The sequence below is a fragment of the Lysobacter sp. TAB13 genome (assembly GCF_052113885.1).
Taxonomy (GTDB): Bacteria; Pseudomonadota; Gammaproteobacteria; order Xanthomonadales; family Xanthomonadaceae; genus Lysobacter; species Lysobacter gummosus.
Map to the genome: position 1 here is coordinate 1 of NZ_JBFRDR010000017.1, position 113969 is coordinate 113969.

Here is a 113969-nt window from a genome sequence, read left to right on the forward strand (position 1 = left end):
ATGCCCAATGTGGCACCTGCCTGCGTCGGCATCGCACTCGTGGCTTTTGACTCGAAACAGCCAAAGCGTTTTCTTTGGTTACTTTCTTTGTCGCTTTGGACAAAGAAAGTGACCCGCCGCTCCATGGCGGAAGCTTTAGGCGTTTGATCTTGCTCTTGCTTGAAGCTTCTTTTGCTCGTCATTCCCGCGAAAGCGGGAATCCAGAGACTTCAAACGTTCTCGCACGAAAGGCACTGGATTCCCGCTTTCGCGGGAATGACGGTAGGAGGGAGTACGTAGGCTTGGTCGTTTCGACCTGGGCTTGCAGATTCCTTAGAAGCTTCAAGCAAGATCAAACGCCACAAGCAAGATCAAACGCTAAACGCTTCCGCCATGGAGCGGCGGGTCACTTTCTTTGTCCAAAGCCACAAAGAAAGTAACCAAAGAAAGGGCTTTAGCTGTTTCGAATCAAAAGCCACGAGTGCGGTGCTTGCGCAGGCAGGTGCCACATTGGGCATCCTGCCCAAGGTGGCACCCGGCGCACGTCCATGTGCGCCGCCCTCCGGGTGTCCCTGGTCTCGCGAGTAACAAGCCGCGCCCAGCCACGGCAAAAGCAGCGGCGAAGCAGAGAAAAATCTTCAACAGCAACGGCAACAGCAGAGTCAAAAGCAACAGCGAGAGCAACCGCAACCGTTGCAGCCCCGACACGAAAGGCCCGAACAGCACATAGCCGCAAACGAGATCACTCCCGAAGCAACGGATAACCAGCATTGGTTCCAACAGAAATGCCGCCAGCAAAACCCGACCGCCAACGCGGCCGTCGCCATCGCGGCAACGCCATCAAAAAAAGCGCAAGACGAACCCAAGCCCAGCGAAAGATCAGCTGGCGATATACCGCTGCAACTGATCCAACTCCACCCGCTGATCCTCGATCACCGCCTTGACCAGATCGCCGATCGACACCACGCCGACCACCTCCCCGCCCTCCACCACCGGCAGATGACGGATGCGCTTGTCGGTCACGATCTGCATGCAACGCTCGGCGCTGTCGTTCAGACTCACGCTGACCACTTGCGCGGTCATGATGTCGCGTACCGGCGTATCGGCGGACGATCGTCCCTGCAATACGATCTTGCGCGCGTAATCGCGCTCGGACAGGATGCCGGCCAGCCGCGCGCCCTCCATCACCAGGACCGCGCCGATGCGTTTTTCGGCCATCAGCCGGATCGCGTCGATCACCGGCGCGTCGGGCCCGATCGCGAACACCTCAGCGGTTTTCGCTTCCAACAGTTGCCTTACTGTGCGCACGGCCATCTCCTTCCGCGAGCGGGGGGAACCGGTTCTGGGCCGAGGATACTCCTGCCGCGGGCTGCCAGGTGTCGACAAGATATAAAGGCCGCTGCTTGGATTCCTCGTACAGCCGGCCCAGGTATTCGCCGATCAGGCCCAGCGCGATCAACTGCACGCCGCCCAGGAACAGGATCACCGCCATCATCGTCGGCCAGCCCTGCACCGGGTCGCCGAACAGCAGCGCCTTGAACACCACCTTGGCGCTGAAGGCGAACGCCACCAGCGCGGTCGCCAGCCCCAAATACGTCGCCAGCCGCAGCGGCGCGGTCGAGAAACTGGTGATGCCTTCCAGCGCCAGATTCCACAGCCGCCACAGATTGAATTTGCTGTTGCCGGCCACCCGCGGCTCGCGGTGATACGGCAAGGCCACGCGGTTGTAGCCGACCCAGCCGAACAAGCCCTTCATGAAGCGGTGGCGTTCGCGCAGCTGACCCAAAGCATCCAGCGCGCGCGGCGACAGCAGGCGGAAATCGCCGGTATCGGCCGGGATCGGCGTGCGCGAGAGGCGGCCGATCACCCGGTAGAACGCATGCGCCGTGCTGCGCTTGAGCCAGTTTTCGCCCTCGCGTTCCAGGCGTGTGCCGTAGACGTCGTCGTAGCCTTCGCGCCAGCGCGCGACGAACTGCGGAATCAGTTCGGGCGGGTCCTGGCCGTCGGCGTCCAGGATCAGCGCCGCGCCGGTGTCGATCCGGTCCAGCCCCGCGGTCAGCGCGGCCTCCTTGCCGAAATTGCGCGACAGCCGCAGCAGCCCCACGCGCGGATCTTGCGCGGCGAAGGACTGAAGGATCGCCCAGGTGCCGTCGCGACTGCCGTCGTCCACGTAGAGCACGCGGCCTTCGACATCCTCGGCGGCGAGCGCGTCCAGCGCCGCGGCGATGCGCGGCTGCAGCAGGGGCAGGCTCTGCGCTTCGTCGAAGGCGGCCAGGACGACGGTGACGCGATCGCGGGTCATGGGATCAATAGTAACGGCGTGGCGTGGTGGCTGGGTGTGGACGAGGTTCGATGCGGCGGTCGATACGGCCAGCATCGCTGGCGGGGCTTCGGCGGAGTTCTTCGCTCGCGAACGCCACTGGCAAGACGCGAGGATTCCGAAGCGGGCCTGCGTACCTTCAGGGATCGTCATTCCCGCGAAGGCGGGCTCCGCTTCACTTCGACGGAGCCGAACATCCAGTGACTTTCGCGCGCGCAACCCATCAGACCGTCATCCCCGCGAAGGCGGGGATCCAGGGCTTTCGTGCGAGAACGTTTGAAGTCGCTGGATTCCCGCGTTCGCGGGAATGACGGGCTGGGAAGGTTCAGTCGTTATCGAAGAACGTCATTTTTCTAAGACGTCGACCGCAACGCCGACCTCTCGCAACTCGCAACTCGTCGCAAATTCAGACTCCCGCCCCCCCCAATCACTCAATCTGCTTCAAATACCCATCCCCGCCGATAAACCGCATCTGCCGCTGGATCGCCCCGGCGCGCCGCTGCACATATGCGCCCGGCTTGGCGATGCTGTAGCGCTTGGGATTGGGCAGCACCGCGGCCATGCGCGCGGCCTCGGCCGCGCCGAGCCGGCTGGCGTCCTTGCGGTAGTAGGTCCGCGCCGCGGCCTGGGCGCCGTACACGCCGTCGCCGAATTCGGCGATGTTGGCGTAGACCTCGATGATCCGGCTCTTGGGCCACATCGCCTCGATCAGCACCGTGTACCAGGCCTCGATGCCCTTGCGCACCCAACTGCGGCCGCTCCACAAAAACAGGTTCTTCGCGGTCTGCTGGCTGATCGTGCTGCCGCCGCGCACCTTGCGGCCGCGCTCGTTGTTCTTGCGCGCTTTCTCGATCGCCTTAAGGTCGAAACCGAAATGCTCCGCGAAGTTCTGGTCTTCCGAAGCCACCAGCGCCACCGGCACGTTGGGCGAGATCTCGTCCAGATCGCGCCAGTCGTGGGCCAGACGGAAACCGAAATCGCCCGAACCCCAGGCCTCCAGCTGGCGGATCAGCATGAATGCCGAGAACGGCGGATCGATGAAACGCAGGGTCGCCACTTGCAGGATCGAGGCCAGCGCGAACAGGAACGGCAGGGCCAACAGCCAGCGCAACCAGCGCCGCAGCCGGCGCGGACGCGGCGCGGCTTCGGCCTGCGGCGGCAGGGGCGGCGCGGACGCGCGATCGCTCAAGCCTTGCACCCCAGCGCCCCCGTCCCCACTCTTGCCGCAAGGCGGATTGCCCGTGTCGGCGAACCAAGCTCCGATACCCACCGCATTGCCTCAACCTCCCCCTTCACAAGAACTTGCGCATTATCCGCGAAGCCGCGACCGCCGCGTTCGCCGACCATTGATTTGCGCGCCGTAACCGCAGAGTACGACGATGACCGATACCGCTTCGCCCCAAGCCGCCACGCCCGACGACCAGGACCGCCTGACCCGTTTCATGATCGAAACCGCCGGCGTGCGCGGCGTGCGCGTGCACCTGCACGACACCTGGCGGCAGATCCGCGACCGCGCCGAGTATCCGGCCGCGGCCGCGGAAATGCTCGGCGAAGCCGCCGCGGCTGCGGCGTTGTTCACCGGCCACGCCAAGGTCGATGGCCGTTTGTCGGTGCAATTGCGCGGCGAAGGTGCGCTGCGCACCTTGTTCGCCGAGTGCACGGCGGCCGGCACCTTGCGCGGCATCGTCCAGCTGGCCGAGGACGGCGGCGAGGTCTCCCGCGACCTGCGCGACCTGGGTCCGCAGGCGGTATTGGCCATTACCATCGAGAATCCGGCCTTGAACGGCCGCGACCCGGTCCGCTACCAGGGCCTGGTGTCGCTGGAGTCCGACACCCTGGCCGGCGCCTTCGAGGACTATTTCCGCCAATCCGAACAATTGCCCACGCGTCTGCTGCTGGCCGCCGACGACCGCTACGCCGCCGGCCTGATGCTGCAGAAGCTGCCCGGCGACGAGGGCGACGACGACGGCTGGGCCCGGGTCGGGGCCCTGTTCGACACCTTGAACACCGCCGAATTGCTGGAGCTGCCGACCGACACCCTGCTGACCCGCCTGTTCCACGAGGACGGGGTGCAGTTGCTGGGCGGCAAGCCGCTGGGCTTCGCCTGCTCGTGCTCGCGCGAGCGGGTCGAGGCCATGCTGGTCTCGCTCGGCCGCGAGGAGGCCGATGCCGCCGCGGCCGAGGGCGAGGCCCATATCCGCTGCGAGTTCTGCGGCCAGAGCTATCGTTTCGATCGCAACCAAATTGCCGGCCTGTTCGCGGCCGCGGCCGCGGAAATCCAGGCCCCGCAGCGAGTACAGTGAGGTTGCCGACGGTCGGCCGAAGACGGTTCTGGGACCGTTTTCAGATTGTTAAATAAACATAAACCGGCTATAGTCGGGTCGAAGAAATGGGGAACTCGGCCGGTTTCATCCGGTCTTAACTACGGTCCGCGCTTAACACTTATTCAATGCTCAAGCACCTGCGCCAGTTGCCGCTTGTCCTGACGCTCGCCCTAGGCGTGGCGGCGGGTGCGCACGCGCAAGCCAAGCACGACACCACCTATTTGCCGGTGTGGAACCAGAACAACGGCAAGCTGGAATACCTGCTGCAGCTCGAGCCGACCGATAAAGCCGCCGGCGCGCGCTGGAAATCCGGCGCCAACACCTTCGATGCCACGTTGGGCCTGGATTCCGGCGATGGCCTGGGCCTGGTCTGCGATCGCAAGACCGGCCTGGCCGGCGCGATCGGCAACCTCGCCAATCACTGCCTGCTGGCCGCGCTCGACGAAGACGACGATCACGACGACAGCCGCCAGCTCAGCGCCGGCGTCAGCCTCAGCCGTCCCGGCGGCAAGGTCGGCGTGTCCATCGGTTCCGGCCGCGACAGCCTGCCCGGCTGGCTCAGCCCGAACAACCGCCCCAGCCGCGTCGATCAGAACACCCTCACCGTTTACGGCCAGAAGAACATCGGCCGCGAAGCGATGGTGTCCATCGGCGGCACCTGGGCGCGCGCCAAGCTGATCCCGGCCGGCGAAATGCCCGGCCTGGCCGATCGCTGGAGCAGCAAGAGCATCACCATCGGCGCCGGTTACGGCAATTTCGGCGCCAACATCATCGGCCGCGTGGTCGATACGCCCGGGCAGCCGGGTCAGTGGGAAGGCCTCGGTGTCGGCTTGACCTGGCGCACGCCGTGGAGCGGCCAGCTCACCGTCGGCGCCGAAAACGTGGTCACCCGCGGCAAGAATCCGTTCGCGCCGGGCAACGGCGAAAAAGACGAAGGCACCGTGCCTTACGTCCGTTACGAACAGGATCTTTGATCCCCGCATCGCATCTTGCTTCGGCGGATCTTTCGTCTGTCTGGACTCGGCTCTGAGTCCGTAATCCGCATAAATACCGCGCCGCGACGGCGAAAAGCATGAGGGCGCCCAGCCCTGCGCCCGTCGCGGGCGTGAGCTTCGATCCCATCGCGAAGTCTTGAGGCCGTCCCGGCCTCGTTCCCTGCAATTCCCGCCGACAGCCGTCCGCACGTGGGCATGGCTAACGAATCGGCTTGCCCCGATCGAGCATTTCGATGACCTGATTGACGCCGCCACATCGGCCTGCGCGCAATGTCGCGCCCGAATCCTCACGCGCACCGCCCGGTTTGCGCACCACGCAGCGCAATCGGCCGTAGGTAGCAGAAATTGTGTGTTTTTGTGCGCAGGTACTGGCGCGGCAGCGTACCGCCTGTATTTGCGGATATGCCCGATCGCCGGAATCCGCGGCCGAGCCGGCGGCGCGGATAAATGAACAGGGGATTTCCTGCGGATTCCGCAGCGCCTACCACCGTTGTCCACACAAAATACGCAAAAGTACGGACGGCACGGCGTGGAGCCGGTTCTGCCCGCACGTCACAAACCGACACTTAACGACACTTTAATTTTTGGGGACTCACGGTTAGCATCGGCGAACCTTGCTGGTCTTGGCGTCTTATTTGACACCTCCGGCCGGGCTACACGGGTACATCAGACCGATTTTCGGAGAGAGAGAATGACTTTCAAGACCACCCAGCTCCGCGACGCGATCACCTTCGCGCTCGCAGTGAGCTCGACGGCCCTCGCCGGCGCCGCCGTAGCGCAGGAAGCGAACGCCCCAGCCACCAAGGAAGCGACCACGCTCGACCGCATCGAGGTGACCGGTTCGCGTATCCGTCAGGTCGATCTGGAAACCGCTCAGCCGGTACTGTCGATCACGCGCGCGGACATCGAGAAGCAGGGCTTCCAGTCCGTCGCCGACATCCTGCAGAACATCTCCGCCACCGGCGCTCCGACCATCAGCCGCGCACAGCCGCTGCTGGCCGGCGAAAACGTCGGCGGCCAGTTCATCAGCATGCGTAACCTGGGCGCCCAGCGCACCCTGATCCTGGTCAACGGCAAGCGCCTGGGCATCAGCACCAGCGGCCTGCAGGACGTCTCGCTGATCCCGACCTCCGCGGTCGAGCGCATCGAAGTGCTGAAGGACGGCGCCTCGTCGATCTACGGCTCCGACGCCATCGCCGGCGTGGTCAACATCATCACCCGCACCAATTTCGAAGGCGCTACGGCCAACGCCTACTTCGGCCAGTACAGCCAGGGCGACGGCGCGACCACCCGCGGCGACTTCGTGCTCGGCTTCACCGGCGATCGCGGCTCGCTGACCGCCGCCGTCGAATACCGCAAGGAAGACGAAGTCTTCGCGCGCGACCGCGAGTTCGGCGCATATCCGCAGGGCCCGATGCATCCGAACCGCGGCTGGACCACGGTCAGCCAGTGGGGCGTGCTGAATCTGCCGGCCGGCAACCGCGTGCTCAACACTGACGGCAACTGGCGCCTGCTCTCCAACTATCACGCGCTGAACACCGACACCGGCGGCACCGCTGCCAACCCGGCCGGCTCGACCGTCGACAAGAGCAACACCAACCAGCAGACGCACCTGCGCACGCCGCTGGAAAGCCGCTCGCTGTTCGTCAACGGCGTGTTCGACATCACCGACAAGGTCCGCTTCCGCAGCGACATGCTGTATTCGTCGCGCGATGCCGAACGTCAGGTCGCCGGCTATCCGTTCCAGAGCGGCTCGGCCGGTCCGGTTCCGGGCGGCTTCAAGATGTCGAAGGACAGCTACTACAACCCGGTCGGCACCGTGTGGGCGCCCGGCAACGGCCAGACCGCGCAGGACATCAACTTCTGGCGCCGTACCTGGGAAGTGCCGCGCGTCGATAAGTCCACCTCGACCACCTGGCGCTTCTCGGCCGGCCTCGACGGCAGCTTCGACATCGGCGAGCGCAGCTTCGACTGGGACGTGGGTTACCTGTTCAACAACAACAAGGTCAACCAGGAAAACTACGGCAACCTGAACATCGAGCGCACCAAGCAAGCGGTGGGCCCGTCGTTCCTCAATGCCAACGGTGTGGTTCAGTGCGGCACCGCCGCCAGCCCGATCCCGTTGACCCAGTGCACCCCGTGGAATCCGTACATCCCCTACGGCCGCGTCGGCGACGGCGGCCTGACCGGCAACAAGGCGCTGCAGGACTTCCTGTTCCAGCGTCTGAACTCCAGCGGCGAAACCAAGACCAACGTCTACGGCGCCAACCTGTCGGGTTCGTTGTTCACCCTGCCGGGCGGCGACTTCGGTTTCGCGGTCGGCTATGAACACCGCAAGGAAGAAGGCCGCTTCATCCCCGACGCTCAGGCGGTGACCGGCAACTCGACCACCCTCGCCGGCGGCCCGACCAATGGCAGCTACTCGGTCGATGAATTCTTCGTCGAACTCGCGATCCCGGTCCTGGCCGATCTGCCGGGCGCCAAGGAGCTGAGCTTCTCGGTCGCCAGCCGTTATTCGGACTACAGCACCTTCGGCGACACGGTCAACAACAAGTTCGGCTTCAAGTGGAAGCCGATCGACTCGTTGCTGTTCCGCGGCACCTACGCCGACGGCTTCCGCGCTCCGACCATCAACGACCTGTACGGCGGCGGTTCGCAGACCTTCGCGACCTTCACCGACCCGTGCGATACGCAGTTCGGCGCGGCCAAGGGCAACCCGACGATTCAAGCCGCTTGCGGCGCGCGCGGCGTGCCGAACCCGGCGACGTTCCGTCAGCTGCAGCAGGGCTTCGTGCCCTCGACCACGGCCAGCCCGCAGACGCCGGTGGCGTTCTTCTCCGGTTCCAACCCGAACCTGATTCCGGAAACCTCCAAGTCCAGGACCCTGGGCGTGGTGTGGAGCCCGGAATTCGTCGAAGGCCTGAACGTCAGCCTCGACTGGTGGAAGATCAAGATCGAAGACACCATCGTGGGCGACTCGCCGACGCAGATGCTCGACGACTGCTACGTGCGTAACGACGCCAGCCGCTGCACCGCCTTCACCCGCGATCCGGTGCTGGGTTACGTCAACAGCCTCACCTTCACCAGCATCAACGCCGGTTACCGTCAGGCCGAAGGCTACGATCTCGAGTTGAACTACCGCCTGCCCACCAGCATCGGTAACTTCAACCTCAACTGGCAGACGACCTACACCGTCGGCGACGAGATCAAGACCGATACCAACCCGAACGGCAAGCCGATCCAGCTGGTCGGCTACGCGGTCAACCAGAGCAACCTGGGTACCTTCCGCGTGCGTTCGAATGCCAGCCTGAGCTGGGAGAAGGGCCCGCTGAGCGCAACCTGGGGCGCGCGTTACTTCTCCTCGCAGAAGGAAGCCTGCCTGTCGGCGGCGCTGTTCCCGAGCGAGTGCGACAACCCGAACTTCCGTGCTCCGGACACCGGCGGCTCGGTTCGCGCGCTCAACAAGCTGGGCTCGAACACCTTCCACGACGTCGAGTTCCGCGTCGCCACCCCGTGGAATGCCACGGTGGCGATCGGCGCCAACAACGTGTTCGATCACCTCGGCCCGACCCTGTACAGCCAGCCGAGCGCGAACACGTCCTACTCGGGCCAGTTCGACATCGGTCGCTTCGTGTACATGAAGTACCAGCAGCGCTTCTAAGCAATTCTGCTGCACCGCAACACAAACACGGCTCCCTCGGGGGCCGTGTTTTTTTATGTCTGCGCGACTTTAGTCGCATACCGTCATGCGACTTCAATCGGGCTTTAACAACACTTTAATTATTCCTCCAAGCCGTCTACTATCGGCCCGGCTTTGCCAATTTAGGCCTTCAGTTATGCGCCGTTTGGCTAGCCCCTTTGCTTGGGACCCGTTCGTTCAGGACAGACTTGGAGAGAGAGATGACCCTGAAGACCACCAAATTGCGCGACGCGATCGTCTTCGCGTTGTGCGTGGGCGCGACCAGCCTTGCCGGTACCGGCTTGGCCTCGGCCCAGGACGCCGCGGCACCCGCCGCGCCGGCCGCTGAAGACGCCACCACCCTGGATCGCATCCAGGTCACTGGCTCACGCATTTCCATCCCCGGTCTGACCACCAACAGCCCAGTGATGACGGTCAGCCAAGAAGAAATCGCCCGCAACCAGCCGGTAACCGCGGAAGACTTCCTCAAGATCGTACCGGGCGCCGTCCCGTCGATCGGCCCCGGCACCAACAACGGCGCCAACGGCGGCGCGACGATCAATCTGCGCGGCCTGGGCGATAACCGCACCGTCGTGCTGATGGACGGCCGCCGCGTCGTTCCGTTCAACCTGTTCGGCGTGGTCGATACCAACGTCATCCCGGTCGCGCTGATCGACAGCGTGGATCTGGTCACCGGCGGCGCATCCGCGGTGTACGGCGCCGACGCCGTCGCCGGCGTGGTCAACTTCGTGCTGAAGCGCAACTTCGAAGGCATCGAAGTCAACTCCAGCTACGGCCAGTCCAGCAAGCAGGACGGCGACCGCCGCAACACCACCGTCACCATGGGCATGAACCTGGACGAGGGTCGCGGCAACTTCGTGCTGAGCCTGGGCAAGACCGACAACGATCCGCTGTTGCAGGGTTCGCGCGGCTTCTCCGAGTTCAACCTCGACTCGACCGACGGCTCGCGCGGCGGTTCGGGCACCTCGATTCCGACCAAGGCCGGCAGCCTGGGCCAGATCAATCCGGCCACCGGCCGCTTCGACGGCATCTCCACGCCGTTCAACTACAACCCGTACAACTTCAACCAGACCGCGTTGGATCGTTGGCAGGCCACCGCGCTGGGCCGCTACGAGATCAACAAGCACGCTGAGGCCTACACCCAGCTGCTGTACACCCGCTCCAACGTGTTCTCGCAGATCGCCCCGGGCGGCCTGTTCGGCGGCCGTTTCAATCTGGGCATCGGCAACCCGCTGATTCCGGAACCGGCCCGCCAGCAGCTGTGCGCGGCGTTCACCGTGACCGGTGGTCCGTGCTCGGTCGGCAGCGCCGGCACCGTCAGCACCACGCTCAACCGTCGTACCACCGAGCTGGGCACCCGCTCCACCGACTTCCAGAACAAGGTCTTCCAGGCCACTCTGGGCGTGCGCGGCGACATCAACGACAACTGGCGCTACGACGCGTACTGGTCGCACGGTGAAGCCGATCAGCTGACCGTCTCGGCCGGCTTCCTGTCCAAGGCCCGCACCCAGCAGGCGCTGCTGTCGCTCGACGGCAAGAGCTGCGTGGATCCGACCGGCGGCTGCGTGCCGCTGAATCTGTGGGGTCCGGAAGGCTCGATCAGCAAGGACGCGAAGAAGTTCCTCGAAGTGCTGACCTTCGCTACCCAGCGCGTCGAGCAGGAAGTGTGGTCCGGTTCGGTCAACGGCGACCTGGGCGACAACTTCAAGAGCCCGTGGGCCGATTACCCGATCGGTCTGGCGTTCGGTTTGGAAGGCCGCAAGGTCGATGCGCGCAACCAGGCCGACGCGGCCTCGCGCGATCCGAACGAAGTGCAGGGCTCCGGCGGCGCCAACCCGGACGTGGAAGGCAACTTCACCCTGCGTGAGGCTTATGTCGAAACCATCGTTCCGCTGATCAGCGGCAAGACCGGCGCGCAAGCGCTGAACTTCGAAGCCGGCTATCGCCACAGCGAGTTCAAGTCGGGTCAGACCGACGTCGACTACGGCAGCTACAAGTACGGCCTGGAATGGGCCCCGATCGAATCGCTGCGCTTCCGCGGCATGTTCCAGCGCGCGACCCGCGCCCCGAACGTCAACGAGCTGTTCCAGCCAGTGGTCACCGGTCTGGATAACTCCGCGGTCGATCCCTGCCAGGCGTCCGAGCTGGCCAAGGTCGGCGGTCCGACCAGCGCGGTCGGTCAGTTGTGCGTCGCCACCGGCGTTCCGGTGGCGGTGATCAACAGCGCCGACGGCGTGGAAGGTCCGAGCGCGGGTCAGGCCAACGCCTTCACCGGCGGCAACCCGATCCTGGGTCCGGAAAAGGCCGACACCCAGACCCTGGGTCTGGTCTGGCAGCCGCTGGAAGATCTGTCGATCACCCTGGACTACTGGAAGATCGACATCAAGGACGCGATCACCCGTCCGGTGCTCGGCGATGCGCTGTTCGGTTGCTACGACAAGCAGTTCAACCCGACCCTGAGCATCAACCACCCGATGTGCCAGCTGATGCTGGGCGCGCGTGAGCCCACCGACGGTTCGCTCAACGGCGAAGCGCGCGGTCCGTTCCTGGATCGCTCGAACAAGGGCCGCATCACCACCAGCGGTTGGGATCTGGGCGTTCGCTACGGCATCCCGCTGGCCAACGAGTGGGGCCGCCTGGACTTCTCGCTGGATCTGACCAAGACCGACAAGTACGACTACCAGGGCGACCCGCAGGTGCCGAAGCACGACTGCGTCGGCGTCTACGGCGTCTCGTGCAACGTCATCGCCGGCATCGTGTACGACTACAAGTCGAACTTCCGCGCTGTGTGGTCGATCAAGGACTTCGAGCTGGGCTTCAACTGGCGCCACCTGAGCGCGGTCGACGTCGAGCCGGGCCCGATCGAGTGGTTCCCGGACTACACCTCGATCGACGCCTACGATTACTTCGATCTGACCCTGGCGTATGAGCTGCCGTGGAATGCGCGCATCAACTTCACTGTGAACAACGTCGCCGACAAGAAGCCGCCGGTCGTGGGCAGCAACATCGGCAGCACCGGCTTCAACAGCGGCAACACGTTCCCGCAGTACTACGACACCCTGGGTCGCTACTACACCATGGGCATCACGATGCGCTTCTGATAAGAAACACGTAATCCGAGTCATTAAAGGCGGGCTTCGGCCCGCCTTTTTTTGTCTGCGATTTGGGGTTCGGTTTGACTGGGTGAGGACTGTGGACTTCGAAAACGGCGGGCGCCGCGATGGGCGAGAGGGCCTCGCAGTGCGCGTGCTCGTTGACGCCGGGCCTGACGGTGCTGCGAAGACCTCAGCGGGCGGCCAGGAAGTCCCGGTGCGCGCTCATCATCGCGTTGACCATCTCGCGTTCGGCCAGCGACAGCAGCGGGTTCCACACGTCGAAGATCAGCACCACGCGCAATTCATCGCTGTCGTTGCGCGCCTCGTGTTCGATCGAGTCGTCGAAGATCAGCACTTCGCCGACCTTCCATTCGCGCCGTTCGAAGCCGACCCGGTAGGTGCACTTCTCCGGCACGATCAGCGGCAGGTGCACGACCAGGCGCGCATTGGTCTCGCCGTGATGCGGCGGGATGTGCGTATGCGGCGCCAGCGCGGAGAACATCGCGTTCGGGCACACGTCGGCGATCGCCGCCATCTCCACCGCTTCCAGCGCCGCGCGCGTGTTCGGGCAATGCGCCAGATGCTCGGGCACGGGCTGGGAATAACTCCACAGCTTGTAGGTGCTCCAGCGCCGCGAATGATTGAGCTCGCGCCACTGATTGACCGGGTCGCCGGGCTGGTACTCGATATACGGCGTGAACTCGGCCTGTTCGTTGCGCAGCACTTCGCGCATTTCGCGCTGGATATCAAAGGTGCGGCTTTCCAGCTCCGGCACCCAGGCGAACTGGCTGCGGTCGAAGAACGGAATCGCCGGCAAGCGCGGCACGCACAGCTGATTGCAATCGGCGTGATACGGCTTGCTGCGGCCAACCATGATCGACGCCGCTTCGTCCCAGCGGCCGAGCGCGCCGGCTTCCAGCGCCGCGCGCGGTCCGCCGACGCGGTGGGCCAGGAACTCGGTGAATTCGTCGCGGTATTGATCGACCTTGGCCTGGGCGTGGATCAACTGCTGCTTGAGCATGTCCGGCCACTGCGGTTGCGGCGGCGCGACGGTCAAGGCGTTGCGATAGGCCTGCGCGGCCGCGCGCGCGTGGCCCTGGCGTTCCAGGTAGGCGGCCTTGGCCAACAAGCCGGGAAGGAAATAGGCATCGATCGCGAGCGCGGCGCCGATCGCCTGCCATTCGCCGTCGCTGTTGCCGCGTTCGCGCTGGACCATGCCGATCGACAGCAGAATCATCGGGTCGTCGGGCGCGGCGTTGTGCGCGGCCTGCAGCAACTCGACCGCGCCGCCGGTATCGCCGCGCTGCAGCGCGTGGATGCCCAGGCTGTACAGCGCTTGCGGGTGCTGCGGCGCGATCGCGCGGACCTGCATCCACAGGCGCTCGGCCTCTTGCCAGCGGCCCGCGCGCGAGGCCAGGCCGGCGGCCTGGACCAGTTGGTTGATCTGTTCGTTCAAGCCCCGTCTCCGGCCCTGCGGCGGCCTGCCGGCGCGGCCGGCGATGGCTGGAAGCATACGGTCGCGCTTGCGCGCTGACCACGTCCGCGAGCGGTTCGGGCACGTCGCGACGGGCGTCGCGGCGCGGTTACCTCATCCGAGGCGATGCCGCCGATGCCCGCGGGCCGCAGCGCCGCTCGGCCCAGCCTCGCGGCGCCGACCGGCTTATTCGAATTCCAGCGACGCGTCGCCGGAGAAGGTCTCGATTTTGATCTTGCCGCTGCCGCTGCCGTAGCGGTGTTCGAAACTCGATCCCGGGCCGTGCTTGGGCCGCTGGACTTCCACGTCCGGCGCGCTCAGATCGCCGCTGAAGCTCTGCCCGCGCACCACCGCCGACAAGCCGCGCGGCATCGACAGGTTCACATCGCCGCTGACGGTTTCCAGCGAGATTTCGCCGCTGTCTGCCAGCGCCGCGGAGATGCGCAGATCGCCGGAGACCGAATTGCCCGAGATCTTGCTCAGACGCGACTCGTGCGCGGCCATGTCCACCTTGCCCGACACGGTTTCCAGATGCGCCTCGCCGCTGAGGCGGCCGCGCAGGTCGAGGTCGCCGCTGACGGTCTGCGCGGAAATCTTGCGGGTGTTGAGGGTCAGGCTCAGGTCGCCGCTGACGCTTTCGATTTCCGCCGAGCGCGGCGCGCCGGCCACGGTCACATCGCCGCTGACGCTGTCGATCTTGAGCTCGCGCGAGGCCACGCCGGTGACATCGACGCTGGCCGACACCGCGTCGATGTCCAGCGCAGCTTGCAGTGGGACAGTCACGATCAACTCGGTCGGCTCGCTCTTGTCGCCGCCGACCAAAAAGCCCATGCCGCTGCCGCGGTTGGGATAGCGGACCTTGATCGACAACTGCTGGCGGTCGCCTTCGATGTCGAGTTTTTCCACGCCCTCGCCGAGCGAGCCTTCGATCTTGACCTCGGGGCGATCCCACACCCGGACCTGGATCAGGCCCTTGACGTTGTCGATCTCGACGCTGCCCAGCGGGTCCAGCGGACGGGTCTGATTGATCGGGGTGCCGGCGAATGCAGGCAACGCGGCGCCCAGGGCGACGGCGAGCAGGCCGATCGCGGGCAGGCGGCGGAGAACGCGGCTACGTGTGCTGTGGCGGACGGATGTCATGGGGCGTTCTCCTTGGATCAGGTGTAAGCCACGCGCTGAGCCAGCGCGAGGCGTCGTGCGTAGGTGCGGCGCAGTTGCTCCAACAGCAGCCGCGAATCGGGATCGTGCGCCAGCGCGTCGAGGATCAGCGCGGCGTTGCGGTCGAGTTCGTCGAACGCCGGCTTCAGCGCGACCGCCTGCTGGGTCGCCGGCGCGATTTCGCGCATCGCCGCCTGATACTGGCGGGTCATGCCGTCGGCTTCGCGCTGCATCAAGGTGGCCGGGGCGGCGCCGTTGACCGTCGCCACCGCGCCCTGGGCCGGATCGGCCGGGGTATGCGGGGCGCGGAACTGGCTGCCGATGCCGATCGCCAATGCGGCGACGCTGGCCGCCAGCGCGAGCGGCGCCATCCAGCGATTGCGCGATACCTCGCGCGGCCGCATCGCGATCACCACCGGCGTTTCGTCGTGGGGCGCGAGCGGCGCGGGCGGCAGCTCCGCTGGCGGCGCCTGTTCGCCCAGGCGCGCGGCGATGCCGGACCACAGATCGCGCGACGGCGGCAGTTCGCGGCGCATCGCCCGCAACTGCCAGCGCAACGCGTCGGGCAGTTCGCCTTCCGGGGTGCGGTCTTTGTTGAGATCGTTGTCGTTCATGCCTGTTCTCCGAGCCGGCTGCGCAGCAGGCTGCGCGCGCGGTGCAACTGTGCCTTGGAACTGCCGACCGCCATGCCGAGTTCGACCGCGATCTCTTCGTGTTTCCAGCCTTCCACGTCGTACAGCACCAACACGGCGCGGGCGCGCGGCGGCAGGCTGGCGACGGCGCGTTCCAGATCCATCGACAGCGCGGTGACGTGTCCGGCCGAATCGGCGCTGCCGAGGGTGTCGAACACTTCTTCGTCGTTGTCTTCGAACGGACGGCTGCGGCGGCCGCGCAGTTCCATCAGCGCGGTGTTGACCGCCAGCCGGTGCAGCCAGGTGCCGAAGGCCGACTCGAAGCGGAAGTTCGGCAGCGCCTGCCAGGCGCGGACGAAGGCTTCCTGGGTCAGATCCTCGGCGCGGGCGCCGTGGTAGCCGACCAGCCGGGCGATGACGCCGTGGACGCGGCTGGCGTGGCGGCGGTACAGCGCCTCGAAGGCGGCGACCCCGCCGGACGCGGCCGCGGCCACCAGGGCGCGGTCGTCATCGACTTCGGTCGCTAGTGCGGCGTCGGGCATGGTGTCGTTCACGGCGGTCAGCATACTGAGTCCGATGCTGGGTCGGGGCTCAGGGTTTAAGGGGTGGAGCCAGGAACGAGAGAGAGGAGTGAGGAACGAGTAGAGCGAGGCGGCGGGGCCGCGCGCGGGGCATGCCCTGGTTCCTCCTAGTCCCGCCCTTGGAGCCAGGAACGAGAGGGAGAAGTGAGGAACGAGTAGAACGATACGGCGGCGGGGCTGCCCGCGGGCGCATGCCCTGTTTACTATGCCGCCCCGGGCTGCGCAGCCGGCACGTAGCCGGCAAAACGAACGAGAGGAGCGAGACCCGCGCGGGAGCCAGATCGCCGGCCACCCACTCGTTCCTCACTCCTCTCCACTCGTTCCTCAGTAAATCAGTCCTTCAAAGCCGCCGCGATGCGCTGCTGCTCGTCATGCAGCGCCTGCGGCATGCGTGGGCCGTATTCACGCAGGTATTCGCCGATGCTGTCGAACTCGGCGCTCCAGCCGGCATGGTCGAAGCCGAACAGCTTGGCGTGGGCCTCTTCGTTCAAGCTCACGCCGTCGAGGTTCAGATCGCTGGCCTTGGGCAGATGGCCGATCGGGGTTTCGGTCGCGCCGGCTTCGCCCTTGACGCGGCCGATCATCCACTCGATCACCCGCAGGTTGTCGCCGAAGCCCGGCCACAGGAACTTGCCATCAATGCCCTTGCGGAACCAGTTGACGTGGAACACCTTCGGCAACTTCGCCTCGGCGCCGTCGAAGGACAGCCAGTGCGCGAAGTAATCGGCGAAGTTGTAGCCGCAGAACGGCTTCATCGCCATCGGATCGCGGCGCATCACGCCGACCGCGCCGGTCGCGGCGGCGGTGGTTTCCGAGCCCATCGCCGCGCCGACCAGCACGCCGTGGGTCCAGTCGCGCGCTTCGAACACCAGCGGCACCAGCGAGGCGCGGCGGCCGCCGAAGACGATCGCCGAGATCGGCACGCCGGCCGGGTTTTCGGCTTGCGCCGAGTAGCTCGGGCACTGCTTGGCCGACACGGTGAAGCGCGAGTTCGGATGCGCGGCCGGGCCCTTGGCCGCGTCGAAAGCGTTGCCGCGCCAATCGGTGACCGGGGTCTGGCCGTCGTCCAGGCCTTCCCACCACGGCTGGTTGTCGGCGGTGACGCCGACATTGGTGAAGATGGTGTTGGTCTGGATCGAGGCCAGCGCGTTCGGGTTCGACTTGGTCGAGGTGCCCGGCGCGACGCCGAAGTAACCGGCTTCGGGATTGATCGCGTACAGGCGGCCGTCGGCGCCCGGACGCATCCAGCAGATGTCGTCGCCGACCGTCCACACCTTCCAGCCGGCCTGGCGATAGCCTTCCGGCGGAATCAGCATGGCCAGATTGGTCTTGCCGCAGGCCGAGGGGAACGCCGCGGCGACGTAATGGGTTTCGCCTTGCGGGTTCTCGATGCCGACGATCAGCATGTGCTCGGCCAGCCAGCCTTCGCTGCGCGCCTGATGCGAGGCGATGCGCAGGGCGTGGCACTTCTTGCCGAGCAAGGCGTTGCCGCCGTAGCCCGAACCGAACGACTTGATGGTCAGCTCGTCGGGGAAATGCATGATGAAACGGCGCTCGGGATCGAGCTCGCCGATCGAATGCAGGCCACGCACGAACTTGCCTTCGCGCTCGATGCGCTTGAGCGCCGGCGCGCCCATGCGCGTCATCACGCGCATGTTGGCGACCACGTACGGCGAGTCGGTGATCTCCACGCCGCAACGCGCCAGCTTTGATTCGATCGGGCCCATGCAATACGGAATCACGTACAGGGTGCGCCCGCGCATGCAGCCTTCGAACAGCGCGTCCATCTTGGCGTGCGCCTCGCGCGGCGCCATCCAGTGATTGTTCGGGCCGGCGTCTTCGCGTTCGTTGGTGCACACGAAGGTCAGGTGCTCCACGCGCGCGACATCGTCGGGATGCGAGCGGTGCAGATAGCTGCCCGGATGGGTTTCGTCGTTGAGGCGTTCCAGGGTGCCGTCGGCCAGCATCTGCGCGATCAGCGCCTGGTTTTCGGCATCGCTGCCGTCGCACCACTGGATCTTGTCGGGCTGCGTCAGCGCAGCTACCTGGGCCACCCACTCGTTCAATGCGGCAAGGGAACTGCCGGCGCTCCCCAGCGCCGCAGTCGTGGGGGTAGCGTCTTTGGAAATGGCATTCACGGCAATGGTCTCCAGCCGGGGGACAACGGTAAGGGAACGGGTGTTACGACGAGGGAATCAGCGTGGCCATCATGTGTTCGACATAAGCCTCGAACTCGTCGTGTTGCATGCGGGTCTGGTGCAGCTGCAAGTTCAGCTGCAGGAAGCCGACGTAGGCGGCGTAGAGCAGGCGGGCGCGATGCTGCGCATCGGTGCGGCTCAGGCCGGCCTGGCGGAAGGAAGCGGTGAGGTAATCCAGGCGGCGCTCGGACACGCGCCCGATCACCGGCTGCACGGCGGGATGGTCCAGCGCCTTGAGCAGCTCGGAATAGATGACGTGCGATTTGACCTCGTGGGCGACGAGGTGGAACAGCGAACGCAGGCGCTGGCGCGGATCGGGGATCGGTTCGAGCTGGCCGAACACGGTTTCCTGCTCGACCTTCTCCCACCGCTCCAACGCGGCGACCAGCAACGCATCGCGCGAGGGGAAATGCCAGTAGAAGCTGCCTTTGGTCACGCCGAGCCTGCGCGCGAGCGGTTCCACCGCTACAGCGGCGACGCCTTGTTCGGCGATCAGGTCGAGCGCGGCCTGGGCCCAATCGTCAGCGCTGAGTCGGCCGCTGCGTTCGGGCTTGTGATCCGTCTTGGCATCGCCGGTGGACGGCGCAGCGGAAGACGGGGCGTCGAGCTTCGGCTCGGGCTTGTTCGAGGCGGGCTGGTTCATGGACGACAAGTTTAACCATACGGCAGGGTCGGGAACAGTACGCAGTGCAGCAAAAAGCCGGGATTCGGGATCGGGGAATCGGGATTCGTGAAAAACGGCGGGAAAATCGCGGGTTAATGCTGCAATGCAGCAGAAAAAGCAGGGGATGAAAGGCCGCAACGCCTTGATGCGAGCGGGGTCCGCATGGGTCTATCGGGGCGAAGGCCGGCTCGGTTGACAGCACCGGATTGCAATTCCATACTCGGCCGTATGTTACCCGTTTGATGCCAGCGTTTGAATGTCGATCGGACCGGCTGCGCAAGCCGATCCGGCCGATTTCAGCGCCGACATCACACGAGCCCCACTAGCCTGAGTCCAGCCGCATCCTCTGGAGCGCTCTGATGAGTATCGCGATCCCCTTCCTTACCTTTCTTCTCATCGGCGCGATCGCCGCGTACCACCGCCTGCGTCTGCCGGTCTGGGCCGCGTTGACCGCCACCGCGCTGGTCGCCTGCTATCTGCTCGGCGCCAGCCCCACCGCGACCATCATCGCCGCCGTGCTGGTGGCCCTGATCGCGGTCCCGCTGCTGGTGCCGGCGATCCGCTTGCCGCTGATCACCAAGCCGCTGCTGGGCTTCTACACCAAGATCCTGCCGCCGCTGTCGGAAACCGAACGCACCGCGCTGGAAGCGGGCACGGTGGGTTTCGAAGGCCAGCTGTTCTCGGGCAAGCCCGACTGGCAGCAGTTGCTGTCGCAGCCCAAGCCGGAACTGAGCGCGGAAGAACAAGCCTTCCTCGACGGCCCGACCGAAGAGCTGTGCAAGATGACCAACGACTGGCAGATCACGCACATCGATGCCGATCTGCCGCCGGAGATGTGGGAATACGTCAAGAAGAACAAATTCTTCGGCCTCAACATCCCGAAGGAGTACGGCGGCCTGGGCTTCTCCGCGCTGGCCAATCACAAGGTGATCCAGAAGCTGGCGTCGGTGTCGAGCGTGGTCAGCTCCACGGTCGGCGTGCCCAACTCGCTGGGCCCGGCCGAACTGCTGATGCATTACGGCACCCAGGAACAGAAAGACCACTACCTGCCGCGCCTGGCCGACGGCCGCGAAGTGCCGTGCTTCGGCCTGACCGGCCCGTGGGCCGGTTCGGATGCGACCTCGATTCCCGATTACGGCATCGTCACCACCGGCGAGTGGAACGGCGCGCGCGTGGTCGGCGTCAAGCTGACCTTCGATAAGCGCTACATCACCCTGGCGCCGGTCGCCACGCTGATCGGCCTGGCCTTCCGCATGTACGACCCGGACGGACTGATCGGCGACAAGCGCGATATCGGCATCACCATCGCGCTGTTGCCGCGCGACACCGCCGGCGTGGAAGTCGGCCGTCGCCACTTCCCGCTCAACTGCACCTTCCAGAACGGCCCGATCCACGGCAAGGAAGTCTTCATCCCGCTGAGCCAGCTGATCGGCGGCGAAGCCTACGCCGGCAAGGGCTGGCAGATGCTGGTCGAATGCCTGTCGATCGGCCGCTCGATCACCCTGCCCTCCTCGGGCAGCGGCGGCGCCAAGATGGGCGCGATCGTCACCGGCGCGTATGCGCGCATCCGCAAGCAGTTCGGCCTGTCGGTCGGCCGCTTCGAAGGCGTGGAAGAAGCACTCGCGCGCATCGCCGGCCACGCCTACGCGATCAGCGCGCTGTCGCAGGCCACCGCCGCGGCGGTGGCGCGCGGCGAAAACCCGGCCGTGCCCTCGACCATCGCCAAGTACCACTGCACCGAGATGGCCCGCGAAGTGGCCAAGGACGTGATGGACATCCACGGCGGCAAGGGCATCATCCTGGGCCCGAAAAACTATGCCGGCCGCAACTGGCAGGCGCTGCCGATCATGATCACGGTGGAAGGCGCGAACATCATGACGCGCTCGCTGATGATCTTCGGCCAGGGCGCGATCCTGTGCCATCCGTGGGTGCTCAAGGAAATGAAGGCGGCGATGCTGCCCGACAAGGCCGAAGCCCTGCGCGAGTTCGACAAGAACCTGTTCGGCCACATCGGCTTCGCCATCTCCAACGCCGTGCGCAGCTGGTGGTTCGGCCTGACCGCCGCGCGCGTCGGCGCCGCCCCGGGCGATGCCTACACCCGCCGCTACTACCGCAAGCTCAACCGTTATTCGGCGACGCTGGCGGTGATGGCCGATACCTCGATGCTGCTGCTGGGCGGCAAGCTCAAGTTCAAGGAATCCCTGTCCGGCCGCCTGGGCGACGTGCTGAGCCAGCTCTACATCGCCAGCGCCATGCTCAAGCGTTACGAAGACCAGGGCCGTCCGGCCGGCGATCAGCCGCTGCTGGCCTGGGCCTTCCACGACTGCGTGCACAAGATCGAACTGGCGCTGTCGGGCGCGCTGCGCAACTTCCCGATCCGTCCGGTCGGTTATCTGCTGTGGATGCTGATCTTCCCCTGGGGCCGCCGCGCGCAGGCGCCGAGCGATCGCCTGGGCCACCGTGCGGCGTCCTTGCTGATGTCGCCCAACGACGCCCGCGACCGCCTGGCCGAAGGCGTGTTCACCACGCCGTGCGCCAACAACCCGGCCGGCCGCATCAACAGCTACCTGCAGAAGGTGATCCTGGCCGAACCGGTGGAGCGCAAGTTCCTCAAGGCGCTGAAGAACAGCGACATCGAAGCGCTGGATTTCCCGGGGCAACTCGACGAAGGCGTGCGCGAGGGCTGGATCACGGCGGAGGAACGCAAGCAATTGGAAGAGCTGCGCGAGATGACCATCGATGCGATCAGCGTCGACGACTTCGACGCCGCCGAGCTGCGTTCGGCCGGTTACAAGGCGCTGCACGAGCGCGATCACGGCAATACCGACGCACGCGCCGCGGCGTGATGCGGATCGCGCGCATGCGATGCGATGCTTGAATCGGAACGGCGGGCCTTCGGGTCCGCCGTTTTGGTTTTGGGCTAGCTAGTCGAGTTTTTCGCGAATACCGCCTACCCGTCATTCCCGCGAACGCGGGAATCCAGTGTCTTTGTCGCAACTGCACGAAAGTCGCTGGATTCCCGCGTTCGCGGGAATGACGGGCAGGAAGAGACGCGTGCATCTGCGGAATGACGGTGGGAACAAACGCATGCATCCGCCCCATCGCCCCGACTCACAACCAACACAACCACGGACCCGCCCATGAGCGCCAACGTCCTGTCCCTGTACAAGAAAATCACCCGCTACCCCGCCGGCCACTGGCTGTTCACCCGCGCGGTGTGCTTCAAGGCGCCGTACTTCGCCAGCATCTCGCCGCGCTTCGAGTCGCTGGAACCCGGCCGTTGCAGCGCGACCATGCGCCACCGCCGCGCCATCACCAATCACCTGGGCACCGTGCACGCCATCGCCATGTGCAATCTGGCCGAACTCACTGGCGGAGTGATGACCGACGCCAGCATCCCCAAGTCGATGCGCTGGATCCCGGTCGGCATGAGCGTGGAGTACCTGAAGAAAGCCGTCGGGACCATGCGCGCGGTGGCGACGCCGGCCGCGCCCATCGTCGAATCCGACCGCGGCTATGATCTGCCGGTCGACGTCGAAGTCACCAATCCCGCCGGCGAGCCCGTGTTCCGGGCGCGCATCGCCATGCGGGTTTCGCCCAAGCCCAAGCGCGACTGAGTCCGCGCGGAGCCATGCCATGAACGCGACTACCTGGATCTGGATCGGCGGCGCCCACAGCCTGGCCTTCGCGCTGTTCCACATGGCGTTCTGGAAGCTGTTCGGCTGGCGCCAATCGCTCAAGGCCGCGAACCGGGCCGACCGGGCGATCCTGCAGATTCTCAATCTGCGGTTGATCTACGTGTTGTTGTGCATCGCCGCGCTGTGCTTCGTCTTCGCCGACGACTTGCACGACACCGCCATGGGGCGCGCGGTGTTGGCGGGAATGTCGTTGTTCTGGGTCGGCAGGACGATCGAGCAATTCGTGTTCCTGCGGATCAACCGGCCGCTGGTGCATGTGCTGACGGTGTTGTTCGTGCTGGGCGCGGTGATTTTCGCGGTGCCGTTGTTTATTTAGTTCCGTCGAGTCCGCAATCTCCAAGATCGCTTCCCCCCTTTGAAAAAGGGGGGCCAGGGGGGATTTGCTTTTGCTCTTGCTTCAATGCCGCCAAGACAAAAGCAAATCCCCCGCGCCGCAGTTCGCCACCGACAACGTGGCTTTCGCCGGCCGCTCGCCCCCTTTTTCAAAGGGGGCAACGGTTCTCGCGCTTCGGTTACGACGCGCAATCCATCGCCGGTTCCGCCTCCGATTCCTCGGCAGCCACCGCCTCCGGCACGACCGGCTTACCCGCCGACATCAACACGAAGCCCAGCAACACCGACACCGCAACGATGCCCGCGGCCGCATACCCCAACCCGCCGACACCGATCGCATCGATCACCCGCCCACCGACGATCGCACCGACGCCGATGCCCAGATTCGCCCCGGAAATATTCAGCGAGGCCGCGAACGCCGGCGCCTGCGGCGCCGACTTCATCACCCGCACGTGGCTGACCGGGAACAACGCCGCCTGGGTGATGCCCCACAGCGCCAGCGTCACCGCGAACAAAGGCAGCGACTGCACCGCCGGCACCACCAGCACCAGACCGATCGCCATCGGCACGCTGAAGATCAACGACGCCACCAGCGGATTGCGATCGACGATGCGTCCGCCCAGCGTATTGCCGATCAGGCCGACCGCGCCGAACGCCATCAGCGCCCAGCCGACCACCGAGCCGTTGAAACCGGCCAGGCGTTCGAACATGTCGGCCAGATAGGTGTAAGCGGTGAACATGCCGGTGAACAGGATCACCGACAGCAGCACATGTCCGCCCACGCGCGGGTCGCGCAGCACCCGGAACTGGTGGCGCAACTTCATCTGCGGCTGAGCCGAGCGGCTGTCGGGCAGGAACACGAACAACAGCGTGGCCTTGAGCACCGAGGCGATCGCCAGAGCGACGAACGCCGCGCGCCAGCCGAAGGCGTCGGCGATCAAGGTGCCGGTGGGAACGCCGATCACCGTCGCGCAGATCACGCCGAAGGAAATCACCGAGATCGCGCGCCCGGCGCGCTCCTGCCCGGCCAGATCGACCGCGGTTTCGCTGGCCAGCGCCCAGAACACCGGCACGCCCAGCGCCGGGATCAATCGCGCGAGCGCCATCACCCCGAGATTCGGCGCCATCGCCGCGAGCAGATTGGAAGCGGCGAACAACAGCAGCACCACGATGAACAAGCGCTTGCGTTCGAAGCGGGAGAAATACGCGGTCAAGAACGGCCCGCTGGCGGCGACCGCGAACGCGAACAAGGTCACCAGCAAGCCGGCTTGCGAAACGCTCACGCCCAGATCGCGCGCAAGCGACGGCAACAGGCCGACCAGGATGAATTCGGTCGTCAGCACGGTGAAACCGGCCGCCGACAGCAACATGAGGGGCAACAGCACGGGGGTGCTCCTTGAAGAAAGAACAGTCGCCGCCGCGCGGCGCGAGCCGTAGCGGCGTAACCATTGAGGGGAATGCAGAGGAAGCCGGAAGGCGCGCCGTGTGCCGGCGCATTGGTCTACTTTAGGAAACACCGTGGTGTCGATAAACCACGCTGCGTCGCTTTCATTGTTCCGAACCAGGGACGCTGCGCGAAAGCCTTGAGGTTGCGGGCTTTGGCGGGTTTTCGTCGGTTCGGGACTGTAAATCCCGGATTGCGAACTAGTCGCGCGCGCGCGGATGCGGCATGTTGTCCGGCGCATCATCGGCGCGGCCCGATCAGCCTCGGGCCGCGTGCCGGCTTGCGTGCGTTCGTTGCGACGAACGCGCAACCGGTCACACCGTTTGCAACATCGCCGGTCTAGGCTCGACGCCCTGTCCACTGTGCGAGGCGAAGATCATGGCGAAGGTGTTGGTGCTTTATTACTCGGCCTACGGCCACTGCGAAAAAATGGCCGAAGCCGTGGCCGAAGGCGCGCGTGCGGCCGGCGCGCAAGTCGATATCAAGCGCGTTCCGGAACTGGTGCCGGAGGAGGTCGCGCGCAAGTCGCACTACAAGCTCGATCAGGCCGCGCCGATCGCGCAGATTTCCGATCTGGAGCATTACGACGCCATCGTCGTCGGCACCGGCACCCGCTTCGGGCGGATGTCCTCGCAGATGGCCAACTTCCTCGATCAGGCCGGTGGGCTGTGGGCCAAGGGCGCGTTGCACGGCAAGGTCGGCGCGGCCTTTACCTCGACCGCGACCCAGCACGGCGGCCAGGAAACCACGTTGTTTTCGATCATCACCAACCTGCTGCATTTCGGCATGGTGATCGTCGGGCTCAACTACGGCTATGCCGGGCAGATGCGGCTGGACGAAGTCACCGGCGGCTCGCCTTATGGCACCACCACCATCACTGGCGGGGATGGTTCGCGGCAGCCGACTCAGAACGAACTTGATGCGGCGCGTTACCAGGGGCGCGAAGTGGCTGAGACGGCTAATAAGCTGCACGGTTGAGTTGGGGAGAGCTAAAAAGCAAATCCCCCCTAGCCCCCCTTTTTCAAAGGGGGGAACGGCGCGCTCAGGGTGGAAGGTTTCGTCGCTGGGGCCGAAGCACGAAAATCGCGCCCCCTTTGGAAAAGGGGGCTGACGCCCGGCGAGCGCTCCGTTTCAGATAGCAAATCGGAGCGTGGGGGATTCGCTCTTCCCCTCGAAGGGACTACAACAACCACACCGCCGCCAACGCAGCCAGCGCCGGAACCGCCTGCACATAGAAGATCCGCCGGCTGACCGTAGCCGCGCCATAAGCGCCGGCCACCACCACGCATGTCAGGAAGAACGTCGCCACGTCCACGCGCGCGCAGACCAATCCCCAGACCAGACCGGCGACCAGGAAGCCGTTGTACAGCCCCTGATTCGCCGCCAGCACCCGGGTGATCTCGGCCTTTTCCGGAGTGTTGCGAAACACCTTCATGCCGAGCGGCTTGGTCCACAGGAACATCTCCAGGACCAGGAAATACAGATGGAGCAACGCGACCACGGCGATCAGGGCGATGGCGAGCCAATGCATCGGGCGTGCTCCAAAAGGTGAGATCGAAGCCAGCAGCATACGGCTTCGCACGGCCGACGCCGAGATCTGCGCCACGGCTTGGGAGCAACCGCGAGATCGCGTCCATCACCCCACACGGCGCCCCACGAAATCAGCCGCCCTTGGCCTTCGCCTTCGCATGCCAGGCCTTGAGCACCTCGGCCTCGCGCTCCGGCTTCAAGCCGGCCTTGAGCTTCGCGCGGCGTTCTTCCGGCAGCGTCCGCCACCACGCCAAGGTGTCGCGCGCGGTCTCGCGCAAGGGCCGGTAACTCAGCCCCGCTGCCTTCGCCTTGCTCACCGAGGTGCGGCCGAAGCCAGCGTATTCGCCACGCGCCGGAATCCAGGCCGGCATGTCGCTCCAGGCCTGCACTTTCTGTTCTTCCAGGAAATCGGCCGGCACCCAGGTCACGCTGGATTTCTTGCCCGAGGCGCGCTGCGATTCGCGCAACACCGCGCCCATGGTCAGCGCGCCGGGCGCGCCGTCGGCGTTGTAGATGCCGACATGGCCGCGCTCGATCGTGGTCAGCAGGAACGCGGCCAGATCGCGCACGTCGATGAACTGGGTCGGCCCCTGCTCGCTGCCGGGCGCGAGGATCTCGCCGCCGCGGTCGGCGCGCGCCGGCCAATAGGTGAAGCGGTCGCTGTTGTCGCCCGGGCCGACGATCAAACCCGGCCGGACCACGGTCGTGCGGCCGCGCAGTTCCTGCTCGGCCGCCTTCTCGCACTGCGCCTTCAATCCGCCGTAGGTGTCGTTGCTGACTTCCGTGACGTTGGGATCGGCCAAGGTCGCGACCGGCGAGGTCTCATCGGCCGGCACATCGTTCTTGGCGTACACCGAGATGGTCGAAACCAGCACGTACTGCTTCACCCGCGCCGCCAGCAGCTTGCCCGAACGCGTCACATCGGCCGGGATGTACGCCGAGGTGTCGAGCACCGCGTCCCACTGGCGGTCGCCTTCCAGCGCCTTCATGTCGGTCTTGCGGTCGCCGTGCAGTTGTTCGATGTCGTGGTACTCCTCGCCGGAGAACTTGTCCGGGTTGGTCTTGCCGCGATTGAACAACGTCAGCGCATGGCCGTGCTTGCGCGCGATCTCGACGAAGTGCGGCCCGAGAAACCCGGTGCCGCCCATCACCAGAATCTTGCGCGGCGTGGGCTTTGCGATCGTGCGCGCGAACGAAGGCATCGCAAGCAGGCCGGCGCTGGCGGCACCGGCGGCGAGAAAATCGCGGCGATTGATGGTCATGATTCACCTCGTGCGGGTTGTCGGTCGAAAGCGCTGTCGGAAGAGGAGTCGGCGCCGGGCAGGCCGCGCTGCGCGCGCACGATGCTCCAGGCGCTGGCGGTCATGCCCGCGGCGGCGACCGCGCCGGCCGCGAACACCGCCTGGGTGCCAAACAACGCCACCGCCTTGTGAATCCACACGAAGGCCAGATCGGTGCCGCGGAAGATCGCGGTGTCGATCACCGCCTTGCCCTTGTAGCGCGACGGCCGGTCCACCCGCGTGTACAAGGTTTCACGCGCCGGCTTGGCCAGGGCGAATTCGCTGCCGCGCTGCAGCACTTGCACGATCGCGACCATCACCGGCAACGGCGAGGCCATCAGCACGCCGAAGCCCAGCAGCAGGATCAGCCCGGGCATCAGCAGCGCGGGGGCGATGCCGTGGCGATCGAGCAGCCAGCGCGTGAGCACCAGTTGGGTGAGGATCGCGAGCAGATTCACCGCGCTGTCGATGCGGGCGAAGTAAGCCGTCGCCGCTTCGGCGCCGGGATAGAACTCGCGCGCGATCGCCGCCTGCTGGTTGTAGAGCAAGGTCGCCGCGCCGACGCTGAAGAACAAGGTCACCGCCATCGCCCGCAGCACCGGCCGCTGCCACACCAGTTTCAGCCCGGCCCAGACCGAACCGCCCATCGCGCCCTCGCCGCTGTCCAGCCCTTGCGCATGCGCGCGCCGGATCGCCCACGGCCGCAGCCGCACGATGCACAGCACGCACACCGACAGGAACCCGGCCGAGACCAGCAGCAGATTCGCCACGCCCAGCGGCTGCACCAGCCATTGCGTCAACATCGGCCCGATCACCGCGCCGGCGGTGCCGCCGGCGCCGATGTAGCCGTACACCCGGCGCGCCTGGCGGTCGTCGAACACATCCGCCATGTAGCTCCAGAACACGGTCACCGCGAACAGATTGAAAATCGCCGTCCACACGAAGAACACCATGCCGCGTCCGGGCACCTGGGTGTGGAACGCCCAATGGAACGCGAACAGGCAGACGATGAAAATGCCGTAGACCACCGGCAGGAACACCCGCCGCGGGAACCGCGCGACCAGGGCGCCGTACACCGGCTGCAGCACGATCATGCTGACGAAGGTGCAGGTGAACAGCACCTGCAGTACGAAGTCCTTGAGCGCGAACCCGTGCGCCTGCGCCCATTGGATCATCGCCTGCGGAAACACCGTGGCCGCGTCGCTGGACGCGCCCATCGCGTCGCGCACCGGACGCAGTACGTAGTAGCCGCATAGCAGGCAGAAGAAGTACAGCAGCGACCACCATAGCGGCGGCGTCGAGGACAGCTGCACACCAAGACGGCCGACAGCGGGCTTAATCGGGGTCATACCCGCCATCCGCGCCGAGTCGAGCGCTCACGAGCGGCGCTCGGCGCGCACGCGCGCCCGTACCCGCCCTGCCCGTTTGGCTTGCGCATGGTGAGGCTCCCTTTTCCCGTGGCCAAACTAGCGCCGCCGCCGTTGCGCGGCCTCTGCGGATGGTCATCCCAACCTTCGGCATAGGAGACGGCGGTGCCGCGGTTCAATCGCCCGAACGACGCGGCACAGTTGGGTCGCGATCCAGAACTCTGTGACCGGATCGTCGGATACGGGCCGCGTTAACGCGGATGCAGGTATTGGTCCAGACGTACTTTACTCTGCTCGATCGGCCGGGCCGGATCCAATTGGATATAGGTCGCACCCGTATGCGCGAGCGCTTTCGCCACGGCCGCCGAATGCGCATCGTTGACCGCCACGTAGATGCGCGCGCCCTTCAAACTGCCATTGGCGAGTTGCGCGACACGTTCGCTGAACGCGGCGACCAGATTGTCTTGAGAGGGCGAAGCGAACAAGACCGCGGTGGCGCTTTTACATTCGGGCGACAGCGCATCGCGGAATGCGGCGAGCGAATCGGCGTACTCCGGCGCCTGCGGCGGACTCAACACCACCGTGTTCGCATACCCATTTTCCCAGCCCGGATCCAGGCGGTAAAACGCTTCGCGCAGATAGCCGGACCAGTCGGATTCTTGACCGCCGCTCGGAGTCGTCAGCGGAGCGATGAAATCGGCGTGACGTTCGGCCTCAATGGCGCGTCGCTCGGCGGCGGCCTTCGTCGCGGCAGCCATTGCCCTGGCCCAGGCCCGTTGGTCTATCGGCGCAGGCTGGCCGGACGCCAGATCGAAACTCAGATCGACATAGTGTTGCTCGGGAACGTCATCCGGAACCACGACCCGAAGAATCACACGTTTGCCGTCTGCCGACAGGACGTGTTCACCGGACCACAGCATGGAACTGACGCTCTGCGGTAAGGCGTAAACATAGTCGTCCGGCAAAAAATCCTTCAACGCCATCGAACGTACGGTTTTTCCGCTGCTGTCGTAGATCACCACGACATTGATTCCGAAGCCGGCCGAATGCCAATTATCGAACGTCACCACTTGCCCGTTCGGCGAGACCAATGCGCTGACCGGACTTACATCGTTGAGCAGCGGGCCATTCCAGACGGCTTGCCAGCGACCTTGCCGCAGATGCTCGACCTTGCCCTGGGCCCGCTGCAACGGAACGCGCGGCGGCGTACCGTTTTTTTCTCGCCGTATCTCATCCTGAAAATATTCCAGCTGACTTTCCAGCGGACGCGGCGTCACCACGAACCGCCAGGATTTATCGGCCGATTCGTAGGTTTCCACACGCGGCAAGTCCCAGCTGTCGGCCTGCGCCGCAGGCATGTTCACCACGCCGATCAGCGCCGCGAGCGCGAGCTTGCCCCAGCCCATCAGACCTTTCATCGCTCTTCCCTGTCCTAAGCCCCAGGCTGTATTTAGCCCGATCCGAATCCAGGGGCAATACCCGCGATGCGTACAACGGCGAGGCTCTTGGCTGCAACCAACTGAAAGAATGACTGTGCCTTGCGAACGATCGCCCTGATCGCCACAACGCATGTGCCGGAAACACCCGCGACTCGATCAGCGCGGCATCGATTACCGCGATGGCGCCACCGGTGTATCCGTGCCACGCGGCGAACTGTCGAGCGTCAACCGCGAAATCTCCGGCGGCACCCCGAACCGCACCGGCAGGATGCTGGTGCCGATGCCGGTGGAGACGAACAGATGCTTACCGTGGTCGATCAGGTAGCCGCCGGCGTAACGCTGTTCGGCCGGCAGCACCGGTGTGCCGATCCACGGCAATCTGACCTGGCCGCCGTGGGTGTGGCCGGCGATGGTCAGCGACGCGCGCGGCGGAATGTCGGGAAACAGATCCGGGTTGTGGGTCAGCGCGATCGCCGGGGCGTCGTCGCTGACGCCGGCGAAGGCGCCGGCGACGTCGTGACGGGTTTCCCATTTGTCGCCGATGCCGACGATCCACACCCGGCACGCGCCGAACTGCGCGGCCCGGGCCTGGTCTTCCAGCACGATCACGCCGGCCGATTCCAGCGCCGCGCGCACCTTGTGGCCGTCCTTCCACCAGTCGTGGTTGCCGAGCACGGCGTAGACCGGTTTGCGCGCGGTCAGCGGCTTGAGATGCGGCGCGAGTTGGTCGGCGGAGATGTAGGTGCCGCCGAGCACGCTGAGGATCACGTAGTCGCCCGCCATCAGCACCGCGCTGGCATCGCTGGCGGCGAGCCGGGCGACGATGTCGTCGAGCTTGTCCAGGCCGTTGTGCGGCGAGCCGGTGTGCAGGTCGGCGACCACGTCCAGGCGCAGGCCCTCGCATTCGCGCGACCAGTGCGGCAGGGCGAAGGCGTAGTCGCGTTCGACCAGTTGCCGCGGTTCCCAGAAGAACCCCCAGGCCAGGCACGCCAGCGCGCACAGCACCAGGGTGACGAACAAGCGCTGCAACCACTGCTGGCGCGGCCACGGCCGCCAGCCGCGCCTCATGCGCGAGCGCTCTCGCCCGGTTCGGACGCGCCGCCGCGCTGCACCCAGCGCGCGAGGTTCCAGCCGATCACGCCGGCGCCGGCGGCGACCACCGCGCTGATGCCGGCCAGCCCTGCGACGCCCACGCCCAGGCTGCGCAGGCCGACCATCGTCGTCGCCACCGCCACGTCGCCGAAGCGCCAGGCGGCGGTATCGACCGCGTTCTTGCCCTTGTAGCGCAGGGTGCGCGCGGCGCTGGAGAACAGGCTCTCGCGCGCCGGACCGACCATGCCGTAGGCCAGTCCGCGACTGACCACCAGCGCCATCGCCACCGCCGGCAACGGCCCGATCATCGCCGCCATGCCCGCCGGCAACGACGCAATCAAGGCGCCGTAGGCGGGAAACAGTTCGGTCAAGGGCGCGTGCGCGTCGGCGACCGCGGCCGACAGGGTCAGGAACATCACCGTCACCACCGACCACACGCCGATCACCGAGGCCGCGCCGCGCCGCGACAGCAGCCACGGTGTCAGCAACACCTGCGCGCTCAGCGCCACGATGTTGGTCATCAGGTCCAGGTCGGCGGCGAAGCGCGTGCGCGAGACCGCGTCGGTGAAGGTCGCCTTGGAATAGTCCACGACCAGGCCGTAGTTGACCGTGCCGATCCAGTCGCCCAGCAGCAGCAGGATCGCCATCGAGCGCATGAACGGATTGGCGAAGATCTGCTTGATCCCGTCGAACATGCCGCCGCCGATCGCGGCCTCGTGGCTGCCTTCGAAACGGCGCATGCCGTGCACGCGCGACCACTGCCCGAGCAGGATCACGAACACCAGCGCCAGCCCCAGCAGCGAGGCCGACACCACCAGCAGCGGCGCCACGCCGATCACGCCGACCAGCCGCCCGGTCAACGCCGGCCCGACCAGCGAGCCGACCGTGCCGCCCACGGCGATGATCGGGAACAGCCGGCGCGCCTGGCCTTCGTTCCAGATGTCGGTCATGAAGCTCCAGAACACCGACACCACGAACAGATTGAACACGCTGATCCAGACGAAGAACACCGTGCCGAGCACGCGCGGGCTCAGCGGCCCGTGCGCGCCGAACAGCGGCACGAAGCAGATCAGGCAGGCGATGAAAAAGCCGTACACCACCGGCACCACCACGCGGCGCGGATAGCGCGAGACCAATCCTGAGAACACCGGCGTCAAGGCCAGCGTCGCCAGCAACGTGGCGGCATAGAACCACGGCAACTGGGTGGAGCCGACCACGGCGCTGAGCTGGTCGCGCACCGGCCGGATCATGTAGTACGCGGTGAGCACGCAGAAGAAATACGCCACCGACAAAGCCACCGCGCGCCATTCGCCGGTATGGACCCGTCCGGTGGACAGGCTGGCGCCTTGAACTGCCGACATCGCGTCGCTCCGTGAGTGAACCGCCGGAGGCCGGTCGGCTCTGCAGATCGTGGATTGCGGATCAGCGGCGCGGGAGCCGTCGCGATGCGTTCCCGTCGTCGCCTGCGCGGCCGCCACTGCCGGCCGTGCAGGTTTGCCGGCACGGTAGCCCAAGGCGTCGGCGGCCGCCACCACAGCGTGTGGCGGAACCGGGGGCGGCCGTTGTTGGGAGCATTTGCTCTAGTTTTGCCGCTTACGGTCGCCCGATCCGCGCGGCAACCGATGCCGCGCCCCTGCGGGATGCGCCAGTGCCCACCGAGTTCGACTACATCATCATCGGCGCCGGTTCGGCCGGCTGCGTGCTCGCCAATCGCCTCAGCGAAGACCCCGACACCCGGGTGCTGCTCATCGAAGCCGGTCCGCGCGACCTGCACCCCTTCATCCACATGCCCGCCGGCGTATCCAAGCTGGTCAACAAGAAGGGAGTGAACTGGGACTACGACACCGCGCCGGAGCCGAACCTGGACAACCGGGTGCTGTGGTGGCCGCGCGGCAAGGTGCTCGGCGGTTCGAGTTCGATCAACGCCATGTGCTACATCCGCGGCGCGGCCGGCGACTACGACGGCTGGGCCGCCGCCGGCGCCAGCGGCTGGGACTGGAACGCCGTGCTGCCCTACTTCCGCCGCAGCGAACGCAACAGCCGCGGCGACGACGCCCTGCACGGCAGCATGGGCCCGTTGTACGTGTCGGACCTGCGCTACACCAACCCGCTGTCGGCGGTCTTCATCGAAGCCGCGCGCCAGGCCGGTTATGCGGCCAACGGCGATTTCAACGGCCCCAGCCAGCAGGGCTTCGGCTATTACCAGGTGACGCAGAAGAACGGCGCGCGCTGCTCCAGCGCCGTCGCCTACCTGGACCCGGCGCGCGAACGCCATAACCTGCACATCGTTACCAAAGCGCTGGTCAGCCGCATCACCATCGAAAACGGCCGCGCCACCGGCGTGGTCTACAGCAGCGGCGGCCGCGCCTATCACCAGCACGCGCAGCGCGAAGTGCTGCTCAGCGGCGGCGCGATCAATTCGCCGCAGTTGCTGATGCTGTCGGGCGTCGGCCCCGCCGATCAGTTGCGCCGGCAGGGCATCGAAGTCGTCGCCGACGCGCCGCAAGTTGGGCAGAATCTGCAGGATCATCTGGACATCTGCACGCTGCAGCACTCCACCCAGCGCGTCACCTACGATCGCCTCAGCGACATCGTAGTCGCCTTCAATTATTACCTGCGCGGCCACAGCGGCCCGGGCAGCAGCAACATCGCTGAGGCCGGCGGCTTCGTGCGCTCTGACCTGGCGCCGGACGATCGCGCCGACGTGCAATTCCATTTCGTGCCGGCGATGCTCGACGATCACGGCCGCCATCGCCTCCGCGGCGACGGCTACACCGCCCACGCCTGTTTCCTGCATCCGCGCAGCCGCGGCCATCTCGAACTGGTCAGCGCCAGCGCCGGCGACAAGGTCCGCATCAACGCCAATTATCTGAGCGATGCGGAAGGCTTCGACATGAAGATGATGGTCGAGTGCGCCAAGCTCTCGCGCACCTTGTTCAAGCAGAAAGCTTTCGATGCGTACCGCGGCAAGCCGATCTTTCCCGCGCGCGAGGATCTGAGCGACGCCGAGCTGGCCGAGTTCGTGCGCGCCAAGGCTGAGACCGTGTATCACCCGGTGGGCACTTGCCGCATGGGCGAGGATGCGGCCTCGGTGGTGGATTCGCAGTTGCGCGTGCGCGGCATCGATGGCCTGCGGGTGATCGATGCTTCGGTGATGCCGACCTTGGTCAGCGGCAATACCAATGCGCCGACGATCATGATCGCCGAGCGCGCTTCGGATCTGATTCGCGGGCGGGTTTGATTTTTCGGGATTCGGGATTCGGGATTCGGGATTCGGGAATCGGGAATCGGGAATCGGGAATCGCAGCAAGTTTCACCCTGCCCCACCAGACCGATTCCCCCCTTTGAAAAAGGGGGGCCAGGGGGGATTTGCTTTTGATCTTCCCGCCCCCCAAAAAGCAAATCCCCCGGCGCAGACGGCTTCCCGCCTCCCCCCAGCAACGCAGGCGCCAGCCCCCTTTTTCAAAGGGGGCAAATTTTCTCGGCGGGCGGCACTCCACTGGCCGCTTGCCGGCACTCCGAACGTTTGCGCAATCGGCTCTCACCGCGGCCATTAATCCCTGAAAAATCAGAATCCTGAATGCGGTTGTTGTTCAATTCCCTGAGATCGGAGCTAGAATCAACTCATCCCGGTCCACGCAGGCGCTGCGAGCGATGAAACACGACTCCTCCCGACGCTCACTCAACCCCTGGCGCCTCGGCACTCTGGCTGCCCTGCTTACGCTCACCCTGGGGTCCACGGCGCAGACGTCGCTGCGCTGGCACACGCCCGATCCGTCGCAGCCCACCGTTTCGCAAGCGGACGTGGCGCGCGCGCAAGGCATCGACGGCACCGTCGCGCCGCAAGGCCTGCAGATCGGTTCGGCCGCCAACAACCTCAATCCGCGTGTGATGCCGCTGGCCGCCGACTTCGACGTGCGCCAGTTCGAAGCGATGGCGCAGGCGCTGGTCGCCGACCAACGCATTCCGGGCATGGCCATGGCCATCGTCCACAACGGCCAGATCCTCAGCGCGCGCGGCTACGGCATCACCGACGTGCGCAACGCCGAGCCGATCGACGCCCACACCGTGTTCCGCCTGGCTTCGCTGTCCAAGAGCTTCGCCGGCACCCTGACCGGACTGCTGGTCAACGACGGCACGCTGCGCTGGGACAGCAAGCTGGTCGATTACATGCCCAGCTTCCAGCTGGTCGATCCCAACGCCGCGCGCACCGTCACCGTCGCCGACCTGCTCAGCCATCGCGTCGGCCTGACCCACAACACTTACGACCGCGATCTGGAAAACTACGCCGACTACCGCGTGCTCACCCAGAAGCTGGCCTACGCGCCGATGAGCTGCCAGCCCGGCACCTGCTACGGCTACCAGAACATCGCCTTCAGCCTGATCGGCGACGTGGTCTTCGCCGCCACCGGCGATTTCTACAGCCAGGAAGTGCAGCGCCGCCTGTTCAAGCCGCTGGGCATGAACGACGCCAGCCTGGGCCTGGAAGGCATCACCTCGGCCGCGCGCTGGGCCAAGCCGCATGTGCGCGCGCGCGGCGGCTGGGCTTCGCTGACGCCCAAGCCGACCTACTACCAACTGCCGCCGGCCGCCGGCGTCAACGCCAGCGCCAGCGACATGGCGCAGTGGCTGATCGCGCAGACCGGGCATCGTCCCGACGTGCTGCCGCTGCCGCTGCTGGCGACGCTGCATCAGCCGCTGGTGGAAACGCCCACCGAGATCCGCGGCTCCAGCTGGCGCCGTCAACGCCTGGGCTCGGCCGGTTACGCGCTGGGTTGGCGCGTGTTCGACTACGCCGGCCACCGCGTGGTCTTCCACGCCGGCGCGGTGCAGGGCTATCGCGGCATGGTCGCGATGCTGCCCGAGCGCGACCTCGGCATCGCCGTGCTGTGGAACAGCGAGAGCGGCCTGCCGACCGGCCTGCTGCCGACCATGCTCGACCGCGCCATCGGCATGCCGGTGCAGCGCTGGCTCGACGTGGACGGTTTCGACGACCCGGGCTTGTACGCCTCGGAAGGCGTGAACCCGCAGGACCCGACCGGCAGCAACGCGCAGAAGTCCACCGCGGCGCCGCACTGAGGAATCGGGAATCGGGAATCGGGAACAGCGTGAAACGAAAAGGCCCGCCATTGGCGGGCCTTTTCGTTTATGCGCCGGTGTCAGCATCCGCATGAAGACCGCGCTACCGCACGCCGCCCCGCCTGCAGCTTTAACGATTCCCGATTCCCGACTCCCGGCCCCAATCACCTCGGCTCACTCTCCAGCACCTGCTTCAGCTTAGCCAACCCCTTCTCGTAATCCTTGCCGACCATCGAGTCGAGCAGCAGCCCGAACCAGCGCGAGACCAGGTTGTTGCCGTGCTCGCTCTCCAGCGTCCACGTCACCCGAGTGCCGGCGCCCTGCACCTGCAGACCGAAGATGCCGGTCGCCTGGGTGCCGTCGAAGTCGAGCGCGTTGACCACCTTCTGCTGCGGCACCGACTCGGTGATGCGCTGGCTGCCCTTGCCGACCTTCGCCCCTTCCCAGCTCATCGCCGCGCCCACGCCCGACTCCGGGCCGCTGTAGGCGTACTTCGCGGTCGGCTCGATCTCGAACCACGGCGACCACTCGTTGAAGCGCTTGTAGGAGTCGAGCATCGCGTGCACCTCGCCCGGCGGCCGATCGATGGTGATCGAGCGCTCGACGTGGCTGCTGGACGGCAACAGGAAGCCGCCGACCACGAACACGGCGGCGAGCAGGACGACGAGGTACAGCAGGCCCTTGAGCAAAGTCTTCATGGCGCGTCCCTGGCGGTGTGTTGACCGCGATGCTAACCGCTGCCGCCGTGACGGGGCCGCAGCGACGGCGCGTTGCCGACGAGAGGCGGTGCGCCGGCGCCCACTGGCGCCGCGGTTGGCGCAAGCCCGATGTCGCGACCGCGAGGTCTTCGCCGGCCGGCGCGGGCCGCTCGCCCGCGCGTTGGCGAACCCCGCCTCGGCGGCGAGCGGAAAGCCGCGGCCGTGAACCGTCGCGGCCGGGCGGCCGTTCGTCCGCCTGCCGCGGCAATCGCCCGCGCAAAAAAAAACTCTCTCCCCGCCTGGGCTGCGGGGAGAGAGCTGGATTACGGCTAATCGGGGATTTTTATTAGATCAGCGGTGCCGGGGTAGCGGGCATCGCAGCAGCCTTCGGCTTGCGGGCACGCTTGGCGGCCTTCTTCGGAGCCTTCTTAGCCGCCTTCTTGGCGGTCTTCTTGGCAGCCTTCTTGGCGGTCTTCTTAGTAGCCTTCTTAGCCGTCTTCTTGGCGGCCTTCTTGGCGGTCTTCTTGGTCGCCTTCTTAGCCGTCTTCTTGGCGGCCTTCTTGGCGGTCTTCTTGGCAGCCTTCTTAGCCGTCTTCTTCACGGCTTTCTTGGCGGCCTTCTTGGCGGTCTTGCGGACGGCCTTCTTGGCGGTCTTCTTCACGGCCTTCTTGGCGGTCTTCTTGGTGGCCTTCTTGGCAACCTTCTTAGCGCCGGCCTTCTTGGCGACCTTCTTGGTCGCTTTCTTGGCGGAGGACTTCTTAGCAGCTTTCTTAACGGCCATGGGATGGCTCCTCGTCAGTGATGATCAGGGATGATCAGTGGTGGTGCGGTAAGCCCAGTTCTAAGGAACTCTGTGGTGGCAGAGCCGCGGGAGTCGGACCCGCGTGCAACCGCCGGCGCGCGTGGCGCGTCGGAACGGATCGGGGATCGCGTCCGGCCGTGGCGGCGGCGGGACCGATGGCGTACCCGCCCAAAAGGCAGGTGTGGCTGGCCGCGAAACGGGGCGGCCAAACAAAAACCCGGGCCGCCAAACGCGAACCGGGTTGCATAAAGCAGGACGCCAGCGATGTCATCAGGGATTTGGATGTCATCGGCGAAGAGAGCGTGGCCAACATTTCTGCAGAGGAAGCGAACCCTGCGTCCACCGTTTTGATTGTCCGGGCGGAGGTTCGAATTGTGCTGCATGTTGTCGCGCTGTGTTTTCTCACTCTCTTGGCAGGAAGCGTCTGCTGGGCGAAACCTAATCACGCTTTTTCTGACTGTCAACAACCCCGGCGATTTTTTTTACGGGCCGCAAGCCCCGACGTCGCCGTCGGCGCCGACGCGCGCGGCGACGGCGAACGCGCGCGCGCATCGACGCGTTCGCGATGCGTTCGCAACGACATCGCTGAAACCTAAGCGTGGCGCGGGTTTCAGAGCATCGTCGTTTTTCGTTTTAGTTTTTTTCTCGATGCGCGCGCGCGTTCGCGAACGCTTCGAAGGCGTCCGCGACGACCTGTACCGGAAGAAAAAATTCCTCTCCGCGAGGGTGCCGGATTTCGCGTCGCACAAGCCCGAATGCGCGAAAGTGCGCGAACTTTTTTTGCCCCGCGCGGGCGCTCGACGGCCGCCGCGAACGCTCGCGACGGGTCGGCGTCGGCGTCGTTGGCGGTGTCGGCGATGGCTTGGCGACGCGCGCGAACGCATCGGCGAGCGCGTGCGTCGGCGTCGTCGCCCACCTTCGCGACGGCGCCGACGCGCGCTCGAAGCGACCGTTCGTCAGCCGCGGCGGTCGCCGACGCGCGCGCTGACCTCGCCGCGTGCGCCGCGCGCGGTGAGCGCATCGGTCGGGAAAGCGTTTACGCCGACGGCGGTCGAACGCGCGCACGCGGCGCGAGCGAACGCGCGCCGGCGATGTCGGAATGCTGTCGCCGACGCTCCCGGCGGCTGATTTGGAACGAGTGAAATCGCCCACGCGAAAGTGGCGCGGCGCTTCGGCGCGACGCGACGCGGAGCTGTCGTCGGCGTTCGCCGGCCCGGTTCTGTCTTCACACCGATTGCACGAATCGCGCGGCGCCGCGGCCGGCTTCGCGCTCGCGTTCCGGTGCCGCGTCGGGCCGATCGAGTTCGTGCCGGCGTCTTCGCACGGCGCCTTGCCGCGCTGTCTGGTTGCGCTGCTCTCACCTCGGCGACGGCGATGCGCGCGCCTTGATCGCGTTTCGATATCGCGCTTTTTTCCGCTGGATTTTCGAAACGCGCGGGCGCGATGCGCGGCTGCGTCGAACCGGATTTGCGCTCGCGTCGCGACGTCGCCGACAGGCTGTGCGAGCACGAGCGCACCGCTCGGCGAGGTCGGGTGAGGACGCGGCCGAGACACGGATCGCCGCTTGTCGGTCGAGGCGTCGGCGGGCGGTCAAGGCTGTGAGCGCGGGTGAGCTCGTGCATGGCGTACGCGGCAAGCGCGCGGTCGCGGCGCACGGCGGGCGCGCGGTCGTCCTTCGCGTTGCCACCTCGGATTCGCATTCGGCGCAATGCAGTGCGCCGTCGGTTGCCGCGACCATCGGGTCGGTGAGTCGGGCTTCGGCTTCGCCCCGCTGCATCGACCAGCGACGGTGTCGGCTTCGGTCTCGGTTGTCGGCATCGGGCATCGGCGAGCACCGGTCATCGCACCCGGACGCGGGCCGTGTCGGCGGCCAGACCACGACACGCTCGGTTCCCCACAAACAAAACGGGGAGCCAGTCCGGTGCCGCGTGTCGCGGTCCGGTGCTGCGCTCCCCGTCGGCCGTGGCCGTTGCCGGCCGCGGCGGGTGGATCAGTGGTCGTCTTCTTCGAGCAGCTCGGCGTAGTCGTCCGGCGCGAGCAGCTCGTTGAGCTGATCGGGCTCGTCGATTTCGACGGTGTAGATCCAGCCTTCGCCGTAGGCGTCTTCGTTGATGGTTTCCGGCTTGTCGGCGAGCGCGGTGTTGACCGCGGTCACGGTGCCGGAGACCGGTGCGTAGACGTCGGAAGCGGCCTTGACAGATTCCACCACGGCGCTGGCGTTGCCGGCCTCGACGCGGTCGCCGACGTTGGGCAGTTCGACGTAGACCAGATCGCCGAGCAGGCCCTGGGCATGGTCGGAGATGCCGACGGTGACTTTGCCGTCGCCTTCGACGCGGGCCCACTCGTGGGACTTCATGAACTTAAGATCGCCGGGAATTTCACTCATGGCAGGGGCCTCGGACGTTACGGGGAGCGGCGGGTAATGGCGCGTAGTTTAACGATGCTGGAGCGTCGTGGGAGGGGGGCGGCGAAGGAGACGATCGATGGCGTGAGGTGAACGGCCATCGCAGAACCGGCGCGGGCGGTCGGCATCGCCGCGGACTTGCATCGGCCTAACGTCCCGCGTCGATCAGGAACGGCTCGCGGCCGCTCAGCAGCGCCTCGCGCAGCGCTTCGACGCGGTCCTGCCCCCAGAACGGTTCGCCGCGCAGCACGTAGCCGGGCAGGCCCGGCAGATCGGCGGCGATGGCGGCGGCGGTGTTGGCCTGGTAGATCGCGCCCACCGCCTCGCTCTGCGCGGCGGCGAAGGTCGCCTCGGCATCGTGACCGTGATCGCGCAACAGCCGCGCCAGCACATCGCGGTCGGCGAGGTCCTGGTCGTGGACCCAGATCGCGCGGAAGGCGGCGTCCATATAAGAGGACGGATCGCGGCCGGCCTCGCACAGGGCGATGAGGCAGCGATCGGCCAGGCTCGGATCGACCGGAAAGAACTTCGGCGCCAGATTCAGCGGCACCTCGCGCTGCGCGCGGGCGCGCTGCAGCTCGACCAGGCGATAGCGCTGCCGCGCCGGCGCGCGCTGGCCCAGCGGCAAGCCGCCGTTGGCCGAGAACAGTTCGAAGATCCGCACCGGCTTGTAGGCCAGGCGCGCGCCGGTCTCGCGCGCGAGCGCCAGCACGGGCGCGTGGCCCAGATAGGCGTAGGGCGAGATCAGACTGACGTAGTAATCGATGACGGTCATGGCCGCGGCGCCGTTCAGGCGAGCACGCCGTCTTGCGCCTGTCCGTCGCGCACGAACGGGAACTTCACCACCCGCACCGGCACTTCCTTGCCGCGGATGTCCACGCGCACGTTGCCGCCCGCGCCGAGCGCGATCTCGCCGGCCGGCACGCGCGCGAACGCGATCGACTTGCCGAGCGTCGGCGAGAAGGTGCCCGAAAGGATTTCGCCGTCGCCGTGCGCGGTCAGCACTTTCTGGCCGTGGCGCAGCACGCCCTTTTCGTCCATCACCAGCGCGATCATCTGGCGCGGCGCGCCGGCGGCCTTCTGCCGCTCCAGCGGGCCGCGGCCGATGAAGTCGCGGCCTTCGTCGAGGGCGATGGTCCAGGCCAGCGCGGCCTCGTACGGCGACACGGTATCGTCCATGTCCTGGCCGTACAGATTCATGCCCGCTTCCAGGCGCAGGGTGTCGCGCGCGCCCAGGCCGGCGGGCTTGACGCCGACGGCGAGCAGCGCGTCCCACAGCGCGACTGCGCGGTCTTCGGGCACGACCACTTCGAAACCGTCTTCGCCGGTGTAGCCGGTGCGGGCGATGAACAGCGCGATGCCGTCGCCGGTCTGGGCTTCGCCGGCGACGAACTTGCCGAGCTTGCCGATGCGCGCGCGGTCTTCCTCGCGCAGCAGGCCGACGACTTTCTCGCGCGCGTTCGGGCCTTGCACCGCGATCATCGCCAGTTCCGGACGCTCGGTCACCGACACGTCGAAGGCGCGGGCCTGCTCGCCGATCCAGGCCAGATCCTTCTCGCGCGTGGCGGCGTTGACCACCAGGCGGAAGTACTGCTCATCGAGGAAATAGACGATCAGATCGTCGATCACGCCGCCGTCGGGATTGAGCATGCAGGTGTACAGCGCCTTGCCCGACTTCTGCAGCTTGTCCACCGAGTTGGCGACCAGGTTGCGCAGGAAATCGCGCACGCGCGCGCCGCGCAGATCGACCACGGTCATGTGGCTGACGTCGAACATGCCGGCGTCGCGGCGCACCTGATGGTGTTCTTCGATCTGCGAGCCGTAGCTGATCGGCATGTCCCAGCCGCCGAAATCCACCATCTTGGCGCCGAGTGCGCGGTGGGCGTCGTTGAGGATGGTCTTCTGGCTCATGGGGCGCTGCCTGCTCGTGGGGGTTTGGAGCCGGCGATTATCCCTCATGCGCGCGTCGTGCGTATTTGCCGGATTTCGGTACGCGGGCGAATGGTGTGAGGGGTGGCGCAGATTGTGCGGGTAGCGGTCAGCGCGATGACTGCGGATTGTGCGGATCGCGGCGCGGGGCGGGGCGGGGCTTGGGATGCGTCGCGGTCGCGGCTTGCGCCGCTTCTGTCGTTTCTGCGTTGGCTGGCGAAGCGGGTCGTCGGGCTTCGGGCTTGCCCGGCGAACGGGCGTGGGCGCGGCCGATTTTATTCCCCTTCGGCGCCTTCGTTGTAACAGCGTACCTCGGTTGGCTTCACCTCGATGAATCGACCCTTGCGCCGATCCAGCTTCACCGCCCAGCGCACCGCGTCGAACATCTCGCGCGCGGCGGCGCCTTCCACCGCGGTGTCGACGATCGCGATCACGCCGGGGTCGGTCACGCCGTCGATCATGCAGGTTGACATCGATACCCGCTCGCCGTGCTGCAGCTTCGGATACGGCACCACGTCGGTGATCTTCCAGCGCGCCTCGTTGCCGATCCGGCCAACCAGTTCGGCGGCGTAGAACTTCAGCGAGCGGTCCTCGGCGTCGTCGATGGTGCCGATGCTGCGCGCGCACACTTGCTCGGCGCTGCGGCCGCTGCCGACGCAGCCGCCGGTATTGGATTTGTAGCCGTCCGGGTACGGCGGAACGATCTTGCCGATCCAGTCTTCGCCGCCGCGCGCGCCGGCGCGCAGCAGCGCGGGCGCGGTCTGGCCCGGTTGCGCGGGCGGCATCGCCGCCGCCTGCGGCGTGCCGGCGTGGCCGCCGCCGGCGAAGGCCGGCGTCAGGCACGTCAGCATCGCCGATGCGCGCAGGAGCCGCTTAGCGCGCAGGGCGATCATCGTTCAACCGGCCGGCTCGACCCGCAGGGTCATGCCGTCGGTGCCGACCACGCGCACCATCGCGCCGGTGTCCAGGTCCGGGCCGGACACGTCCCAGAACGCATCGGCGATCTGCACCCGTCCGCGTCCCTGCACGATGCCCCGCTCCAGCGCGACCACGCGGCCGACCAGTTGCTCGGCGCGACGGTTCAACAAGGGCTGGTCGCTCTGCCGCTCGCGGCCGCGGAACCAGGTGCGATAGACCTGGATCGCGACGAAGCTGAGCACCACGAACGCGGCGACCTGGGCCAGCAAGGACAAGCCCGGAAACATCAGCACCAGCGCGAACACCGCCGCCGCGGCCAGGCCGAGCCAGAGCATGAACGCACCCGGCGCCAACGCCTCGGCCGCGAACAGCAGCAGTGCGAAGGCGGCCCAGGCGATGGTCTGCCAACTCCACGACATGGCTCAGCCTCCGCTGCGCGGCGTCGCGACGGGAGCGCGCGCCGCCTGCTGGCTGGCGAGCGCGTCCTTGGCCAGCTCGCCGATGCCGGCCAGCGAGCCGATGATGCCGGCCGACTCCATCGGCATCATCACGAACTTCTGATTCGGCGCTTCGGCCAGCGACTTGAACGCTTCGATGTACTTCTGCGCGATGAAGTAGTTGATCGCCTGCACGTTGCCCGAGGCGATCGCGTTGGACACCACTTCGGTGGCCTTGGCTTCGGCCTGGGCCAGACGCTCGCGCGCCTCGGCCTGGCGGAACGCGGCTTCCTTCTCGCCTTCGGCTTCCAGGATCACCGACTGCTTCTCGCCCTCGGCCTTGAGGATCGCGGCCTGACGGAAGCCCTCGGCCTCGAGGATGTTCGCGCGCTTCTCGCGCTCGGCTTTCATCTGCCGGGCCATCGAATCGACCAGATCGCGCGGCGGCTGGATGTCCTTGAGTTCGATGCGGTTGACCTTCAGGCCCCACGGATGGGTCGCCGCGTCCACCGCGTTGAGCACCTTGGTGTTGATTTCGTCGCGCTTGGACAGCGACTCGTCCAGGTCCATCGAACCGATCGCGGTGCGGATGTTGGTCATGACCAAGTTAAGAATCGCAATTTCCAAAGTGGCCACTTCATAAGCCGCCTTGGCCGCATCCTGCACCTGGAAAAACACGATGCCATCGACCTTGACCACCGCGTTGTCCTTGGTGATCACGTCCTGGCTGGGAACCTCCAGCACCTGCTCCATCATGTTGATCTTGCGCCCCACCCCGTAGATCACCGGCATCAGGAAGTGAAGGCCCGGGTCCATGGTGTGGGTGTAGCGGCCGAACCGCTCCACGGTCCACTGGTAGCCCTGCGGCACCATGCGCACGGTCTTGAACAGCAGCACTACGCCCGCGAATACCAATACCAGCGCCAGCAAGGTCCCACCCATGATGTCCCCCTCCATGTGTCCGTTGGGCGCAGTATAGGCCTTGCACCCGGCTGCGACCCTTCACGCCCCTGCTGCATCCTTGTCTGGGAATGCCACCTCAAATCACCTCATCGCCGCCGCCAGCGCCCGCTTCCGAGCGGCCGCTGTCGAGCTTCGCCATCGACGTCCCCGAGACGCTGCTGGCGCGCGTGCGCGCCGGCGAAGGCGCGGCGTTCGAGCAGATCTACCGCTGGTTCGAGCGGCCGGTGTTCACCCTGGCGGTGCGGATCGCCGGCGATCGCGACGAGGCCACCGACGTGCTGCAGGAGACCATGCTTAAGGTGTTCACGCGGATCGGCGATTTCCGCGGCCACAGCGACGGCAGCGGCACGCCGTTCTGGGGCTGGCTGCGGCAGATCGCGGTCAACGAAGCGCTGATGCGGCTGCGCAGCCGTCGGCGTCTGGAACACGCGGTGGAAGCCGACGACGAACACCTCGCCGACGACCGCATGCCGCCCCCGCCGGCGGCCGCCGACGCCGCCGCGCTGGGCCGGGCGATGGCGCAGTTGCCGGCGCCGACCCGCAGCGTGCTGTGGCTGTACCACGCCGAGGGCTATACCCACGAAGAGATCGCCGCGCTGATGCAGCGATCGACCAGTTTTTCCAAATCGCAACTCGCGCGCGGCGGACGCCGCCTGCGTCAGTTGCTGGAACCGGAGCAGGCCCATGCCTGATCGCAACCCCAACCCGCCGCAGACCTGGGCCGATGCGTTCGCGCAGCTGCCGCCGGAAACGCCGCCGGCCGACGGCTGGGCGCGCATGGCCGCGACCTTGGCCGCGCGCCAGGGCGCGCCGGCGCAGGCCGCTCCGGCGCATGTGCCGCCCTCGCCCACTGCACGCATCGATTCCTCGCCTCGCCGTCGCAGCGCGGCGCATCCGGCGCGGCGGTGGGCGATCGCGGCGATGCTCGCCGCCGCACTACCGCTGGGGTTGTGGCTGAGCCTGCGCGCGCAGCGGCCCGCGCTCGAAGTGCAGTCGCCCGGTCCGATCGCGCACGAAGCCGCTGCGCGCGACGGCGGCGTCGCGGCGCCGGGCGTTCGTGCTGGCGATGGCGCGGTGCCTGCCGGCTCGGCCAATGCCGATGCGCAGCGCAGCGATACGGTCGCGGTCCAGCCGAATCCGGCGCCGGCCACTCCACTCCATATAGAACCCGCGGACACCCAGGCCCAACGCGCGCCGCGCAAGGCCGCGGCTGTGGCGAGCGCTCAGCGCCCCGGTTCGACGCGAGCGGCGGCGACGCGTGCGAACCCGTCCCACACCGACACGCCCGCCCCCGAACGCATCGCCGCGAACATCACGCCGGCGCTCAGCGGCACCGATCCGGCCAAGGCCGCCGCGCCCATCGCCGACGCTTCCGGCGGCCAGCGCGAAACCGCCGTCGCCGCGCAACTGCGCGAGCTGCAAACCGAATCGGCGCAGCTCGAAGCGCTGGTGACGCTGACCCGCGACGATCGCGTCGCCAGCGCCACCGCCGCGCTGATGAGTTCCGACCTCGACCAACGCCTGAGCCTGATCGACACGGCCCTGACCGATGCCGCGCTGCCGGCCGAACAGCGCCTGGCGCTGTGGCGGCAACGGGTCGGCGCGCTGCGCGCGCTGGCCGGCGTGGAAAGCACCCAACGCTGGTTCGCCGCGCGCGGCGAACGCTACGACGACGCGCTGGTGCGCGTCGATTGAATCCTTCCTCAGTTCGCACATCCGCTGTACCGGAGACCGTCATGTCCCGCATTTCCCTGCTTCCCGCGCTGTTGTTCGCCGCGATCGGCAGCGCGCTCGCGCCGACCGCCGCGCCGGCGGCCGATGCGCAGCCCGCCGAGGCGCGCACGCGCACCATGGTGATCCAGCGCCATCCCGGCGACGCGCCGATGCTGTTCGCGCAAGCGCGCCCGCACGTGCTGCCGATGCCGGGCACCGCGACGGTTCCGAACGCGATGCCCGATCCGGTGACCAAGCCGGTGTTGATCCGCGACGATATCCGCGGCCCGCAGCTCGGCGTGATCCTGGCGCCGGACGACAAGAGCGGCGTCGGCATCATCGCGGTCACTCCCGGCAGCGCCGCGGCCAAGGTCGGGTTGCGCAGCGGCGACCGGTTGATCGCCGTCAACGGCGCGCCGGTCTCCGGCAAGGAACCGGGCGCGCGCCTGGGCAGCGCGCGCGCGCTGCTCGGCACACTGGAAGCCGGCAAGACCACGCGCATCCGCTACCTGCGCGATGGCCGCGAGGCCACGGCCGATGTCTCGCCACAAGTCGGCGAACGGGTGATGGTGTTCGAGAATGCCGACGGTTCGCAGATCATCAGCAGCGGCCGGGTCAAGATCCTGCGTTCGGCCGACGGCACGATGGACGTCAGCAGCGACTCCGTGCAGCACATCCCGGTCCGCGTGGCGGTCGCGCCGGGCGTGCGCACGGAAATCTATCGCATCGGTCCGGACGAAGACTGCAACGGCAAGCCCTGCCCGATGCCGCTGATCAGCGAAGCGCTGCGCTGGAACGGCCTGAATCTGGCCTCGCTCGACACCAAGCTGGGGCGCTATTTCGGCACCGACCGCGGCGTGCTGGTGCTCAGCGCCGGTCCGGAGCTGAAGGGGCTGGAAGCCGGCGACGTGATCCAGAGCATCGACGGCCGCCGCGTGGATACGCCGCGGCAAACGATGGAGGCCTTGCGCGGCAAGTCCGAAGGCAATCAGGTCGAGATCGGCTATCTGCGCGATCGCGCCGCCGCCAAGGTCAAGCTGACGCTGCCGAAGGCGGTGGCTTGGGTGCCGCCTGTTCCTCCGGTGCCTCCGGTTCCGCCACTGCCTCCGGTTCCGCCTGTGCCGCCGGTGCCGCCGCACGCTCCGATACCGCCCGTGCCGCCTGTTCCGCCCGTGCCGCCGCCCCCGCCTGCGCCGCCGGTCCCGAACAAAGTGAGCGCGGCGCCGCGGCCGCCCGTCGCGCCGGTGCCGCCGCAGTGGGCGATGGCGAAAGGCCGGCATGTCCACGTGCATAGCGTGGATTGATCAGCGCCTTCACGAAGTTCCGGTTTTCCTAGCGGGCTGGCGGATGTGTCATCGCCAGCCCTCTTTTTTTGTAGCTGCGCGGGCTGGCGCCTGTCGCGAGCATCGAGGCATGAAGTCATGCCTTGCAGCACCTTCGCTGCTGAGCGAAGAGCATCGGGGCTGAAGCCCCTCCCACAACAGACTTCGTCGCCACGCAATCTTTTGTGGGAGGGGCTTCAGCCCCGATGCTTTCCTTTCCGATCGCGCAGAACCCGCATCGCAACTCACCACCACCTGCGCACAACAAAAAGGCCGGGCATCCTGCCCGGCCTGTTCCGATCATCGATCCGGCATTCCGCGCTCCATCGCCGAGTGCGCCAGACAAACTTATTCTTCGCCCCGCCGCTTACTCCGCCGGCGCGCTGGTCACCCATTTGGCGAACACCGCATCGATGTCCTTGTCGGCGACCTTCTTGCCCTCTTCCAGCTTGCCCGCCTGTTCGAACAGCGGAATGATCATCGCCATGCCATCGACCTTGGTCTTGAGCAGCACGCCCGGCGCCTGGCCGAGGTAACGGTCCCAATGCGCGCGGACCTTGGCCCAGTAACCCTGGGTCGCGTCCCAGTACGTGTAGGCCGGCTTGAAATCGACGTCCTTGGTCTTCTGGTAGTCGTTGAAGCCGAACTCGCGCGCCAACTCCTCCTGCGTGCCGTCGGGCTTTCGCAGCACCTTGGTGTTGAACTGCTCGTGGGTCCAGCCGTTCGGGGTGATGGTGTGGCGGTTGATCGCCGCGACCGCGTTGTAATCGCTGCGCTTGGTGTATTCGCGCCGCGGCAGCGGGCGCCAGCTCGCATCGCTGGTCCAGGTGGCGATGTTGTTCTTGTAGTCCCAGCGGCCGGTGCCGCAGTAACGCGGCGCGTCGCTGACTTCGAACACGCACTGGGTCCAGGCGCCGCGGTTCAGATCGGCCGGAATCTTGCGCACGTGCCAGGTCTGGTCGGCGCTGAACTCGAAGCGCTGCGGCGCTTCATAGGTCCAGTCCTGACGCCAATGCTTGGTCACGTGGCCGCTCTTGCCGTCGACCAGGATGTGCTGCAGCACCAACTTGGCTGGGGTGTTCTCGACCACGATGACGGTCTCGTTGCCGCCGCTGCGCATCGCCGGCGCGCGCTCGTAACCGGGCTTGAGCAGCACGGTTTCGTCGAAGGCGAAATCGACGGCGTATTCGCCCTGCATCGCCAGGATCGAAGCGCGGTCGCGCTCGGGCGACGGCACGGCGGCGGACTGGGCCAGCGCCAGCGGGCTGGACATCAGGCAAATCGCCAGCACGCTGGCGCGGTAAGTCATTCGGGTCATGGCTGAACTCGTTGGCTCTATGGCTTTGAAAGTAGAAGAAGGCATTCGATTGCGGTTTTAAGAAGAAGTCAGGCGAATTGCGCCGGCCCGGCGCCGTCGCCCAGGCCCGAGGCCATGCAGCAACACACATGCGCCTGCGCGCTCAGGCGCGCGCCTTCGCCGGCGGCGATGCGGCGCGCATGGGCGTGGCCGAGCGGCGACAACTCGGCGCCGTCGGCGAGCAGCACGCAATGGCCGGCGTCGTCGCGCAGCACCTGCAGGCGCAGCACCTGCGCGCACCAGCGACCGCGCCAACGACGCAACCAGCGGCGGCGCAGACTCGCCCACACGCCGCCGCGCGACTCGGCGGCGCGATTCACGGGCAGATCCGCGGCGGCGTCATCCCAGGCGAGAAAATCGCTGTCGGGCAGCAGATACAGGCGCCAGCACGGGCGCCCGGCGGCATCGCAGAACAGCAGCGCCTCGCGCACATCCTCGCCGTCCTGGCGGCTGACTCTTTCGGCGCGGTCGGCCGCGAGCCAACCGTCGAGCGCGTCGCGATGGCGCCTGGGGTACACGCACAACACCGTCGCCACCGCCGCCAGACGCTCGGGCGCCGGCAGGCCGGCGCGGCCGCTCACGGCGGCCGGCCTGCCCGTATCGATCACGGCGGGCGACGGCGCGCGCATGCCTTACCAGCTCACCGCCACGCTGGCGCCGACGTTGCGGCCCGGCGCGGTGTAGCGGTCGAGCACGGCGCTGCTGGCGGTCAAGGTGCCCGGCACATCGCCGCCGTCCCAGTACTTCTTGTCGCCCAGATTGAACACGCCGACGTTGAACTTGGCGCCGGGCGCGAACTGCCAGTGCGCCAGCAGGTCCAGCACGCCGTAGCCCGGCGCGGCGAAGCGGTTCGGCGCCGGCAGGTCGGTCTTGTGGCGGGCGAAACGTCCGGCCAGTTCCACGCCCCAGGTTTCGCGGTCGTAGGCCACGCCGATGCTCGCGGTCAGCGGCGCGATCGATTCCAGCGGACGGTCGGCGGTCTTGTCCTCGCCCTTGCTGTAGGCCGCGGCGAAGCGCGTGGACCAGCCGGTCAGCGCGTCTGACAGTTCGCCGAAATCGACGCCGCCGCGCAGCTCGACGCCGCGGATGCGCGCCTTGGCCACGTTCTGCGACTGGAACACGATCAGCGGCGTCTGCGGCGGCGCGCTAACCTGGCGGCTGGACTCGATGAAGTCCTTATAGTCGTTGTAGAACGCCGCCACCTGCGCGTACACGGCCTTGTTGCTGAAGCGCAGGCCCAGTTCGTACCCGTCGCTGGTTTCCGGCTTGAGGTTGGGATTGGGAATGGCGGTGTAACCGAACTGCAGATTGGTGAAGCCCAGGTTGACGTCGCTGTAGGGCGGCGCGCGGAAACCGCGCTGATAGCCGCCGTACAACGACCAGTCTTCGGCGAAATGCCAGACCGCGCCGAGCTTGGGCGACACGCTGGTCTTGCTCAGCTCGCTGACCTTCACGCCCGGGTTGTCGCCGTTCCAGATCGCGTCCTTGCGCGGACGCAGCTCGTAACGGTCCACGCGCACCGCCGGCACCAGACGGAACTTGCCGTCGGCGAACTGGATTTCGTCCTGCACGAACACGCCGGCGTTCTGGGTTTTGCTGACCGGGAAATCGCGCACCGGGAAGGTGTCCGGCGAGATGACGTTGCTGACCGCGCCGGTGGTCAGGTTGACCGCGCGGCCGTCGCGCTTCTGGCGGAATTCGGTGTTCTCGTATTCGAAGCCGTAGGTGAGGGTGTGCTCGACCGAACCGGTGGCGAAGTTCTTGTGCGCGGTGGCTTCGGCGCCGTACACGCGCTGGTCGAAGTTGAACTCGCGCAGGCGCAGGGTCGGATTGGGGTTGTTGGACAGGGTGACGCGCTGCTCGCGGGTGCGCTGGGTGGTCTCGCTGTCCTGGCGATAGATCTGCCACTGCAGCGAATCGGCCAGAACGCTGTCGATCGAATCGATTTCATGCGCGAAGGCGACGCGGGCGCGGGTCTGGTGATCGTCGCCGGACATCGAGGCCACGCGCGTGCGCGGCGAATTCGGCGGCTGTCCCGGAACCAGCGCGACCAGGCCGAGCGCACTGAACACCAGCGTGTCGGTCTGCTCCTCGCTGCCTTCCACGGTCAGGCGGAAACGCTGGTTTTCGCTGGGCGCGTAGACCAATTTCGCCAGCACGCTGCGGCCGTCGGAATCCTGCGGGTTGGCGCGGGTGCGCGTGCCGTCGTGGGCATCGTTGTCGCCCTGGTTCTCGGTCTCCTTGCCCTGGTGATGATTGACCACCACCAGGCCGGACCAGCGCTCGCCGCCGAACGCCGCGGTGGCGCTGCCGTACAGGCCTTCGTTCTGGCTTTCCGCGCCCAGCTTGAGGCCGAAGTAAGTGTTGGCGCCGTCCTTGAGGTAATCGTTCGGGTCCTTGGTCACGAACGACACCACGCCGCCGAGCGCATCGGAGCCGTGCAGCGCGCTGCTCGGGCCGCGCACGACTTCGACCTGCTTCACCGTGTCCAGATCGACGAAGTTGCGCCCGGCGTTGGAGAAGCTGCCGATCGCGAAGCTGTCCGACACCGACACGCCATCGACCAGCACGCGCACGCGGTTGCCGCCGAGGCCGCGGATGCGGATGTCGCCCAGGCCGAAGCGTTCGCGGTTGGCGCCGACTTCGATGCCGGGCTCGTAACGGAACAGGTCGCGGATGTCGCGCACCAGTTCGTTGTCCATGCGCTCGCGATCGATCGCGCTGACGGTGGCCGGCACGTCCTGGACCTGACGCTCGGTGCGGGTGGCGCTGACCACCACGCGGTTGAGTTCGTTGACCTCCGCGCTGGCGGCGTCGGCCGCATCGGCGGCGCTGGCCACGGCCGGCAGGGCCAGGGTCAAGGCCAAAGCCAGCGCGCGGCGCGCGGGGACGGGATTACGGATGGAGCGTGCAGGCGCAGCCTGGGTATGGACGCGGGACATTCTTCGACTCGGATGATGGCTATTGGGCCGAGGCGAGCTGGCATCCGTGACGGACAGGGGCTGGCAGCCTTGGAGAGAGAAGGTGCTGGCGGGCCGCGAAGGGCCGACGCGCCGTGCCGCGCCCCSAAGCTGGGGCGCGGCACGGCGATGACGCGGGCGATGGAGCCAGGCCGGGAACGCTCAGCAGGCCGATGCGATCGGGTTCGGACGTGGGGGCGGACTGGAGAGATCCGGGCGTCGAACGGGGCGATACGGGCGGCGTGGGGAGGGATGTTGCTGAGCGGGCTCGGCGGGGACGCGCCGTACGCTGGGTTATTTCGTCAGGATCAACTTGTCGTTGCGGGTGTGGCGCAGGCGGTAGACCTCGCCGCCATGGCGGATCAGCACCTCGCGCGCGCCGCGCAACAGCGCGGTGCTTTCGACCAGAACGCCCTGGGCGGCGGCAACCACGGCCGAGGTCATGGCCGTGGCGGGTGCCGGGGCCACGGCGGCGACGGGCGCGGCGACGGCGCTCAGGGAACGATCAGTACGGGGCTTGAGCTGCAGCACGGGGTTGCGCAGAGACATGGCGGTGACTCGTTCGGGGGTGGGCTCCCGAATGATGATAATGATTCTCATTTGCCAGTCAACACGCAAACGCGGGGATTTGTGATCAACCGCCAAAACAGCAAAGTCCAATTCAAGCGGCGAAGAGCAGGCGCTGCGCCCCCGCAGCCAGTCCCCGCCCCTAAACCCCCGCCAACTCAGCCACCCAAGCCCGACCCTCCAGGCAGGCCCAACCGACCGCCCCTCACCCCACAGCCGCCTCCACCCGCTGCCACCCACCCTCATCCACCCGCTCCGCCAACTCCAGCGCCTCCAGGTTCTGCAGCAACTGCTCAGTCCGGCTGGCGCCGAGAATCACGCTCGACACATGCGGATTGCGCAGGCACCAGGCGATCGCCAGCGGCGCCGGCGCCACCCCGAGCTCGCCCGCGACCGCGGCGAAAGCGGCGACCCGCTCGAACCGCCGCTGCTCCGGACTGCCGACCGCGATCCGCCGCAGCCATTCCTTGTCCGACTGGCCCAGCCGGCTGTCGCCGGCGAAACCGCCGTTGTGCTTACCGGTCAGCAGGCCCGAGGCCAGCGGCGACCAGATCGTCGTGCCCAGCCCCAACTCGGCGTAGAGCGGCGCGTATTCCAGTTCGACCCGCTCGCGATGCAGCAGGTTGTACTGCGGCTGCTCCATCGTCGGCGCGTGCAGGTGATGGATGCGCGCGATCTTGTGCGCCTCGCGGATCAACGACGCCGGCCATTCCGAGGTGCCCCAGTACAGCACCTTGCCCTGGCGGATCAGCGCGTCCATCGCCCACACGGTTTCTTCCACCGGCGTATCCGGGTCCGGGCGATGGCAGAAGTACAGATCGAGATGATCGACACGCAGCCGGCGCAGGGCATCGTGGCAGGCTTCGCTGACGTGCTTGCGCGAAAGTCCCTTCTGGGTAGGACGCGGTTCTTCGTGAGCGCCGAAGAAGACCTTGCTCGACACGCAGTAACCATCGCGCGGCAGGCGCAGATCGGCGATCGCCTCGCCCATCACCCGCTCGGCCTCGCCGTTGGCGTAACCCTCGGCGTTGTCGAAGAAGTTGATGCCGTGATCCCACGCGGCGGCGATCAGTTCGCGCGCGGTATCGCGGCCGATCTGCGCGCCGAAGGTGACCCAGGCGCCGAACGACAGCGCCGAAATCTGGAGGCCGGATGAACCCAATCGGCGGTATTGCATGCGAACGCTCCAATCGAACCGTTGATTGCGGGCATGCTACGCCGATGATCGGCGACACGAAGGGCGGTAGGCGGCAATGAGCTCGAACACCCGTGGCCTGATCGTGAGCCTGATCGCGATCGCCGTCGCATTGCTGAGCTGGCAGCTGTGGCGTTCGCGCGCGCCCGCCGCCGCCGCGCCGGTCGTCGCCGATGCGCAAACACCACAGCCGTCACCGGCCTTGCCGGCGGCGCAAGCCGACGCGACGGGCAAGATCGAGCCGATCCGCGACGACTACCGCAATCCGCAGTTGGCCGAGATCAAGAACCGCGCCGACGCCGGCGACAGCCGCGCCTCGTGCCAGCTCGGCATGGAACTGTTGCGCTGCACCGACACCTCGGCGGCCGAGCAGATGCTGGCCGCGGCGGAAGAAAACGCGCGCCCCGACCTGCCGCCGGACCAGCGCGGCTACATGACCAAGCTGGAGAACCGCGCGCGCCGCATCCTCGCCGAATGCCGCAACGCTCCGGCCGATTCGTGGAAACAAGGCAATCACTATCTGCGCCAGGCCGCGCTGGCCGGCGAGCCCGAAGCGATGTACCGCTACGCCCGCGGCGATTCGGTGTTGATCGACTACTCGCACATGAGCACGCCCGAATTCGACCGCTGGCGCGCCGAGGCCGGCAACATGATGCAGCTCTCGTTCGAGGCCGGTTATCTGCCCTCGGTGTTCGATCTGATGGTCGCCTACAGCGACGATTCCTCGCCGCTGACCGGCATGATCGCCAACGATCCGACCAAGGCGCGGGCGATGCGGTTGTTGATCAGCCGTCTGGCCGGCAAGCCCGCCGATCGCCCGGAATCGCGCTACGCCAGCCTGGAACCGGCGGCGACCGCGCTGGCTTCGCAGTGGCAGCGCGACTACTTCCCGACGGTGAAGCCGCCGATAGACAAGATGCCGCGGGTGATGCCGGCGGGCTTCGCGTCGCTGTATGCCGACGAAGGCACCGAAGCGCCGCCGTGTTCGCAATGAACCGGCCGGGCGCCGCGCGCAGGGGCCGCGCCGCTCTTTGAAGCGCCGACGCGCGCCGGCCGGGCGGCGTTTTGCGGGCAACGGCGAAAGCTTCTCATTTGCCGCGTTCGCCGGCCGATCCGCTACAATCTCCCCGCACTTTCCTCCTCCGGGGAGTAGCCCACCCGCGCGCCGGCCCGATACACCGGCCCGTTTCGCGGGGACATGCGTCAACACACTTGGCCCACCGGCCATGGCGCATGAGCGGCAGCCAGCGAGCGATCGCGATTCCAGGCCCAGCGCCGGAACCATGATCCTCGCCAGCGACCACGGGCAAGACCGAAGGCAGGCGTTGCGCGAAACCCGGGTCGGGCCGCGCGGCGTCCGCCTTCGCGTCCACGCGAATGCCCGACCCCGGAGTTGTCATGGATCTGTCCTTCCTTCCGGCCTGGGCCGTCACCAGCGCTGTTTCCACCGGTACCGTCGCGCTCGCCGAAATCGGCGACAAGACCCAGTTGCTGGCCTTGCTGCTGGCCGCGCGCTTCCGCAAACCCCTGCCGATCATCGCCGGCATCCTGCTGGCGACCTTGCTCAACCACGCGCTGGCCGCCTGGTTCGGCACGCTGGTCGCGCACTGGCTCAAACCCGAAGTGCTGCGCTGGGTGGTCGCGGCGAGCTTCTTCGCGGTCGCGCTGTGGACGCTCAAGCCCGATCAGCTCGATGAGAAAGACGCGCAGTTCTCCGCGCGCGGCGCCTTCATCGCCACCACCATCGCGTTCTTCTTCGCCGAGATCGGCGACAAGACCCAGGTCGCGACCGTACTGCTGGCGACCCGCTACGAGCCGCTGTGGGCAGTGATCTTCGGCACCACCGTCGGCATGCTGCTGGCCAACGTGCCGGTGGCCCTGCTCGGCAGCCGCTTCGCCGACCGCCTGCCGCTGAAGACCGCGCGCTACGTCGCCGCGGCGGTGTTCGCGGCGCTGGCGCTGTGGGCAGCGGTGCGCGGGATCGGCTGATCGCGGCTCGCGCCGGTCGCCGCCATCGGCGACCGGCGTCGTATTCCTGCGCCTTGGGTGAGAATTGGAGCGCTAGCCGGCCGCGCTGTCGCGCTATGCTCGCGTCGCGGCGGCATGCCGCAGGGACGGGAACCGGGATGTACCAAGGCGTGGGCGGTCGAATACGCGGCGTGATCGTGGCGCTGTTGTCGCGGCCGGATGAAATCATGCTGGAGATCGGCGCCGGCGGCGAACTGCTGGTCGCGCGCCTGCGCGCCGTGCTGGCGGCGATGCTGCTGCTGTTGCCGTTGTTCAACGCGATCGGCGGCGGCAGCGTCAAGGAAACCATGATCGGCCTGGGCGGGGCGATCTTCGTCAACGTGTTCTCGCAGTTGTGGCTGGCGCTGGCGCGGCGCCAGCGCCGCTACCGCTGGCTGCCCTTCTCCACCGCCGCCTTCGACGTGTCGGCGACCACGCTGGTGCTGGCGGCGCTGGCGGTGCAGCACCTGCCGGCCGGGCTCAACAGCCTGATCGTGTGGTGCGGCTATCTGCTCGCGATCCTGATGACCGCGCTGCGCAGCGACGGCCGGGTGACCTTGTTCGCCGGCGTGCTGGCGCTGGTCGAATACGGCCTGCTGGTGGTGTGGGTGTTCGCCGTGGCCGGCTCGCCCGAAGACCTGATGTCCAGCGACTACGGCGCGGTGACCCTGGGCACCCAGACCCAGCGCCTGGTGCTGCTGGCGATGATGACGGTGGCGACCTCGATGGTGGTCTACCGCATGCAGCGGCTGATCGAGATGTCCGGCACCGACGGCCTGACCCGGCTGCCGAACCGGACCTGGCTGACCCACCGCATCCCGCGCCTGTTCGACACCGTGCGCCGCGACGGCGGCAGCCTGACCCTGGCCCTGATCGATCTGGACCACTTCAAGCGCATCAACGACGACTACGGCCACCGCCTCGGCGACCGCAGCCTGCGCCATCTGGTCGCGGTGCTGCGCGAGCAGTCCGAGCCCAGCGAATGGCTGGTGCGGCTGAGCGGCGGCGAATTCCTGCTGGTGATGCGCAAACCGCTGGGCACCGCCTTCGAGGAGGTCGATGCGATCCGCCGCACCGTCGCCGAGCGCCCGTTCGAGCCCGGCCGTGGCGCCGAGCCGCTGTGGCTGAGCTTCAGCGCCGGGCTTGTGACCTTTCCGCAGGAAGGCGGCGACCTGTCGCGGCTGCTGCGCCGCGCCGACCTGCGCCTGCAGCGGGCCAAGCAGTCCGGGCGCAACCGGGTGGTGGCGCGGGATATCTGAACGATCCGGGCCCGCAATCGGGCCTTTCGTCTCTCCCGCCGCCCGCCGATCCGCCGTCCGGCTCCATACAAAAACCGCCTCCAGCGTCTTTTCCGCGCAACGCTTGAGGCCGCGCGCTGCGCCGCGGCTTGCCGCTGGGGCGGCCAGCCTCTAGTCTGCGCCGACTAATTAGACGTCAAAAAGCCGCCGGTGCCCCGGCGCCGGGGAGAGTGGAGTGGATTCGATTTCGCGCGTGGCCTTCGGCCTGTTCGGTTTGGCGGTGCTCGTAGGCATTGCGTGGTTGTTCTCGGTCCAGCGCCGCTCGGTCGATTGGAAGCTGGTCGCCACCGGCATCACCCTGCAGATCTGCTTCGCCGCCGTGGTGTTGCTGGTGCCGGGCGGCAAGGACGTGTTCGACGCGATCGGCAAGGGCTTCGTGCACGTGCTGGAATTCGTCGGCAAGGGCTCGGGCTTCATCTTCGGCAGCCTGATGGACGTGAAGCAGTTCGGCTTCATCTTCGCCTTCCAGGTGCTGCCGACGATCATCTTCTTCTCGGCCCTGATGGGCGTGCTCTACCACCTGGGCGTGATGCAGGCGGTGGTGCGCGGCATGGCCTGGGCGATCACCAAGGTCATGCGGGTGTCCGGCGCGGAAACTACCAGCGTCTGCGCCAGCGTCTTCATCGGCCAGACCGAGGCGCCGCTGACCGTGCGCCCCTACATTCCGAAAATGACCGAATCCGAGCTGATCACGATGATGATCGGCGGCATGGCCCACATCGCCGGCGGCGTGCTCGCGGCTTATGTCGGCATGCTCGGCGCCGGCGATCCCGACTCGCAGGCGTTCTACGCCAAGCATCTGCTGGCCGCTTCGATCATGGCCGCGCCGGCGACGCTGGTGATCGCGAAGATCCTCGTGCCCGAGACCGGCGAGCCGCTGACCCGCGGCACGGTCAAGATGGAAGTCGAAAAGAACACCGCCAACATCATCGACGCGGCCGCCGCCGGCGCCGGCGACGGTTTGCGCTTGGCGCTGAACATCGGCGCGATGCTGCTGGCCTTCATCGCCCTGATCGCGCTGGTCAACGCGCCGCTGACCTGGGTCGGCGAGCAGACCGGCCTGGCCGCCGCGATCGGCAAGCCCACCGACCTGTCCACCCTGCTCGGCTACCTGCTGGCACCGATCGCCTGGGTGATCGGCACGCCGTGGCAGGACGCGACGCTGGTCGGCGGATTGATCGGCGAGAAGGTCGTGCTCAACGAATTCGTCGCCTACACCCATCTGGCCGATATCGTGAACGGCAAGGTCGCCGGCGCTTCGCTCAGCGACGAAGGCCGTTTGATCGCGACCTACGCGCTGTGCGGCTTCGCCAATTTCAGTTCGATCGCGATCCAGATCGGCGGCATCGGCGGGCTGGCTCCGGAACGTCGCCAGGATCTGGCGCGGTTCGGTTTGCGCGCCGTGCTGGGCGGTTCGATCGCGACCTTCATGACCGCGACCATCGCCGGTGTACTCACTCACTTCGCCGGATAAGTTCGCATGAGCGACCTGCATTCCGGCCGCGTCGTCGTCGTCGGCTCGTTCAATGTCGATCACGTGTGGGCGCTGTCCGCGCTGCCGCGTCCGGGCGAAACCCTGGCCGGGCGTTATCACACCGGACCCGGCGGCAAGGGCTTCAATCAGGCCACCGCGGCGGCACGCGCGGGCGCGGCGACCAGTTTCGTCTGCGCGCTCGGCGAGGACGCCGGCGGCCAACTCGCGCGCGCACTCGCCGCCGGCGACGGCATCGACCTGCGCGATCTGCGCAGCGACGAGCCCACCGGCACCGCCGGCATCTACGTCGATGCCGACGGCCGCAACACCATCGTGATCGGCCCGGGCGCCAATGCCGAACTCTCGCCGGCCTTCGTCGGCGAACACGGCGAGGCGTTGGCGCGGGCACGGGTGGTGCTGACCCAACTGGAAACGCCGGTGGAATCGGCCGAAGCCGCATTCGCGCTGGCGCGCGCCGCGGGCGCGTTGACCGTGCTCAATCCGGCGCCGGCCGACGCCGTCGCCAGCACCGCGCTGTGGGCGCTGGCCGATGTGATCACCCCGAACGAAACCGAGTTCTGCGCGCAGTTGCAGCGGCGTGCGGATACGCGGCTGGACCCGGATACGTTGGCAGGTTTGGCCGACGCCGACCTGCATGCGCATTGCCGGCGGTTGCTGGCGCAAGGCAGTGTCGTCATCACTCTGGGCAAGTCCGGTTGCTTCGTTTCGCATGCCGACGGCGTGCTGCGCGGCGATACGCAGGCCTGCTATCGGGTCGCGGCCGCGGCGGTGCGCGCAGTCGATACCACCGGCGCGGGCGATGCCTTCAACGGCGCGCTGGCCGCGTCGCTGGCGCGCGGCGGCGATGCCGCGTTCGCGGAGCATGTCGCCTATGCCAACCGGTATGCCGGTCTGTCCACCGAACGCGCGGGCGCGGCGGCGGCGATGCCGCGCGATGCCGAGTTGAAGGCGCGGTTCGGCTGAGTTCGGTGTCGCTTTCACCGCTTCTGAGACAAAAGCATCGGGCCTGAAGGCCCTCCCACAAAAGACCTCGCCAGCTTCGAAGCCTCTTGTGGAAAAGGCTTCAGCCCCGAAGTCGTTGGTGGGAGAGGCTTCGCCCCGAAGTCTTTTGTGGGAGGGGCTTTAGCCCCGATGCCTTTCGCTCCGATCGCGCCGCCCCCACACCCTCGCCGACCGGCGAAAACACCGCTCCAGCCCTGCTCCACCCCGCCCCGGGACCACGCTCCAACCCCACCGCCTATCCGGCCGCCCTTTAAATTGAGAATGGTTCGCATTAGCATGCCAACCCTGTCGCAGTTTTCAGGCCCGCCTCCCCATGCCCCGCCCCCAGCTTCTCGCCAGCGCCCTGCTGGCCGTCCTTGCCGCGCCCATCGCCCATGCCGATGAGGCCAAGGACATCGATCGCGTCACCGTCTCGGCCAGCACCAGCCGCACCCCCAATTCGGAGGCGGCGCTGGCCAATACGATCACCGTGATCGACCAGGAGCAGCTCAAGCAGCAGTTGTCGGTCACCCAGGACATCTCGCAGGTGCTGGCCAACCTGATCCCGTCGTTCTCGCCCTCGCGGCAGAAGCTCACCAACGGCGGCGAAACCCTGCGCGGGCGCAAGCCGCTGTACCTGGTGGACGGCGTGCCGCAATCCACGCCGCTGCGCGAAGGCGGTCGCGACGGCCATACCGTCGATCCGGCCATGATCGAACGCATCGAAGTCATCCACGGCGCCAACGCGCTGCAGGGCCTGGGCGCGTCGGGCGGCATCATCAACATCATCACCAAGCGCGCGCCGCGCAAGGACGGCGAAACCTTCCAGGACGTAACCATCGGCGCCAGCACCGCGCTGCCCAACCGCAGCGACAGCGCCGGTTATCGCGCGTCGTATCTGTTCGGCACCCGCAAGGGCGCGTTCGATTTCGTCGGCGGCGTCTCTTACGCCAGCGAAGGCCTGTACTACGACGGCCGCGGCCATGCCATCGCGGTCAACGACATTCAGGGCGACCTGATGGACGCGCGCAGCAATAATCTGTTCGCCAAGGCCGGTTGGGACATCGACGATCGCCGCCGCCTGCAGCTCACCGCCAATCGCTACGAGCTCAAGGGCAACAACGACTACATCACCGTCAACGGCGACATCCGCACCGGCCGGCTGGCGACGTCCGCGCGCGGCAGCCGCGAAGGCCAGGGCGCGCGCAACCGCTCGACCTCGCTGGTGCTGGACTACACCGACAAAGCGCTGGGCGGCGGTTTCTTCAACGCGCAGTTGTTCTGGGTGGATTTCAAGGGCCTGTACGGCGCCACCGATTGGGAAGATTTCTGGCGCGACGGCCGCGACCTGCACTGGTGGGACCAATCGCAGAACGTCTCGGAAAAGACCGGCGGCAAGTTCAGCTGGTCGCGCGACAATCTGTTCGACCAGCGCCTGCGCGTGACCCTGGGCCTGGACTGGAACCGCGACAAGACCTATCAGGAACTGGTCGTCGCCAAGCTTAAGTGGGTGCCGCAGACGCAGTACGAATCCTGGTCGCCGTTCGTCCAGGCCGAGTGGTGGATCAGCGACAAAGTCATGCTGACCGGCGGCGTGCGGCATGAGCGCGGTACGCTGGAAGTCGCCGATTTCACCACCATTCCGGCCAACGCCGGCGGCAGCCGCTTCGTCCGCGGCGGCTCGCCCAAGACCCGCGAAACTCTGCCCAATTACGGCATCGTGTTCGAAGCCACCGATGCGTTGAAGTTCTACGCCTCGTACTCGGAAGGCTACACGGTGGCCGACATCGGCCGCGTGCTGCGCGGCATCACCACGCCGAACCAGAGCGTGGACAAGCTGGTGGATCTGTCGCCGGTGGTGTCGGACAACCGCGAAATCGGTGTGGATTTCGACAACGGCCGCTGGCTCGCGCATCTGGCCGGGTACTGGTCGGATTCCGACCTGGGTTCGCGTCTGGCTTTCGACCGCAACACCCAGAGCTATTTTGTCGTGCGCGAACGCACCGAAATCCGCGGCATCGAAGGCAATGTCGCGTTCCGGTTCTCCGATGCCGGCCGTGTCGGCCTGGGTTACGCGCAAGCCAACGGCCGCTACGACAGCGACGGCGACGACCGCGTCGACAGCGATCTGCCGGGCATCAACATCAGCCCCGACCGCATCACCGCGTTCTGGGACCAGACCTGGAGCGACACCGTCTCCACCCGCCTGCAAGGCAGCCGCGCGCTGGATCGCGATTTCGACCTCAAGGGCGTGCGCGTGGCCAGCACCGACGGCTACACCACCGTGGACCTGCAGGCGCGCTTCAAGCTGCCGCTGGGCCAGTTGAGCGTGGGCGTGGAAAATCTGTTTGACCAGCAATACGTGACCTATTACTCGCAGAGCACGCCGCGCAACGACACCTATGTCGCCGGCCGCGGCCGGGTGTTGAGCGCGAGCTGGTCGCATCGCTTCTAAATCGCCCACACGACGAACCCATCGCCCAGCATGAGCACGAGCCAGGCATCGCAACGACCCAAGCCGCGCCTGCGCTCGGCCTTGAAATGGCTGCATCTGTGGCTGGGGCTCAGCGCCGGCACGGTGTTCGCGATCGTCGCGCTGGCCGGCACCGTGCTGGCGTTCCAGCGCGAGCTGGCGCTGTGGGCGTACCCGCAATTGCAGCGCGACGCCGCGACCACGCCGGAACAACGCAGCCGCGCGCTGGCCCGCATCGTCGGCCAATGGCAAACGCAGGGCATGAGCTCGCTGGATCTGCCCTCGCCGCAGTTTCCGGTCTGGCAAGGCTATTTTCCGGATAACGAACGCCGCTATTTCGATCCGGCCAGCGGCGAGTTGCTGCTGACCCGCAACACCGACAACGATCTGGTCCTGTGGCTGCGCGATCTGCACATCCATCTGTTGTCGGGCAAGACCGGCGAGGCGGTGCTCGGTGTGGTCGGCATCATCGCTTTGTTCATGCTGCTCAGCGGCCTGTATCTGTGGTGGCCGCGCTGGTCGGCGCTGGCGGCGAGCCTGAAGTGGTATCGCGGGCCGCCGACGCGACGCTGGTTCAGCTGGCATCGCGGCATCGGCCTGTGGCTGCTGCCGTTGACCTTGCTCGCGGTGCTGACCGGCGTGTCGATGATCTACGACGATGTCGCCCGCGGCGCGCTCAGCACCGCCTTCGGCGACCGCAAAGCGCCGCCCAAGCCGCCGAAACTCGCCGCGCGCGACGCTCCGATCGATTGGGGCGGCGTGCTGCGCGCGGCCGAAGCGGCGACAGCAAAGCGCGCCGGCCTGCCCGGAGCGCAGTTGCGCCGCATCAGCCTGCCCAAACCCGGCAGCGGCCTGATCGCGCTGCGCGCGCGCGCGGTCGGCGAATGGCATCCGGTCGGACGCAGCATGATCTGGATCGACCCGTATCGCGGCGATGTGATCGGCACGCTGGACGCCACCGCGCTTGATCGCGGCGCGCGCAGCTTCGATGCGATCTATCCGCTGCACGGCGGCTTCGTCGGCGGCCGCGCGTGGCAGACGTTGGTCGCGCTGACCGGGTTGCTGCCGGCGTTCCTGCTGATCACCGGGTTCTTGTTCTGGCGCCGCCGCCGCGGGCGCTGATCGCCGCGAGGAGCTTGAGCTCCGGTGCTCCAGGCGCGATTCCGGCGATCATATAAGAAGGTGTCCGCGCCGAAGCCCCGCCGCGGCCGCCTCCCCTTCCCGTTCGTCGGCGCGACATTCCCGGCAGGCCGGTCCGGGTTCACGAATACGTTCTCTCCACGTGTAACCGGAAGTCACATCTCCGCTAAACGCGGTTCAACGAGGGAACGAATATGGCCGGCAAGTACGTCATCAGCAAGCAAAGCAACGGGCAATTCCATTTTGTGCTCAAGGCCGGCAACGGCGAGACCATTCTGAGCAGCGAGAGCTACACGACCCACGCCTCGTGCGAGAACGGCATCGAGTCGGTGCGCACCAACAGCCCGAACGACGCGCGCTATGAGCGCAAGACCTCAACGAACCAGAAGCCCTACTTCGTGCTTAAGGCCGCCAACCATCAGGTCATCGGCACCAGCGAGATGTACAACAGCGAAGCGGCGCGCGACGGCGGCATCGCATCGGTGAAGCTGAACGGTCCGAGCGCTACCGTCGAAGACAAGAGCGGCGGTTGAGTTCGCCGGCGCGGCCGCGGACGGGTTCCGCGGTCGCGCCCTCCGATACCTCGGGGCTCCGCGCTCCGATCGACGTCTGAATACCCGGGCGAATAAAAACCCGGGCCGGGCCCGCTTTCGCCCGAAAACCGCCCGCCGCGGCGTGGCTTACAATGCCGCCATGCGCATCGGCCCCTATTCCCTCGCCCCGCGCGTGATCCTCGCGCCCATGGCCGGGGTCACCGACAAGCCGTTCCGGGTGCTGTGCAAGCACCTGGGCGCCGGGCTGTGCGTGTCGGAGATGACCACCAGCGATCCGCGCTTCTGGAGCACGGCCAAGTCGCGCCACCGCATGGACCACGACGGCGAGCCCGACCCGGTCAGCGTGCAGATCGCCGGCACGGTGCCGCAGATCATGGCCGACGCGGCGCGCTACAACGTCGATCACGGCGCGCAGATCATCGACATCAACATGGGCTGCCCGGCCAAGAAAGTCTGCAACGCCTGGGCCGGTTCGGCGCTGATGCGCGACGAAGGCCTGGTCGCGCGCATCCTGGAAGCGGTGGTCAAGGCGGTCGAAGTTCCGGTCACTGTGAAGATCCGCACCGGCTGGGATCACGACCAGCGCAACGCGCCCCTCATCGCCCGCATCGCCCAGGACGCCGGCATCCAGGCGCTGGCGGTGCACGGCCGCACCCGCGACCAGCAATACACCGGCACCGCCGAGTACGACACCATCGCCGCGATCAAGGCGCAGCTGTCGATTCCGGTGATCGCCAACGGCGATGTGGACGGCCCGCGCAAGGCCGCCTTCGTGCTCGCCCAGACCGGTTGCGATGCGGTCATGGTCGGGCGCGCGGCGCAAGGTCGACCGTGGATTTTCCGCGAGATCGCGCATTTTCTCGCCCACGGCGAAGAGCTGCCGCCGCCGTCGCTGAGCGAGGTGCGCGACATCCTGTTGGGCCATCTGCAGCATCTGCATGCTTTCTACGGCGAACTGTCGGGTGTGCGCATCGCGCGCAAGCACCTGGGCTGGTACGCGAAGGATCGCCCCGAAAACGCCGCATTCCGCGCGGTGGTCAATCGCGCCGATTCGGCGGAGTTGCAACTGCGATTGACGCGCGATTACTTTGACGCGCTGGTCGCCGGGGTGACGCCGGAGCTGTCGGCCGCGGCCTGAACTGCGAGCGGTGGCCTGGGGCGCGCCCGCTTATTTCTTGTGCTTGTTCTTCTCTTTGGCGTATTCGTCCGGCGTCTGTCCGTGCTCGGGCACGGCCGGGAACTGCGGCACCCTGCAGCCGGGCGCCTCTTCGAGCAACAGCACGGCGACCACGTTCGGATTCAGATCCTTGGTCGCGCCGGTGGCCGCGTCCACACCGGCGCCGACCAATCCGCCGATCAGCAGATTGCCGGCCAGCCCGGCCGCGCCGCCGCTGCCCACTTCGCTGCGCACCTGCGCCGTCGCCTGACGGTAGCCCGGCTTGCACAGTTCCACCGCCACCGGATGCTTGCGCTTGAGTTTGAGCGTGCACGGCGTCGAACAGCGCTCGCCGTTGGACAGCGACACGGTCGCCCCGCCCGGCAGGCTGTCGATGGTCAGGGCCTGGGTGGAGCCGCGCGCGAAGGTCGCGCAGCCGCCGCCGGCCAGCGCCGCGGCCAGGACCGCGGCCAGCGCGAGCCGGTGCAGAAGGTGATGCATGGTGTACCTCGGAAGTCTCTGGCGTGCGTTGCCGCGACGGCCCGCCGCTGCGCAGGCATCAGGCCATAGCCTGTTTGCGCGCGCAATGCCGCCGCGGTCGGATTATGCAATTTTGAATCCCCGCCGATAGCACGAGCCGCGAGGCGGACACATGCGGGCCGTTCCCGGCCCGATCGGCTGAACGAGGCGGCTCAGATCACTTCAAGGCATCGCTGTGGGCCGGCGCGCGCATCGCGGTCGCGTGCTGTAGCCGATGCGCGTCCACGGCGGTATCGGCGGCAACCGCCGGCTCGTTCCAGATCCGCGTCCACATCGCCGGCAGCTTGTCCGCCGCTTCCCACGGCCACTGCAATTGCTCCGGCTCGATCTCGCGCCAGGATTCGCCGTCGCGCTCGGCCACCGCGAAGCGGAAGCTGTAGTCGGGTTCCGCGCCCATGCGCAGATCGCTGAGCAGCAGGCGCCCGCCGCGTTCCTCAGCCTTCATGAAGCCGTGGTTGAACCATTGCAGCCGGTGCACGGCGGGATAACCGCTGACCTGGCTGTAGGCCGGCGCGTCGGAGGCATAGACGCGGAACTGCATCGGCCCGCGATCGGCCACCAGCGAACGCTCGCCTTCGACGAAACCGCCCGGCGTCATCGCCACCACCCGCCACAACAAGGTGTTGAACGGCATCGGCGTGGAGAAACGCGGCGCGTTCTCCAGGCCCAGTTTGGCCAGCGCCTGTTCGGCGTCGTGTTCGACCCGGTGCTTGGCCCACAGCGAACCGCCCATGTACAGCGAACTCAAGGCCAGCCCGAGCACCAGCGCCGGTTGCGCCGAGCGGCGCTCGCGCGCGAACCAGGCCCAGATGCAGGCGATCAGCAACCACACCGTGTACAGCGGATCGATGGTGAAGATGCTCGACCACATCACCGGCTTGAGCGGCAACGGCCACAGCAACTGGGTGCCGTAAACGGTGAACGCGTCGAGCACCGGATGCGTCAGCAGCGCCGCCTGCATCGCCCAGAACCAGCGCGTCGGCGATTGCGCGACACGGCCGCCGCGCGCGCGGCACCAGCCCCAGATCGCCCAGGCCACGAACGGCAGCACCAGCAGCGAATGGCTGAGGCTGCGATGCCAGGTCATGCGCGCGACCGGATCGTCGGTCAGCAGGTTGACGGGGATGATGTCGAGATCGGGCAAGGTGCCCAGCGCCGCCCCCGCGAGCAGGGCCGCGCGGCGATGTCCGGCAGGGGCGATGGCGGCGCTCAGCGCGGCGCCGAGCACGATCTGGGTCAGTGAATCCATCCGCGAATGCTACCGGGGCGGATCGAAACGGGCGTTTGTTTTTCGTTTTCCGCCGCGATTGCCTCTATTTCCTTCGTATCGGAACGGCGCGTGCCGATGCGGCCGCATCGCCACGGCGAGGTAAACGAGACCCCGCGGTCGCGGCTTGCGCCGCCTCCCAGGCGGGATTTCGGCAAAATGACCATGCACGCGAGTCCACGTTCCCTCTTTCAGGAGCCCCCATGTCCGACCCCGCTTCCATCGGCATCGTCGCCTGTTCGGCCGAAGGCGCCGCCTTGTGCTATCGGACCATCTGCAGCGAAGGCGCACGCCTGCTCGGGCCGCATGCACATCCGCAGATCGCGCTGCATACGCATTCGCTGGCCGACTACGTGGTGTGCCTGGATCGCGGCGATATCGACGGCGTCGGCGAGTTGATGCTGTCTTCGGCGCGCAAGCTGGCCGCGGCCGGCGCGCAGTTTCTGATCTGCCCGGACAACACCATTCATCAGGCCATGGACTACGTGTTGCCGCGCTCGCCGTTGCCGTGGCTGCATATCGCCGAAGTGGTGGCGCAGGCGGCGGTGGAGCGCGGGTTTCGCCGCATCGGCCTCACCGGCACGCAGTGGCTGGTCGACAGCGCGGTGTATCCGGACAAGCTCGGCGCGCGCGGTCTGGAATTCGTGCGCCCGCCGGCGGAGCAGCGCGAGCGGATCGGGCGGCTGATCATGGACGAGCTGGTGTACGGCGAGTTCAAGCCGGAGACGGTGGCTTACTTCCAGCAGGTGATCGATGGGCTTAAGGCGCAGGGCTGCGATGCGGTGGTGCTTGGGTGCACCGAGATTCCGTTGATCATCGACGATGCGAATTCGTCGCTGCCTACGCTGGATTCGACGCGGTTGTTGGCCAGGGCGGCGTTGCGGCGGGCGATTGCGGGCGGTTGAGTGGGGTGCGGGGTGGTTGCAGGGGACTGATCGGTGCGGTGCGGTTCGATGCGGTTCGACGCGATGCGATGTGGAGTGGTGCGAAGCGGTGCGGCGCCTCGCCTGAGTTTCATGTCGTCCAGAAAACCGCGGCCCTCCCCAGGTCGTCATTCCCGCGAAGGCGGGAATCCAGCGACTTCAGGCGTTCTCGCACGAAAGGCACTGGATTCCCGCCTTCGCGGGAATGACGTTCTTGAGGGATGGCGCTGAAGTCTCTGGATTCCCGCCTTCGCGGGAATGACGTTCTTGAGGGATGGCGCTGAAGTCTCTGGATTCCCGCCTTCGCGGGAATGACGGTCTGGAGGCATGGCGCTGAAGACTTGAAGACGTCCAGGTCCTGCTTAGCTCAGCCGCAACGACTTCCAGCCAACCCACTCAAGCCGCATGCGGCAACTCCGCCGCCGCCACCATCCGCAGCGGCCGCGCCGGCAGCATCGCCAAGGTCTCGCCGGTATGCGCCAGCAGGCGCAAGGTGCCATCGGGATCTTCCGCCAGCGCCGTCAGGCTTTCGACCCAATCGCCATCGTTGGCATACACGCACCCATCGCGTTCGAACAGCGCCGCGCGGTGAATATGGCCGCAGACGATGCCGTCCAGGCCGCGCTGCTTCGCATCGCTCAAGCCGGCCTGGACGAAACGCGAGATGTAGCGCTCGGCCGCTCCGCTCTGGCGTTTCAGGAAATCGGCCAGCGACCAATAGCGCAGGCCGAAACGGCGGCGCACCCGGTTGGTCAGCTGGTTGCTGGTGAGGATGCGGTCGTACAGCCAGTCGCCGAACTTCTCCTGCATGCCGCCGAACTGGGTCACGGTGTCGTAGTCGTCGCCGTGGGTGACCAGCAGGCGGCGGCCGTCGGCGGTGAGGTGGATCGCGCGCCGGCGCACCTGCATGCGCGGCAGCACCAGGCCGCAGAAGCGGCGCACCGAGCGGTCGTGGTTGCCCGGGACGTAGATCAGCTCGGTGCCGGCGCGGACCAGTGCGTGCAGCGCCTCGACCACCCGGTACTGCGCCGCGCCCCAGGCCGCGCGCCGCTGCGCCATCCACCACAGATCGACGATGTCGCCGACCAAGTACAAGCGATCGCAACGCAGATTCTGCAGAAAATCAGCAAACTCCGCGGCGTGGCAATGCTTGGACCCCAAATGCACATCAGAAACGAATACTGCTCGACGACGTACCGGTAACTGAGTGATCGAGGCAGGACTCATGACACGTTCTCGTTGGCGGCGGGGTCAGGTGTCTACGGCGGCGTCCGATTGCGCGTTGGCTTCGGCGCGCTGCGAGGCGGCGCTGAGGTAGCGCTCGCGCTTCTTCGGGCGCAGCAATTGCAGGTCCACTTCGATCAGGCCATCGACCGCGTCGCTGAACGCCGGATCCACGCCGAAGGCGAGGAAGCGCGCACCGCCGGGTTCGCACAGGTCGGTGTACTGCTTGTAGAGCATCGGCACGCTGGTGCCGAGCGCATCGAGATTGTTCTTGAGCACGCGGAACGCGGTGGCGGCGTCGAGTTCGTCGAACTTCGGCGGCGCGGCGCGATACACGAACGGCTGCTTGGAGAACGCTTCCGAATCCAGATTGCCGTAATAACGCGCGTAGTAGGCGACGATCTGCTCGCGCGCGTCCGGCGGCAGCGCGGCGCTGATCGATACCGGCCCGAACAGATAGCGCACGCCCTGGTTGCGCAGCAGATAGGCGCCGATGCCCTGCCACAGATAATCGATGCTGCGGCTGTTCCAGTACTCCGGCGCGACGAAGCTGCGGCCCAGTTCCATGCCCTGGGCCAGGCGCGGCACCGCGTCGTCGGCGTAGCGGAACAAGGACGCGGTGTAGAGCCCGGCCAGGCCGCGCTCGGCCAGCACGCGGCTGCCGCGGGCGATGCGGTAGGCGCCGGCGATCTTCTGCTCGGCCTCGTCCCACAGCACGATGTGCTCGTACCAGCTGTCGTAGATGTCCACGTCCAGGCGCTGGCCGGTGCCCTCGCCGACCGCGCGGAAGGTCAGCTCGCGCAGGCGGCCGATCTCGCGCAGCAGCGGCGCGCCCGGGCGCAGGGTGCCGACCCGGATCTGCTTGCCGTCGGTGGTCTGGCCCAGCGATTCCATGGCCTCCACGCCAGCGCGGACCTGGACCGGATCGACCGGGTCGATCAGCGGCTCGGGCCCGACCGGCGCGGCGCGTTCGCGCGGCGTGCCGATCGCATGCAGCTCCGAGCGCACCTCGCGCAGCAGTTGGTTGGGGTTGCCGTCGGCCGGCAGATGCAGCGGACGGCCGATGCGCAGGGCGATGCGGCGCGCGCGGCGGGCGAACATCTCGCGCGCCAGCAAGGCCGTGCCGACCGGCTTGAACAGGGCCGAGGCGCCGTAGAACAGCGCCGAATTACGCGCCTCGATCCGCACCGGCAGCACCGGCGCGTCGGTGCGGCGGGCGAAGCGCAGGAAGCCGCGCTGCCAGCGCCCGTCGGTGACCCCGCGCAGGCCCAGGCGGGCGACTTCGCCGGCCGGGAACACGATCACGCATTGTTCTTCGTTGAGCGCCGCCTCGATGGCGTGCAGGCTCTCGGCGCTGGGCCGGCCGCCGAGGATGCGCACCGGCAGCAGCAGGCCCTGCAGCCCGTCCAGCGCCAGCAGCAGATCGTTGGCGACGATCTTGACGTCGCGGCGCACCTGCCCGACCGCGTCGAGCAGGGCCAGCGCATCGACCGCGCCGGAGGGATGGTTGGCCACGATCAGCAGCCGGCCGCTGCGCGGAATGCGCTGCAGCTCGGCCGGTTCCACCAGGTAACGCGCCTGGACGAAGTCCAGCGACGCGGTGACGAAGGCGAAATCCTTGAGGTGGGTGGTCTCGGCCAGGAATTGGTCGATGTGGTCGAATTTCGACCAACGCCCGATGGTCCGGATCAAGGGTCGGGTCAGCACGGCCCGGCGACCACGGAACCATTGGGGGAAGCGTTCTTCCAGTCGGCGTTCGAAGTGCAGCATCGGTGTCGTCGCATCAAGGGCGGCGGTATGCCGCGCAGCCTGAGCGGGCGCGGCGACAGCCACATGGCGGTTTCGGGTCAGTCCCATGACAGCCCTGACCCGGCCTGAACAAAGCCGCCTGGAAGGACAAAAAAACGCCAATCGACGCGCCTTCCTGGCATGCCCGGACAGCTTCCCATGCGCCACCGCATCTAGCCTCCCCCCAAAGGCCCAATCCGGTCAGGCGTTCAGGGACCGCTTAACGCCCGGACAACCCCAAGGCACGGCACAATGCGCGCTCCCGGCCGAGCCTGTATCATTGGCGGCCATCTTTTTATCCGAATCGAAGGATATTCGACCGATGTCCAGCTACCTGTTCACTTCCGAGTCCGTATCCGAAGGCCATCCGGACAAGATCGCCGACCAGATTTCCGACGCCGTCCTCGACGCCATCCTGGCTCAGGACAAGCGCGCGCGCGTGGCCTGCGAAACCTTGGTCAAGACCGGCGCGGCCATCGTCGCCGGCGAAGTGACCACCAGCGCCTGGGTCGATATCGAAGGCCTGGCCCGCAAGGTCATCAACGAGATCGGCTACAACAATTCCAACGTCGGCTTCGACGGCCACACCTGCGCGATCATCAACATGCTCGGCAAGCAGTCGCCGGACATCGCCGCGGGCGTGGACCGCAAGAAGCCGGAAGAACAAGGCGCGGGCGACCAGGGCCTGATGTTCGGCTACGCCTGCAACGAAGCGCCGGAATACATGCCGGCGCCGATCTACTACTCGCACCGTCTGGTCGAGCAGCAGGCCAAGGTCCGCAAGCAGAAGAACTCCAAGCTGCCGTGGCTGCGTCCGGACGCGAAGTCGCAGGTCACCCTGCGCTACGACGCCGAGCACAAGGTCGCCGGCCTCGACGCGGTGGTCCTGTCCACCCAGCACGATCCGGGCATCAAGCAGAAGGATCTGGTCGAGGGCGTGTACGAGCACATCCTCAAGCCGGTGCTGCCCAAGGCGTGGCTGGACAAGCTGCCCAAGAGCAAGGTGCACATCAACCCAACCGGCATCTTCGTGATCGGCGGCCCGGTGGGCGACTGCGGCCTGACCGGCCGCAAGATCATCGTCGACAGCTACGGCGGCATGGCCCGTCACGGCGGCGGCGCGTTCTCGGGCAAGGATCCGTCCAAGGTCGATCGTTCGGCCGCTTACGCCGCGCGCTACGTGGCCAAGAACATCGTCGCCGCGGGTCTGGCCGACAAGTGCGAAGTGCAGGTCTCCTACGCCATCGGCGTGGCCGAGCCGACCTCGATCTCGGTCACCACCTTCGGCACCGGCAAGATCAGCGACGACAAGATCGAGAAGCTGATCCGCAAGCACTTCGACCTGCGTCCGTACGGCATCGTGAAGATGCTCGACCTGATCCACCCGGTGTACCAGCTGACCGCCGCCTACGGCCACTTCGGCCGCAAGCCGAAGGAAGTCAGCTACGTCGACGGCGCCGGCAAGAAGCACACCGCGACCGCGTTCTCGTGGGAAAAGACCGACAAGGCCGACGAGCTGCGCAAGGATGCCGGGCTGAAGAAGTAAGCCGCCCGGCCCGGCCCGATCGACGAAAACGGAGCGCTTCGGCGCTCCGTTTTCTTTTGCGGGGCGCGCGGTGCAATGCCGCGCCCGCCCGACAGCGTTCGCTCCGCCTACATCGTCTTGCTCGACGTCGCCACCTCCACCGTCGGTGTGAGCGTCGGCGTCTGCGCGGCTTGCTGTACCCGTTCGTTATGCAGCCGGGAGGCTTCGCCGCTCAGCGCGGCCATCGATTTGTCCATGGTGGCGTTCAGATCGACGCTGACCTGGCGCATCAACTCGGGCCGCTCGGCGCTGCCGTTGACGGCGAAGGCCCGGGTGTAGTTTCCTTCGCCCGAAAACGCCAGGCTATCCACCGAGCCGATCCCCTTGCGCACGCATTCCACCGTCAGCGCCGCGGCCAGGTTGCGGGCGTGTTCGGAATACTTCAGGTCTTCCGCGCTTTCTTCGTTGACCCGCCCGGGCGGAATCTTGCTGAATATCTGCTCGTACAACGCATGCTGCGGATGCGCGGCCCGCTCCGCGGTAGGCGCGGCGTCCAGAGAGGTGCCACGGTAGGCGAGATCCACCGGCAATGGGTGCTTTTCGCCGGCCGGGATGGGCTTGACCAGACGACCGTCGTGCGACAACTCCACGCCCGGCGTCATCGAGTTCTGATATCCGTAGCGGTAGTCGTCGCCGTTCGCGTTCTTCTTCAGGCCGCAACCGGTCGCGGCGATGGAGCAACCGCTGTCCTGGCGAATCTCCACGTTCATGCCCTTGCTCTCGAGCCAGGTCTTGAGCTTGCCGGGCAAGAACGCCGACGAGCCGGTGGCATCGCCGCCCTGATTGCAGACCAGCACCGCCGACTGTCCGCTCAAGGTGCCCAGGCCCGAGGCCTCCAGCGCGCTGTCGAGCTTGGGCTTGTACTTCGCCCATTGCTCTTCGCTGTTGCACTCCGAAGACACGTGCGACAGCGCGACCTTGCCGTTGCCCGCCAGCGCCACCGCGACGCAACCGCTCAAACCATCGGTCATCAGGCTGACCCGACCCGCATCGCCCGCCAACCATTCGTCTATGCCGACCTTGACCTTGTTGGTCATCCTACCCTCGCGTGTTGAAGTGGAATTCGCAACGCGATCGCGCCTGTAATCCGGCGACGATTCGCGAGCCTCAACACCAACACGGAAAAAGGCCGCAACAGCGGCCTTCTCCTTCACCGCGCGAGCGGCGGTGAACTTGGGTGAGCGAACCCGATCGCTCAGCAGGACGCACGGCTCATCGTCAAACCTGGGAGCGGCCCCAGGTCGTGGCTAACATAATTCGAATCTCACGGGCGGCGTCGCAGTTGCGAATGTTCGATTCGTTTCGCGAACGCGGCATCGCTGCGGGAAAAGGCTGCGGAACCGCTTTTTTGTTCATGATCTGAGCGACGACGGCTCCGCTCTGCGCCGTGACCACCGCCACTACGAATCGATCGCGCCATCGCGACGCGCATGAACCGTCGCCGCGCCGCCTCACCCTGGCTTCATCCCCAGCCCACAAGCGCCAATCAACCTGCGAAACGTCGCGATACCGATGTCGCCGCACTGCGCGCCGACATCGCCGCGATCCGACGTCCCCACTCGCAGGAACCCGCCATGACCCGTTTATTTTCACTGTCCACGCTGTCGCTCGCGCTGCTCGCATTGGGCGGCGGCTGCTTGCTCGCGTTCGGCCTGATCGGTTCGACCATCGACGAACAAGGCTTCCTGCACGAGCCCTTCGCCCTGCTGCCGATCGGTTGGCTGCTGATCTTCACAGGCGCGCTGCTCGCGATCGTCGCCGGCGTTCGCGCATTGCTGCGCGCTCCGGCGCGACGGACGCGTTGACGCGGCCGCGGAACGCGAACGCACCCCGCGGCCGCCGCGCTTATTTCGCCGCGGGCGATGCGCTCTTGGCCGAGGCCGGCGCTTCCGGCTTGGCGTTCTTCACGTACAGATCCAGCCAACGGTTGGTCTCGGCCAGCAACTGCATGATCGATTCGCGCGCGCGATAGGCGTGGGCTTCGTTGGGCAGCATCACCAGCCGGGCCTTGCCGCCCAGGCCCTTGATCGCGGCGAACAGGCGCTCGCTCTGGATCGGGAAGGTGCCGGAGTTGTTGTCCTGCTCGCCGTGGATCAGCAGCAGCGGGTCCTTGATCTGGTTGGCGAAGTTGAACGGCGACATCGCCTCGTAAGTGGTCTGCGCCTGCCAGTAATTGCGTTCCTCGGACTGGAAACCGAACGGCGTCAGCGTGCGGTTGTAGGCGCCGCTGCGGGCGATGCCGGCCTTGAACAAACGCGTGTGCGCGAGCAGGTTGGCGGTCATGAACGCGCCGTAGGAATGGCCACCGATGGCGATGCGGTTACGGTCGGCGACGCCGCGGCGCACCACTTCGTCGATCGCGGCCTGGGCGTCGGCGGTGAGCTGCTGGATGTAGGTGTCGTTGGGCTCGCGATCGCCTTCGCCGACGATCGGCATCGACGGGTTGTCGAGCACGGCATAACCCATCGCCAGATACGGCAGCGGGCCCCAGTAACTCACCGCGTTGAAGCGATAAGGCGAACCGGTGACCTGGCTGGCCGCGTCGGCGGATTTGAATTCGGCCGGATACGCGAACATCAGCATCGGCAGCGGGCCGTTGCGCTTGGCGTCGTAGTTGGGCGGCAGGTACAGGTTGGCGGTCAGCTCGACGCCGTCGCTGCGCTTGTAGCGGATCTGCTCTTTCTTGATATCGCGCAGCTGCGGGGTGGGATGCGGAAACTGAGTCAGCGCGCGCGGCTTGGCGTCGGCCTGGCTCAGATCGCGCAGGTTGAGGTTGGCCGGTTCGGTCGGCGATTCGCGCATCGTCAGCAGGCGCGTGCCGGCGTCGTCGATCAGCATCAGCGGCTTTTCGTAGTACGGCGCCTGCGAGTGGAACAAGCGGGTTTTCTGCTTGTCGACCAGATTCAGGCGATCGACGAAGGGGCGATCGCCCTCGCTCGATGCGCCGTCGCCGGCGTAGTACAGGCTGGCGCCATCGCTGGATCGCAACAAGCGTTCGAAGCCGTTCGCATCGCGCTGCATCAGCGGGTCGCCCGGCGCGTTGTAGCGGTCTTCGCTGGAGCCTTCGAACACCAGCTCCGGCTCGCGGTCGCCGTGATCCGGGGCGATCCGCCACTGCCTGGCCTTGCGCGTCTTCCACCAGAATTCATCGACCAGCGCCAGATCGCCGTCGCTCCAGCGCGCGCGTTCGAAGCGCGAGCCCAGGCGCGCGATGGTCTGCGGCGGATTTTCGAACGGCGCGGCCTGCATCAGCACCGCGTCGCGGACCTCGGCCGTGCGCGCCGGATCGCCGCCGTCCTGGGCTTCGGCCCAGACCAGGGTCGCCGGCGCGTCGCTGCGCCAGTCGATATCGCGCACGCCGACCGGCACCGCGTCGTTGCCGGTGGGCAGGCCGTCGATCAAGGGCACGCGGGCGACTTCGTGTTCGAACTTGCCGTCGGGGCTCAGCACTTCGATGCGGTGGGCGAACATCGACGCCGGCACTTGGTACGAGAACGGGCGTTCCAGTTTGATCGCCAGCACGTGGCGGCCGTCCGGGGACGGCGCGGCTTCGGTGTACAGCGCGGGCAACCCGGCCTTGGCGACCTGGCCGGTCAGATCGACCGTGGCCAATTGCGAACGTAGGTAGTACTCGAACACGCGCGCGTCGTTTTCGTTGCGCAGCAGATCCTGGTAGGTGCGGATCTGGCGCACGGTCTGGCTGGCCTGGGTTTCCTGCGCGGCCGGGCCGGTCGGAGCGGCGTCGCCGGCGGGCGGCGCGCCCTGCCCTTCGGCCTGCAACTGGATCAGCAGGCGGCGGCTGTCGGGCATCCACGCGTAGCCGTTGCCGCCGACGGTGTTGAGCCCGGACACCAACTTGCGGGCGTGGCGGGTTTCGCGTTCGACCAGCCACAACTCGTTGGCGCCGCTGGCGGCATCGACGCGGTTGAAGGCGATCCAGCGTTGATCCGGCGACCACTGCAGGGTCGCCAGCGACAACGGCGAGGGCAGGCCTTCGATCTCCAGGCGCTTGCCGCTTTCGACATCGAGCAGGCTCAGTCCGGCGCCGAAGCTGAAGCGGCTTTGCGCGTGCACGCGCGGATGGATGCGCAGGCCGGCGAGCTTGAGTTCGGGCTGTGCGACCACGGCGATGCCCGGCAGCGATGGCGTTTGCACCATCGCCATGGTGTCGCGGCGTGGGCTGAGGAACATCGTCGGCGGCCGCGGCGCATCGACAATGGCCTGCAATGGCTTGGGCGGCAGTTGGTAGCCGTCGGCCATCGCCTGCGGCGCGGGCGCGGCAGCGGGCTTGGCGGTGCGCGCCGACGCATCCGGCGACAGCAGCGCCAGCGCCAGGGCCGGCGCCAGCAGGCTCAGCAGCAGGCCGCCGCGACGGCGGCTGGGCGAAAGCAGGCCGTCGCGGCCGGAACCTCGCGCGTTGGATTTCATATCGATGCGATCCTCAAAGAATGAACGTCGGCTGCGGCCCCGCCCGGCGGCCGGCGCGGCCGCAGGGCGTGCGCAGCGCCCGCCCGAGCTTAGCCCGCGGCCACGACCGCCGGCGTATGCCATTGGGGCCGCCCGCGGGCCCGGCGGCGGCGGATGCGCCCATGCCGGCAGACCGTGCAAAGCCCTTGCCGGCGCGGGCCCCGGCGCGAGTAATCGGCGGCCCGGCATGGGTTCCCGGGGCGGATTCAGCGCGCCCGCGCGGACCATGTCGTGCGGCCGCCACGGGCGCCGCGATATACTGTGCGCTCAACCCGCCGAGGGGCGCTGCGACCGTGAACGCCACGGCCAGGCTCGGCGAGGTGTAGGCCCCAACGGCGCCCGGTTTGAGTCCATCGGTGTTCCCCGCCGAGGCTCGCCGGACCCGGCATCCCGCCGGCTCCCCAAAGAACTGGAGCTCCTCCCAATGAACGCAGTACCCAAGACCTTCTCGACCGAAGGCGATTACAAGGTCGCCGACATTTCCCTGGCCGATTGGGGCCGCAAGGAAATCGACATCGCCGAGCACGAAATGCCGGGCCTGATGTCGATCCGCAAGAAGTACGCCGTCGCCCAGTCGCTCAAGGGCGTGCGCGTGACCGGCTCGCTGCACATGACCATCCAGACCGCGGTGCTGATCGAGACCCTGCGCGACCTCGGCGCCGACGTGCGCTGGGCCTCGTGCAACATCTTCTCGACCCAGGACCACGCCGCCGCGGCGATCGCCGCCAGCGGCACGCCGGTGTTCGCCTGGAAAGGCGAGTCGCTGGAGGAATACTGGGATTGCACCCTCGCCGCGCTGACCTTCCCGGGCAGCGGAAGCGACAAGCACCTCGGCCCGCAGCTGGTCGTGGACGACGGCGGCGACGTCACCTTGCTGATCCACAAGGGCTATGAGCTCGAAAACGGCGACGGCTGGGTCAACACCCCGTCGGGCAACCACGAAGAACAGGTGATCAAGAACCTGCTCAAGCGCGTGCACGCCGAGCGTCCGGGCTTCTGGCACACCGTCGTGCGCGACTGGAAGGGCGTGTCGGAAGAAACCACCACCGGCGTGCACCGTCTGTATCAGCTGGCCGAAGCCGGCGGCCTGTTGGTCCCGGCGATCAACGTCAACGACTCGGTCACCAAGTCGAAGTTCGACAATCTGTACGGCTGCCGCGAGTCGCTGGCCGACGGCCTCAAGCGCGCGATGGACGTGATGCTGGCCGGCAAGGTCGCTGTGGTGTGCGGCTACGGCGACGTCGGCAAGGGCTCGGCCCACTCGCTGCGCGCTTACGGCGCCCGCGTCGTGGTCACCGAGATCGACCCGATCAACGCCCTGCAGGCGGCGATGGAAGGCTTCGAAGTCAACACGGTGGAAAGCACCCTCGGCCGCGGCGACATCTACGTCACCACCACCGGCAACAAGGACGTGCTGACCCTGGCTCACATGCAGGGCATGAAGGACCAGGCCATCGTCTGCAACATCGGCCACTTCGACAACGAGATCCAGGTCGATGCGCTGGTTGCTTCCGGCGCCAAGCACCTCAACATCAAGCCGCAGGTCGATAAGTACACCTTCGCCAACGGCAACTCGATCTTCCTGCTGGCCGAAGGCCGCCTGGTGAACCTGGGCTGCGCCACCGGCCATCCGAGCTTCGTGATGTCGAACTCGTTCTCCAACCAGACGCTTGCGCAGATCGACCTGTGGGCGAACAAGGACAGCTACGAGGCCAAGGTCTACATCCTGCCGAAGAAGCTCGACGAAGAAGTCGCGCGCCTGCACCTGGAAAAGATCGGCGTGAAACTGACCACCCTGACCGACGACCAGGCCAAGTACCTGGGCGTGTCGGTGGACGGTCCGTACAAGCCGGATCATTACCGCTACTGATCGGCTCCGCCGTCGGGCGGGTTAGTGCGATGACAGACGGGCGCCTTCGGGCGCCCGTTTTTTTCGTTGCGCCGAAGCAAATCCCCCGGCGCGGCTGGATTCGTCTGAAGCACAGCACGCAAGCGCCAGCCCCCTTTTTCAAAGGGGGCGAATTTTCACAAGGGCGACGACTCCCCCGCACTCGCCGTTGCTGCAGCCGTTGCCGTTGCCGTTGCTGTTCCCCCCTTTGAAAAAGGGGGGCAGGGGGGATTTGCTCTACCCGCTTGTCGTTCGCCGACCAGGAAGCGAAACGCCCCCTCCTCTCCCCAGCCCCATCCTTCGCGACGACCAACCCGCCACAACAAAACAAATTTGATTCATCGCGATAAAGAGATATTATCCCCATACCTCTCGCCCACGCCGCCGCGGCCCCGCCCATGCTGCCCATCAGCTTCGAGTTCTACCCGCCCAAGACCGACGATCAGCGCAGCCAGCTCGACAAGACCGCGGCCAAGCTCAAGCCGTACACGCCGCACTACGTCTCGTGCACCTTCGGCGCCGGCGGTTCGACCCTGAGCTACACGCCTGAAACCATTCGCCGGCTGCGGCAGAAGCACAAGCTCGACGCCGCGCCGCATCTGTCCTGCGTCGGCGGCACGCGCGTGGAGATTCGCGAACTGCTGGCGCTGTATCGCGAGATCGGCTGCAAGCGCCTGGTCACGCTGCGCGGCGACCTGCCCTCGGGCATGGCCAGCGCCGGCGATCTGCGCTACGCCAACGAACTGGTCGAATTCATCCGCGCCGAAACCGGCGACCACTTCCATATCGAAGTCGCCGCGTATCCGGAAACCCATCCGCAGGCGCGCGACGCGCATTCGGATCTGGAGAACTTCAAGCGCAAGGTCCGCGCCGGCGCCAACGGCGCGATCACGCAGTACTTCTACAACCCCGACGCCTACTTCCGTTTCGTCGACGACGTGCGCGCGTCCGGCATCGATATTCCGATCGTGCCGGGCATCATGCCGATCGCCAACTTCAGCCAGTTGCGGCGTTTCTCCGACATGTGCGGCGCGGAAATTCCGCGATGGATCGCTCAGCGCATGCACGCCTACGGCGACGACGCCGACAGCATCCGCGAATTCGGCGCCGACGTGGTCGCGCAGCTGTGCAGCCGCTTGATCGAAGGCGGCGCGCCGGGCTTGCACTTCTACACGCTCAATCTGGCCAAGCCGACCTTGACGGTCCTCTCGCGCATCGCCTGAGGCGCCCCGTGGCCGCCGCGAAACAGCCGTTCATGTACATTTAAACGGATGCGGTTCGTCACAAAAAATAATATCTAGGTCTAATACCTACGACGAACTGCTAAGGCAGTTCTCACCTTGAGCTTGTCCTAGGACAAGTTCGGTCTTGAGCGCCGAGACGGCGCAGTAGCTCACTGCTTGCAGGATGCATCGCCGCGACGAGCGATGCCCTCGCGACCGCCGACGCGAACCCAGGCCACGGGTTCGCGACGCGCAGCGGTCCTCTATGGAGAGTGAGCATCATGATGTCCGCACGCAATAAACTGCTGCCGTTGAATCTCGCCATCGCTCTGTCGCTGGGCTTCGCCGGCGCCGCTTCGGCCGCCTCGCCCGCCCCGCTGTTCTCCTCGCCCGCCAACGCCGTGCTGCGCAGCGCCAACACCGATACCGCCTACAAGGCGGTCAAGGCCGAACGCGCCGCGGTCAAGGTCGATCTGGTCCGCGCCGACACCGCGCAAATCAGCGTGAATCAGGAGGAACTGCTGCTCAACCTCGCTCCCGGCGTCAACCTCAAGGCGCACAAGCTGCAAGCGCAAAGCAAGCCCGACGGCATCGTGATCTGGCAGGGTCTGGTCGGCGATCCGAAGGCCCAGCTCAAGCGCATCAATCAGTTCACCGGCGCGGAGTTGATCGACGATCCGGAAGAGTCCGCCATCATCGTGCGCCAGGGCAACCAGATGTCCGGCACCGTGCGCAGCGGCGGCAAGCTGTATCGCATCGATCCGCTCAAGAACGGCGGCCACACCGTCAGCCTGATCGACGAAGCGCTGATGCCGCCGGATCACCCGGCCGCGGCCTACAGCGCCAAGCCGATCGTGCCGTTCCTCAACGATCCCAAGTTCAACGAAGCCGCGGCCCTGGACAAGGCGCCGGCGGTGGTGCGGGTGATGGTGGTTTACACCCAGGCCGCCGCCAACGCGGTCGGCAACACCTTGACCAAAGCCAACCTGGCGATCACCGAGAGCAACCAGAGCTTCACCAACAGCGCGGTCAACGTACGCTTCGAGCTGGCCGGGCAATACACCAACAGCTACGTCACCGCCGGTTTCGATACCGACCTCAGCCGCTTCCGCGGCACCACCGACGGTTATCTCGACAACTATCACGCCACCCGCAACAGCATCACCGCCGACGTCAGCGTGCTGATCATCACCGATCCGGCGTACTGCGGCCTGGGCTATCTGAACTCGAACGCGGCCAGCGCCTTCAGCGTGGTCGGCGCCAGCTGCATGACCGGTTACTACAGCTTCGCGCATGAGATCGGGCATAACTTCGGCGCGCACCACGATCCCAGCAACGGCACCAACACGGTCTATGCCTACGGCCACGGCTATTGGGGTCCGAACAACGCCTGGCGCACGATCATGGCCTACAACTGCCCGGTCAGTTGTCCGCGTCTGAACTATTGGTCGAACCCGAACATCACCTACAACGGTGCGCCGATGGGCACCGCGGCCAAGAGCAACAACGCTCGGGTGTTGAACGAACGCGCGACCACGGTGGCGGCGTTCCGCTGATGATGGTTGCGATCGCGCTTGATGTGGCCGTGTAGCCGCGTCTGGCTCGATGTTCTTTGTAAAGCTCGCCGCCGCAGCGTTTGCGGCGGCGAGTTCGTTTTGGGGTTTCGTGGTATCTGATACGAAAGCATCGGGGCTAAAGCTCCCTCCCACAAAAGCCTCTTCCCACAAGAAACTTCGCGAGCGGAAAGTTTTTTGTGGGAGGGAGCTTCAGCCCCGATGCTTTTCATTCAAATCACCAGAAACTTTCGCTTCAAGCCTCACCGCGAAGCCATCGAACGCCTTCCCACAACCGCCACACCGCCCCTCCCCACCTGCAAATTCATCCCTGCGCACTGTCCACAACCGCTCCCCGGCGCTAGTCTTCGCCGATGCCTTCGTTCGCCCGACTCTGCCTGTCCCTGTTGCCGCCGCTCGCCTTGACCGCGATGGCGCTGCATCCCGGCGCCGCTCAGGCGCAGATCCGCCGCTGCACGGACACGCGCGGCAATTCGGTCTACACCGATCGCGACTGCGCCACCGTCGGCGGCGTCGATCGCCTGCCGCGCGGCGCCGCGCAAGCGCAACCACCGGCCTACACCGGCGGCTGCTCGCGCAATCTGCGCGATCTGGTCGGCCAGATCACCAACGCCATCGACGCGCACGACGGCAACAAGCTCGCCTCGGTGTATCACTGGGCCGGCATGTCCGACGCGCAGGCCTATTCGGTGATCGAGCGCCTGGACGCGATCGCGCAACGGCCGCTGCTCGACATCGCGCCAGTGATGGCGTCCGCGCCCGTGGCCGCGCCTACGGCCGGCGAATGGACCACCCTGCCGCCGGCGGCGCCCAACGCCGCGCTCGCGCCGTTGCCGCCGGTCACCTCCGCACCGCCGCCGGCCACCGGCCTGGGCCGTCCGGCCGGGATGGACGCCGAGGCCGCGCCGCCCGCCGCCGCCGCCGTCCAGAGCGAAGCCGCCGCGCCGGTCGCGCAACGTCGCGCACCGGTGGCGCTGCGCCTGGAGCAAACCCTGGGCAACGGCATCACGCCGTCGCGCACGGTGTTCGGATTGACCCGCCATTTCGGCTGTTGGTGGATCAAAGGCTGAACGGGCATGCCGCCCTCGTGCGGCAAAGCACATACCCCGGCGTCGGTTGGGCCGGAGTACCGGCGCAGGGCACAATAGCGGTTTCCCCACCCGACCACGGAAGCCGACGATGCAATACCCCGAATGGATCTGGCATAACGGCGCGATCAAGCGCTGGGCCGAAGCGACCACCCACGTCATGTCGCACGCGCTGCATTACGGCTCTTCCGTATTCGAAGGCATTCGCACCTACGACACGCCGAACGGTCCGATCATCTTCCGCTTGAACGACCACAACACCCGTCTGTTCGCGTCGGCCAAGATCTACGACATGGGCATTCCGTATTCGCTGGCGCAGCTCAACGACGCCTGCCACGAAGTCATCAAGGCCAACGGCCACACCACCGATTATCTGCGTCCGGTCGCGTACCGCGGCCTGGGCGGTTTCGGCCTGTCGGCCGACACGCCGACCGACGTCGCCGTCGCGACCTGGAAGATGGGCCAGTACCTCGGCGCCAGCGTGCTCGAAGAAGGCATCGACGCCTGCGTGTCGAGCTGGCAGCGGTTCGCACCCAACACCATTCCGGCCGGCGCCAAGGCCGGCGGCAATTACCTTTCGGGCCAGCTGGTCGCGCGCGAAGCGCGGCGTCTGGGCTTCGGCGAAGGCATCGCGCTGGCGTCCACCGGCCTGTTGTCGGAAGGCGCGGGCGAGAACCTGTTCCTGGTCTTCAACGGCGCGCTGCACACCACGCCGGTGAGCGCGGCGCTGCTCAACGGTCTGACCCGCAACACCATCATCACCCTGGCGCGCGATGTCGGCATCGAAGTGATCGAGCGCGATCTGCCGCGCGAATACCTGTACCTGTGCGATGAGCTGTTCATGTGCGGCACCGCCGCGGAGATCACCCCGATCCGTTCGGTCGATGGCCGCCAGGTCGGCACCGGCCGTCGCGGCCCGGTGACCGAGCGCATCCAGGAACTGTTCTTCGGCCTGTTCAACGGCAAGACCGCGGACAAGTACGGCTGGCTGGAAGCGGTGAAGTAATCGCCTCATCGCTCGGCCGCGGCGAGCGCATCGCCGCGGCCGATATCGCGATCGACGATCCCACGACCCGCGGGCCTAGCCCGCGGGTCGTTCGTTTTGGGCGCTGGCCATCGCGATGCGCTTACGCGCCGGCCATCGCAACATCCAACGCATGCATTTGACAGCGCCGCCGCGGCGCGCGTATAGCTCGCTGAGCGCATTCGCCCGAGAGGCCGGCATGTCCGTCCGCCATGCAGTTCCCTGTCTCGCCGTTATCGCCACACTCGGACTGAGCGCTTGCGCGCATACCTCCGCCGACACATCGCCCGCTGTGAGGCACGCGCCGACGGCGTCCGCGGCCCCGGCCGCCGCTCGCGCCGAACAGATGCTCACCCGCCTGCTCGAACTGATCCGCACCAGCGCGCGGCTGGAAGACTTCACGGTCGAACGCCTGAGCCGGACGATGGGCGTGCCGGTGCAGCGCGCGCGCGATCAATCGCAGCGTTACGGCTACGGCGAGGCGCTCGACGCGCAGTGGAACCAGAATTTCGAAGTCGATCCGCAGCGCACCGTAGGCGCGCGCTTCAACTTCAGTTTCGATCCCATCGCGCCCGACGCGAATCCACCGCTCGCCGAGCTGTGCCGGCTCGACTATCCGCGCTTCACCACCGCGCTGGAGGAGATGGGCTTCAAGCGCACGCCGTATCGCGGCGAGCACGGCCGCTTCATCAACGACAACTTCGATCGCCTGGGCATGCGCGTTGCGGTGTATCCGCAGGGCGAGGTGTCGGCGTCCGGGCAGAGTACCGGCCGGGTTTGCGTTAAGCGGGTGCAGGTTTTCTGAGAGGCGGTTTGAAGGCTTCGCTTCGGATGTCGAATGTCGAATGTCGAATGTCGAATGTCGGGTGTCGGGTGTCGGGTGCAGGATGTCGGTGTCGGGTGCCGGGCATCCGCGTTTTTTGCTCGTCATTCCCGCGAAGGCGGGCTCCGCTTTACTTCGGCGGAGCCGAACATCCAGTGCCTTTCGTGCGAGAACGTTTGAAGTCTCTGGATTCCCGCCTTCGCGGGAATGACGGACTGGAAAGATGGCGCTGAAGGCTCTGGATATTCGGCTCCGCCCAAGTGAAGCAGAGCCCGCGTCCGCGGGAATGACGGCCCTATTTCAGAGACTCCGAGCGAGCGAGATTGCAGAAGTCATCGCAGCCGTCGCGAAGCCCGCCGGCGTAACCGTCAGCCCCCGCCGAGCCAACCAATCAGTTCAACCGATCCGCAGCCCCAAACGTCAACGTAGCCACCACACCCTTGACCTCACCCGGCTTCACGCGCACATCCCACCCGTACAACTCGCACAACCGCCGCACGATCGACAGACCGATGCCGCCGCCCTGCGAATGGCCGGCATGGGTGCCGCGGTAGCCGCGCTCGAACAGCTTGGCCGCGTCCTCGGCGCTCAGGCCCGGGCCGGAGTCGATCACTTCCACCGAGTGATCGTGCAAGCGCACCACCACCTCGCCCTCGGTCGTGTACTTGACCGCGTTGCCGATCAGATTGCCCAGCGCGACCGCGACCGCGGCCTCCGGCGCGTCCACCACCAGGCCGCGCGCGCCTTCCACGCTCAGCGCCAGCGCCTTGCCGCCCAGTTGGGCGCGATGCGCTTCCAGCAGTTGTTCCGACAGCTTGGCGATGTCGGTCGCGCCGTGCCCGCGCTCGCTGCGCGAGAGCAGCAACAGCGCGCTGATCAGGTCGGTGCACTGTTGCTCGGCGCGCTGGATACGCAACAACCGGTTGCGAGTCTTGTCCTCCAGCTCCGGCCGCGACAGCAGCAGCTCGACCGCGCCCTTGATCACCGCCAGCGGCGTGCGCAACTCGTGGCTGACGTCGGCGTTGAACTCGCGGTCGCGCTGGACCACGTTGGTCAGGCGCTCGGCGTAGTCGTCCAGCGCTTCGGCGAGCTGTCCGACTTCGTCGTCGGGGAAATGCGCGGCCAGCGCCTCGGATTGTGCGCTGCGGCCGGAACGTTTGATCCGCAACGCCAGTTCCGACACCGGGCTCATGACCCGCGACGCCGCCCACCAGCCGACCAGCAGCGAGAACAGGGTGAACACCAGCACCGACAGATACAGCGCACGGTTGAATTGCATTTCGCTGCGCGCCGACGGGGTCATGTCGTAGGCGAGAAAGAACCACGCGCGCGGCGTCTTGCGCACCGCCAGGCGGTAGGCGAACGGTTTGCCGTCTTCGCCGACGCCGTTCATGCCGATGATGCCGTCCTTGAGCTCGTACCACTCCGGGCGGTTGATCCGCACCGATTCGAACTTGTCCGGCGTGTAGACGAACGCCCGCACCTGGTCGAATCCGAATTGCGGATTGCTGGGGTCCAGCTCGAATTGCCGCGCGGCCTTGGTGATGTTGCGATTCATCGCATCCTCGACCAACTGGTTTTCCACCCGCGTGCGGGTCCAGTTGGTGGCGAAGGCGAACATCGCGGTCAGGCCGAAGCCCAGCAGCACGAACGACAAAATGATGCGGCTGCGCAACCGCCGCCGGAAGCGCTTCTTCTTTTTCAACCGCGTTGCGGCCGGATCCCCTGATGCCACGCGATCAACCGTTGCTTTCAGGCGCTGCGATGCGATAGCCGATGCCGTGACGGGTCTGGATCAGCGGCGTCTCGAAGGGCTTGTCCACCACCGCGCGCAGGCCGTGGATGTGCACGCGCAGGCTGTCGGAGTCGGGCAGTTCCTCGCCCCACACGCGGGTTTCCAGTTCCTGGCGCGTGACCACCGCCGGCGAGGCTTCCATCAGCGCCTGCAGGATCTTCAGCGCGGTCGGGTTGAGTTGCAGCAGTTTGCCTTGGCGCCGTACTTCCAGCGTGTCCAGGTTGTATTCCAGATCGGCGGCGTTGAGCACGCGCGTCTGCACGCCGCGGCCGCGGCGCGACAGCGCGTTGAGCCGCACTTCCACTTCCTGCAACGCGAACGGCTTGATCAGGTAGTCGTCGGCGCCGGAATCGAAACCGGCGAGCTTGTTGTCCAGGCTGTCGCGCGCGGTCAGCATCAGCACCGGCGTTTGCTTGCGCGCTTCGTTGCGCAGCTTGCGGCAGACTTCCAGGCCGTCCAGACCGGGCAGGTTCAGGTCCAGCACGATGGCGTCGAAGTCGTGCACGACCGCCAGATGCAGGCCGGTGATGCCGTCGGCGGCGAAATCCACCGTGTGGCCTCGGTCTTCGAGAAAATCGCCGAGGTTGGCGGCGATGTCCTGGTTGTCTTCGATCACGAGTATGCGCATGTGGCTCGTCCCAGTAGGTTGGCGTTCGACCGCGATCGAGCGCCCGGGTTCCATTGGTGCCGTTGCGCGAGTGCGCAGCGGCGGCAAGCAGAGGATTCTGCCAGAGCGTTTGTAAAATGAACGGGAAGTGGAAACGTGAGACAGGGATCGGCCAAAGCGCGTCGCGGCGAATGGGCCGGAAGTCACGGCCCTCGCGCGCCGGTGGGGCGCGCCTCAGCTGCGCCCGGCGCCGGCCGCCCCGGAGGGCCCGCCGATGCCTGAAAAGCGGGCAAAACAAAGGCCCAGACGCGGGGCCACCGCGCCTGGGCCAAAAGGGTATTGCCCCGATTACCGTAACCTGCGTACGACCAGATCCCTATCCGTAACGTTCTGACGAGGAGCGTGACTTGGAAGATCGGCAGAGCTTCGGTACGGGTAACGCTACGCGGATTTCGATTAAACCGTCGTTAAAAACGATGTTAAATAAAAGTTAATCGCAACTTGAAATTGCGATCGGGCCGGCCCAGCCCTTCCGCGCCGGGAACCTGCCGTTCGGCGGGTCGCCGGCAGATGACCTGCCCGGCTTGCCATTTGCCGGAAATCGGGCAAGCCCGGCCCCGGGCCGGGGCCCCGTTCAGCGTCTCGCGGCCGTGCGACGCGCCGGTTTGGTCTTCAAACGGCTGGCCACGTACTGGATGATTTCGCCGGCCACGTCCACCCCGCTGGCCTCCTCGATGCCCTCAAGGCCCGGCGAAGCGTTCACTTCCAGGACCAGGGGGCCGCGGGCCGAGCGGATCAGGTCCACGCCGGCCACGCCCAGGCCCAGGACCTGGGCGGCGCGGATCGCGACCTCCTGCTCGGCGGCGCTGGCGCGCACGCCCTTGGCGGTGCCGCCGCGGTGCAGGTTGGAGCGGAAGTCGCCCTTGGGCGCCTGCCGCTTCATCGCCGCGACCACGTTGCCGCCGACCACGAAGCAGCGCAGGTCCGCGCCCTTGGCCTCGGCGACGAACTCTTGCACGAGGAAATTCGCGTACAGCCCGCGCAGCGCTTCGATCACGCCCTTGGACGCGGACAGCTTCTCGGTGAGCATCACCCCGGCGCCCTGGGTGCCTTCGTTGAGCTTGATCACGTGCGGCGGCGGGCCGAGCATCGACAGCAGGTCGGCGGTGTCGTCGGGGTTGTCGCCGAACACCGTCGCCGGCAGGCCGATGCGTTCGGCCGCCAACAGTTGATGGCTGCGCAGCTTGTCGCGCGCGCGCAGGATCGCGTCGGAGGTGTTCGGCGTATAGGTCTCCATCAACTCGAATTGGCGCAGCACGGCCGAGCCGTAGCGCGTCACCGAGGCGCCGATGCGCGGAATCACCGCGTGATAGCCGGCGATTTCGCGGCCCTTGTAGTGCATCTGGAACCCGTCGGAGGCGATGCGCATGTAGCAGCGCAGCGGATCGAGCACGCGCACGCTGTGGCCGTGTTCGCGGGCGGCCTCCACCAGCCGGCGCGTCGAGTAGAGCTTGGTGTTGCGCGACAGGATCGCGAGCTTCATAGGAGAGGTCGGCTGAAAGTGAGAAAGATGGCGTCGCGCGATCGCGGTCGCGCGCCGGCTCAGCTGCGGGGTATCCGGCGCCGCGCGCGTCCATGCAGGAACGAGCGTGCCGGGTCGATCGTGAACACCTGCGCCACCGCGGTGCGGCCCAGCAACATCGGAAAACGCATGCCGCGACGATCCGACAGGTTTATTTCAATTTCGCGTTCGGCGCCGGCCAGACTCAGCACGGTGCGGATGAACACGCGGCGGGTGCGATGGCCGCCGGAGTCGGTGACCTCGCGTTCGTCGAACACCGGAGCGGCGGCTTCGACCTCGCCCGCGCCGACCGCGCCGGGACTGAGGCGGAACCCGACCCAGGGCTCGCCGGCTTCGACATAACGCCAATGCGCGTCCACATGCAACGCCGAGCTGCGCGCGCCGGTATCGATCTTGGCGCGGATGCCGGCGATGCCCAGCGACGGCAACACCGCCAGCTCGCGCCAACCGAGGACGATCTTGGATGACATCGCACCTCCGATGTGGCGATTGCGGTTGGCGTGGCTTCGACGCGGCTTGGACCGCGCCGCGCGGGCGTGGTTCATTCCAGGCCGTCGCCGTGGCGACAAAAAACGGCGACCTCGCGGCCGCCGTACATATCGGATCGCAGCGCCGCGGATCGACCCGGCCGGAGGCTGCGAAGCGATGCGCGACGGTCCACTGCGGAACCGGGCGCGCAGTCTAACTCGCGGGCGGCGCGAGCGTCGATGCGTCCGCCGGCGCTGTGCGTATCCGGTGCGGAACAATGATTTTTTTACATCGCCAAAGCGCGGGGATGCCGCGGATGAAGGGTTCAGAATCGAAACACGGTCTGCGCCCGCGAGCGCGCGCTCAGTTGCGGCAATTGCGCCGTTCTTCTTCCAGTTCCTGCGCGACCGCGTCGGCGCCGAGCACGGCCAGGTCGCGGATGTTCTTGCGCGTTTCCCGGCAGTCGTCCGGACCGCCGCCGCCGAACAGACGGCCGATCTGTTTCACCGTGGATGCGATCGAACGCGGTGCCTGCATCTTGAAGCGTTGCGCGCCCTGCCCCGGCAAGGCCGGCGCGCGGCTGTCGAAGGCTTTGCCCGCCGGCGCGTCCCAGGGCATTCGCGGCGGCGCGGCGAGCGCGGATGGGTCGATGCGGATCGCGGAGAGGCCGGTGGGTTCGGATTCGGCGGCGCTGGGCGCGGCGGGTGTGTCGATGCTTGCCGGTGCAGTGGCGGGCGCGTCGTCGCGTTGTCGTGCGGCGATATACGGCGCGTGGGATGCCGCGGCGGTCGGCGGTTGCACATGCGGCGGCGGCGCGGTCTGCGCGGCGCGCGGCGGCGGCAACAACATCAGCAGCGGATCTTCGCTGGCATCGGCCCTGCGCGGCAGCGGCGCGAGCAGACTTTCGCCGAACCAGAACAAGCCTGCGTGCAGTGCCAGCACGAAGAGCGCGGCGGCGGCGCGTTCGGCGCGATCGCGCGCAGGAACGGTGGATTGTTGTACGGCGCTCGGTTCCGGGCGCGCAGTCGCGCTCCGGGAACGGATTCCTTGCCTCATCCCGCGTGTCCTTACTGAGTATCAGCGCGGCGAGTGTGCGCATAAACCGAGTGGTCTTACGGCACCGGCCGGGTTCGTGGTTGGCTCGTGTTCAAGCGCGAATGAGCGCGATGGCAGCGGACTAACAAAGGCATAACGGAACCGCCCGATCCATCCTCGTTGCAGTGGCATCTGGCAACGAGTCGCGAGCCGGCCCGAGCCGCCGCAAAACCGCAGCAACGCTCACCGCCGCGCATCGGCTCGAACCTACCGCGACCGCCGAAGCGATACCGCACGGCAAGCGCGCCGGTATCACTCCGTGAGACGCCCATGGTAAAAATACGAGGTCGGCCCGGGCAGCATCTTCGCTGCCGGGCCATCGCACGGGAATGGCCATGACAGGTCTGAAAAAGAAACCTGCCGATGTCCGCCGTGCCCCAGCCGCGCGCAGGGGGCATCCGCAGGAGCCTCGGCTGATCCAGAACGAACGCGAACTCATCGCCCTGTGCCTGGCGCTGGCCGGGCGCGGCGCGTCGTTGTCGGCCGCCGAGCGCGCCGCCGCCAAGGGCATCGCGCCGATGGCCGACCGCAGCATGGTCGAGCGGGCGCGCCGCCTGATCGGGCAAGGCTCCGACCCGCTGGGCGGGGTCTTCCTGCGCCTGCGCTCGTCCGAAGTCCGCCGTCGCCTGGGCGCCGTCTACACCCCGGCGCCCATCGTCGAGTCGATGCTGAGCTGGTGCGCCGAGCAAGGCGCGCCCGAGCGCGTGATCGATCCGGGCGCGGGCTCGGGCCGCTACTTGATGGCCGCCGCGCTGCGTTTTCCGCAGGCCCGGCTGATCGGCGTCGAACTCGACCCGGTCGCAGCGCTCATGCTGCGGGCCAACCTCACCGTACACGGATGCATCGAGCGCGCGACCATCGTGGTCGAGGACTTCCGCCAGGCCGCGCTGGAGCGGATCGACGGGCGCACGCTGTTCATCGGCAACCCTCCCTACGTTCGCCATCATGAAATCGGCGAGGCGTGGAAAAACTGGTTTGCCGAATCGGCGCATTCCTACGGGCTGCGCGCGAGCAAACTGGCCGGACTGCATATCCATTTCTTCCTGCGCGCGTTGCAGCTCGCGCAGCCGAACGACATCGGCGCGTTCATCACCTCGGCCGAATGGCTGGACGTGAACTACGGCGCCACGTTGCGCCGGTTGCTGGCGGATCAACTCGGCGGTGTCGCCGTCCACGTACTGGACGCGCGCGCCATGCCGTTCGAGAACACCGCGACCACCGGCGCCATCACCTGCTTCAAGGTCGGTCAGCCGTCGCAAGGCTTGCGCGTGCGCGCGGTCGAGTCGATGGAGACGCTCAACGGTCTGAGCAAAGGCGACGTGGTGCCGTGGGACAACGTGCGCAAGGCCGCGCGCTGGTCGCCGTTGTTCAAGCCGGCGCGGGTCGTTCCGGAAGGCTATGTCGAACTGGGCGAGCTGTGCCGCGTCCATCGCGGCCAGGTGACCGGCAGCAACGATGTCTGGATCGCGGGCGAGCACGCGCGCCGTCTGCCGGGCAGCGTGCTGATCCCGACCATCACCCGCGCCCGCGATCTGCTCTCCGCCGGCGCGCAACTGGATGACGCGCAACCGCTGCGTTGCGTGGTGGATCTGCCGGCCGACCTGGATGTACTCGACGCCGAGGCCAAAAAAGCCGTCAAGCGCTTCCTGACCTGGGCGCGGCAGCAAGGCGCGGATCAGTCCTACATCGCCCGCCATCGCAAGGCCTGGTGGTCGGTCGGCCTGAAACAGCCCGCGCCGATCCTGTCCACCTACATGGCGCGGCGCGCGCCGGCATTCGTGCGAAACCTGTGCGATGCGCGCCACATCAATATCGCCCACGGGCTTTATCCGCGACAGGACATGCCGGCGGCGAAACTCGACGCGCTCGCGAGCTGGCTGCGCCACAACGTCATCACCGAGGACGGTCGCACCTATGCCGGCGGCCTGACCAAATTCGAGCCGAAAGAATTGGAGCGAGTGCTGATTCCGAACCTGGACGCCCTGGGCGCATGACGGCGACGCCCCGGACGTGGACGGCGTCCGAAATGGCGCAAGACACGCAGGCCGCGGTCTCGGCCTTCCGATGGGCGCGACTGGGCGAGCCGCTGGCGCTGTGGAAAGCGACATTTCGCGCAAGCCGGCGCGAAGTGCGCGCGGTCTTCCGCGAACTCGACCTGCGCGCGCCCAAGCGCATCCACTCCCGGCAAATCGCGCAGCTTTATCGCATGCAGCTCGGCGACGCCCTGCGCTACCTAGCCGCGCCGCCGATTTCCGCCGACGACCTGAAAGTGCTCGCCGACTCCACCTTGAGCGGCGCCGCGCTGCGCAAACCCTCGCAAGCGCGCAGCGTTCTGCGAACGATCCAGCAGACGCTCGACCCGTTCCGGTTTCAATGGGTGATTACCGCCCGCCGCCCCAGCCCGGCCGAATGGAAAGCCGCGATCGTCGCCACCGCATCCTTGCTGACTTACCAGCGCGTGGCGACCATCCGCCGCAACGCCGACAAGGATGATCAGGAACGCGCGGTGAAGGCCTACCTTCGCGACGTGCTCGGACTGCGCGAAGAAGCGCCGCGAAAGATCGACACCATGCGCGACACGCCCCCGCCCGGATCGTTCTGCGGCGAATCGGAAGTGGACGGCCGCAAGGCCGACATCGTGGTATCCCTGCACGACGGCCGCCTGCTTCTGATCGAGTGCAAGGTCTCCAACAGCGCCTTGAACAGCGTCAAGCGCCTGAACAACGATGCCGCCGCCAAGGCCGCGCATTGGATCAAAGCCTTCGGCGTATCGCAGGTCGTACCCGCGGCCATGCTGTCGGGCGTGTTCAAGACGCGGCATCTTGCCCATGCGCAGGATCAGCAGAGTCTTGCGCTGTTCTGGGCGCATCGGCTGGATGACTTGGGTGGGTTCGTCAACGCGACCAGGTAGGTCTTGGGATCACTGGCTGCTCTGCGGCTGCGCCTGCGAGAGCGCGGCGGTGAAGCGGGCGGCAAAGCTCCGCGGCCGGGCCCAGGCATTCCGAACGATGAATGAGTGCGGTCCGCACTCGGATCGACGCGCCCCAAGACGCGCTGCGACCCGGAAAAGCAAAAATAGGGATGAGGCGTTCAGCCTTGTCCCTTCGAAAGTTGGAGCGGGTGATGGGAATCGAACTGCATCGAACCCATCCATTTCCTAAGTCGTTCAAACACTTGTTCCTGCCTCGATCGGGAACCGGTGATACCTACCGCGGTACACAAACAGGGCAGCAACGCTAGCGTGTTGCCCACACGTGCAGCAAGTCCGTGCGCACCGCCTCGCCAACATCGAGATCGTCGGCGTGTTGATCCACTACCGGTAGAAAGCCACGGCGTAGCTGGGGGCCACCATCAAGGCAATAGGCTCCGCCATGTTGGCGGATGCGGAAGCGTATCGCGCGCCCCAAAGTGCGTCGACCGCCCCCGCTTCTCGCTGATCGCACAGGACAAGAAGCTCTATAGAAGCAAATCACGTTTCCATCAGTGACTTCAATCGAGCGCGATGCATCCGGAGCTGCTGATGGATTGCAGCGGACTTTGTCTTACGCGCCGCCCTCTTGACATAGCTGAAGTATGTCCTGCTTTTCTTCTCTGCATGCACAGAATATCGGTTCAAGATTTCTTTTCGACGCTGAACCAAGAGAGGCGTCCCTCCGTCGGTCTTCTTAGCCCCCTTATACTGCCTAACCCCCCTTCGCATCTTTACATAGAAGCGAGAGACGCCTGCCGCCCTAAGGCTCGCTTGGACGCCATCGTAGACGAGACCAAGGTATTGAAGGGGGCGATCGGACTTGCTAGCACCAAAATGAGATACGAGTGTCTTTGCGTGCTGCATCGTGAGCTTTAGATCGCTCAAAGCCACCTCTACAAACTCAGAAACGGACTTCGCATCCGTTTCCGGCATGACTAGCAGGATGTCATCGCAGTAGCGGCGATATAGCCCCCCATGCTCCGCGACATAAGCTTTGAGCTTGATGTCGAACGGCAGCATGTAAATATTCGAAAGCGCAGCGCTTATCGGAGAGCCTTGCGGTATACCGTGCCCCTTGGCATTGGTATAGATAAGATTGCCGCCGCGGATCTGCTGGCGGAACTGTGCGGGTTCGCATAGGCGAGTCAACCGCTCCAAGCTAGAGCGACTGAGATCAAGCGCTTTCAGCGCAACTCGCAGCTCCACGGAGGCGTGCTTTGTTAGAGATTTGAAAACTGCGTAGTGGTCGCTGGGCAAAGAGTTTGCCCCCACCAAAGATGCCCAACTTGCCTTGAGGATCGCGTGGTCCAACGATCCGAAGAAATCCTTTACATCAAAACCAAGAGCAACGCATGGGCGATTATTGTTGATCCAATCGAAAGCCTCGTGGGCGAAATCGAGGTTGGATTTTCCAAGTGCACGAAATGCCGTGACGTTTTCGGACAGCTCAAGCAGCTCCAGCTGATGCTCGTAAAGCTCCGTGAGCATGAAGTTGTAGTACGCATAGATCGCGGCATCGGCGTGGGACGCGTACCGGATATCGCGAACCTTCTTGCTCCGCTTGATTTGCCCTGGCCCAGTCCTTTGGAACTTCGTTCGTACGAAGTCCACGCGGAGGAATGGGTAGAAGGAGTGCTTACAAACTGCCTCGGGACTGGTCACCAGTTGCTTGCAGTCAGAGCGAGACAGCGGCGTGTCGAAATGAACGTAACCTCGCGTCAACCGCGCCGCGGCGAGCGCCGATTTCGGACGTTCTTGTGACGTCTTTAGGGGGTCCTTGCCCACGCTGAGCCACCTTGGCTTCTACAGGGCGGGGCAGGCTGCGGCGACCTTTACCCCCCCTGGTTGATACCACCGGACGTTATCTAATACGTCCTACCCACCCGGCCGACAGCCGGGTTTAACCGCACAGATCGAAGATCGTCGTATAGCCTCGCATCGGAGGAACTAATGGTCACGATTGTGGTCGAAATGTTGTCGAGCCTCATCGCTCACCTGGTAGGTCCTACGGTCGCAGCATGCTGCGGACGCGGTCCAGACGTGCTAAGTACGCCCCCGCTCGCCATTTTGAACGGGCGTCACACCTTTAGCATTGTGCTTGATTTATTGCAAGCGCTGAACCCCCCCTTTGCGACTAACTGCTTTCGGGGAAGCCGCGCGGCTCTGTGATCGGGATCATCCGATCCTCGTTGCGCAAATCCACCAAAAAAAGCGAAGTGGCTGCAGTTGCGGTCGCCAAACGCCGTGTCGACCCTGTTCGCAGCTGCCATAGGGCCGGGACTAATAGGGCTTGGACAAAAACGATACCTACGGCGATACCTGATGGGGGCATCGCGATCGTGATCGAAGGTCCGCAGGAGTCTTTGCAGGTCAGCGCGTTACGTGCGGCAAAGGTCGAGGAAGGAGCGGGTGACGGAAGTGGAGCGGGTGATGGGAATCGAACCCACGCTAGCAGCTTGGGAAGCTGCAGTTCTACCATTGAACTACACCCGCGTAGCCGAAAGTCTATGCGCCCGGGTACCGGCTTGGCAACGCGGCGTGCGCCGGGGCGCCGAGGCGGCAATGCCGGCCGGTCCGTGACCGCGGCGGCGCTATCGATCCGCGTGCTGCCCGCCTTGCCGAAACCTTGCCCGCGGGCACAGCCCGCCCGCAATCGCCGACATCGCTTCTTCAGGCGCATTCGAGCGGCCAAGGCCTCTGCGATCGACTGCGCGGCGTCAGCGCCGGTGCGGAGATGCATCGTTAGCCGGGGCGGATTGAATCCGCAGCAAGTTGCGTAGGCCCGATACTTTTGTGGGAGGGCCTTCAGGCCCGATGCTCTTCGTTCCGATCACCGCGACCTGAAACAAAAGCATCGGGCCTGAAGGCCCTTCCACAAAACCTGCAGCACCGGGCCTGAAGGCCTTCCACAAAACCGGCAGCATCGGGCCCGAAGTGAAGATGCCCCACAAAAAAGACGCGGCGATCGCTCGCCGCGTCTTTCGTTTCATCCCAGCGCTAACCCTCGCGGCCACGGCGAAACGCCGCGGCCGCGACGGCTCAGAAGCCGCTGCCGATCTGCGCGAACACCGTGGTGGTGTTGCCCGCGCCCTGGCCGACGGTGACGCTGGCGCCCAGGTTGGCGTCCAGGCCGAACAGCTTGGTGCGCGTGCCCAGCAGCAAGGTGCCGTAGTCCTGGTCGAACTCGCGGCCCTTGACCGCGTAGTAGCCCAGGCCCGGCACGGTCTGCAGGCGCGCGTAGGCGTTCTTCGGCGCGTCTTCGAACTCGCGGTCGAAGGTCAGGCGCGCGTACGGACGGAAGCCTTCGCTGTAGGCGTAGTTGACCTGCCAGCCGACGCTGCCGATCAGCGAATCGAAGCTCTGATCCGGATAAGCCAGCGAGGTAGACAGCGTCGGTTCGCTTTCGGCGAAGCCGTCCACGTCGATGCGCTGCGACAGGATGCCGATCACCGGGCCGTGACGCAGGGTTTCGCCGAATTCCCAACCGGCGTTCAACGCGGCGGTGACGTTCTTGCCGTCGGCCGAGCCGTGATGCACGCGGGTCACCGCGCCCAGGTTGGCGTTGCGGTCGATGTCGAAGTCCAGCTTGGTGTAGCTCAGCTGGCCGTTGACCCAGGCGTGCTGGCCGTACCAGCCGATGAAGCCGCCGATGCTGGTGTCTTTCTGTTCGAACTCGCCGTTGCGCAGGCCGAAGTCCTGCTTCTGCTGGCCGTAGCCGAGGAAGGCGCCGAACACCAGATTGCCGCGGGTCCAATCCACGCCGCCGGTCAGCGCCGGGCCGGCGCCGTCGTACAGGTCGCCGTGGCCGTAGCGCTGGAAGTCGCCGCGTACGTTAGCCCACCAGCGCATGCCCTCGCCGTCGGAACGCTCGCCGACGTGGTTGGCGACCTGGTCGGCGCGCGCGCGGCCGACGGTCGAAGCCGAGTTCGGCAGCAAGGCGATGAAGCGCGGGCCTTCCAGCACCGACAAGGCGTAGTCGGCGAGGATGCGATGCGACTTGCTCGAAGGATGCACGCCGTCGGCGAAGGCATAGGTGTCGGCGCCGCCCGGTACGGTGTTGGTCGGGCTGCAGGTCACCGACGAGGCGGTGATCTGCGGATTGCAGGCCGTGCCGGTGACGTTGCTGATGCCGTAGGGATTCGGGTTGGCGGTGATTTCGCGCAGCAGGTTGAACGTGTCCAGCGGGATCACGCGCAGGCCGGCCGAGGCGATGCCGCCGTACAGCGCGGCGTTGTAGGTCGATGCCAGCTGCGTGCCGGCCGCCTGCTGCGCCGCGCCGCCGGCGCGGAACTGCGGGGTCACGCCCAGGTCGGGAACCGTCGGCACCAGGATGTATTCGGCGCCGGCGTTGCGCAGTGCACCGATCACGCCGATCTGCGCGGTGACCGCATTGGTGATGGTGGACTGGGCCGGCGCGCCGCCGGCCACCGCGAACAGGTCGTTGGCGCCGCCCCACACGGTGTACAGCGCGTTGGGATCGGCGCGGCCGCCGTTGGCGGCGAGGTAGTTGGCGGTCTGCGTGGCCAGCGACGGAATCGCGCCCAGCGCGCCGCTGGTGTTGGTGCCGGTGCGCGCGCCGCCGACGGCGTAGTTGGTGCCGCCCTGGTTGTCGCTGGTGGCGTTGGTGCCGTAGTAGTCGGCCAGCCATTCCGACCAGACCAGGCCCGGGTTGGTGGTGAAACGGCCGATCAGCGCGCCGTTCGGGCCGACCGCCTGGATCAGCGCCGGGCGGAAGTGGCCCGAGTCGGTGAGGCTGTCGCCGATGAAGACGGTCTGCGAATAGGGATCGCCGGCGGCGAAGGCCGGAGCGGCGGCCAGCACGAGAGCGGCGGCCAGCGCGGTACGAACGGGTTTCATCATGAACTTCCCTGATTGACTAACGGTGGCGGCGGGCCGGCGGCTCCGCAACCGGAGCCGGCGACCGCCGAAAAGAGCGCCTTCCCCCGACATACGCCGGCGGATGGCCGAATCGAAACACGCGCCCGGCGAGCAAGGCAAGGCGCAGCGCGGCAAAGCTGTGGCGTCGCGAGGGCCTCGCACCGGCTTTCGCGCCGGTCCCGGGGGCGGCCGCGGCGGACCGCGACCGCGCGATTATCGCTGTCCCGGGGCGGGGCTGCCGGGGCCAGACGTCACAGGTCTTGGGGGGTGTGCGGGGTGTGGGCGGCAGTTTTGGGGTCGATTCGCAAGCGCGGCTGCGGCCAAGCCCGATGCTGGCCGCGCGGCGGCCCGCGCGCGACAATGGCCGCATGAATATCCTGCTCAATGGCGAACCGCGCTCGTTCGCGGCGCCGACTACTTTGATCGAACTGCTGCACGCCGAAGGCCTGCGCGAACGCCGAGTCGCGGTCGAGATCAACGGCGAGATCGTGCCGCGCGGCCGCCACGCGGACACGGCGCTGACCGAAGGCGACAAGGTGGAGATCGTGCACGCGCTGGGCGGCGGCTGAGGCTTTCGCCACCGAGCCGCCGAAAGCCCGAAGTCTTTTGTGGGAGGGAGCTTCAGCCCCGACGCTTTTCTATGGGAGAAAGCTTCTGCCCCGAAGTCTTGGCAGAGAGCCCTACTCTCGAAGTCTTTCTCTGGAGAGACTTCAGCCCCGAAGTCTTTTGTGGGAGGGAGCTTTAGCCCCGATGCTTTTGGGACAGATCGCCGCGAACTGAGCGAAGAGCATCGGGGCTAAAGCTCCCTCCCACAAAAGCTGAAGCGCCCTCTCACAAGAGCGTTGCTCCTGACCAAGAAAGCAAAACCTCAGCGCCAGTTGAAGTAAACCGGATTGCCGACCAGCGCCAGACGCCCCTGCGCATCGCGCACATCCACTCGCAACCAATGCCGCGCACCATCGCTGCGCCAGCGGAAATCGAAACTCTGCTCGGCCGAGCCGATCGCCGGCTGAGCGATCAGCGGCGCCACCACGCCATCGACGATCGCCTCGACCTTCCCGCCGGCCACGCCGCGCACCTGCAAGCGCAACAGCGCCTCCTCGCCGGACTTCAGCGCCAGATCCCCGCCCATCGCCACCTCGCGCGCGCCATGCGCGGCGCTGAGGCTCAAGGCGCGATCCTTGGTCCCGCGCACATCGACGAACACCTCGCCCGCGCGCAACCCGTCGAGGATCGCCGCCATCGACAGCTCGCGCGCCCGCACCACCGTGGTCGGGCGGCCGATGCGGCTGGCGCCGAAGGGTTCTTCGGCCTGGGTCGGCGCATCGTGATTGTCGCTGCCGCCCACGCCGGTCAGGCGATGGCCGGCGTTGAGTTCGCGCTGCCAGAACGCGACGCCCGAGCCCGGCGTGTCGGCGTCGCCGCCGTTGACCGCTTCGACCATCTGCACGCGCGACAGATCCGCGGCCGGCGTCGGCGTCCAGCCGCAGCCCATGCAGCGCTCGTCGGAGGGACGGATCGGATGGTTGATCGACACCGGCACGCCGCGCTGTTGCAGCGTGCTCAGCAGCGAATTCCAGTCCGGCACCGATGCGCTGCCGACGCGGAAATCCACCGGCGCGTAAGTGCCGAACACGTTGGCATGGCCCTGGAAGGTGGTGATCTCAATTCCGGGAATCAGCAGCAGGCGATCGAAATACGGCTGCAGCTCACGCAAATCGGCCAGATGCGAAACGGTGTTGTGCTCGGTGACGGCGATGAAGTCCAGGCCCGCGGCGCTGGCCGCCTGCGCGGTCAGGAACAGCGGGCACGGCACTTTCGCTCCGGCCTGCGATGCGCAGCTGCCGTCGCTGTGGCCGGTATGCATGTGCAGATCGCCGCGATACCAGCCCGGGCCGGCGCGCAACGGCGGCGGCGCGAGCACGGCGGGAATCGCATCGGGCCGGTTGGCGCGGGTGAAGCGGATGCGCGCGCGATAGCTCGCCTGGGTTTCGGCACGGATGTTCGGAATGCCCAGCAACACTTTCCACTCGCCCGCCGGCACCGCGCCGGCCGAGTACGAAGGCGTGACATCGGCGGCGCTGACGGTGAACACACGCTTGTTGCCGCCGCTCCAGCCGCGAAAACCGTCGCGGCCGAGGAACGGCCCGGGGCCGATCAGGCCGAGATCGATGGTGGTTTTGTCGGCGCGGTCGTAGTCGAACTCCACGGTGATGCGGGCGATGCCTTCGGGCACCTGGAACGGGAGTTCGCGATAGGTTTTGTTGTCGCTGCCGGTGATTTTTCCTTCGAGGGTCAGGTCGGGCTCGGAGGTGCTTGCCGCGTCGATCGGCATTGCAGCGGGCGTGCCGGCGGTGTTGCCGTTTGCATGCGTTATGAGGGGCGATGCGAGCGCGGCCAGCGTGGCGCCGATGCAAATCAGGCGGAGCGCGAGGACTTTCGCGCGCGCGGCGATTCGCTCTTGCGGCTGCTTCGCCTCGTGCCTCGGCCGCTGCTTCGGCCTTTGCCACTGCTTTTGCTCGTCATTCCCGCGAAGGCGGGAATCCAGTGCCTTTCGTGCGAGAACGTTTGAAGTCGCTGGATTCCCGCGTTCGCGGGAATGACGGGCAAAGGCATGGGAATGACGGGCAAAAGCAAAGGCGTCGGACTTCATGTACTTACCTCGGTAAAACCCTGGATCCCCGCCTTCGTGGGGATGACGGCTTGCGGATGTCGGTCAAGCCATGGATAGCAGGCACCGCTCAATCGTGCTTCTCCGCCGCCTCGATCGGCCGCTGCCCGCACCGCTCCATCGCCCGCAGCGGATTGCACCGCACCACTTCGCTGCGCGGGAACGTCACCCGATAGCGGCTGAAGCGCAGGTCCGGCTTGAGATAATCGGTGGAGATGTACTGCGCGCCGCTGGCGAACGCCGCTTCGCGCCGGCGCGAATCGTTATGCCGCGCTTCGACCGTGTCGGCATCGGCGCGGGTGCGCACCAGGAACCCGGCCTTGACCGCACGGGCGATGCGCTCGCCCTGCGCGATCGGATCGTTGAGGGTCAGATACGCCGCATCGGTCGCGTTCTCGTCGCCGTTGACGAACATCGCCCGGCCTTCCAGCGAACGCCGCGCGCCGCGGTACAAACCGACCTTGCGCGCGTCTTCGTCGAGCGCGAACACGATCTTGCCGCGCGCCTGGCCGATGCTCGGCCAGCCACCGGCGATCACCGCCTCGCGCAAGGTCTTCGCCTGTCCGCGCACCGTATCCGGCACGATCAGTTCGTCGGCCGCGAACACCGAGCGGATCTCGGCGTCGAGCGCATCGAAGGCCTTGCCGTCGAACGCCAGCGGCGCGACCGCGCCCGGGCCGCTCTTGCCGTCCTTGGCGTTGATCAGGATCAGGATCGGCGCATGCTCGCGATGGTTCTGCGACCACGCGCGGATCTGCTGCAGACACTGGACGAACACCATGCACTGACTGCGAAAGTCGATATCGGCCAGATGCATGACCTTGAACCCCGGCTGCGCCATCTGCGCCGCCACCGGCGCCGGCCACGGTCCCGCCTCGCCGTAGCCTTGGCGCAAGGCGCCGGGCGGATGCGCGTAGCGGCCGCCCTTCGGGTCGTAGTACACGTCCAGTTCCAGCACCCGCGCGCCGAGTTCCAGTTGCTGATGCAGCGGCTCGTGCGCGTAGTCCAGCGAATCCGCGCCGGCGGCGTCTCGGGCGCGGTGCGCGGCCAGTTCCTCGGCCGGGATCGCCAGCTTGTAGCTGTTGTGCGTGCCGATCGCCTGCACATCGTTGAGATGCAGATTGCGATCCATCCACGCCGCCGCGCAGTCCGGACCGGCCTGGGCGGCGTCGGGCGCATCGAGCTTGCATTGCGCATCGCCCGTCTGCGCACCGGCCGCGCCGGCGGCGATCAAGCCGCAAGCCAGCACGGCCGCAGACAACACACTCGGCAAACCCGCACGTTTCATACCCTGACTCCGCAGCAAAGCAGGCAACGATACGCGCTCAGAACCGGTACATCAGCGCGGCGCGGAAGGCGCGGCCGAGCAAGGGCCGGGCGATGAAGGTGTTGTTGCCGGCGTCGGCGCTCTGCAGCTCGCCGGCGCGCGGATTGCCTTCGGTCAGGCCGCGCGAATTGGTCAGGTTGTCGGCGTACAGGAACAAGGTCAGCCCCGGTACGAACTCGTAGCGGGCGCTGGCGTTGATGACGTGATACGACGGCAGCTTCACCGAGTTGGCGGTGTCCACGAAGCGTTCGCCCTGGTACTCGTAGGCGACCTGCAGGCGCAGGCGGTCGTCGAGCAGATTCAGGCCCGGCACCACGCGGAAGCTGTTCTTCGGCACCCGGATCAACTGGTTATCGACGAAATCGCGCAGCACCGGCGCGCCGTTGACCAGTTCGGTGTAGCGCAGGCCCTTGTACTTGGGGTCCTGCACCGTCGCGGTGAGTTGCAGGTCGAACCAGCGCGTCGGCGTCCAATAACCTTCCAGCTCCAGGCCGGTGGTCTTGGTGTCGGCGAAGCCCTGCTGCACGGTCGAGGCGCCGTTGCCGAGGTTGAACACGTAATTGCTGAAGCCGACGTTGTCGTACTTGGTGTAGAACAGCGTCGCGAACAGGTCGAAGCTTTCGTTGCTGAACTTGTAGCCGACCTCGCCCAGGTCCATGGTCTGGGTGATCGGGCGCGCGTTCGGATCGTTCAAGCAGGCCTGCAGCTTGGCGACATCGCAGTTGGAAAACTTGGTGATGTAGCTCGACAGGCTCGGCAGGCGGAACGCCGGCGTCCAGCGCGCGAACACGCCCTGATGCGAATCGAACTGCCAGTTGGCGCCGACGGTCCAGCCGATCTTGTCGAACTTCTCGTCGTAATCGACGAACACGCCCGAGCCGGTGAGGATCGCCGAAGTCGCCGGCGTGCCCAGATTCACCTGCTTGCGGATCTCGGTCCAACCTTGCGTGTGCACTTGCTCCCAGCGCGCGCCGGCGTCGATGCGCAGCTTGTCGGTCACCTGCCATTCGTCGGAGACGTACACCGCCTGGGTGGTGGAGCGGCCGCTGGCGTTTTCCCACTCGTAGCCGTAGCGATACACGCCGTTGTCGGTCAGCGTTTTCAACGGCTGCCCGGCGGCGTTCACCGCGACCAGATTCAACAGGCGCGCGTTGTCGCGCACATCGGTCAGCACGTTGGACGAATAGCGGTCGAAATCCTGATCGAAGCGGGCGAAGTAATAGCCGACGGTGACATCGTGGCTCTGCCCGCCAAAATCGAAACGACGCATCAGGCGCGTGTCGCTGATCAGCTCGTTGACCGGCATGGTGACCCCGCGCAGGCCGCCGATGGTCATCAGGCCGTTGCCGTTCTGGTTCGGTCCGAACACTTGATCGGGCGCATCGACATAACGCAACTGCCCGCCGACCGCGCCGGGCACGGAGGCGATCAGCTTCTTGACCGCGGCATCGGCGAAGAACTTGTCGCCGCTTTGCAAGGTCAGCGGGAACACGCCGTTACGCTGGGTTTCGGTCTTGCTGTAGCGCAATGCCTGGGCGAGTTTGAAGCCGCCGCCGAATTCGTAATCGAACTTGACGCTGTACTGGTCGCGCTTCACTTCCGTGCCCAGCGCATTGTCGAAGTCGTACAGGCTGCCGTCGCCCTGGATCATCGGCACGCGCCGGGTTTCCGGGCCGGCCAGGGTGCCGTGGTTGTCGTCGAAGCCGGGCACGCCGCGGATCTTGCCGTCGGCGTAGGTGCGCATCGGTACGCCCAGGTACAGGGCGACACGATCGTCCACGCGCTTGTAGTCGAAGCTCAGATTGCCGTGCTCGAACGCGCGCGACAGATTGATCCGGTACTGGCCGCCGTCGTTGGCCGGATAGCCCGGATTGCGGATGCCGTCGTCGCTGCGATAGAAGCCGCCCAGGCCCAGTTTCCAGCCGCCGCCGATCGGCGTGCCGAAGAACAGGTCGTAGCGGGCCAGGCCGTAATCGCCCCAGGTGATCTTGGCCGCGCCCTCGGCGGTGTCGCCGACCACGCGCGGGATGAAGTTGATCGCGCCGGCCGGGGCGTTGGAATAGAACACCGAGGCCGGGCCGCCGCGCACCACTTCGATGCGTTCGATGGTTTCGTCCAGGCGGAAGGCCTGGTCGCCGTTGAGATAACCCAGCGCCGGATCGTGCTGCACCGGGATGCCGTCTTCGAGCAGGGTCACCGAACCGAACCCGTCCACCGGGATGCCGCGGGCGCGGATGTTGCCGCTGGCCTCGCCGCCGGTGGCCTCGACCCAGAAGCCGGGCACCGACTTCAGGGCTTCGGTGACCGAGGTCGGCGCCTGCATGCGCAGACGGTCTTCGTCGATGGCGGTGATCGAGTAGCTGGTCTCGGCCTTGCTGCGCTGGCGGGTGCCGGAGCGGCCGGTGACGACGACTTTGTCCAGGTTAACCGCCCTGCCCGCTGTCGCGGCTTCAGACGCCATCGCGGACGCTGCGGTGGGGTCGCCAGCGGCGACGGGAGCGGCAGAAGCGTTCTGCCCGCCCTGGGCGGCGGCGGGCGTGGCGTCCTGGGCGTGGGCCTGGGCGGCGGCGAGCAGGCTGGCGGCCAGGGCGATACGGATCGCCCGGCTGAGCTGGCGGTAGGAAGAGGGCATGGCGTCGGCATTCGGAAGGAAAGGGGGCGCTGCCGTCGGTTCCGTCCGAAGCCGTGCATGGCGCCCGGCAGCCGATTCGAATGCTGAACGTTGCCGCTTAAAGATTCGTGACAGCGGCCGAAGAATCGCAATCGGGCCTGATCGGAACCGGCTTGCTTCCGCGCCCGGGTTGCGATCCGGGCGGGACGATCGTGAATCCGCCGGCCGGCGGCCCGACCGCCCGCCGGATCGCCGCCCGCGCCCCGAATCGCCGCAAACGGCACCTGCTCGCCCCGACATGTTCAGTACCGATCGGCCATAATTGCGCGATGACTGATACCGCCTTTTCCGACCCGCTGGTCATCGCCGGCACGACCTATCGCTCCCGCCTGTTGACCGGCACCGGCAAGTTCAAGGACTTGGCCGAAACCCGCCTGGCCACCGAGGCTGCCGGGGCGCAAATCGTCACCGTAGCGATCCGCCGCACCAATATCGGCCAGAACCCGGGCGAGCCCAACCTGCTCGACGTGCTGCCGCCGGACCGCTACACCATCCTGCCCAACACCGCCGGCTGCTACACCGCCGACGACGCGGTGCGCACCTGCCGGCTGGCGCGCGAACTGCTCGACGGCCACAAGCTGGTCAAGCTGGAAGTCCTCGGCGACCAGCGCACCTTGTTCCCCGACGTGGTCCAGACCCTGGCCGCGGCCGAAATCCTGGTCAAGGACGGCTTCGACGTGATGGTCTACACCTCCGACGACCCGATCCTGGCCAAGCGCCTGGAAGAAATCGGCTGCGTCGCGGTGATGCCGCTGGCCGCGCCGATCGGTTCGGGCCTGGGCGTGCAGAACAAGTACAACCTGCTGGAAATCATCGAAAACGCAAAAGTGCCGATCCTGGTCGATGCCGGCGTCGGCACCGCCTCGGACGCCGCCATCGCGATGGAACTGGGCTGCGACGGCGTGCTGATGAACACCGCCATCGCCGGCGCGCGCGACCCGATCCTGATGGCGCACGCGATGAAGCTGGCGATCGAAGCCGGCCGCGCCGCGTTCAAGGCCGGGCGCATTCCGCGCAAGCGCTACGCCAGCGCGTCTTCGCCCGTGGACGGGTTGATCGGCTGACATGACCGACCCGTTTACCGCCGACGGCGCCAAAGCCCCGCCCAAGCCGTTCACGGTCGAGGAAGGCCGCCGCCAGGTGCGCAGCTTCGTGCTGCGCCAGGGCCGCTTCACCCCGGCCCAGCAGCGCGCGTTCGACGAACTGTGGCCGCGCTTCGGCATCGACTATCACGGCTCGCCACGCGACTTCGACAGCGTCTTCGGCCGCAGCGCCAAACGCGTGCTCGAAATCGGCTTCGGCAATGGCGAAGCGCTGCGCTTCGCCGCCCAGCACGACAAAGACCGCGACCTGATCGGCATCGAAGTCCACGCCCCCGGCGTCGGCCGCCTGCTCAACGCGCTGGCCGAAGACGGCAGCGACCACGTGCGGCTGTACCACCACGACGCGGTGGAAGTGCTCAACAACGAAGTCGCCGATGCCTCGCTGGACGAGGTCCGGATCTACTTCCCCGACCCGTGGCACAAGAAGCGCCATAACAAGCGCCGCCTGGTCCAGCCCGCGTTCGCCGATCTGCTGGTGCGCAAGCTCGCGCAAAATGGTCGCTTGCACCTTGCCACCGATTGGCAGGACTATGCCGAGCAGATGTGGGACGTCCTGGACGCAACCGGGGGGCTCGCCAACCGCGCCGGTCCGCGCGGCAGCGTGCCGCGTCCAGATTGGCGCCCGCAGACCCATTTCGAGACCCGCGGCCAGAAGCTCGGCCACGGCGTGTGGGATTTGTTGTACGACAAGAGCCGGGAATAAGGAATCGGGAGTCGGGAATCGGATGCGAGCTACCGAACATTCGCGACAACTTGTCGGCGCCGAACTCGGTAGCGATGCGGCGCCCTGCTCTTGCCGTTCCGATTCCCGATTCCCCATTCTCCATTCCCGGCTCTAAATGGACACCGCCCTCGCGCTGACCACCGACATGAAGCTCGTTCTCGGGCTGGTGGTGTTCACGATGGCGATGTTCCTGTTCGAGCGCATCCGCGCCGACGTCGTCGCCCTGGTGGTGCTGGTGCTGCTGGGCCTGTCGGGCCTGGTCGAACCCGACGAACTGTTCAACGGCTTCTCCGGTAACGCGGTCATCAGCATCATCGCCACGATGATCCTCGGCGCCGGCCTGGACCGCACCGGCGCGCTCAACCGCCTGGCCGCCTGGCTGCTGCGGCGCGCGCACGGCATCGAGCAGCGATTGCTGCTGCTGACCACCGCGGTGGCCGGCCTGAATTCCTCCTTCATGCAGAACCCGTCGGTGATGGCGCTGTACATGCCGGTCGCCGCGCGCCTGTCCTCGCGCACCGGCCTGTCGCTGCCGCGTCTGCTGCTGCCGATCGCCGCGGCCATCGTCATGGGCGGCGCGCTGACCATGGTCGGCAACTCGCCGCTGATCCTGCTCAACGACTTGCTGCTCAACGCCAACAGCAACCTGCCCTCGGGCGCGGCGACCATCGAGCCGCTGAAGATGTTCGCGCCGCTGCCGATCGGCGTGGCCCTGCTGGCCGCCTCGCTGGCGTATTTCCATTTCTTCGGCGACAAGCTGCTGAAGGACGACTCCGACAAGGGCGCCACGCCGGCGCGCACGCAGAGTTATTTCGCCAAGGCCTACGGCATCGACGGCGACGTGTACGAATTGACCGTGACCGCCGACAGCCCCTTGGTCGGCATGTCGCTGGGCGAGGCCGAAACACTGCGCGGCGCGCCGCTGCTGCTGGCGCTCAAGAGCGACAACGATTCGCGTCTGGCGCCGCCGGCCGACACCCGCATCTGGGTCGGCAGCGTGCTCGGCGCGATGGGGCCGAAGCAGCAGGTGTCGGATTTCGCCCAGAACCATTTCCTGCGTTTGTCTTCGCGGCTGCGCAATTTCGCCGACCTGTTCAATCCCAGCCGCGCCGGTATTTCCGAAGCGGTGGTGCCGGCGACCTCGGGCTACATCGGCAAGACCGCCGGCGACCTGCACCTGCGCAAGCAATCGGGCCTGAGCCTGCTGGCGATCAACCGCGACAAGAGCGTGCTGCGCGAGAACGTGCGCAGCGTTCCGATGCGCGCCGGCGACATGCTGGTGTTCCACAGCATCTGGACCGATCTGGCCAGCGCCGCAGCGAGCAAGGACCTGGTCGTGGTCACCGACTATCCCAAGGGCGAGCAGCGCCCGCACAAGCTCAAGATCGCGCTGACCATCTTCGCCGTGGCGATGCTGCTGGCGCTGTCCTCGCGCCTGCCGGTGTCGATCGCGCTGATGACCGGCGTGGCCGGCATGCTGATCGCCGGCGTGATCAACATCGACGAAGCCTATTCGGCGATCAACTGGAAGACCGTGTTCCTGATGGCCTGCCTGATTCCGCTGGGCTGGGCGATGGATTCCAGCGGCGCGGCGGCGTGGATCGCCGGCCACACCATCGAGCGGCTGCCGCGCGGGACGCCGGTGTGGCTGCTGGAGATATTGGTGGGGCTGCTGACCACGGCGTTTTCCCTGGTGATCAGCCACGTGGGCGCGACCATCGTGGTGGTACCGCTGGCGGTCAACCTGGCGCTGGCGGCCGGCGGCAATCCGACCGCGTTCGCGCTGATCGTGGCCTTGTCGGCGTCGAACAATTTCATGACCGCCTCGAACCCGGTGATCTCGATGATCACAGGTCCCGCGGGCTACAGCGGCAAGGAGCTGTGGAGGATCGGCGGGCCGTTGTCGTTGATCTATACGGTGGTGACGGTGTTGATGGTCAATATCCTGTTCTGGGGCAAGTAATGTCGCAGAAGAAACACCCACGACGCTTCCCGCAGAAATAACGAATTTTCCGCCGCTTTCTGCAATGTCAACCCAGCCAAACCGCCCCATCGCGCACACTCACCGCGATCGCGCGCAGCGATTCGCCGCGGCACGGCCCGGCGACGCATTCGCCGCCGCTCAGCTCGAAACTGGCGCCGTGCGCCGCGCACACCAGCAGCCCGTCCTTGCTCTTGAGAAACTGGCCCGGGGCCCAATCTAATCGGCGTCCGGCGTGCGGGCAGATGTTGAGCCAGGCGCGCACGGCGTCGCCGTCGCGGTAAAGCAACAGCGATTCGGCGTCGCCGTCGATGGTCGCTTCGACCTCGGCGAAGGCGCCGTCGGCCAGGCGTTGCAGCTCGATCAAGGCATGGCCGCCCGCCTCGCCGCCGCCGGGATGATTTAACGAAGTTCTCACACCCTCGCTCATGCCTGGAACGATACTCATGTGTCCGGCTCAGGCCCTATTGTCTCACGACACCTGAAATGTTTGCTCAGACCTTCCGATTTGCCGATCACCGACCGCAATGGAATGCGTTCCAGTCGCGCGTGCGCAACGCTTTCGAGCCGCGCAAACCGCGTCACCGCCTCCTGCGTTTCGTGCTCGGCCTCGTCGGGCTGGGACTGCTGGTGTTGCTGGTGTTCTTCAGCGTCTTCATCGGCGCGGCGATGATCGCCGTGGGCCTGGCCTACAAGCTGTGGCAGCGCCGCGGCAAGCCGATGGCCGCGCGCGCCAGGCATCGTCCGGACGTGGTCGAAGGCGAGTTCCGCGTCGTCGATGCGACGACGATCGAACACCGCTCGACCTCGGCGCGCTGACCGTATGGGCGACGTGATCGAGGCCGCGCCGGCCACCCGCATTCCCGTCCGCGGCCAAGGCATCGCCGCCGACGCCACATTTCCGGTACATCGCGTCTACTGCGTCGGCCGCAACTTCGCCGAGCATGCGCGCGAGATGGGCGCGGCGGTGCCTACCTCGAACGCCGACCGCGGGCGGCCGGTGTTCTTCCTCAAGCCAACCGATGCGATAGAGCTGGGCGAAGCGATTCCCTATCCACCGGGGACGACCGAACTGCATCATGAGGTCGAACTTGTAGTCGCCATCGGCCGCGATGCGCCGGCCGGCGAGCTGCCGGTCGAAGCCGCTTCGGCGCTGATCTACGGCTACGCCGTCGGCCTGGACCTGACCCGCCGCGACCTGCAGGCACAGGCCAAGGCCAAGGGCCTGCCCTGGGACACCGGCAAGTCGTTCGATCACGCCGCGCCGATCAGCGCGATCGTGCCGGCGGCCGAGGTCGGCCCGCTGGGTTCGCGCGCGCTCAGCCTTGAGGTCAACGGCGAAGTGCGCCAGCGCGGCTCGCTCGACGATCTGGTCTGGAACGTGCCGGAAATCCTGCACGAACTCTCGCGCCTGTACGCCTTGCGCGCTGGCGACCTGGTCTACATGGGCACGCCCTCCGGGGTCGGTCCCCTGCAGCCCGGCGACCGCTACCGCGCCGTGCTCGAAGGCGTGGCCGAACTGCACGGACACATCACCTAGGCCTCGGTATAGTCCGGCCCCGGCGCTTTGCAACCGCGCCCAAGCCCGGTCCGATACCGGTCGTCGATAACCAGGGAGAGCATGCGATGGGCATGATCAGCGAGTTCAAAGAGTTCATTGCGCGCGGCAACGTGGTCGATCTGGCCGTCGGTGTGGTCATCGGCGCGGCGTTCGGCAAGATCGTCACCGCGCTGGTCGATGGCATCGTCATGCCGGTGATCGGCTACCTGTCCGGCGGCATCAGCGTCACCGACTGGAAGTACGTGCTCAAGCCCTCGCAGCTGGACGCGGCGGGCAAGGAAGTCGCGGCCGAGGTCGCGGTGAAGTACGGCATGTTCCTGCAGACCGCGATCGATTTCGTGCTGATCGCCTTCGTGATCTTCATCGTCCTCAAGGGCTACAACAAGCTGCGCAAGCCGGCCGACGCCGCGCCCGCGGCGACGCCGGAAGACGTGCTGCTGCTGCGCGAGATTCGCGATTCGCTGAAGAAGTAAGCCCGGCGCTTGCCTGGATCCCGGAACGGCCGCCTAGCGCGGCCGTTCTGCTTTTTGAGGGTGACCTTTGTGGGTGGCCGTTTGTGGGAGAGGGCTTTTTTGTGGGAGGGGCTTCAGCCCCGATGCTTTTCTTTCAGTTCGCGGCAATCCGACCGGAAAGCATCGGGGCTGAAGCCCCTCCCACAAAAGATTCCGAAACGACACAAGCGGCAAAGCCGCGCTCGCCCCTACCGCCTCAAGCCCCGCGATAGTCAGCGACAAAAAACACTCAAGGCCGATGTGACTTTTCTCAGGTAGCGGCCCGCGCGCGGGTTGCTAAGCTCGCCGCTTCGCCTTCGCCGCCGACCTCCCGCGCGGCAGGCTCGCTTGAGGAGATGGGGAATGCGCGCACGGTTATGGGCAGCGATGGCTGCCGTGTTGTTCACCGGTTCGATCACGGCCACGGCGGCCGCGGCCGCCACGCGCGAAACCCGCATACCCGACGCCTCGATCCAGGCCGCGGCCGAGTTGCGCGAACGCGCGCTCGCCAGCGACCTGGGCTACAAGATCGTCGAGTCGCTGACCACCGAAGTCGGCCCGCGCCTGGCCGGCAGCGAAGCCGATGCGCGCGCGGTGGCCTGGGCGGAAGCGAAATTCCGCAGCCTGGGCTTCGACAAAGTCTGGCTGGAACCGGTGACCTTCCCGAAATGGGAACGCCGCAGCGAACACGCCGCGGTGATCGGCGCGCACGCGCAGCCGCTGACGCTGACCGCGCTGGGCGGCAGCCCGGGCGGCACGGTCGAGGGCGAGGTCGCGCGCTTTGCGGATCTGGCCGCGCTGGAAGCCGCGCCGGCCGGTTCGCTGGCGGGCAAGATCGCCTTCATCGATTTCGCCATGCCGCGCGCCAAAGACGGCGCTGGTTACGGCCCGGGCGGACGCATCCGCAGCCGCGGCCCGTCGGCGGCGATCCGCGCCGGCGCCGCCGGTTATCTGATGCGTTCGGCCGGCACCGACTCGCACCGCATGCCGCACACCGGCATCACCCGCTTCGACGACGGCCTCAAGCCGATCCCGTCCGCCGCCTTGTCCGCGCCCGACGCCGAGCAGCTCTCGCGCCTGGTCGCGCTGGGCGCGCCGATCCGCGTGCGCGTGGCGCTGGATTGCGGCTGGGACGGCCAGGCGACTTCGCACAACGTCATCGGCGAGATCCGCGGTAAGAGCAAGCCGGACGAAGTGGTGGTGATCGGCGGCCATCTGGATTCGTGGGACCTGGGCACCGGCGCGATCGACGACGGCGCCGGCGTCGGCCTGACCATGGCCGCGGCCAAGTTGATCGGCCAGAGCAAGCTGCGTCCGGCGCGGACCATCCGCGTCGTCGCCTTCGCCAATGAAGAGCAAGGCCTGTACGGCGGCAAGGCCTACGCGGCCAAGCACCTGCCGGACGTCAAGAAGCATCAGATCGGCGCGGAGAGCGACTTCGGCGCGGGCCGCATCTACGCGTACTCGAGTTCGGCGCCGAACTACGCCAAGGCCGCCGACGCGCAGATCGCGCAGGCGCTGGCGCCGCTGGGCATCGAGCACACGCCGGGCAAGGGCGGCCCGGGCCCGGATATCGGCCCGTCCGCGGCCGGCGGTCTGGCCTGGGCGCGGTTGGCGCAGGACGGTACGGATTACTTCGACTACCACCACACGCCCGACGACACGCTCGACAAGATCGATCCGAAGGCGCTGGCGCAGAACGTCGCCGCGTATGCCGTGTTCGCCTATCTGGCCGCGTCGGCCGACGGCGATTTCGGCAGCGAAGCCAAGAAGGTGACGCCGCCGGACGAATGATCGCGGCGTAACGCAGCGCGGTTGATATGGCCGCCCTTTTCCGGGAATGGGAAAGGGCGGTTTTTTTTGGGCTTGGTGTTGAGTCGCGGCGTCGGAGCGGAAGGCGTCGGGCCTGAAGGCCCTCCCACAACGGTTGGACCTCGCCGTCATGCGATGCGCATCGCATTAATCGCGATGCACGGCGCGCGGCGCCCGGTTCGGCCGCCGGATTGCGTTGTAACGGCAACGAAGGCAGGCAAACCCGCCGCGCTTTTATTCCCCTACAAGGACACGCCCATGGATGAGGTCGAATCCCCTTCCGGCATCACTACGCAGATCACCGACGAATTCACCGAACACGACCCGATCACCCAGCGCAACGTCAAATCCATCGCCGAGGCGCCGGCGCAAGCGGTCGCGACGATCTACATGGCGCTGGCCCATGCCATCTCGATCCTGTTTCAGAACGCCGTCGCGGTCCAGCGGGACGCACAGCAACTGGCGACGGCCTCGCTCTCGGCTGGCATCGCCCGGCTCTACGACCACGACGGCGCGCAACGCCCGGAGACGAACATGAGCCAAGGCAACGAAAAACCGTTCGCGCCGGCGATCGCCCTGGGCAACGCGGCCGATGCGCCGACGATCGCGTCCGAGACCGCCGCGCAAGCCGGCGATTCGCAGCCTGGGCCCGACAACGATCCGGCCACGCTGGTGGAACGGCTGCGGGCCGAGATCGAAGCCGAACACGACCGCCACCCGGTGTATTCCGGCATCAGTCAACAGATCGAACAGGCGGTCAAACTGAGCAACCAACAAGTGCTCGGCTCAGCCGGCGAAGTCGCCTACGCCCAGCGCGCCAGCGCCGACGCCTTCGTCGCCGGCTTGCGCCAGGTGTCCGACGCACAGCACCGTCTGCGCGTGCAGTTGCTGCAGGAGGCGGCGACCGCGGTGTGTCTGGATGCGATGCTCAAATCGCCCGAGCACGCCGGCGACTACGCCGAGTTGCTGAAGATCATCAAACATCTGGATTGACGAACGCGCGCGGCTGTCAGCGCCGCGCCTTCCAGGCCGCCAGCAGCACCGCGGTCGCGGCGGCGACGTTGAGGCTTTCGACCTTGCCGCTGCCGGGAATCGACAGACGCAGATCGCAGGCGGCGGCGAGTTCGCGGTCCATGCCCGCGCCTTCGGCGCCAAGCACGTAGATCAAGCGTTGCGGCAACGTCGCGGCGAATACGTCTTCGCCGCCGCTGACCACGGTCGCGGCCAGCACGAAGCCGGCGCTGCGCAACTGCGCCAGAGCGTTGTCGGTGCGGCCCATGCGCACCATCGGCACCGCCTCGGCGCCGCCCTCGGCGACGCGCGCGGCCGCGCCGGACACGCTCAGCTGCGCGTCCTTCGGCAACAGCACCGCGCTCACGCCGAAGTGCGCCGACGAGCGCAGGATCGCGCCGAGGTTGTGCGGATTGCCGACGCCGTCGAGCCAGATCGCCAGTTGCGGGCCCGAGCCCAGATCGCGCAGCCATTCCGACAACGACACCGGTTCTTCGCGCAGCACGTCGGCGACCACGCCTTCGTGATGGCCGCTGGCGGCGAGCTTGTCCAGATCCTGCGACTCGACCACGCGATAACCGACCCGGTTGGCCACGCACCACGACAGCAACGGTTGCAGCTGCGGAATGCGCGGCGCGTCCAGGTACAGCTTGCGGATCGCTTCGGGGCGGCGCGCGAATACCGCGCGGATGGCGTTGATGCCGTACAGGCGCAGTTCGGCGTCGCGGCGCGCGCGCGACGGCGACGGCGACGGCGAATCGAATCCGTCCTCGCCCAAGGGCAAGGCGAATTCGTCGTCGCGTTCGCGATAGGCGCGTTCGGCGCGCGGCGGGCGGTCGTGATGGCCGCGTTCGCGCGTATCGCGCACGTCGTCGCCATGACGATGGCGTTGCTCGCGGCGCTCGGAGCGATCGTGCGGATGCGCATGACCGCCGTGATGCGGCGGCGCATCGGCGGCGGCGGGCACGGCCTCGCGATTGCGAGGCCCGCTGTTGCGATACGGGCTGCCGGCCGCGGGCGGTGCGCCGCCCGGGCGGCCATCGCGCCCGCCCGGCG

The 113969-nt window shown here is 66.8% G+C and carries 94 protein-coding genes, 1 tRNA gene, 1 pseudogene and 1 riboswitch; of the genes and pseudogenes, 45 read left to right on the forward strand and 51 right to left on the reverse strand.

Features of this window, described 5'->3' with window-relative positions; genetic code table 11:
- Nucleotides 1-858: 858 nt before the first annotated feature.
- From AB4Y92_RS18385 to mtgA, 3 genes are all read right to left on the reverse strand, one after another.
- Nucleotides 859-1287, reverse strand: coding sequence for a CBS domain-containing protein (locus AB4Y92_RS18385; RefSeq protein WP_441820974.1), 429 nt, complete (start codon nt 1285-1287; stop codon nt 859-861).
- Entirely contained in the window at nt 1247-2281 is a 1035-nt protein-coding gene (locus AB4Y92_RS18390) for a glycosyltransferase family 2 protein (protein ID WP_441820975.1), read from the reverse strand. The genes AB4Y92_RS18385 and AB4Y92_RS18390 overlap by 41 nt, the downstream gene beginning before the upstream one ends.
- Before the next feature lie 445 nt (nt 2282-2726).
- A complete protein-coding gene (gene mtgA / locus AB4Y92_RS18395) occupies nt 2727-3488 on the reverse strand; it encodes a monofunctional biosynthetic peptidoglycan transglycosylase (RefSeq protein WP_441820976.1) in 762 nt (253 codons plus the stop codon).
- 190 nt (nt 3489-3678) lie between these two features.
- Here mtgA and hslO point away from each other — a divergent pair, with 190 nt between their 5' ends.
- From hslO to AB4Y92_RS18415, 4 genes are all read left to right on the forward strand, one after another.
- Entirely contained in the window at nt 3679-4602 is a 924-nt protein-coding gene (gene hslO, locus AB4Y92_RS18400) for an Hsp33 family molecular chaperone HslO (RefSeq protein ID WP_441820977.1), read from the forward strand.
- A 146-nt stretch (nt 4603-4748) separates the two neighbouring features.
- The gene (locus AB4Y92_RS18405) at nt 4749-5597 is read left to right on the forward strand and encodes an XOO1806 family protein (RefSeq protein ID WP_441820978.1); all 849 of its coding nucleotides are present in this window, start codon (nt 4749-4751) and stop codon (nt 5595-5597) included.
- A gap of 712 nt (nt 5598-6309) precedes the next feature.
- Nucleotides 6310-9279 (forward strand): TonB-dependent receptor plug domain-containing protein, encoded by a 2970-nt coding sequence (locus AB4Y92_RS18410; RefSeq protein ID WP_441820979.1) that lies wholly within the window; start codon nt 6310-6312, stop codon nt 9277-9279.
- A 239-nt stretch (nt 9280-9518) separates the two neighbouring features.
- Nucleotides 9519-12419, forward strand: a complete 2901-nt coding sequence (locus AB4Y92_RS18415) for a TonB-dependent receptor plug domain-containing protein (RefSeq protein WP_441820980.1) — start codon at nt 9519-9521, stop codon at nt 12417-12419.
- 184 nt (nt 12420-12603) lie between these two features.
- Here the strand turns inward: AB4Y92_RS18415 and AB4Y92_RS18420 are convergent, their stop codons facing one another.
- The 6 genes from AB4Y92_RS18420 to AB4Y92_RS18445 all read right to left on the reverse strand — a co-directional run bounded on the left by AB4Y92_RS18420 (nt 12604) and on the right by AB4Y92_RS18445 (nt 19099).
- A complete protein-coding gene (locus AB4Y92_RS18420) occupies nt 12604-13926 on the reverse strand; it encodes an aspartyl/asparaginyl beta-hydroxylase domain-containing protein (protein WP_441820981.1) in 1323 nt (440 codons plus the stop codon).
- Nucleotides 13927-14073: 147 nt separating this feature from the next.
- Entirely contained in the window at nt 14074-15027 is a 954-nt protein-coding gene (locus tag AB4Y92_RS18425; protein WP_441820982.1) for a DUF4097 family beta strand repeat-containing protein, read from the reverse strand.
- Nucleotides 15028-15044: 17 nt separating this feature from the next.
- Nucleotides 15045-15659 carry a hypothetical protein gene (locus AB4Y92_RS18430; RefSeq protein ID WP_441820983.1) on the reverse strand — a complete coding sequence of 205 codons (615 nt, stop codon included), beginning with the start codon at nt 15657-15659 and terminating at the stop codon, nt 15045-15047.
- Nucleotides 15656-16243: an RNA polymerase sigma factor gene (locus AB4Y92_RS18435; RefSeq protein WP_057941873.1), complete on the reverse strand. Its 588-nt coding sequence runs from the start codon at nt 16241-16243 to the stop codon at nt 15656-15658. Before AB4Y92_RS18435 ends, AB4Y92_RS18430 begins: the two co-directional genes overlap by 4 nt.
- Nucleotides 16244-16590: 347 nt before the next feature.
- Nucleotides 16591-18312 carry a phosphoenolpyruvate carboxykinase (GTP) gene (locus AB4Y92_RS18440; RefSeq protein ID WP_441820984.1) on the reverse strand — a complete coding sequence of 574 codons (1722 nt, stop codon included), beginning with the start codon at nt 18310-18312 and terminating at the stop codon, nt 16591-16593.
- A gap of 127 nt (nt 18313-18439) precedes the next feature.
- The gene (locus AB4Y92_RS18445) at nt 18440-19099 is read right to left on the reverse strand and encodes a TetR/AcrR family transcriptional regulator (protein ID WP_057941872.1); all 660 of its coding nucleotides are present in this window, start codon (nt 19097-19099) and stop codon (nt 18440-18442) included.
- 380 nt (nt 19100-19479) lie between these two features.
- On the opposite strand from AB4Y92_RS18445, the gene AB4Y92_RS18450 reads away from it, so the two are divergent.
- From AB4Y92_RS18450 to AB4Y92_RS18460, 3 genes are all read left to right on the forward strand, one after another.
- Nucleotides 19480-21966, forward strand: a complete 2487-nt coding sequence (locus AB4Y92_RS18450; protein ID WP_441820985.1) for an acyl-CoA dehydrogenase — start codon at nt 19480-19482, stop codon at nt 21964-21966.
- Between the two features lie 294 nt (nt 21967-22260).
- A complete protein-coding gene (locus AB4Y92_RS18455) occupies nt 22261-22737 on the forward strand; it encodes a hotdog fold domain-containing protein (RefSeq protein WP_235111082.1) in 477 nt (158 codons plus the stop codon).
- Nucleotides 22738-22756: 19 nt separating this feature from the next.
- A complete protein-coding gene (locus AB4Y92_RS18460) occupies nt 22757-23134 on the forward strand; it encodes a hypothetical protein (RefSeq protein ID WP_441820986.1) in 378 nt (125 codons plus the stop codon).
- Between the two features lie 196 nt (nt 23135-23330).
- On the opposite strand, the gene AB4Y92_RS18465 is transcribed toward AB4Y92_RS18460, so the two are convergent.
- Entirely contained in the window at nt 23331-24536 is a 1206-nt protein-coding gene (locus AB4Y92_RS18465; protein ID WP_441820987.1) for an MFS transporter, read from the reverse strand.
- 437 nt (nt 24537-24973) lie between these two features.
- On the opposite strand from AB4Y92_RS18465, the gene wrbA reads away from it, so the two are divergent.
- Nucleotides 24974-25573, forward strand: a complete 600-nt coding sequence (gene wrbA, locus AB4Y92_RS18470; protein WP_441820988.1) for an NAD(P)H:quinone oxidoreductase — start codon at nt 24974-24976, stop codon at nt 25571-25573.
- A 202-nt stretch (nt 25574-25775) separates the two neighbouring features.
- On the opposite strand, the gene AB4Y92_RS18475 is transcribed toward wrbA, so the two are convergent.
- The 6 genes from AB4Y92_RS18475 to AB4Y92_RS18500 all read right to left on the reverse strand — a co-directional run bounded on the left by AB4Y92_RS18475 (nt 25776) and on the right by AB4Y92_RS18500 (nt 32664).
- A complete protein-coding gene (locus AB4Y92_RS18475; RefSeq protein WP_441820989.1) occupies nt 25776-26126 on the reverse strand; it encodes a DUF1304 domain-containing protein in 351 nt (116 codons plus the stop codon).
- A gap of 130 nt (nt 26127-26256) precedes the next feature.
- Nucleotides 26257-27387: an NAD-dependent epimerase/dehydratase family protein gene (locus AB4Y92_RS18480; protein WP_441820990.1), complete on the reverse strand. Its 1131-nt coding sequence runs from the start codon at nt 27385-27387 to the stop codon at nt 26257-26259.
- Nucleotides 27384-28763, reverse strand: coding sequence for an NTP/NDP exchange transporter (locus tag AB4Y92_RS18485; protein ID WP_441820991.1), 1380 nt, complete (start codon nt 28761-28763; stop codon nt 27384-27386). The genes AB4Y92_RS18480 and AB4Y92_RS18485 overlap by 4 nt, the downstream gene beginning before the upstream one ends.
- Before the next feature lie 260 nt (nt 28764-29023).
- Nucleotides 29024-30190 carry a hypothetical protein gene (locus tag AB4Y92_RS18490; RefSeq protein WP_441820992.1) on the reverse strand — a complete coding sequence of 389 codons (1167 nt, stop codon included), beginning with the start codon at nt 30188-30190 and terminating at the stop codon, nt 29024-29026.
- 192 nt (nt 30191-30382) lie between these two features.
- Nucleotides 30383-31279, reverse strand: coding sequence for a metallophosphoesterase (locus AB4Y92_RS18495; protein ID WP_441820993.1), 897 nt, complete (start codon nt 31277-31279; stop codon nt 30383-30385).
- Entirely contained in the window at nt 31276-32664 is a 1389-nt protein-coding gene (locus AB4Y92_RS18500; protein ID WP_441820994.1) for an NTP/NDP exchange transporter, read from the reverse strand. Before AB4Y92_RS18500 ends, AB4Y92_RS18495 begins: the two co-directional genes overlap by 4 nt.
- A 287-nt stretch (nt 32665-32951) precedes the next feature.
- Here AB4Y92_RS18500 and AB4Y92_RS18505 point away from each other — a divergent pair, with 287 nt between their 5' ends.
- Nucleotides 32952-34544, forward strand: coding sequence for a GMC family oxidoreductase (locus AB4Y92_RS18505; protein ID WP_441820995.1), 1593 nt, complete (start codon nt 32952-32954; stop codon nt 34542-34544).
- A 413-nt stretch (nt 34545-34957) separates the two neighbouring features.
- The gene (locus AB4Y92_RS18510; RefSeq protein ID WP_441820996.1) at nt 34958-36382 is read left to right on the forward strand and encodes a serine hydrolase domain-containing protein; all 1425 of its coding nucleotides are present in this window, start codon (nt 34958-34960) and stop codon (nt 36380-36382) included.
- A 164-nt stretch (nt 36383-36546) separates the two neighbouring features.
- On the opposite strand, the gene AB4Y92_RS18515 is transcribed toward AB4Y92_RS18510, so the two are convergent.
- Complete coding sequence (locus tag AB4Y92_RS18515) at nt 36547-37080, reverse strand: SRPBCC family protein (RefSeq protein WP_441820997.1); 534 nt, start codon at nt 37078-37080, stop codon at nt 36547-36549.
- Between the two features lie 374 nt (nt 37081-37454).
- On the opposite strand from AB4Y92_RS18515, the gene AB4Y92_RS18520 reads away from it, so the two are divergent.
- Nucleotides 37455-37895 carry a hypothetical protein gene (locus AB4Y92_RS18520; RefSeq protein WP_441821053.1) on the forward strand — a complete coding sequence of 147 codons (441 nt, stop codon included), beginning with the start codon at nt 37455-37457 and terminating at the stop codon, nt 37893-37895.
- Nucleotides 37896-38037: 142 nt separating this feature from the next.
- Nucleotides 38038-38478, forward strand: coding sequence for a hypothetical protein (locus tag AB4Y92_RS18525; protein WP_441820998.1), 441 nt, complete (start codon nt 38038-38040; stop codon nt 38476-38478).
- 37 nt (nt 38479-38515) lie between these two features.
- On the opposite strand, the gene AB4Y92_RS18530 is transcribed toward AB4Y92_RS18525, so the two are convergent.
- The 7 genes from AB4Y92_RS18530 to AB4Y92_RS18560 form a co-directional block, all read right to left on the reverse strand.
- Nucleotides 38516-39391 (reverse strand): hypothetical protein, encoded by an 876-nt coding sequence (locus AB4Y92_RS18530; protein WP_441820999.1) that lies wholly within the window; start codon nt 39389-39391, stop codon nt 38516-38518.
- A 481-nt stretch (nt 39392-39872) separates the two neighbouring features.
- Nucleotides 39873-40268 carry a glycine cleavage system protein GcvH gene (gene gcvH, locus AB4Y92_RS18535; RefSeq protein WP_057941856.1) on the reverse strand — a complete coding sequence of 132 codons (396 nt, stop codon included), beginning with the start codon at nt 40266-40268 and terminating at the stop codon, nt 39873-39875.
- 166 nt (nt 40269-40434) lie between these two features.
- Complete coding sequence (locus tag AB4Y92_RS18540) at nt 40435-41061, reverse strand: 2-hydroxychromene-2-carboxylate isomerase (RefSeq protein WP_441821000.1); 627 nt, start codon at nt 41059-41061, stop codon at nt 40435-40437.
- 14 nt (nt 41062-41075) lie between these two features.
- Entirely contained in the window at nt 41076-42197 is a 1122-nt protein-coding gene (gene gcvT / locus AB4Y92_RS18545) for a glycine cleavage system aminomethyltransferase GcvT (protein ID WP_441821001.1), read from the reverse strand.
- Between the two features lie 293 nt (nt 42198-42490).
- On the reverse strand, nt 42491-43108 hold the full coding sequence (locus AB4Y92_RS18550; protein WP_441821002.1) for a hypothetical protein: 618 nt from the start codon (nt 43106-43108) through the stop codon (nt 42491-42493).
- A 3-nt stretch (nt 43109-43111) separates the two neighbouring features.
- Nucleotides 43112-43552, reverse strand: coding sequence for an NfeD family protein (locus AB4Y92_RS18555; RefSeq protein ID WP_441821003.1), 441 nt, complete (start codon nt 43550-43552; stop codon nt 43112-43114).
- Nucleotides 43553-43555: 3 nt separating this feature from the next.
- On the reverse strand, nt 43556-44512 hold the full coding sequence (locus tag AB4Y92_RS18560) for an SPFH domain-containing protein (protein WP_441821004.1): 957 nt from the start codon (nt 44510-44512) through the stop codon (nt 43556-43558).
- An 89-nt stretch (nt 44513-44601) separates the two neighbouring features.
- Here AB4Y92_RS18560 and AB4Y92_RS18565 point away from each other — a divergent pair, with 89 nt between their 5' ends.
- The 3 genes from AB4Y92_RS18565 to AB4Y92_RS18575 are packed head-to-tail and all read left to right on the forward strand — an operon-like array spanning nt 44602 to nt 47550.
- The gene (locus AB4Y92_RS18565; RefSeq protein WP_441821005.1) at nt 44602-45225 is read left to right on the forward strand and encodes an RNA polymerase sigma factor; all 624 of its coding nucleotides are present in this window, start codon (nt 44602-44604) and stop codon (nt 45223-45225) included.
- A complete protein-coding gene (locus tag AB4Y92_RS18570) occupies nt 45218-46228 on the forward strand; it encodes a hypothetical protein (RefSeq protein ID WP_441821006.1) in 1011 nt (336 codons plus the stop codon). The genes AB4Y92_RS18565 and AB4Y92_RS18570 overlap by 8 nt, the downstream gene beginning before the upstream one ends.
- 41 nt (nt 46229-46269) lie before the next feature.
- On the forward strand, nt 46270-47550 hold the full coding sequence (locus AB4Y92_RS18575) for a PDZ domain-containing protein (protein WP_441821007.1): 1281 nt from the start codon (nt 46270-46272) through the stop codon (nt 47548-47550).
- A gap of 385 nt (nt 47551-47935) precedes the next feature.
- On the opposite strand, the gene AB4Y92_RS18580 is transcribed toward AB4Y92_RS18575, so the two are convergent.
- The 5 genes from AB4Y92_RS18580 to AB4Y92_RS18600 form a co-directional block, all read right to left on the reverse strand.
- Nucleotides 47936-48841 (reverse strand): DUF6607 family protein, encoded by a 906-nt coding sequence (locus tag AB4Y92_RS18580; protein WP_441821054.1) that lies wholly within the window; start codon nt 48839-48841, stop codon nt 47936-47938.
- A 113-nt stretch (nt 48842-48954) separates the two neighbouring features.
- Entirely contained in the window at nt 48955-49506 is a 552-nt protein-coding gene (locus AB4Y92_RS18585; protein ID WP_441821008.1) for a Hemin transport protein, read from the reverse strand.
- A gap of 51 nt (nt 49507-49557) precedes the next feature.
- Entirely contained in the window at nt 49558-51867 is a 2310-nt protein-coding gene (locus AB4Y92_RS18590; protein ID WP_441821009.1) for a TonB-dependent hemoglobin/transferrin/lactoferrin family receptor, read from the reverse strand.
- Between the two features lie 312 nt (nt 51868-52179).
- Nucleotides 52180-52329 (reverse strand): hemin uptake protein HemP, encoded by a 150-nt coding sequence (gene hemP, locus AB4Y92_RS18595; protein WP_075575093.1) that lies wholly within the window; start codon nt 52327-52329, stop codon nt 52180-52182.
- Between the two features lie 328 nt (nt 52330-52657).
- Nucleotides 52658-53629 (reverse strand): potassium channel beta subunit family protein, encoded by a 972-nt coding sequence (locus tag AB4Y92_RS18600; protein WP_441821010.1) that lies wholly within the window; start codon nt 53627-53629, stop codon nt 52658-52660.
- A 76-nt stretch (nt 53630-53705) separates the two neighbouring features.
- Here AB4Y92_RS18600 and AB4Y92_RS18605 point away from each other — a divergent pair, with 76 nt between their 5' ends.
- The 9 genes from AB4Y92_RS18605 (at nt 53706) to dusB (ending at nt 64733) form a co-directional block, all read left to right on the forward strand.
- Nucleotides 53706-54641, forward strand: a complete 936-nt coding sequence (locus AB4Y92_RS18605; protein WP_441821011.1) for a hypothetical protein — start codon at nt 53706-53708, stop codon at nt 54639-54641.
- A 404-nt stretch (nt 54642-55045) separates the two neighbouring features.
- A complete protein-coding gene (locus AB4Y92_RS18610; RefSeq protein WP_441821012.1) occupies nt 55046-55636 on the forward strand; it encodes a TMEM165/GDT1 family protein in 591 nt (196 codons plus the stop codon).
- A 137-nt stretch (nt 55637-55773) separates the two neighbouring features.
- Nucleotides 55774-56913, forward strand: a complete 1140-nt coding sequence (locus tag AB4Y92_RS18615; protein ID WP_057941841.1) for a GGDEF domain-containing protein — start codon at nt 55774-55776, stop codon at nt 56911-56913.
- Between the two features lie 214 nt (nt 56914-57127).
- Nucleotides 57128-58426: a NupC/NupG family nucleoside CNT transporter gene (locus AB4Y92_RS18620; protein ID WP_441821013.1), complete on the forward strand. Its 1299-nt coding sequence runs from the start codon at nt 57128-57130 to the stop codon at nt 58424-58426.
- Between the two features lie 6 nt (nt 58427-58432).
- Nucleotides 58433-59410, forward strand: a complete 978-nt coding sequence (locus AB4Y92_RS18625; RefSeq protein WP_441821014.1) for a ribokinase — start codon at nt 58433-58435, stop codon at nt 59408-59410.
- Between the two features lie 352 nt (nt 59411-59762).
- Complete coding sequence (locus AB4Y92_RS18630) at nt 59763-61883, forward strand: TonB-dependent receptor (RefSeq protein ID WP_441821015.1); 2121 nt, start codon at nt 59763-59765, stop codon at nt 61881-61883.
- Between the two features lie 30 nt (nt 61884-61913).
- Nucleotides 61914-63023 (forward strand): PepSY-associated TM helix domain-containing protein, encoded by a 1110-nt coding sequence (locus tag AB4Y92_RS18635; protein ID WP_441821016.1) that lies wholly within the window; start codon nt 61914-61916, stop codon nt 63021-63023.
- A gap of 212 nt (nt 63024-63235) precedes the next feature.
- Nucleotides 63236-63574: a YegP family protein gene (locus tag AB4Y92_RS18640; protein ID WP_441821017.1), complete on the forward strand. Its 339-nt coding sequence runs from the start codon at nt 63236-63238 to the stop codon at nt 63572-63574.
- Between the two features lie 160 nt (nt 63575-63734).
- Nucleotides 63735-64733, forward strand: a complete 999-nt coding sequence (dusB, locus tag AB4Y92_RS18645) for a tRNA dihydrouridine synthase DusB (protein ID WP_441821018.1) — start codon at nt 63735-63737, stop codon at nt 64731-64733.
- A 30-nt stretch (nt 64734-64763) separates the two neighbouring features.
- Here dusB and AB4Y92_RS18650 read toward each other — a convergent pair whose 3' ends face one another.
- From AB4Y92_RS18650 to AB4Y92_RS18660, 3 genes are all read right to left on the reverse strand, one after another.
- A complete protein-coding gene (locus AB4Y92_RS18650; RefSeq protein WP_441821019.1) occupies nt 64764-65252 on the reverse strand; it encodes a PEGA domain-containing protein in 489 nt (162 codons plus the stop codon).
- Nucleotides 65253-65448: 196 nt separating this feature from the next.
- Nucleotides 65449-66540: a metal-dependent hydrolase gene (locus tag AB4Y92_RS18655; RefSeq protein ID WP_441821020.1), complete on the reverse strand. Its 1092-nt coding sequence runs from the start codon at nt 66538-66540 to the stop codon at nt 65449-65451.
- Nucleotides 66528-66725 carry a hypothetical protein gene (locus AB4Y92_RS18660; protein ID WP_441821021.1) on the reverse strand — a complete coding sequence of 66 codons (198 nt, stop codon included), beginning with the start codon at nt 66723-66725 and terminating at the stop codon, nt 66528-66530. Before AB4Y92_RS18660 ends, AB4Y92_RS18655 begins: the two co-directional genes overlap by 13 nt.
- A gap of 36 nt (nt 66726-66761) precedes the next feature.
- Between AB4Y92_RS18660 and AB4Y92_RS18665 the strand changes: the two genes are divergently transcribed.
- Entirely contained in the window at nt 66762-67463 is a 702-nt protein-coding gene (locus AB4Y92_RS18665) for an aspartate/glutamate racemase family protein (RefSeq protein WP_441821022.1), read from the forward strand.
- A 414-nt stretch (nt 67464-67877) separates the two neighbouring features.
- Here AB4Y92_RS18665 and AB4Y92_RS18670 read toward each other — a convergent pair whose 3' ends face one another.
- Nucleotides 67878-68708, reverse strand: coding sequence for a UDP-2,3-diacylglucosamine diphosphatase (locus AB4Y92_RS18670; protein WP_441821023.1), 831 nt, complete (start codon nt 68706-68708; stop codon nt 67878-67880).
- A gap of 24 nt (nt 68709-68732) precedes the next feature.
- Entirely contained in the window at nt 68733-70475 is a 1743-nt protein-coding gene (locus tag AB4Y92_RS18675) for a lysophospholipid acyltransferase family protein (protein ID WP_441821055.1), read from the reverse strand.
- Nucleotides 70476-70815: 340 nt separating this feature from the next.
- On the opposite strand from AB4Y92_RS18675, the gene metK reads away from it, so the two are divergent.
- Complete coding sequence (gene metK / locus AB4Y92_RS18680) at nt 70816-72039, forward strand: methionine adenosyltransferase (RefSeq protein ID WP_441821024.1); 1224 nt, start codon at nt 70816-70818, stop codon at nt 72037-72039.
- A 107-nt stretch (nt 72040-72146) separates the two neighbouring features.
- On the opposite strand, the gene AB4Y92_RS18685 is transcribed toward metK, so the two are convergent.
- Complete coding sequence (locus AB4Y92_RS18685; protein ID WP_441821025.1) at nt 72147-73115, reverse strand: XVIPCD domain-containing protein; 969 nt, start codon at nt 73113-73115, stop codon at nt 72147-72149.
- 393 nt (nt 73116-73508) lie between these two features.
- Between AB4Y92_RS18685 and AB4Y92_RS18690 the strand changes: the two genes are divergently transcribed.
- Complete coding sequence (locus AB4Y92_RS18690) at nt 73509-73883, forward strand: DUF3955 domain-containing protein (protein WP_441821026.1); 375 nt, start codon at nt 73509-73511, stop codon at nt 73881-73883.
- A gap of 40 nt (nt 73884-73923) precedes the next feature.
- Here AB4Y92_RS18690 and AB4Y92_RS18695 read toward each other — a convergent pair whose 3' ends face one another.
- Nucleotides 73924-76506, reverse strand: a complete 2583-nt coding sequence (locus tag AB4Y92_RS18695) for a prolyl oligopeptidase family serine peptidase (protein ID WP_441821027.1) — start codon at nt 76504-76506, stop codon at nt 73924-73926.
- A 310-nt stretch (nt 76507-76816) separates the two neighbouring features.
- A riboswitch (S-adenosyl-L-homocysteine riboswitch) is annotated at nt 76817-76893 on the forward strand.
- A gap of 76 nt (nt 76894-76969) precedes the next feature.
- Between AB4Y92_RS18695 and ahcY the strand changes: the two genes are divergently transcribed.
- The 6 genes from ahcY (at nt 76970) to AB4Y92_RS18725 (ending at nt 84147) form a co-directional block, all read left to right on the forward strand.
- Nucleotides 76970-78415, forward strand: a complete 1446-nt coding sequence (ahcY, locus tag AB4Y92_RS18700) for an adenosylhomocysteinase (protein ID WP_441821028.1) — start codon at nt 76970-76972, stop codon at nt 78413-78415.
- 416 nt (nt 78416-78831) lie between these two features.
- Nucleotides 78832-79656 carry a methylenetetrahydrofolate reductase [NAD(P)H] gene (gene metF, locus AB4Y92_RS18705; RefSeq protein WP_441821029.1) on the forward strand — a complete coding sequence of 275 codons (825 nt, stop codon included), beginning with the start codon at nt 78832-78834 and terminating at the stop codon, nt 79654-79656.
- Nucleotides 79657-79940: 284 nt separating this feature from the next.
- Nucleotides 79941-81212: a M12 family metallo-peptidase gene (locus tag AB4Y92_RS18710; RefSeq protein ID WP_441821030.1), complete on the forward strand. Its 1272-nt coding sequence runs from the start codon at nt 79941-79943 to the stop codon at nt 81210-81212.
- A gap of 371 nt (nt 81213-81583) precedes the next feature.
- On the forward strand, nt 81584-82300 hold the full coding sequence (locus tag AB4Y92_RS18715; protein ID WP_441821031.1) for a hypothetical protein: 717 nt from the start codon (nt 81584-81586) through the stop codon (nt 82298-82300).
- A gap of 109 nt (nt 82301-82409) precedes the next feature.
- On the forward strand, nt 82410-83324 hold the full coding sequence (locus AB4Y92_RS18720; protein ID WP_057941821.1) for a branched-chain amino acid transaminase: 915 nt from the start codon (nt 82410-82412) through the stop codon (nt 83322-83324).
- Between the two features lie 364 nt (nt 83325-83688).
- On the forward strand, nt 83689-84147 hold the full coding sequence (locus tag AB4Y92_RS18725; RefSeq protein ID WP_441821032.1) for a hypothetical protein: 459 nt from the start codon (nt 83689-83691) through the stop codon (nt 84145-84147).
- A 409-nt stretch (nt 84148-84556) separates the two neighbouring features.
- Here AB4Y92_RS18725 and AB4Y92_RS18730 read toward each other — a convergent pair whose 3' ends face one another.
- The 5 genes from AB4Y92_RS18730 to AB4Y92_RS18750 all read right to left on the reverse strand — a co-directional run bounded on the left by AB4Y92_RS18730 (nt 84557) and on the right by AB4Y92_RS18750 (nt 89559).
- The gene (locus AB4Y92_RS18730) at nt 84557-85900 is read right to left on the reverse strand and encodes a sensor histidine kinase (protein ID WP_441821033.1); all 1344 of its coding nucleotides are present in this window, start codon (nt 85898-85900) and stop codon (nt 84557-84559) included.
- A 4-nt stretch (nt 85901-85904) separates the two neighbouring features.
- Nucleotides 85905-86588, reverse strand: a complete 684-nt coding sequence (locus AB4Y92_RS18735) for a response regulator transcription factor (protein ID WP_031371404.1) — start codon at nt 86586-86588, stop codon at nt 85905-85907.
- A gap of 613 nt (nt 86589-87201) precedes the next feature.
- A complete protein-coding gene (gene rimK / locus AB4Y92_RS18740; protein ID WP_057941817.1) occupies nt 87202-88110 on the reverse strand; it encodes a 30S ribosomal protein S6--L-glutamate ligase in 909 nt (302 codons plus the stop codon).
- A gap of 59 nt (nt 88111-88169) precedes the next feature.
- Entirely contained in the window at nt 88170-88619 is a 450-nt protein-coding gene (locus AB4Y92_RS18745; protein WP_441821034.1) for an ATP-dependent zinc protease family protein, read from the reverse strand.
- Between the two features lie 361 nt (nt 88620-88980).
- Complete coding sequence (locus AB4Y92_RS18750) at nt 88981-89559, reverse strand: hypothetical protein (RefSeq protein ID WP_441821035.1); 579 nt, start codon at nt 89557-89559, stop codon at nt 88981-88983.
- A 488-nt stretch (nt 89560-90047) separates the two neighbouring features.
- On the opposite strand from AB4Y92_RS18750, the gene AB4Y92_RS18755 reads away from it, so the two are divergent.
- A complete protein-coding gene (locus AB4Y92_RS18755) occupies nt 90048-91706 on the forward strand; it encodes an Eco57I restriction-modification methylase domain-containing protein (protein WP_441821036.1) in 1659 nt (552 codons plus the stop codon).
- A gap of 32 nt (nt 91707-91738) precedes the next feature.
- A complete protein-coding gene (locus tag AB4Y92_RS18760; protein WP_441821037.1) occupies nt 91739-92623 on the forward strand; it encodes a XamI family restriction endonuclease in 885 nt (294 codons plus the stop codon).
- 558 nt (nt 92624-93181) lie between these two features.
- Here AB4Y92_RS18760 and drt2 read toward each other — a convergent pair.
- From drt2 to AB4Y92_RS18780, 4 genes are all read right to left on the reverse strand, one after another.
- Nucleotides 93182-94468: an antiviral reverse transcriptase Drt2 gene (gene drt2 / locus AB4Y92_RS18765; protein ID WP_441821038.1), complete on the reverse strand. Its 1287-nt coding sequence runs from the start codon at nt 94466-94468 to the stop codon at nt 93182-93184.
- A gap of 634 nt (nt 94469-95102) precedes the next feature.
- Nucleotides 95103-95176, reverse strand: a tRNA-Gly gene (locus AB4Y92_RS18770).
- A 224-nt stretch (nt 95177-95400) separates the two neighbouring features.
- Complete coding sequence (locus AB4Y92_RS18775; RefSeq protein ID WP_441821039.1) at nt 95401-95673, reverse strand: DUF6053 domain-containing protein; 273 nt, start codon at nt 95671-95673, stop codon at nt 95401-95403.
- Nucleotides 95674-95722: 49 nt separating this feature from the next.
- A complete protein-coding gene (locus tag AB4Y92_RS18780) occupies nt 95723-97540 on the reverse strand; it encodes an autotransporter domain-containing protein (protein WP_441821040.1) in 1818 nt (605 codons plus the stop codon).
- Between the two features lie 389 nt (nt 97541-97929).
- Between AB4Y92_RS18780 and thiS the strand changes: the two genes are divergently transcribed.
- Nucleotides 97930-98130 (forward strand): sulfur carrier protein ThiS, encoded by a 201-nt coding sequence (gene thiS / locus AB4Y92_RS18785; protein WP_441821041.1) that lies wholly within the window; start codon nt 97930-97932, stop codon nt 98128-98130.
- 141 nt (nt 98131-98271) lie between these two features.
- Here the strand turns inward: thiS and AB4Y92_RS18790 are convergent, their stop codons facing one another.
- The 4 genes from AB4Y92_RS18790 to AB4Y92_RS18805 all read right to left on the reverse strand — a co-directional run bounded on the left by AB4Y92_RS18790 (nt 98272) and on the right by AB4Y92_RS18805 (nt 104191).
- The gene (locus AB4Y92_RS18790) at nt 98272-98508 is read right to left on the reverse strand and encodes a DUF6053 domain-containing protein (protein ID WP_441821042.1); all 237 of its coding nucleotides are present in this window, start codon (nt 98506-98508) and stop codon (nt 98272-98274) included.
- Nucleotides 98430-99896, reverse strand: coding sequence for a CehA/McbA family metallohydrolase (locus tag AB4Y92_RS18795; RefSeq protein WP_441821043.1), 1467 nt, complete (start codon nt 99894-99896; stop codon nt 98430-98432). Before AB4Y92_RS18795 ends, AB4Y92_RS18790 begins: the two co-directional genes overlap by 79 nt.
- 406 nt (nt 99897-100302) lie before the next feature.
- A complete protein-coding gene (locus AB4Y92_RS18800) occupies nt 100303-101520 on the reverse strand; it encodes a phosphatidylinositol-specific phospholipase C1-like protein (RefSeq protein ID WP_441821044.1) in 1218 nt (405 codons plus the stop codon).
- 37 nt (nt 101521-101557) lie between these two features.
- Nucleotides 101558-104191, reverse strand: coding sequence for a TonB-dependent receptor (locus AB4Y92_RS18805; protein ID WP_441821045.1), 2634 nt, complete (start codon nt 104189-104191; stop codon nt 101558-101560).
- Nucleotides 104192-104499: 308 nt separating this feature from the next.
- Between AB4Y92_RS18805 and AB4Y92_RS18810 the strand changes: the two genes are divergently transcribed.
- The 3 genes and pseudogenes from AB4Y92_RS18810 to AB4Y92_RS18820 all read left to right on the forward strand — a co-directional run bounded on the left by AB4Y92_RS18810 (nt 104500) and on the right by AB4Y92_RS18820 (nt 108020).
- Nucleotides 104500-105294: a thiazole synthase gene (locus AB4Y92_RS18810; RefSeq protein ID WP_441821046.1), complete on the forward strand. Its 795-nt coding sequence runs from the start codon at nt 104500-104502 to the stop codon at nt 105292-105294.
- Between the two features lies 1 nt (nt 105295).
- Nucleotides 105296-106024 (forward strand): annotated as a pseudogene (gene trmB, locus AB4Y92_RS18815) (tRNA (guanosine(46)-N7)-methyltransferase TrmB); the annotation flags it as partial.
- Between the two features lie 148 nt (nt 106025-106172).
- Complete coding sequence (locus AB4Y92_RS18820; protein ID WP_441821047.1) at nt 106173-108020, forward strand: SLC13 family permease; 1848 nt, start codon at nt 106173-106175, stop codon at nt 108018-108020.
- A gap of 67 nt (nt 108021-108087) precedes the next feature.
- On the opposite strand, the gene AB4Y92_RS18825 is transcribed toward AB4Y92_RS18820, so the two are convergent.
- Complete coding sequence (locus AB4Y92_RS18825; protein ID WP_083512312.1) at nt 108088-108468, reverse strand: Rieske (2Fe-2S) protein; 381 nt, start codon at nt 108466-108468, stop codon at nt 108088-108090.
- Nucleotides 108469-108524: 56 nt separating this feature from the next.
- Here AB4Y92_RS18825 and AB4Y92_RS18830 point away from each other — a divergent pair, with 56 nt between their 5' ends.
- From AB4Y92_RS18830 to AB4Y92_RS18855, 6 genes are all read left to right on the forward strand, one after another.
- Nucleotides 108525-108857, forward strand: a complete 333-nt coding sequence (locus tag AB4Y92_RS18830; RefSeq protein ID WP_441821048.1) for a hypothetical protein — start codon at nt 108525-108527, stop codon at nt 108855-108857.
- A gap of 4 nt (nt 108858-108861) precedes the next feature.
- Nucleotides 108862-109578: a fumarylacetoacetate hydrolase family protein gene (locus AB4Y92_RS18835; RefSeq protein ID WP_441821049.1), complete on the forward strand. Its 717-nt coding sequence runs from the start codon at nt 108862-108864 to the stop codon at nt 109576-109578.
- A gap of 86 nt (nt 109579-109664) precedes the next feature.
- A complete protein-coding gene (mscL, locus tag AB4Y92_RS18840; protein WP_441821050.1) occupies nt 109665-110072 on the forward strand; it encodes a large-conductance mechanosensitive channel protein MscL in 408 nt (135 codons plus the stop codon).
- A gap of 101 nt (nt 110073-110173) precedes the next feature.
- On the forward strand, nt 110174-110323 hold the full coding sequence (locus tag AB4Y92_RS18845) for a DUF6053 domain-containing protein (protein ID WP_441821056.1): 150 nt from the start codon (nt 110174-110176) through the stop codon (nt 110321-110323).
- A gap of 130 nt (nt 110324-110453) precedes the next feature.
- A complete protein-coding gene (locus AB4Y92_RS18850; protein WP_441821051.1) occupies nt 110454-111884 on the forward strand; it encodes a M28 family peptidase in 1431 nt (476 codons plus the stop codon).
- A gap of 276 nt (nt 111885-112160) precedes the next feature.
- Nucleotides 112161-112895, forward strand: coding sequence for a RebB family R body protein (locus AB4Y92_RS18855; protein WP_441821052.1), 735 nt, complete (start codon nt 112161-112163; stop codon nt 112893-112895).
- A gap of 16 nt (nt 112896-112911) precedes the next feature.
- On the opposite strand, the gene AB4Y92_RS18860 is transcribed toward AB4Y92_RS18855, so the two are convergent.
- Entirely contained in the window at nt 112912-113691 is a 780-nt protein-coding gene (locus tag AB4Y92_RS18860) for a TrmH family RNA methyltransferase (RefSeq protein ID WP_441821057.1), read from the reverse strand.
- Between the last annotated feature and the right edge of the window lie 278 nt (nt 113692-113969).

What these genes read in the sequence shown, in the direction of transcription:
- AB4Y92_RS18390 (WP_441820975.1), bottom strand. Translation starts at nt 2,281, where the DNA reads ATGACCCGCGATCGCGTCACCGTCGTCCTGGCCGCCTTCGACGAAGCG.
- hslO (WP_441820977.1), top strand. Translation starts at nt 3,679, where the DNA reads ATGACCGATACCGCTTCGCCCCAAGCCGCCACGCCCGACGACCAGGAC.
- AB4Y92_RS18405 (WP_441820978.1), top strand. Translation starts at nt 4,749, where the DNA reads ATGCTCAAGCACCTGCGCCAGTTGCCGCTTGTCCTGACGCTCGCCCTA.
- AB4Y92_RS18410 (WP_441820979.1), top strand. Translation starts at nt 6,310, where the DNA reads ATGACTTTCAAGACCACCCAGCTCCGCGACGCGATCACCTTCGCGCTC.
- AB4Y92_RS18415 (WP_441820980.1), top strand. Translation starts at nt 9,519, where the DNA reads ATGACCCTGAAGACCACCAAATTGCGCGACGCGATCGTCTTCGCGTTG.
- AB4Y92_RS18420 (WP_441820981.1), bottom strand. Translation starts at nt 13,926, where the DNA reads ATGCTTCCAGCCATCGCCGGCCGCGCCGGCAGGCCGCCGCAGGGCCGG.
- AB4Y92_RS18425 (WP_441820982.1), bottom strand. Translation starts at nt 15,027, where the DNA reads ATGACATCCGTCCGCCACAGCACACGTAGCCGCGTTCTCCGCCGCCTG.
- AB4Y92_RS18430 (WP_441820983.1), bottom strand. Translation starts at nt 15,659, where the DNA reads ATGAACGACAACGATCTCAACAAAGACCGCACCCCGGAAGGCGAACTG.
- AB4Y92_RS18435 (WP_057941873.1), bottom strand. Translation starts at nt 16,243, where the DNA reads ATGCTGACCGCCGTGAACGACACCATGCCCGACGCCGCACTAGCGACC.
- AB4Y92_RS18445 (WP_057941872.1), bottom strand. Translation starts at nt 19,099, where the DNA reads ATGAACCAGCCCGCCTCGAACAAGCCCGAGCCGAAGCTCGACGCCCCG.
- AB4Y92_RS18450 (WP_441820985.1), top strand. Translation starts at nt 19,480, where the DNA reads ATGAGTATCGCGATCCCCTTCCTTACCTTTCTTCTCATCGGCGCGATC.
- AB4Y92_RS18455 (WP_235111082.1), top strand. Translation starts at nt 22,261, where the DNA reads ATGAGCGCCAACGTCCTGTCCCTGTACAAGAAAATCACCCGCTACCCC.
- AB4Y92_RS18460 (WP_441820986.1), top strand. Translation starts at nt 22,757, where the DNA reads ATGAACGCGACTACCTGGATCTGGATCGGCGGCGCCCACAGCCTGGCC.
- wrbA (WP_441820988.1), top strand. Translation starts at nt 24,974, where the DNA reads ATGGCGAAGGTGTTGGTGCTTTATTACTCGGCCTACGGCCACTGCGAA.
- AB4Y92_RS18475 (WP_441820989.1), bottom strand. Translation starts at nt 26,126, where the DNA reads ATGCATTGGCTCGCCATCGCCCTGATCGCCGTGGTCGCGTTGCTCCAT.
- AB4Y92_RS18480 (WP_441820990.1), bottom strand. Translation starts at nt 27,387, where the DNA reads ATGACCATCAATCGCCGCGATTTTCTCGCCGCCGGTGCCGCCAGCGCC.
- AB4Y92_RS18485 (WP_441820991.1), bottom strand. Translation starts at nt 28,763, where the DNA reads ATGGCGGGTATGACCCCGATTAAGCCCGCTGTCGGCCGTCTTGGTGTG.
- AB4Y92_RS18490 (WP_441820992.1), bottom strand. Translation starts at nt 30,190, where the DNA reads ATGAAAGGTCTGATGGGCTGGGGCAAGCTCGCGCTCGCGGCGCTGATC.
- AB4Y92_RS18495 (WP_441820993.1), bottom strand. Translation starts at nt 31,279, where the DNA reads ATGAGGCGCGGCTGGCGGCCGTGGCCGCGCCAGCAGTGGTTGCAGCGC.
- AB4Y92_RS18500 (WP_441820994.1), bottom strand. Translation starts at nt 32,664, where the DNA reads ATGTCGGCAGTTCAAGGCGCCAGCCTGTCCACCGGACGGGTCCATACC.
- AB4Y92_RS18510 (WP_441820996.1), top strand. Translation starts at nt 34,958, where the DNA reads ATGAAACACGACTCCTCCCGACGCTCACTCAACCCCTGGCGCCTCGGC.
- AB4Y92_RS18515 (WP_441820997.1), bottom strand. Translation starts at nt 37,080, where the DNA reads ATGAAGACTTTGCTCAAGGGCCTGCTGTACCTCGTCGTCCTGCTCGCC.
- AB4Y92_RS18525 (WP_441820998.1), top strand. Translation starts at nt 38,038, where the DNA reads ATGGCGTACCCGCCCAAAAGGCAGGTGTGGCTGGCCGCGAAACGGGGC.
- gcvH (WP_057941856.1), bottom strand. Translation starts at nt 40,268, where the DNA reads ATGAGTGAAATTCCCGGCGATCTTAAGTTCATGAAGTCCCACGAGTGG.
- AB4Y92_RS18540 (WP_441821000.1), bottom strand. Translation starts at nt 41,061, where the DNA reads ATGACCGTCATCGATTACTACGTCAGTCTGATCTCGCCCTACGCCTAT.
- gcvT (WP_441821001.1), bottom strand. Translation starts at nt 42,197, where the DNA reads ATGAGCCAGAAGACCATCCTCAACGACGCCCACCGCGCACTCGGCGCC.
- AB4Y92_RS18550 (WP_441821002.1), bottom strand. Translation starts at nt 43,108, where the DNA reads ATGATCGCCCTGCGCGCTAAGCGGCTCCTGCGCGCATCGGCGATGCTG.
- AB4Y92_RS18555 (WP_441821003.1), bottom strand. Translation starts at nt 43,552, where the DNA reads ATGTCGTGGAGTTGGCAGACCATCGCCTGGGCCGCCTTCGCACTGCTG.
- AB4Y92_RS18560 (WP_441821004.1), bottom strand. Translation starts at nt 44,512, where the DNA reads ATGGGTGGGACCTTGCTGGCGCTGGTATTGGTATTCGCGGGCGTAGTG.
- AB4Y92_RS18565 (WP_441821005.1), top strand. Translation starts at nt 44,602, where the DNA reads ATGCCACCTCAAATCACCTCATCGCCGCCGCCAGCGCCCGCTTCCGAG.
- AB4Y92_RS18570 (WP_441821006.1), top strand. Translation starts at nt 45,218, where the DNA reads ATGCCTGATCGCAACCCCAACCCGCCGCAGACCTGGGCCGATGCGTTC.
- AB4Y92_RS18575 (WP_441821007.1), top strand. Translation starts at nt 46,270, where the DNA reads ATGTCCCGCATTTCCCTGCTTCCCGCGCTGTTGTTCGCCGCGATCGGC.
- AB4Y92_RS18580 (WP_441821054.1), bottom strand. Translation starts at nt 48,841, where the DNA reads ATGTCCAGCCCGCTGGCGCTGGCCCAGTCCGCCGCCGTGCCGTCGCCC.
- AB4Y92_RS18590 (WP_441821009.1), bottom strand. Translation starts at nt 51,867, where the DNA reads ATGTCCCGCGTCCATACCCAGGCTGCGCCTGCACGCTCCATCCGTAAT.
- hemP (WP_075575093.1), bottom strand. Translation starts at nt 52,329, where the DNA reads ATGACCTCGGCCGTGGTTGCCGCCGCCCAGGGCGTTCTGGTCGAAAGC.
- AB4Y92_RS18600 (WP_441821010.1), bottom strand. Translation starts at nt 53,629, where the DNA reads ATGCAATACCGCCGATTGGGTTCATCCGGCCTCCAGATTTCGGCGCTG.
- AB4Y92_RS18605 (WP_441821011.1), top strand. Translation starts at nt 53,706, where the DNA reads ATGAGCTCGAACACCCGTGGCCTGATCGTGAGCCTGATCGCGATCGCC.
- AB4Y92_RS18610 (WP_441821012.1), top strand. Translation starts at nt 55,046, where the DNA reads ATGGATCTGTCCTTCCTTCCGGCCTGGGCCGTCACCAGCGCTGTTTCC.
- AB4Y92_RS18615 (WP_057941841.1), top strand. Translation starts at nt 55,774, where the DNA reads ATGTACCAAGGCGTGGGCGGTCGAATACGCGGCGTGATCGTGGCGCTG.
- AB4Y92_RS18625 (WP_441821014.1), top strand. Translation starts at nt 58,433, where the DNA reads ATGAGCGACCTGCATTCCGGCCGCGTCGTCGTCGTCGGCTCGTTCAAT.
- AB4Y92_RS18630 (WP_441821015.1), top strand. Translation starts at nt 59,763, where the DNA reads ATGCCCCGCCCCCAGCTTCTCGCCAGCGCCCTGCTGGCCGTCCTTGCC.
- AB4Y92_RS18635 (WP_441821016.1), top strand. Translation starts at nt 61,914, where the DNA reads ATGAGCACGAGCCAGGCATCGCAACGACCCAAGCCGCGCCTGCGCTCG.
- AB4Y92_RS18640 (WP_441821017.1), top strand. Translation starts at nt 63,236, where the DNA reads ATGGCCGGCAAGTACGTCATCAGCAAGCAAAGCAACGGGCAATTCCAT.
- dusB (WP_441821018.1), top strand. Translation starts at nt 63,735, where the DNA reads ATGCGCATCGGCCCCTATTCCCTCGCCCCGCGCGTGATCCTCGCGCCC.
- AB4Y92_RS18650 (WP_441821019.1), bottom strand. Translation starts at nt 65,252, where the DNA reads ATGCATCACCTTCTGCACCGGCTCGCGCTGGCCGCGGTCCTGGCCGCG.
- AB4Y92_RS18655 (WP_441821020.1), bottom strand. Translation starts at nt 66,540, where the DNA reads ATGGATTCACTGACCCAGATCGTGCTCGGCGCCGCGCTGAGCGCCGCC.
- AB4Y92_RS18660 (WP_441821021.1), bottom strand. Translation starts at nt 66,725, where the DNA reads ATGGTCATTTTGCCGAAATCCCGCCTGGGAGGCGGCGCAAGCCGCGAC.
- AB4Y92_RS18665 (WP_441821022.1), top strand. Translation starts at nt 66,762, where the DNA reads ATGTCCGACCCCGCTTCCATCGGCATCGTCGCCTGTTCGGCCGAAGGC.
- AB4Y92_RS18670 (WP_441821023.1), bottom strand. Translation starts at nt 68,708, where the DNA reads ATGAGTCCTGCCTCGATCACTCAGTTACCGGTACGTCGTCGAGCAGTA.
- AB4Y92_RS18675 (WP_441821055.1), bottom strand. Translation starts at nt 70,475, where the DNA reads ATGCTGCACTTCGAACGCCGACTGGAAGAACGCTTCCCCCAATGGTTC.
- metK (WP_441821024.1), top strand. Translation starts at nt 70,816, where the DNA reads ATGTCCAGCTACCTGTTCACTTCCGAGTCCGTATCCGAAGGCCATCCG.
- AB4Y92_RS18685 (WP_441821025.1), bottom strand. Translation starts at nt 73,115, where the DNA reads ATGACCAACAAGGTCAAGGTCGGCATAGACGAATGGTTGGCGGGCGAT.
- AB4Y92_RS18690 (WP_441821026.1), top strand. Translation starts at nt 73,509, where the DNA reads ATGAACCGTCGCCGCGCCGCCTCACCCTGGCTTCATCCCCAGCCCACA.
- AB4Y92_RS18695 (WP_441821027.1), bottom strand. Translation starts at nt 76,506, where the DNA reads ATGAAATCCAACGCGCGAGGTTCCGGCCGCGACGGCCTGCTTTCGCCC.
- ahcY (WP_441821028.1), top strand. Translation starts at nt 76,970, where the DNA reads ATGAACGCAGTACCCAAGACCTTCTCGACCGAAGGCGATTACAAGGTC.
- metF (WP_441821029.1), top strand. Translation starts at nt 78,832, where the DNA reads ATGCTGCCCATCAGCTTCGAGTTCTACCCGCCCAAGACCGACGATCAG.
- AB4Y92_RS18710 (WP_441821030.1), top strand. Translation starts at nt 79,941, where the DNA reads ATGTCCGCACGCAATAAACTGCTGCCGTTGAATCTCGCCATCGCTCTG.
- AB4Y92_RS18715 (WP_441821031.1), top strand. Translation starts at nt 81,584, where the DNA reads ATGCCTTCGTTCGCCCGACTCTGCCTGTCCCTGTTGCCGCCGCTCGCC.
- AB4Y92_RS18720 (WP_057941821.1), top strand. Translation starts at nt 82,410, where the DNA reads ATGCAATACCCCGAATGGATCTGGCATAACGGCGCGATCAAGCGCTGG.
- AB4Y92_RS18725 (WP_441821032.1), top strand. Translation starts at nt 83,689, where the DNA reads ATGCTCACCCGCCTGCTCGAACTGATCCGCACCAGCGCGCGGCTGGAA.
- AB4Y92_RS18735 (WP_031371404.1), bottom strand. Translation starts at nt 86,588, where the DNA reads ATGCGCATACTCGTGATCGAAGACAACCAGGACATCGCCGCCAACCTC.
- rimK (WP_057941817.1), bottom strand. Translation starts at nt 88,110, where the DNA reads ATGAAGCTCGCGATCCTGTCGCGCAACACCAAGCTCTACTCGACGCGC.
- AB4Y92_RS18745 (WP_441821034.1), bottom strand. Translation starts at nt 88,619, where the DNA reads ATGTCATCCAAGATCGTCCTCGGTTGGCGCGAGCTGGCGGTGTTGCCG.
- AB4Y92_RS18755 (WP_441821036.1), top strand. Translation starts at nt 90,048, where the DNA reads ATGACAGGTCTGAAAAAGAAACCTGCCGATGTCCGCCGTGCCCCAGCC.
- AB4Y92_RS18760 (WP_441821037.1), top strand. Translation starts at nt 91,739, where the DNA reads ATGGCGCAAGACACGCAGGCCGCGGTCTCGGCCTTCCGATGGGCGCGA.
- AB4Y92_RS18775 (WP_441821039.1), bottom strand. Translation starts at nt 95,673, where the DNA reads ATGAAACGAAAGACGCGGCGAGCGATCGCCGCGTCTTTTTTGTGGGGC.
- AB4Y92_RS18780 (WP_441821040.1), bottom strand. Translation starts at nt 97,540, where the DNA reads ATGAAACCCGTTCGTACCGCGCTGGCCGCCGCTCTCGTGCTGGCCGCC.
- thiS (WP_441821041.1), top strand. Translation starts at nt 97,930, where the DNA reads ATGAATATCCTGCTCAATGGCGAACCGCGCTCGTTCGCGGCGCCGACT.
- AB4Y92_RS18795 (WP_441821043.1), bottom strand. Translation starts at nt 99,896, where the DNA reads ATGCCGATCGACGCGGCAAGCACCTCCGAGCCCGACCTGACCCTCGAA.
- AB4Y92_RS18800 (WP_441821044.1), bottom strand. Translation starts at nt 101,520, where the DNA reads ATGAAACGTGCGGGTTTGCCGAGTGTGTTGTCTGCGGCCGTGCTGGCT.
- AB4Y92_RS18805 (WP_441821045.1), bottom strand. Translation starts at nt 104,191, where the DNA reads ATGCCCTCTTCCTACCGCCAGCTCAGCCGGGCGATCCGTATCGCCCTG.
- AB4Y92_RS18810 (WP_441821046.1), top strand. Translation starts at nt 104,500, where the DNA reads ATGACTGATACCGCCTTTTCCGACCCGCTGGTCATCGCCGGCACGACC.
- AB4Y92_RS18820 (WP_441821047.1), top strand. Translation starts at nt 106,173, where the DNA reads ATGGACACCGCCCTCGCGCTGACCACCGACATGAAGCTCGTTCTCGGG.
- AB4Y92_RS18825 (WP_083512312.1), bottom strand. Translation starts at nt 108,468, where the DNA reads ATGAGCGAGGGTGTGAGAACTTCGTTAAATCATCCCGGCGGCGGCGAG.
- AB4Y92_RS18830 (WP_441821048.1), top strand. Translation starts at nt 108,525, where the DNA reads ATGTTTGCTCAGACCTTCCGATTTGCCGATCACCGACCGCAATGGAAT.
- AB4Y92_RS18835 (WP_441821049.1), top strand. Translation starts at nt 108,862, where the DNA reads ATGGGCGACGTGATCGAGGCCGCGCCGGCCACCCGCATTCCCGTCCGC.
- mscL (WP_441821050.1), top strand. Translation starts at nt 109,665, where the DNA reads ATGGGCATGATCAGCGAGTTCAAAGAGTTCATTGCGCGCGGCAACGTG.
- AB4Y92_RS18850 (WP_441821051.1), top strand. Translation starts at nt 110,454, where the DNA reads ATGCGCGCACGGTTATGGGCAGCGATGGCTGCCGTGTTGTTCACCGGT.
- AB4Y92_RS18855 (WP_441821052.1), top strand. Translation starts at nt 112,161, where the DNA reads ATGGATGAGGTCGAATCCCCTTCCGGCATCACTACGCAGATCACCGAC.